The organism is Pseudoalteromonas sp. CNC9-20 (assembly GCF_022347875.1).
GTDB classification, from domain to species: domain Bacteria; phylum Pseudomonadota; class Gammaproteobacteria; order Enterobacterales; family Alteromonadaceae; genus Pseudoalteromonas; species Pseudoalteromonas ruthenica.
On sequence record NZ_JAKRFS010000002.1, the window covers coordinates 288,358 to 403,700 of the forward strand.

The window sequence follows — 115,343 nt, forward strand, 5'->3', positions numbered from 1 at the left end:
ATTCGTTAAGAATTTTGAAAACATTCAGGCAAAGCAAAATATTTTGCGCTTAGAAACCCGAGATTTAATGGACGTAGTTATCCAAGTACCCGAGAAGTTGGTGGCCCGCGTCAACAAGGATACCTTGTATCAACCCACGGTGATCTTTGACGGCTATCCAGATAAGGCCTATACGCTCACCATCAAAGAATACGACACCCAAGCCGACCCTGCTACGCTCACCTACAAGGTGGTATTTTCATTACCCGTGCCCGAAGATTTTAACTTGTTAGCGGGGATGAGCGGCCATGTGTATATTGATATCAGTAAAATAACCGGAAATGCCGAGTCATGGCATAAAATTCCGGTGGAAGCGGTCTTTTCTGACTCGCAGCAAGGCCTAGCGAACAACAGCTATGTATGGATTTATAAGGATAACGCCGTGCATAAACGCCAGGTCGAGGTGGGGCAAATGCACCGAGACGGACTAGAGATACGCTCAGGCCTAAATAGCGGCGAGCAAGTGGTGGCCGCAGGCGTACACTATCTCAAAGAAGGGATGCAGGTGCGCCCGTGGCAAAAAGAGCGAGGCCTATAAATGAATCTTGCTGCATTTGCCATTGAACGCAAAGTTATTAGTTGGATGTTTGCGCTGTTCCTGCTCATTGGGGGAACGGTCTCTTACTTTTCTCTCGGACAGTTAGAAGACCCAGAGTTTACTCTGAAAAAAGCCATGGTGATTACCCTCTACCCTGGGGCCTCACCGCAGCAGGTAGAAGAAGAAGTAACATACCCAATCGAAAATGCGATTCAAGAATTGCCCTACGTCGACTATGTCACCTCCATTTCCTCTAACGGCAAAAGCCAGATTACGGTGGAGATGAAAAGCACCTATCGCAAAGAGGACCTAAGGCAAATTTGGGATGAACTACGCCGCAAAATTAATGATGTTTCGGCATCTATGCCGCCAGGGGTGTACCCCAGTCAAGTCATTGATGACTTCGGCGATGTGTATGGTGTTACCCTTGCAGTGACCGGTGATGGCTACTCCTATGATGAGCTTAAAGACTATGTTGATTTTCTCAAGCGAGAATTGGTGCTGGTCGATGGCGTTGGCAAAGTCACCGTAGCCGGCGAGCAGCAAAGCCAAGTGATTGTCGAGGTGTCGACCCATAAGCTCGCGCAACTGGGGCTCAGTCCTGAGCGCATATTTTCCCTGTTGCAAGCGCAAAACACCGTTTCTAATGCCGGTCGCGTCATGGTCGATGGCGAGTCTATTCGCCTGCATCCCACTGGCGAGTTTGACAATGTTGTTGAACTTGAACATGTGCTTATTTCTAAGCCCGGTGCCAGCGAGCTCATCTACCTCGGCGATGTCGCCAAGGTCTATCGCGAGTATGCTGAAGTACCCTCGCATATGGTGCGCTACAACCAACAACAGGCATTATTAATTGGTCTTTCTTTTGCCAGCAACGTCAATGTCGTAGACGTTGGTCAACGTATCGATGCCCATTTAGCGGAGCTGGAGTATCAGCGCCCCCATGGCATGGAAGTCGCCGCCATTTACAACCAACCGCAAGAAGTCGACAAGTCGGTGTCCAGTTTTATTATCAGCCTGGTCGAAGCGGTGGCCATTGTTATCGTGGTGTTGCTGCTGTTTATGGGGGTTAAAAGCGGTATTTTAATTGGTGGTATTTTGCTGCTCACCGTGCTCGGCACCTTTATCTTTATGGTGCTCTTTGATATCAACCTACAACGCGTCTCCCTTGGGGCGTTGATCATCGCACTAGGGATGTTGGTGGATAATGCCATTGTGATCACCGAAGGCATTCTTATTAATATGAAGCGTGGGCAAAGCAAACTAAAGGCAGCTGTCAATATCGTTAACCAAACCAAATGGCCCTTGCTTGGGGCTACGGTTATTGCCATTACCGCCTTTGCCCCCATTGGCCTGAGCTCGGATGCCAGTGGTGAATTTGCCGGCAGCTTATTTTGGGTGTTGATGATCTCGCTATTACTGAGCTGGATCACCGCCATCACCCTTACGCCGTTCTTTGCTGATGTGATGTTCCGCACTCCAAAGAACAAAAACCAAGCCCAAGCAGGCGATGAAGATCCCTACCAAGGGTTTTTATTTAGTGGCTATAAGTTTATCTTGCGCCATGCCATGCATTACGGCAAAACCACTATCGTATTAATGCTGATCCTTTTAGTCGGCGCGGTGGTGGGCTTTAAATCGGTCAAACAGTCGTTCTTCCCCGCCTCTAACACGCCCATGTTTTACATAGATTATTGGCATTATCAGGGCGCTGATATTCGCACCACCAGCAAAGGTATCGCCAAACTCGAGCAGTTCTTACTCGAGCAGGAGTTGGTTGAGGAGGTCACCGCCACCATAGGTCAAGGGGCCCCGCGCTTTATGCTCACTTATGCGCCAGAAAAACAATACCCTGCTTATGGTCAGCTCATTGTTCGGGTAAAGGACCGAGAAGCTGTATTGGCCATGATAGCTAAGGTGCGTGACTACGAGCGCAATCATATTGTTGATGCCAAGCTAAAGCTCAAACGCATGGAAATCGGGCCATCGACCGATGCCAAAATCGAAGCACGCTTTTCTGGCCCCGACCCTGTGGTGCTAAGACAGCTGGCTGAGCAAGCGAAGCAAATTCTCGCCAGTGACGCCGGAGCCTTTCACATTCGCGATGATTGGCGCCACCGCACAAAGCTCATCCGCCCACAGCTCAATGAGCAAAAAGCCCGCCGTTTGGGAATAAGTAAAACGGATTTAGACGAGTTGCTGCTCACCAGTGTGTCGGGTAAGAAAGTGGGACTCTATCGTGATGGCACCCAGTTGTTGCCAATCATTGCCCGCTCTCCAGAAGACGAGCGTTTAAACGTTGAATCACTGCGCGACTTGCAAATCTACAGTCCAGTATTAGGCGTGTTTGTGCCAGTGACGCAAGTGGTGGATGACTTCACCGTACGCTGGGAAGACCCCCTCATCATGCGTCGCGACCGTAAGCGCACCATTACCGTGATGGCGGATCATGATTTACTTGGCGATGAAACCCCTGCGAAGTTGTTCGCCCGTGTACGTGGCGATATCGAAGCCATTCCCCTGCCCCGTGGCTATGAACTGCAATGGGGTGGCGAGTTTGAGTCTGCCAACAAAGCACGCTCAGCCATTTTTGGCTCGCTACCGCTGGGTTATCTAGCGATGTTCGCGGTCACCGTGTTGCTGTTTAACTCAGTGCGTAAACCGCTGGTGATCTGGGCCACGGTGCCTTTGGCCATCGTCGGTGTCAGCGCTGGCTTGCTGGCCATGGGCGCATCCTTTGGCTTTATGTCACTGCTGGGGCTATTGAGCCTCTCAGGCATGTTAATTAAAAACGGTATCGTGCTGTTGGATCAAATCAATATCGAGTTAGCTGCAGGTAAAGACCCTTACGAGGCGGTATTTGACTCTGGCGTTTCCAGGGTTAGGCCGGTTTCCATGGCGGCTATCACCACAATTTTAGGGATGATCCCGCTGCTATTCGATGTGTTCTTTAAGTCCATGGCGGTGACCATTATGTTTGGTCTCGGCTTTGCCACCATACTCACGCTGGTTGTGGTCCCGGTGCTTTATTGTAAGTTCTTTGCCATACACAGCCACCGTCGCAACGGATAATACCAGCAGTCATTAAAAAGCCAGCTTAAGCTGGCTTTTTTTGTTAGCGTTCAACCTCTATTACATCGGCTATGGCTAACGCAAGGCGTCGATAGCCTTGGTCATTAAGATGAATAGCGTCAGATTTAAAACGGTTATCGCCTAGTAATTCAGACAGTATATCTGCCACCAGCACCACCTGATACTGCTCGCTTAATTGTTGATATAGCGGCGCGTCAGACAAAAACAAAGACTTGGTCGGCACCGCCACAAGGATCACTGCAATCCCTTTACTTTGCGCATGCGTTATCATCGCGCCTAGGTTCGCTTTTGTTTGCCCGCTATCTTGGTTACGCAAAAAATCGTTTCCGCCTTCAAGTAACACCACCGCCTGAACCTGGTGCGTGTCGAGTGCACGTTTAAAGCGCTCAAGGCCCTGCGCTGTTTGCTCGCCAGAGACACCACTGGCTATCACTTCCAGCCCTGTTAGCTGAGCGAGTTGCTGGGGATAGGTGCTGTTTTTTGCACCCACTGACACGGTTAAGCTATCACCGAACGCTAAAATAGAATCGCCAGCATGCAAGGTCACTTTGTCTGATTGCGAGCAACCGGTTATAAAAACAAGCAGCACAAGGCCAATACAGCGCATCATTTCTTTAACCTCAATGTTCCTTTCACCCGCTTGTTTGCCTTACTTTTTGGCTTGTGTACAGGCGCTGTGCGAGCTCGAGGTACGGCTTTGCGCTTTTGTTGTGCAGTCTTCGGTGTATTGGAATGTTGCTCAGAGGGCACACTGTGCTCAGTTTTAGAATGCTCTTCGGTTTTACCAGAGTCCGCTATTAGATCATTAATAGTGGCCATTTCTGCATCACTTAAATGGCGCCATTGGCCACTTTTCAGCCCGGCTAATGTCACATTCATGATGCGCGTGCGCTTGAGCGTAACTACTTCATAGCCAAGATACTCGCACATGCGACGAATTTGCCTGTTCAGGCCTTGAGTCAGTATGATGCGAAAGCTATCCGGCCCGGTTTGCTCAACCTTACACTTCTTGGTAATAGTGCCAAGAATGGGAATACCCGCGCTCATACGCTCAACAAAGCGCCGATTTAGGGGCTTATCAACCCGCACTTCGTACTCTTTTTCGTGGTTATTCCCCGAGCGCAATATCTTGTTGACGATATCGCCCTCGTTAGTGAGGAAGATAAGCCCTTCGGAGGGCCTATCTAAACGGCCAATAGGGAAAATACGCTCGGGATAATTAATCGCTCGCACAATATTACTTTTTATTTTCTTTTCAGTGGTGCAAGTAATACCCGTTGGCTTGTTGTAGGCGATATAGACACGTTTAGGCTTAGTTTTAAGCGCTTTACCATCAATGTGAATGGTGTCGGCATCAGTCACTTTGTCGCCCATTTGTGGCGCATGACCATTTACGCTGACTCGCCCCGCACTGATCAGCGCATCCGCCTCACGGCGCGAGCAAAATCCGGTTTCACTTATGTATTTATTAAGGCGCGTAGGTTGACTCATAGTTCTACTTGTTGCTTCTTTTTCACCTGCGCATTGTAAAGCAGTTACCAACAAAAATCAGAATTAAAAGTGTTGATTGAGGATACTTTGCACATCGAAGGGGTACTCATCAAGTGTGCTGTTATGGGTTCTTGTGTAGCTTTTAAAATCAATTTGCTGCCAATTATCGGGGTCCACCAAAGGGAGGATGCGCTTGACGTTTCCTTGATGCGCGATTGCCAGTTTAAAGCGCACTTCTTGAGTGCTACTTTTTGACACTGAAAAGCGGTGATCATAGGCTTTGACCAAAGCCCAAGCCCCCATCAAAAAGTGTCCACCCACCGACGCCGTTTGCCTACCATCGGCTATAGCGCTCAAGGAGTCGGCCAGCCAATCAAAACCACCGATAAACATATCTTTATTGACCACTTTGCCATGTTGCTGAGCTTGTTGTGCAGCCGCCAGCGCCATGGCGTCCGAGGCGCACCAGATGATACTTAACTCAGGATAGCGCCGTAATAGTTTGGCCGTTTGTTGACGGGCAACTTCTTGCTGCCAACGACCATGCACGACTTGCACTAGTTGTCCTTGGTGGTCTGCTAAAAAGTCGCGCAATCCATTCACACGCAGGTTTGTTTCTCCTCCGTAGTGCCCCCCTATCGCCGCCACCAGCGGTGACTCTATGCCTTGCTCAACGGCTTTATTGTGCAAAAAAGAAGCGAGTTGCTGCCCAGCGTGCTGGTTGTCATGGGACAGCTCCGCCAACCAATAATGGAAACGCTCACCAGGCTTTTGCACAAGCTCCCGCTCTTGTTGGGACAGTGTCTCTTCCAACGTGACAAAATAAACCTCGTGCTGCTCCAATAACTGCATAGACTGACCACTGCCGCCGGGGTAATTGATAAGCACCGCATAATCCGGCGCAGGATGAGTGGCTAAATACCGGGCGATGGCTCGATGCTGAAACTCTCGATGACCGTCGCCATAAACAATGTCTAAATTGATGTCCAAGTCCCCGGCAGCTTGCACCGCAAAAGTCTCTACTTTATGCCAAAAAGGGTCGCCCGCTGTAGATGGGTTAACAAACAGCACCCGCATTGCGCCATGTGCGCTAAAGCAAGATGACACATAAAGGATGGCAAATAAGATAACATGGTTTTTCACAGGGACTCCTTGGCTAGCGCTTAGTATAGTTTATGTTGATGGTATTAGCGCCATCGCTCTACCGCTTTGCGCCAAGCCCATTCTACGGGGCCTTGAGTAAAGATGCGCAGATACGCGTTCGCACCAAGCAATTGCACAATGATAATGGCAAAGGCCAATAGCGCGTAATGCGCTAGCGCAAAGTTTTGTGCGATATACAATCCAAAGTAATGGGTAATGACCAGCATCAATGCGCTTTGTGCCAGATAACAACTGAGCGATAAGCGCCCAACATTCGCAAGCAGCCTAACCCCTACACCCATACGTAGGCGTCTACGACTGAGCCAATGCAAAGCAATCACCGCCGTGATTGTGCCACTAATGGAGTTCGCAATAAGGCTTAGCGTTGCCGTAAAGCTATTACCATAGCTAAGATGAATGCCGCTGAGCAGTAAGCAGAGCAACAATCCAGCTCCTACAGACAGCTTCACTTGATGTGACCAAGGCGATGATAAAAAACCACTGCGCCATGTCGCTGCAATCAACATCATCGCCCCTAACTCCAGCCACAACACAGAAAACAGGGATACCAAGGTCATCAGCAGCATATTGATAGCGTTGCTTGAGCGCGTAGTTAAAAAGTGAAAGTTGTCTTGATTGAGATACCCTTGGTATTGCTCGTCGTCATAGGTGAGTGCAGGTTCAATGTATAACCCACTTAAGGTCAATAGCACTGCACTTCCAACAACAATAAACAGTATGCCTTGACGCAGCTGCTGTTTCGCGGGTGAATCTAACATCGTCACTAACAACAGCCCGGCAAGGGCATACCCAAGTAAGATATCCCCCGCCCACAATAGCATCCCATGCACCAGACCAATGACCGCTAAGCAATAGAGTCTGACGCGCAAATAGTGCATAGGTTCGTCGCGCGAGTCCGTGGCACGGCGCTGCCACTGGACAATTAACCCCACCACAAAGAGCGCCACAAACAGTCCCCGAAAGCGCCCATCAAGCAGCAGAACCTGTATGCCATAGAGCAGCGAGTCGGCTAAATGGGTACCGGGCGGTGCGATGTAACCATAATCGAAATAAATGAAAAAAGGGGCATTCAAGAACAACAAACCAAGGATGGCTAGCCCACGCAACGCATCAATTTCAGTGCGGCGCGCATCGGTGATTAATTGCCGATAATACCCTTGTTCGGCGAACAAACTGGCCTTAGACACTCCCCCTCCACGATACAAATAGCGCTGACATTGTCGATAAAAAACATTACCATAGCACGGTTGTATTTGTACGCGGTATCAGTTTCATGCATTCCTTCATCTGTTGTTCCCCCTCTAATAAGCACCGCTTGCAAAAGGGTTTTACCTTGATTGAACTCATCATCGTGATAGTTATTCTGGCGGTGTTGAGTATTACCGTGTTACCGCGATTTTTAAATTTACAAAATGATGCGCGCATAGCCGTACTAACCAATGCGCAAACCAGTATCGAACAGGCGAATACACTGATACAGATGAAGGCGCAGATGCCTAGTTACCGAGCCACTGGGGTGGCCGGGCGCAATGACCTGATTGATGTTGACTTAAACCGAGACGGTGTCATTGACCTCAGCGACGACAGCCCAGATGTGAGGTTGAAATGGTTTTTCTTAGATAACACCGATGTCGTCAAGCGGGTGGAATTTAGCGACACCTTGGTATTTGAAGAACAAGGCATCGATTTTACCTATATTGGCTATGACTTTGATGACGACGGCGCGGTGCAAGATGACCAGTGCTATGTGCTTTACACACAAGCGCAATCTGCCGATCAGCCACCTACTTATGCACGCCAAACAACAGGATGCTAAGCGCTATCGACGCGCTTTACAAATCATCGAACATTTGCGACCAGGTAATGGCCGATTGGTGTAAATTGGGCAACCCCTCATCACTGATGTTAAGCGGTACACAGGCTCTTTGCATCGCCCACCAACTACCAGACTCGTACGCTTTTACCAGCTCGAGCAGATAAAACAAGGTGTTGTTTTCCCCATTTAGCGCATTGGCAATATCATCGGGGAAAGGCAATTGTTCTACAATGCTTTGCATGGGCCTATCGAGCATGGCATCAATGAGTGAAAAGAGCCCCACAAGGAACGCGCTGCTACTGAGGTGGGGGAAATAACGCTTTGCTAATAGCTCACAGAAGCGCGCGCGAATTGACGACATCTTGGTCAGCTCAAGCGGTTTTTCGTGGGCGATATGGGCGGTCACTATCAGTGACACAAAACGCCGCACCCGCAGCTCGCCAAGATACACCAAAGCTTGCTTAATGGAGTCCATACGCTCTTTAAGCGGAAACAGCCCAGAATTGATAAAGCGTAATAATTTGTAAGCTAAGGCGGTGTCTTGAGAAAACACCTCGCTGAGTTTATTGAGATTAATATTGGGCTTGAGGGTCATGCTGTAAATCATCATGATCAATGCCGAACGAGCAACACAATCGCGCTGTTTAACCATTTGCGGGCGAGCAAAATAATAGCCCTGAAAAAAATCAAAACCCCGTGCTTTGGCTTGCTCGTATTGCTCTTGCGTTTCTACTTTTTCCGCTAGGTACTTTATATTTGGATACTTTTTTAACACTGCAAGGGTTTGGTCTATTTCCTCAAAGCTGCTGTGCATAAGGTCAAACTTAATAAGCCGCACTAGCTTTAGAAACTTTTCCCATTGTGGGTGGTATTGAAAATCATCGAGCGCCAAACGAAAGCCACGGTGAAACAACTCTCGACATAACTGATAGTGCTCTTCACTGGGCTCAACAGTCTCGAGTATCTCAATCACCACTTTATCGGTAGGAAGAAACTCCCCTAAACGGGCATGTAGCGATTGCTCACCAAAATTGATCAGTGCTTTTCGCCCACCGGTGAGAAATGATAAACCTTGATTGAGCTGATTGTCATAGATCAGTTTGGCTGTCGCGGTTTTATCCTCGACATTCGGGAAGCGGTTATCTTCACCATCGCGAAACAACAACTCATAAGCAACCACCTTCTGTTGCTTGTTAAATACTGCTTGGCGCGCTACAAAAACGTCCAACCCTGCTCTCCTCGGCTACCAAATTCGCACTCAATCTTCACTACGACGCAAGTATACCCACCGCAAAAAACTTCACAATCGAACAAAAGCATAGGGTTGGAGAAGAATTTAACGCTTTACCTGGGTGTTAAGCATGGCTGAAGATGAAAAAAACACCAACAAATCGACGAAAAAGCGCAGAATTAAGGCCAAGTTACTTGTTGTCAGCACACTTTGCCAGTAATGTTACAGCCTATCAAAATGAAAGAGCCCCACCCTTCTTTTCATGATTACACAGTGCAAGTCACTGCATTCTCCCGGGGACGTGGCTTGCTCATGCGATAACTGACAACAATAACTTCCTGATAATGGAGTAAGCAATGCGTTTATCTATGATTGCCGCAGCGATTGCTGCGACTACCCTAGTTACAGGCTGTAGCGAGCAACCTGCTAACAACGAACAAAACCAAGCTCAAACCGAACAAGTAGCCAAGACCACCACTGACGCTGTACAAGAAAATCTCTTTTTAAGCCCTAGCCCATTGCAATATATGGCGCCCGAATTTGATAAGATTGATACCAGTTTATATGAGCCGGCATTTGATGCGGGGATTGAAGAGCAACGTGTTGAGATTGAAGCTATCGCTAACAATTCTGAAGCGCCTACTTTTGAAAACACCTTGGTTGCAATGGAACAATCCGGCGCCATTTTGGACCGTGTACGCGCCACTTTCAACAATCTCTCTGGTCTTATCTCAAATGATGAATATCAGCGTATCGATGCCAAAATGGCGCCGGTATTGGCCGAGCACCGTGACAATATTTATCTAAACAAGGCCCTTTTTGACCGTGTCGCTGCTGTTTATGACAACAAAGACACGCTGAATAAAGAAGACCAACGCCTTGTTGAATATTACTATAAACGCTTTGTGCGTGCGGGTGCGAAGCTCGACGAAAGCCAAAAGCAACGTATGCGCGAGATTAACTCTGAGCTCTCTAAACTCAGCACTGAGTTTTCGCAAAATATCTTAAAGTCATTCAAACAAGACACCATCTTAGTCACAGACAAAGCGCAATTAGCGGGTTTAGCTGAAGATGAAATTGCCAGCTTAAAGGCAGCTGCACAAAAAGCAGGCAAAGACGGCTACATGATCACCTTGGTCAACACCACCCGTCAGCCCATTCTTTCAAGCCTCGAAAATCGTGAGCTACGTGAAAAAGTGTGGCGCACGTCATCACAGCGCGCGCAACAAACCAATGGCCCAATTGCTATTAAAGAAGCGCAGCTTCGAGCAGAAAAAGCCGCTTTGCTTGGTTTTGAATCATGGGCACATTACCAGCTAGACGATCGCATGGCGAAAACGCCGGATGCAGTGTTTACTATGCTTGATGATCTTGCCCCGAAAGCGGTCGCTAAAGCTAAATCTGAAGCTGAACTCATTCAAGCAGCAATCAAAAAAGACGGTAAAGACTTTGAGCTTAAGCCTTGGGATTGGGCTTATTACGGAGCGAAGGTGCGCGCCGAGCTATATGACATTGATGCAAGCTTAGTAAAGCCTTATTTCGAAATGAATACCGTTATTAACGACGGCCTGTTCTTCGCCATGAACAAGCTTTACGGCATTACCATGAAAGAGCGCAATGACTTGCCAACCTACCACGAAGACGTGTTTGTATGGGAAGTGTTCAATGAAGATGGCAGCTCAATTGGCCTATTCTACCTTGACCCTTATGCTCGCGAAGGTAAGCGTGGCGGCGCGTGGATGAGTGCCTATGTATCGCAAAACCACCTTAAAGGGACCAAGCCTGTTATTTATAACGCGCAGAACATTCCCAAGCCAGCTGAAGGTCAGCCAACACTGATGACCTTCTCTGAAGTAACGACTATGTTCCACGAGTTTGGTCATGCCATTCACGGTCTGTTCTCCGATGTAAAATACCCATCGCTTGCCGGTACGGCCACTGCCCGTGACTTCGTTGAATTCCCATCTCAGGCTAACGAGGACTGGAACATTGAGCCGAGCGTACTCGCTAACTATGCTAAGCACTACAAAACTGGCGAGCCTATCCCTCAAGAGCTGCTAGATAAGTTATTGAAGTCGCATACCTTTAACCAAGGTTTTGATACCACTGAATACCTAGCCGCAGCGTTGCTGGATATGGAATGGCACTCTATTGCACCGGGTACCAAGGTTGAAGACTTTGCCCAGTTTGAGCAAAATGCGCTTGAGAAACACGGCATTGATTACTACCCAGTGCCGCCGCGTTATAAAACCTGCTACTTTAGCCACATCTTTGCTGGCGGTTACAGCGCGGGCTACTACGCCTACCTTTGGACAGAAGTGTTTGCAGCGGACTCGTTCGCACATATGCAAAACGAAGGTGGCTTGACCCGTGAAAACGGTGATCACTATCGTAAAGAAGTACTCTCGCGTGGTAACAGCCGTGATTTAATGCAAAGCTACATTGAATTCCGTGGTCAAAAGCCGACCACCGACGCATTACTTAAACGCCGTGGTCTCGTGGAAGACAGCAAAGAGTAAATAAACGCTTTATAAGCACATCATAACGCGGCCCTTGTGCCGCGTTTTTTATTGAAAAATTCATACTCAGGTACAGGCATCCCTACTGTGGCCCTGCTATAATGCCCAGCGTTTTTCCACACCATTCAGATTATGATAAAAAAAACGCTTATTACCCTTATTTCCCTCGGTGCAATCGCCCTTGGCGGCGCCGCTATCTGGTTGAGTTATCAGCTATATCAGAACAAGTTTGCCACCCTAGATCCACAACTTAAAGAGGTGTCGGGGATTGAGTTTGATAAACGTGGTCGCTTGTGGGCCATTAACGACAGTGGCGATGGCCCATTTCTCTACCAGGTCGATGACAAAGGCAAAGTGCAACGACGCGTGCAAGTGGTCAATGCCAAGAACATTGATTGGGAAGACATGACCCAAAACGAATTTGGCCATTTCTTTTTAGGCGACTTTGGTAACAACGATAATCTGCGCCGCTGGCTAACAATTTATAAAATAGAAAACCCCATTGATATTAAATCTGATGAAACCAACGCAGAGATCATTAAATTCACCTACAAAGAATTGTGGGATCAGCCGCTTACGCCTGAACGTAAGAACTTTGATTTAGAAGCCTTTGTTGAGTATCGACACCAACTGTATTTATTTACCAAAAATAGAACTCAACCATTTGATGGTAAAACGAACTTGTACCGTATTGGCAATCACGCGGGTAATTATGAGGCGCAATTTATCGCCTCATTTCAAACCTGTACCACCGCCGAAAAGTTATGTTGGGTGACATCGGCAGCCATGAGCCCAGATAGAAAAAAGCTGGTATTGCTAGACTCCACCCATTTATGGCTGTTCGAGAACTGGCAAGGCGATAATTTTTTCTCCGGCACCATAGACAAGATCAATCTCGGTTTGGTAACACAAAAAGAAGCCGTCACGTTTTACGACAATGACACCCTGGTTATCACCGATGAGGAATTTAATGGGATTGGCCGCAATGTCTATGTTATAAAATTAACACAACAACAAAGAGAACGTGTCAGCGATGGTTCCAAAGCCTTGTAGTATAGCGCCTCACTGACCACCTATTTAAGGAGTAATAGGGTGCTAGATAGTCCTATGCTAAAACAAATTACCGAATCCTTGGATACCGTTATATTCAGCTACGGCGGCTCCGCGTTTACCCTAGCGACCTTGATTCAGATCCCACTTATCATCGCCGGCGTGTGGCTCGTTGTGCGCTATATCGGTCGGCTTATCCATCGCCGTATTATACAAAAGCGAATGGGGCCAGATGCGGCGCTTTTATTCAAACGTATCTATTTGGTGCTGTGCATCATTATTATCATCTTTACCACCCTTGAAGTGCTTAATATTCCGCTCACCGCATTCGCATTTGTCTCCGGGGCCGTGGCGATTGGCGTCGGTTTTGGCGCACAGAATATCATTAACAACTTTATCAGTGGTTGGATCCTCATCGGTGAGCGCCCAATCCGTATCGGCGACTTTTTAGAGGTCGGTGATGCCAAGGGCGTTGTGGAAACGATTAACACCCGTTCGACCCGCATTCGCCGTAACGATGGCGTGCACCTACTGGTTCCTAACAGCCAGCTGCTAGAGAATACCGTAACCAATTGGACACTGATCGATACCATGGCGCGCACCTATGTTCGAGTTGGCGTGGCCTATGGCAGTGATGTGAATTTAGTGGCTCAGCTTATCACCGAAGTGCTAGAAGAGGTGCCTACCGTACTCAATAATCCACCCCATAGCGTTATTTTTGAAGATTTTGGCGACAGTGCGCTTATCTTCGATGCAGTCTTTTGGGTTAATGCGGAGGCCGAGTCCAACGTACGGAAAATAAAAAGCGATATCCGTTTTGGAATTTGCGCAAAATTTGCCGAGCATGATGTGGTTATCTCATTCCCACAGCGAGACGTGCATATTGATGGTGAGTTGCATATTCGCCAACAAAAAAGCCCCAACTAGTGGGGCTTTTTACTTCGCTTAAATGTGCTTAGAAAGCATCAACGACCTTGTGTAACACTTCTACTTTGCTGGCTTTAACCAAATCAGAAGCTTGTAACTGGTCATTAAGTTGCTGCAATTCTGTGGCCGTCGCTGGCTTAACCAAAACGGTGCCATTAGCAAACTGTTGAACCATTTGTAAGTCGAAGGTGTTAAGCACTGCGTCAATATCGCCCGCAGGGATGAGCACTAAGTTGCCGCTTACTGTAGCAAATTCACCACGTAGGGAGTGGCGCATTACATCGCCTTGCCACAGCCCCTCACGGTCACTGGCTACAGCGCCATCATTGGCTTGCACGTAGGCATTCGTGCCCTGCACGCTCACAGTTTTAGCCGGATCGGCTAAGTAAGCAGGTACGATACGGACATTGTCTACCTTTTCATACAGACCCACGCTGGCCTTTCGCTCTAACTTAGCGGCACTGATCGCAGGCACATCTTGAGTGCTTAGCTTATTATCTTGGTCCATAGTCGATTTTAGCGTTGTAGCATGAACTGGCGCCATAATCGCAGCGCTTAGCGCTATTGCAAGAGTTGTTAACTTATTCATTATTATGCTCCTTATTGACGACCAGTTACACGTAAACCCCATCCCTCGAGGACAGATTCTGCCTCGTTCGGGAAGACCACGCTGGTTTGACCGTTCATACTAAACGCAACTTGATTAGGCTGCGCCGTATCAACGACTTTCACAGTCCAGGTTCCTTTCGCACTCTCGCCATAGAAAGCGTTTGAGCGGAAATGCACCGTTGGCAAGTGAACATAACCTTGAGCAAAGTTGAAGTTGGCATCCAATGCTGGGTAAAGCTGCGCATGATGAGACGCAAGAACCACACTCTTAGTGCCACTTGGCGAAGTCACTTCGATAGCCAAGTCTGAACCCGCAGAGCTTTGAATCAGGCCCGGGATTTCTGGGTGACGGTAATCGGAGCGCATTTCTTCGTTAGCCACTGTGAAGCTAAACTGCATTGCTTCGATAGTATAGTCATCCGCCACTTCGATGCTGTGCGTTGCACCAGCCGCGTTATTATCTGGAACCACTAGGGCTAATGATGCATCATCATTTTGAACACCCGCTGAAAGCCAGTCTGATTGCAGACGCTCGCCTAAATCAACATCATAGTTCAGCGCCATTTTAACCGCTTCACCCGCATTCACACGGCCAAAGCCATAGAAGTTATTGAAGTGGTAACCTGCGGCGTTTTCTACCCAACCTTGGTGAGCGACAAACTCGCCGTTAGCCGTATTAAGCGTAACAGCGGCGTTATCAGCGTCAGTCATGCTCGCCGTTGTCGCCAAAATATGTTGAATGTCGCGAGCGCTTAAATCTGGGTTAGCTTCCATCAGTAGCGCAACCACACCCGCCGTGTTTGGCGCCGCAGATGAGGTACCGCTCATGGAGTTACTGTAGTGACAGCTTGGGTTCATTGGGTGACCCGGGAAGTCAAAGTTTTTATATCCTTCAAGGAACGACAGTGGCACACCCCATGCTCTCTCTAGGGCATCCATCATCGGCAGTCCCGACGCACCTTGCAAGCAGGTCATTTCGTCCGTGGTGACCATTGCTGGCTCCCAGCTGCCGTCTTCACCGGCAGGGGCCGCAATAAACATAGCACTACCGGCAATAGAATAGCTTGAACGCTCGCCATTGGCTTTCAGTGCCGCCACAGACACACTGTGTAAGCTACGGTTAGCCTGCGAAACGTTGAGATCAATACAGCTTAGGCCGATGTCATTAACACCTGAAGAACTACAGTAATTGCCGTTGTGACGGCCTTCTTCGAAGTCGTTACCCGCTGCGTTAATGCTTAAAGCACCTTTGCCATCGCGCAACACATCGCTGGCGTAGGCCATGTTTGCCTCTTCGAACGGGTCCTCTGGTAAGAACGCCGGTGGGTTATAGCCATAGCTACGGTTAAACACTACCTGCTCATGGTTTTGGATACCACTGGCAGGTAAGCCACTGATCAAGGCGCCCATGTGCGCGGCATTTTGGTTGGGAATATCCAGGTAGTTCATGGAGATAATTCCCGCATCAGGGGCCACACCACGACCACCCACACCATTGTGTGCTTTAGCCGCAATTAGACCCGCCACCGCAGTACCATGACGCGATGTTTTATCGCCGGTGATGGTCGGGTTAGTTGGATCGAGGGCGTCATCACGCAGGTTTAAAGAGCGGTGAGCAAGCACGTTATCAGCCAAATCTTCATGGCCAATTTCCACGCCTTGGTCGACCACGACGGCAATACTGCCTTTACCCGTGATCCCCAGTTTATACGCTTCCAATACATTCATGTCCGCACCGGCAGCGCGGCTAGAAACAAACGAATCCTCGAGTTGGGCGAAGTACGCTTCTTGGTCTTGCTCGGCGATGCCATTAAGCACAGCAAGCTGTTCTTTGAAGATATCACTTTGAGCAAAAGCGCGCTGCTCATTGTTGTGTAAGTGCCACTGCTGCGCTGCTAATGGGTCGCCAGTAACATCGCTGATAGTGATGCTGCCAGTCGACGTTTTACCATTGGCGGATACATCGTAATTGATAACAGCAGGCTGTCCTGATAAAGAGGTGTAGATAAACTCTTTGTCTTCGCCAAGTGCTAAAGTGCCGTGTGAGAACGTATAGATACCGTCTTCGGCCGCAACCACCTGGTCTTCGTCATAGAATGTCAGCGTGATAGCATCGCCATCTTGATCGTGAGCAATCAAGGTGCCGGTCATCGGCTGCCATTGTTTCACTCCCTCAAGACTGACTTCCCCAGCTTTCGGTGCAGTATCAACTACAGGTTGATCGTCGCTGTCGCTGCCACCACAACCACTTAATGCGATAAGCATTGCGCTGGTCAAGGCGCTTAATTTTATTTTATTGTTGTTCATTGACCTTCCTTCATTGTGAATGAAGGAACCGAATTTACGCAAATAGGAACATACACTCAATAGAGTATTTACATCTCTTTACAACTAAAGCATGAATTTGTCATATTTTGGTGTAAGAGTTCAAAAAGCCAGCACTTTAAGGTTATTTATTGAACCCCAAGGCAACATTTTCCTACATTAGCGCTTGAATTTTGTTTCTAAAATGACTGATGAATTGGTGCGCTCAACGCCATCTAGGTTGCCAATATCATCAAGCAAGTGACTAAGCTTTTCGAGATTTTGCGCTTGCACTACCGCGATCAAGTCAAACTCGCCACTAATGGCATATAAGTCGGTAATCGCATCTATGTGCTTGAGTTCAATGTTGGTTTTCGTGGTGAGCTTTTGTTTCACCTTAATCGACACATGGGCTGACACCATGGATGATAAATAGGCGTCACCATACTCGACACTGTAGCCTTTGATAACGCCACTTTCTTCTAGCTTTTGCATCCGGCTTTGTACCGTCGAACGAGATAAATCCAGTGCTCTGGCCAAGTCAGAAATACTGGCGCGAGCATTGGTGCGCAGCAAGGACAACAACTTTTCATCTTGTGCGTTAATCATTTTGCATGCCTTTTTCGTTAATTTGATGGCTATTATAATCAATTTTAACAATATGGCACTACAAATTGAACTCGATTAACGGCACCATAGCAGTAAGTTTTAATGAATCTATGCTTGGTGCAGCAATGACTCGGCCAAGCACAGTAAAAATAAAGGTGTGTCATGCAAGTAAATCGTGAACTATTTAATGAAGTAATGGTGCCAAACTACAACCCGTCAGCGGTTATTCCGGTAAAAGGGGAAGGCTCTCGCGTTTGGGACCAACAAGGTAATGAATTTATCGATTTCGCCGGTGGCATCGCGGTCAACTGCCTAGGTCATTGTCATCCAGCTCTGGTTACTGCATTGAAAGAACAAGGCAGTAAAATCTGGCACCTTGCCAACGTTATGACCAACGAACCGGCTCTGCGCTTAGCGAAAAAACTCACCGACGCAACCTTTGCCGATCAAGTATATTTTGCCAACTCTGGCGCTGAAGCCAATGAGGCGGCGTTAAAACTGGCTCGTCGTTGGGCGTTGGATAATTTCGGCGAAAAGAAAGCAAAAATCATCGCGTTTAACAAAGGCTTCCATGGCCGTACCTTCTTCACTGTTACCGTGGGTGGCCAAGCCGCTTACTCTGATGGCTTTGGGCCAAAACCGGGTGAGGTAGTTCACTGCGATTATAACGACCTCGAGACTTTTAAGTCGTTGATTGACGACGACACCTGTGCGGTGATGATGGAGCCATTGCAAGGTGAAGGTGGGATCATTGCCCCTGATATGGACTTTGTTAAAGGCGTGCGTGAACTGTGCGATAAGCATAACGCGTTACTTATTTTTGATGAAGTTCAAACCGGTGTTGGTCGTACTGGTGAGCTTTACGCCTACCAAGGCCTAGGCGTAACACCAGACATTCTTAGCTCAGCCAAAGCACTGGGCGGCGGCTTCCCTATTGGTGCCATGCTTACCACTAAAGAGATTGCCAAACACTTAAAACCGGGCACGCATGGTTCAACCTATGGCGGTAACCCACTGGCCTGTGCGGTCGCTGAAGCAGCATTTGACACGGTAAACACACAGCAAGTGCTAGAAGGGGTGAAAGTTCGTGAACAGCTATTCCGTGACGGTCTCAATGCTATCAATGAAAAGTACAACGTGTTCAGTGAAGTACGTGGTAAAGGCTTGTTATTAGGCGCGGTACTTAACGCCGACTACCAAGGCCGCGCCCGTGATTTCCTTAATGCGAGCGTTGAAAACGGCCTAATGAGCTTAGTCGCAGGCGCCGATGTAGTTCGCTTCACGCCATCGTTGGTGATCCCTGAAGCGGATATCAAAGAAGGGCTAGCGCGCTTCGAAAAAGCCGTTGCTTCGCTGGTTAACGCCTAGTAACCGCACGGCTAAGAGCTTACTTATGTTAGTACTTAGACCTATTCGCGGCGATGATTTCGCCGCGTTAAAACAAATCGCCATCGAATCGGGCCATGGTTTTACCTCACTGCCCGTCGATGACGAGTTGTTACAAGCAAAAATCGAGCGCTCTGAGCGCAGCGTTGAAAAGCATGTCAATGGCCCCGGCGATGAGGGCTACCTGTTCGTACTGCAAGACACCGAAAGCGGTGATATTGTCGGCACCACCGGCATTGAGGCGGCAGTCGGTATGAGCGTGCCGCTGTATCATTATCGGCGCTCCACGTCGGTGCATCACAGTCCAAGCTTAGATGTTTACAACCGCGTAGATACCTTGTCGATGTGTAACGATTACACCGGCTGTTCGGAGATCTGCACCTTATTCTTGCGTGAGCCGTATCGGCGAGGACTCACCGGTCGCTTCTTATCGCGCATCCGGTTTTTGTTTATGGCCGAACACAGCGACCGTTTTAGCGACACCATCATCGCAGAAATGCGTGGAGTCAGCGACGAGCACGGCCATTCACCTTTTTGGCAATGGTTGCAACAACACTTTTTTAGCATCGAGTTCCCCCAGGCCGACCACTTGGTGGGCTTAGGTGACAAGACCTTTATTAGTGAGTTGATGCCGAAATACCCCATTTACGTCAACCTTCTCAGTGAAGCGGCCCAAGCGGTCATTGGCCAGGTCCATGACAACACCAAGCCGGCGTTACGACTGCTGCAACGCGAGGGTTTTGAGCACCGTGGCTATGTTGATCTCTTCGACGCCGGGCCAACGGTGGAGGCCAAGCTAGGCAATATCAGCACCGTTCGCCAATCAAAAGTATGCCCTATTCTCATTAAAGAGCAGCTTGAACCGCAGGCCACCACTTGGGCGTTATGTAACGATAAGGTCGCCGATTTTCGCGCTATCTTTAGTGATGCCGTTGAATATTGCGACATCAAGCACCAACTTTATATCAGTGCCGAGGCTGCTGACACTTTAGGCGTCAGCCAAGGTGATTCAGTGCGCTTTTTCGCACTCTCTAGTCGTTAAGGAATGGCTATGAATGTTCAATTTATAAATAACCAATGGCTGGCCGGTGAAGGCCCGCGTTTTGAATCGATAAACCCCGCGACAGACAGCGTTGTTTGGCAAGGCCAAGGCGCCAGCCCAGAGCAGGTCGATACCGCTATCGCCAGCGCCCGTGCCGCACAATTTGCTTGGTCGCAGAGTGCACTTGATGAGCGTATTGCCGTACTCGAGCGCTTTGTCGAGCAGTTAAAGGCCAATGCCGAAGAGCTCGCCACCACCATCGCCGAGGAAACGGGCAAACCCATTTGGGAGACGCGCACCGAAGTCGGCGCCATGACCGGCAAGGTGGCTATCTCGATTCGCGCTTACCAGGAGCGCACCGGCACGGTAGAGAATCCGATGCCCGGAGCCAAAGCCTTTATTCGTCACAAGCCCCATGGCGTGGTGGCGGTTTTTGGCCCTTACAACTTCCCAGGCCATTTACCCAATGGTCATATTGTACCTGCCTTATTGGCTGGCAATACCGTGGTATTTAAACCATCAGAGTTAACGCCTAAGGTGGCCGAGCATACTCTCAAACTTTGGCAACAAGCTGGTTTGCCAGCTGGGGTTATCAACCTAGTACAAGGTGAGATTGAAACCGGTAAGGCCCTGGCCTCACATCAAGACATTGATGGCTTATTCTTTACCGGCAGCTCGCAGACCGGGCACTTATTGCACCAACAATTCGGCGGCCATCCGGGCAAGATCTTGGCGCTGGAAATGGGTGGCAATAACCCATTGATTGTCAAAGGTGTCAGCGACATCGACGCTACGGTCCATGACATCGTGCAATCAGCCTTTATTACCTCAGGTCAACGTTGTACTTGCGCTCGCCGCCTATTTATAGAGCAAGGTGAACAGGGTGATGCCATTATCAAGCGTTTACTTGAAGTAACCAGCAACATTAAAATTGCCGACAGCTTCGCCGAAGAGCAGCCATTTATGGGCGCGATGATCAGCAAAAAAGCGGCAGCGGGCATGCGTGCAGCGTACGAGCAACTGCTTGCACAAGGCGCTACTTCCCTACTGGAAATGCAACACCTTGATACAAACACTGGTTTTGTCAGCCCCGGCATTGTTGATGTCACCAACATCGACCTGGCCGATGAAGAGCACTTTGGGCCGCTGTTAAAAGTGTACCGCTACAGTGATTTCGACAGCGCCATCAATGAAGCAAACAATACCTCATTTGGTCTATCAGCCGGTCTTTTAGGCGACAGCCAAGCTGATTACGACTACTTTTTAGGACGCATTCGCGCTGGTATCGTTAACTGGAACCGCCCCATCACCGGTGCCTCAAGTGCCGCACCTTTTGGTGGTATTGGCGCCAGTGGTAACCACCGAGCCAGTGCCTATTATGCCGCCGATTACTGTGCCTACCCGGTAGCGTCGGTGGAAGCACCCACGTCTACCTTGCCGGAAAAACTTGCGCCGGGCTTAATACTTTAAAAGAATCAAACGCATCTATGTGTTAAGGAATTATTATGCATAACAATGTAAACACACTATTTGAACACTTGTGGGACAACTACCTTGAAGTGACTCCATCAGCCGTTAAAGTACACGAGCTACTAGGCTCGACTCAACGCGATGACGTTATTAACGACCATATTGCGCTGCGCACCTTTAACTTGCCTAAGGTTGGCTTAGAAAAGCTCGCTGCGCACTTTAAAGCCGTGGGTTACAAAGAGTGTGGCGAGTATCACTTCGAAGCCAAGAAACTCTACGCCAAGCATTTTGAGCACGAAGACCCGACTCAACCTAAAGTGTTTATCTCTGAGCTGCTTGTTGAACAGTTCTCAGATGAGCTACAAAAAACCGTTCATGAGATGGTCGATAGCATTGATGAAGACGCCGTCACTGCAGACAACTTCTTATACTCTGGCACCCATTGGGATGTCAGCTATGAGACCTATCAAAAGCTGTTGGCAGAAAGTGAATACGCTGCATGGATGTCGGCTTGGGGTTATCGCGCCAACCACTTTACCGTGAGCATTAACCACTTGGCGCAATTTGATACCATTGAGCAGGTGAACCAAAAGCTTAAGGATGCTGGGTTTAAACTGAATACCTCAGGCGGTGAGATTAAAGGCTCTCCAGAGGTGCTACTAGAGCAGTCATCAACGCTAGCTGACGATGCGAAGGTGGCTTTTTCAGACGGTGAAAAAGCGGTACCAAGCTGCTTCTATGAGTTTGCTCTGCGCTACTTAAAGCCTGATGGCGAAATCTACACTGGCTTCGTCGCCGCTTCTGCGGATAAGATCTTCGAAAGCACCAACGCCCGTTAAGCGTTAACGGTGCTTATACTGAGTCTTGCAGTATCCGCGTTCAATACGCGGATCACGCAAGGCTTGGTGTTTACTTTTGCGACCACTAACCCGCGCTCGCCAAAGACGAAAACTCCCCGCCTTTAGTTCACGACGCATCAGTTCTATTACCGCTTGCTCATTGAGACCGTAGAGGCGTTCAATGGCCTCAAACGGGGTTCTATCTTCCCACGCCATTTCAATAATACGCGAATGATCGCCAGCACCGCTGCTCATCGTATCTCCTACTCATTGATTACTAATCACCACGCCTATTAGCCATAACGGCAACAAGGCTCATGGTGCAGTTAAACCTTGGCAAAGGTGGGAAAGATCACTGTGGCGCACAAAAAAGTTAATCTTCCTTATAAATATTGTCCGGTGTGTGGCTTGCGCTTTACGTGGCGTAAAAAATGGCGCAATAACTGGCCTTCTGTACGTTATTGTTCGAAGCGCTGCGCAGCTAAAGGTGTAGGCTAAATACTTTATTATCAAGGTGTTTTCTAGCATACTTAGCGCATATATGCCGCTATTGGATTTTACACTAAGGAAGGGTTGCGCATGGGTGCAAAGCAAGATGTTACTGCCGAGCTACTACCGGATTGGGATCACTATATTGCTAGCGAGCCCAGTCGGGCCCTAGCGGATATTTATCAGCGCGCAGGCGCTCGCAGCCAAGATATTCGCAACTGGTATTGGCGCAGTATTCAATCCAAACGCCGCGCCTCATTAACGGTGCGCATTTTGACTTTCTCTTTGGTTATTCTTGGGGCTTTACTGCCTATTTTTGCCGGTCTATTTGAGCATTATCAACAGCGTCTATACCTAACCCAAGCAGGTGTCGGAGCGCTTGCTCTGGCGGGACTGTTACAAGCGGCAGATCGTATTTTTGGTTGGTCCAGCGGCTGGATCCGCTATATTTCCACGGTGACAGAAATGGAAAGCCTCAGCCGACGTTTTGAGGCCGACTGGTCACAGTTTATTTTACACCGCCACCAGCCATTGCAACAGGACGATGTCCGCGCCCTGTTTGATTTGTCGCGCCACTACTTAGCGCGCACCGCACAATTACAAAAAAGCGAAACTCGGCAGTGGGTGTCAGAGTTTGCCACCGGCAATGAATTGCTCGGCGAGCTTATTCAACAATACCAAGCACCGTCGCAGCCAAGCGAATCAATATCTGCGCCGTCAACCACGCAACCGGGTGCCCAACTTGGGGCGGTGAATGTTAAGGTGGAATTTAGCCACAGTCCCTACTGCTACGCCATTGCCATCGACGATGCCGCCCCGATACGTTGTTGTGCCCAAACATGGACGCAGCGCCATCTCGCACTTGGCGCGCACATCATCAAAATCTATGACGAGCAAGGTAACGAAGTGCTGGCGCAACAAACTTTTTATGTGAGCGCGGCACAGATTGCCGAGCTCACTATTGCCTTGCCGGCACGCTCAACATAGCCTTATTGGGCCGCGTGGGTGTTGCTGTGTAGCAAGTGTGGCAACGCTTTGACCTGATAGGCTTTAAAAAGTTGGCCGCCGTTATCTATGATAATATCGATGCTGGGGTGAAACTGCTGTGCAAACACCTGCACATCCGCCGGCGTGGTCCACAAGTTTGACACCACCACCACCACTTTTTTGCCTTGCTCGGCGAGCTTATTCACCCGCTCACGACTCGCTTGACACTGGCGCGCCGTATCCGCCTTGCGCTCTTGCCAATAACTTTCGCACCATGTGGCGCTAAATAACACTGCATCTGCCAAAGGGAGCTTTGTTGGCGATGGGTCATTTTCTCGAAGCATCTTGGTTGGCAGTGGCTGCGCGTTGGCTAATGCCATGAGTGCCTGGGCCAACTGTTCATCGCTTTGATGGCTGCGATACACTAATTGCCCTTGGCGATTAAACAGCAAATGCAATGGCGTCCCTTGCAAGCCGACCTGGGTTGCTAATTGCTTATGCTCATCCAGAGCAATCGTCATACCCAGTTGAAAACGCTCAACCACCTTGCTAATGGCGTGCGCATCATCGTTCAGGTCGATGTTAACGGCAACAAAGGCTAATTTATCGCCAAAATCTTGATAATGCTGCTGTAATTTTGGCATCTGTTGCATGCACGGGCTGCACCAGCTTGCCCACATCTTTACATACAGAGGCTTCGCGCCCTGCAACTGCGCGAGTGACACTGAGGTACCGCCTTGCAGCTCTTTTAGCTGAATGTTGTGCAATGGCGTGGCGTGGATGAACCAAGAAACAAATGTGAAGGTCAAAAGTAGGATGTATTTCATTGTTGCTACCTAGTTATTGCGATGGCCCTAAATTAGCAATATGCTGGTGGCAAAGCTTGAACAAAACCGACAATGTCATGACCTCGCCCACACGCATATTGAGCAGCCAGTATTATCGTCCTTTAAGCGACTTTGCCCTGCATATAAAGGCCCTGTCTGTAGGTGGTGTGGCCCAGGTATGGCAGGCGCGAACCGGCGCTGAACAGCCCTACTCGCAGCAATTGTTACACGCTGATGCGCGCATGGGCTTGCTCGCACTTACGCAGGGTCAGGCTTATTTAGGCGAGCAGTTACTAACGCCGGGGCTGTACATCACCGGTTGTCAGCAGCATAGCAAGGTGTTGAGCTGTGCAGCGGGCACTCATTTGCTCGGAGCCCGTTTTCATTTGGCGGCACAGGGCAGTTTCATCAGACAACCCGCCGCAGAGATGGTGAATCAATGTATTCGCATTGATGATATCGACACCGCCCCGCAATTGCACCGCGCCGCGCGATTCAGTGAAGCGCAACCATTTTTTGATCTGATTAAAACCCTGAGCAGCCATTTACCCCGCCAGCAACAAGTGCTCAGTGGCGCCGCGATTGAGGTATGCGCCAGCACCGCCGATTTAGCCGAGCAACTGGGTAAAACCCCGCGCACTATCGAGCGCTACTGCAAACACCACATTGGCATTTCCCTACGCAGCATTCATAAACTGCAACGAGTGGCCTGCGCCCGCGAGCGCATTAAACATCAGCGCCAAACGTCTTTAACCGAGTTGAGTTATGCACTAAATTTTGCCGATCAGGCTCACTTTAGCCGTCAGTTTAAACAAGTGGTTGGGCTCAGCCCGCGTGATTATCAACAACTCAAATGGGCTAATCGTTCGGCCTAAAGGGCTGAGCAAACCGCGCGTGTATCAGCGCACTGTGGCCCTGCTTGTCTACACCAACACATAAACCATCTTCCGCCAAATACAGTGCTCCGCTATACCTGTCTGTGGCAATGTCAGCGATGTGCGCCATCATTGCATCTCCCCCGTACCGGGCACTGAAATGGGTGAGTATCAGGCTCGGCACCTGGCGCTGTTGGGCATAATCACAAATGCGCTCAACGTCGCTATGGCCAGTGTGAAACCCAACCTTGTGCAAATCTTTGGCGGTGAAAGTCGCCTCATGAACCAATAACTGAACCCCTTCGATAAGCGGGTCTAAGCATTGCGGCTTTTCATTATCGCCACACACCATGACGCTACGCGCTGGCCACGACGGGTAGGTATACTGCTTGGCCGTTAAGGTGCGGCCCTCGAAGGTTACATCTTCACCACGTTGCAGCTGGTTATAATGGCGGCCTGAGCCGATATGGTGGCGCTTGAGCTGTGCAATATCCAGCTTTAATGGGATGGCATGCTCGTCAAAGCGATACGCCTTGCTGGGCACCCGGTGTTGTAACGCGCAGCTGCGCACTGAGGCCCAAGAGCCTGAGTACTCATCAAGGGCATCATAATCATAGAGCTGCAAGGGAAAGTTCAATTCCCAATCACTGAGCTTAAGCGTGGCACTGACAAAATCCAGCACCTGCTGTGGGGCGATGATGGTAAGCGGCGCTTGGCGGCCACTGAGCCCGGCCGAGGCAAGTAGCCCCGGCAAGCCATAGCAATGGTCGCCGTGTTTATGGGTAATAAATATCGCCTCAAGGTGATAAAGACTGAGCGTCGTTTTTAATATTTGATGCTGCGTTGCTTCACCACAATCGACCAAATACCAAGGCTTTTTATCCTCTCGAAACACCGCGTAGCCTGAGACATTGCGCGTTGATGTCGGTGTGCCCGAACTACTACCGAGAACCTGGACTTGCATTGTGGCCTCCTTGAACAAATGAAGGTGTTGGTTGATTTTACGCACCTTACCCCCAAAATATAAGTAACGACAGCAACATTGTGAGAACCTCGATGAAAAACGAAATAGACAGTAAGACCCTGCTGCGGGTCTATGAACATATTCAAAAACATGGTGAGCAAACCGACGAGGGCAAGTTCTATGAGGGGCTCACGGCATTTTCTGATGTTGATGGCTATACCGTCTATCTACAAGGAAGTGGTGTGTTAATGCGCTTTGGTTTTCACAACACTTACCACCTCGATTACCAAAGCGACAAGAACAAAGAAGATTTCATCAAAAAAATTGAGGCGATAGCTAAACAAGCTTGATCGCTGCGTCACTGTGCCTGCGTATATCCTTTCATAGCAGTTTAAGGAGATGAATGTGCGCAGGCCTCGAGGTCCAAGAAAGACCCCCAAGACATTACAACACCATAGCGAGCAAGTGGTCGCCGCACTAAAAGCGGACCCGAGTAAACTCGAACTGATCAAAAATAACTTGGAATATTACCGCCAGCAGCGCCATCTTAAGCGCGGCTTTTTACTAGCCATCGAGCGTTTCGATTGGGTTTTTAGCGCCCACCGCGATGTCGATGAAATCTGCGACGCACTGCTGCGCGACGATTATATTGGCAAACGCTTACGCCGGTATCCCCTGCTCTACAAAGGAGTATTGGATGATTAGCTTGGTGTGGTTAAAGCGCGATTTGCGCATTAATGACCATGCCCCTATTCATTTTGCCGCGCAAAGCATGCGCCCGGTGCTGTGTCTGTACGTTATTGAGCCCGAATATTGGTGCCTTGATGACACCAGCGAGCGCCAGTTTCGTTTTATTGCTCAAGCATTGCACTCCCTGGCAACTCAACTTGAGCGTATCGGCGGTCGGTTATTAGTGCGTCGCGGAGAGGTGTGCGACATCTTAGCGCGCATCCATCAACATGCGCCTATCCATACCCTGTATAGCCACCAGGAAACCGGCAACTCGTGGACGTATAGCCGGGATAATCAGGTGTTTTCATGGTGTCGCGAGCGCAGCATTGCCATTGCCACCTATCGCCAACAGGCGGTATTTCGTGGCGCGATAGAACGCGATCATTGGCAAACAAAGGCGCAGCACTGGCTCAAGCAACCGCAATTAGAAAGCCCCACGCACTTAACGAGTTTGCTTAGCCATCATGACGGTTTAGCATTACTAGATCACTATCCGGGCAACGATAACCTTATTGCCAGCGGAGCCCAGCATGGCGCCCACGCCTGTGCCTTGGCCACCCAGCAAAGCTTTTTAGCAACGCGCATGCACCACTATCGCGGCGGCATTTCCTCGGTACTCAGTGCCCCCACCCGGTGCTCTCGTTTAAGCCCTTACCTCGCCTATGGCGTGATCAGCCTACGTGAAAGTATCCAGAGCCTGGGTGCTATCAAAGGCGCCGCAGGCCATAAGCGGGCGGTATTGGCCCGTTTACATTGGCACAGTCACTTTGTGCAAAAGCTGGAGTCAGAGCCGAGCTATTGTGAACACGCAGTGCACCGCGACCTTATTCATTTACGCGCCGAGCAGTTTGACGAGCAGCAGTTTTTAGCCTGGCGCCAAGGGCAAACGGGCGTGCCCTTTGTCGACGCCTGTATGCGTTTTTTGCATCACTATGGTTGGATTAACTTTCGTATGCGCGCCATGCTTATTGCCTATGCCAGTTACCAACTCTGGTTAGATTGGCGCCAACCAGCGGCGTTTTTAGCAACGCAGTTTGTTGACTACGAACCTGGTATTCATTATCCCCAAGTGCAAATGCAATCGGGCTGCACTGGTATCAATCCGTGGCGAATGTATAACCCGGTGACACAAGGACAAAAATACGACCCACACGGTCATTTTATTCGTCGCTGGCTGCCCGAGCTGAGCAAGGTACCTAGCGCCTATGTGCACACCCCGTGGTTATACAATGGCCTCAGTCATGACGCCTACCCGCACCCGAGTGTGCTACCGGACATTGCCCTGCGACAAGCGAAAGCGCGCATTTCCGATTACTACCAGCGCCATGTGAATAGCCGCGAGACGGCGCGCGTGGGCCACCAACATGGCTCCCGTAAACGCCAGCCAAAGGCAACAAGTAAAACAAAATCAAGCAAACAGCTGGGGCTATTTTGATCTCTTAGCACTGTTGGTGCGTAACAATTATTGCTTTTCCCTAAAGCATTTTGCCCTGAACGGGCAAGCAGAGGTGCCCACCTCTGCTTTTTTTTTGGCTATCCATCGCGCACTGCTCGGCTTTGACCGATAAACGATGACCGCCGCGCGCAATAATGGTATCTTTTGCGCCATTTGTGACTCCAAGGACAATAACAGGTATGAGTAAAGCAGTCTCATCTGACATGCCAGAACAACAACAAAAGGGGTGGTTTAATCGCTTTTTAGCAACGGTCGAGTTTCTCGGCAACCTGCTGCCTCACCCTATCACTTTATTTGCACTTTTTTGTGTCGCCATTGTGGTTATCAGCGGCATAGCCGACTGGGCCGGCCTAAGCGCCATAGACCCGCGCCCTGAAGGAGCTAAAGGACGCGATCCAGATGGTGTTATCGAAGTCGTGAGCTTATTTAGTGCCGAAGGCTTGCGCCGCATTTTTGAAGGGTTAGTGACTAACTTTACCGGGTTTGCGCCGCTAGGCACAGTATTAGTGGCCTTACTAGGGGTGAGCGTTGCTGAACATTCTGGACTACTGTCGGCAGCCATGCGCGGCATGGTGATGGGTGCCTCTAAACGGTTAGTGACGTTTATGGTGGTGTTTGCTGCGATATTATCAAATACCGCATCTGAGCTTGGCTATGTGGTACTTATTCCCCTAGCAGCAATGATTTTCCACAGCCTTGGACGCCACCCTCTGGCCGGTTTGGCGGCGGCTTTTGCCGGGGTTTCCGGTGGCTACAGCGCTAACCTTTTATTGGGTACCATTGACCCATTGTTAGCAGGGATCACCACCCCAGCGGCACAAATGATTGACCCTGACTACCAAGTGGGCGCTGAGGCCAATTATTACTTTATGTTTGTTTCGGTGTTCATGATTGCCATCTTAGGCACTTGGGTCACGGAAAAAATCGTTGAGCCACGCTTGGGTAAATATGACCCCAGTGAAGCCAGCATTGATTTGGGCGAAAATAAAATCGACCACCTGAGCAAAAAGGAAAAAACCGGCCTCAAATGGGCAGGTCTTTCGTTTGTGCTTATTGGTGTAATTTTAGCGTTCACCATTATCCCCGATGACGGTATCTTGCGCCATCAAGAGACCGGCGAAGTAAAAGGTTCCCCGTTCTTAGAAGGCATTGTGGTGATCATATTTATCACCTTTGCTATTCCTGGGTTTGTTTACGGCCGAGTGGTTGGCTCAATGAAAAATGACCGCGATATTATTGATGCCATGAGCAAAAGTATGGGCTCAATGGGCATGTATATCGTTCTGGTGTTTTTCGCTGCGCAGTTTGTCGCCTTCTTCAAATGGACCAACCTCGGTACCATCTTAGCGGTGAATGGTGCTGCCTTGTTGCAAGCGCTTAATCTAACCGGGCCTGAGGTGTTTGTATTCTTTATTCTTATGTGTGCCATGGTGAACTTGAGTCTCGGTTCATCTTCAGCGCAATGGGCAGTAACCGCGCCTATCTTCGTTCCTATGCTGATGCTTATTGGTTATGCCCCGGAAACAATCCAAGCCGCCTATCGTATTGGCGACTCGGTGACTAACCTTATTACCCCGATGATGAGTTATTTTGGCCTCATACTCGCGGTTGCAACCAAATATAAAAAGAACATGGGGATTGGCACCCTCGTCGCGACCATGCTGCCTTACAGTATGCTGTTCTTCCTCGGTTGGGTGTGTTTGTTCTATTTATGGGTGTTTGTGCTCGGCATGCCAGTAGGCCCAGGCTCGCCCACCTACTATCAACCTTAAATAATAAAAGCCGGCCTCCATGCCGGCTTTTTTGTATTTGCCCACATAAAGAAAGAGAAAAAGGGGTGATGCGACATTGCAGAGCAGTCGCATTAGCGTAAAAGCTCAGCGAAATCTCTACGTAAAAAAACCTCTTTCTAAAAGCGCAAGCTGGCGCTAAAAAACCATAAAGACAACATTGATGAACCTTAAATATTCTACAACATCCTCAGTATTAGCTTTGTGTGCGCTCTGTTTGTCAGCTTGCCAGCATGCGCCTACGGTAAATGAGCAGGCAAAGCAAACGCGCTGGATAAACCCCGATGTGTTTGATGCATCAAAACATACCGACGGTAGCTCATACAGTTTTGAATTTGACATGACGTTCACTGCTGTGAATGGCGAAAATGTAACCGTCACAAACTGCCTTGAATTAGCTCTGTTTGGTGAGGACCGAGTTAGTGCGCCAGAATATATTTACTGGCAGTCACTAAAGAACGGCTGCGAAGTAGTGGAAAGATTTTATCTTAGCTCCGAAAACGCTGTAAGCTTTTGGCCTAAGTCATTTGACTACGAGCTAATTAAACAGTTTCCAGCAACTGCGATTCCCTATCTGGGCGGTCAAGCGCTCGATGGGCGCACTGGCACGCTTTCAGCCTATGACACCAGCCTTAAGTTTGTAGAAAAAAAGAATGACAATCAGATTCATGTGGAAGTCGACAATATGGATCTGTATTACGTCCAGGTGGCGCGCGCAGATTTTAATCGAGACGGCATTCAAGATATTTTTGTTCGTATGGATTGGTATGTGAAAGATGCGTTTGGTAAAGGAACCGATTGGGTGGTGTTAACGAAACTATCACTCGATGCAGCCCCCATGATGCTTTGGCGAAAATAGAGCACAGAAAATGGGGGTGTGATCTAACAGACGGTTCCAGGCAGACGCCCAAGCCTAGGCTCTTTTTGTGGTTTCGCTGCGCTCAATATTCCCCCAAGACGTGTTCAAGCGAATTACTCAAAAGAGCGAACTTCGGCCTTTCAAAATTGCTTTTCTATTTCGTCAAAGTATATTGCTTGCATAGTCAGGAAAACGATCCTATCGCTTGTTTTTGTCCTGAGACAAAAGCTAGAACCACTGCATTTTAGTAGTAATGGCAATTAGTTAAGAAGTTTGTTACAAATGAGTTATTCAGAAAAGCGAGCGACGCTGTGGTAGAAAAACGCGCGATTCGCTCGCTATGAACATGTTAGTTTTTCTTCGGGCTAGAGTATGAAATTACTAAAGGAGTTGCTTCAACGAGTTCGTGAAGGTCAATCTTCGTTTTCGCCAAAGGATGAGAGTTTGGAATCTCTTCAAGAGTTTCAACCTATAGCTACTCGTTTAATATCTGCTTATGAACAAAACTATATTCAAGAATTAAAGCACTCTAAATCTTATAGAGTTGCTGGTGGGCTAGTTAATGCTGTAATAATTAGCGGTGGCCTTACATTTGAAGGAGAACAATTTCTTCAAACGGAAAAAGGCTCATCACAACAAACGAAAGGTTCAGAAGATATAATTGATCTAAAGCCGAATTTTTTTGGCATAGGCATTAATTTAAATGCCATCTATAAAAAGTGGATCAAGAAAAACTAACAAGGCAATTATAAATGGGACGTCTAAAGCTGGGCTGGCGCTCATTCTTCGCTAGTTTTAGCTAAGCTTAATACGCCCATATTGCGGCGTTATATGAATCTTGAGTATGATTGAAATCGTCATCGTAATTTTCGTTGGTTTTATCTTGATAAAAGCGGTTCGTCATTCGCGAAAAGTTAACAAAGATTTCTCTCAACTTGATAAACCACAAAAAGATGAGTTGGTTGAATTAGTCAATTCCAATCCAAAAAGGTATTTTCTGTCAGGCGGTTCATTTACAAAATTGCCGAAGCCGTTGGCTGTCGTCGGAAATATACTAGCTATTTGTGTAATTTTGTTTTTTGTGGTCTTATTTATCGCAGCACTTTCATAGTGTTATTGGTTTAAATTCATATAACAAGTCAATAATGGCATGAACGCAAAACGCATGGCTTGCGCTCCTTCGTCGCCAAGTATAGCCATGCATTTATGCGCCCCGCATAGAGGCGTTAAGTTAACTTAATTTGGCAACGGAGATAAGGAGATATTTATGCCAAAGATCTACGAGTACCTTGGGTTGATATTGTTTTTCTATAGCAATGAGCACGAACCCATTCATATCCATGCAAAGTATCAAGGCAAAGAATCAAAAGCCGAGATTCATATGCTCAGCGGTCGAATACAAAAGATCGTTATCAAAGATAAAGGGACTGGCCTAGACTCGAAAAAGCGCAAGGAATTCGAAGAGTTTGTAAATGCCTATGCTGAGGATATTGTGAACAAATGGGTAGATTACTTCGTGAAGAAAAAGCATATCAGCCCGCAGATTATTAACCAAAAGGTGAAAAATGTCCGAATTATCAGTGGTTGATACAAGACACCTTACTGGCCATATCCTGGAAATAACATTCAACGATGGCCATAGGTCTGTAGTCGATTTTGCTCCTTTCATTTTTAGTGTCGGGCATCCCGACTATGAACCGTACAAGAACATCGATAAATTTCTTACTTTCGAAATTGAGGACGGCAATCTCAACTGGGACGACTATACGATGATCTTCCCTGTTGAAGACCTGTATTCAAATCGAATTGTTAGGGGTCGTTAAGGCGTTTTATAACAAGGTGTTATAGCAATTTAGTCGTTACGCTCCTTTGGGGCTGCCGCACACGGCGCGGTAACCCCTAGATACAGCGTTACCGAATAATAACCTAACTTGTTTCTGTCCAAAAACGAGTTTAGCTGACCGTCAGCTCTCTTATGAACTAACTCACTTAAATGCAAAAATCAGCGGCGTAATGCAGCTGTTTTTTTATTGCTCTAATGAAACATTGACATGACTATTAGTTGGTTAGGCATCACTTGCCTAAATGGCTACTTTCTATCTTTGTTTAAACGTTTCCAACTTTATTTAGCATCTACAGCAGCGAAAGCAAAGACTGTCTAGGCTCACATGGTGCATTGTGCTAGGGTTAGTTTTTAATATTCGCCATGGAGGCTTGTTTAGTGCGTACACCTCGCAAACTTGCTGCCCACTACCGGGCCATCGTTAGCAGCATTGGCTTCTACCCTGCTATTATCATCACCTTGCTGTTGTGTTTAGCGATGCTTTTGGCGAGCATCGAATATCATGAGTTGGTGATGGCCTTAAAATCACAGTGGCCGATGTTGTTTGTTGCTGATTTAGACACTGCTAAAACGGTCCTTAACATTCTCGCCGGTGGTCTTATCTCGTTGACAGTGTTTAGTTTTTCTATGGTGATGGTGGTACTTAACAACGCCTCATCCACCCTCTCGCCTCGGGTATTGCCCGGGCTCATTACCATGAAGTCACACCAGTATGTGCTGGGGGTGTACTTAGGCAGTATTGTCTTTACCCTGGTCACTTTGATGAATATACACGCCGAGAATGGCGATACCCAGCCGCCATCCCTGGGCACCTTTATAGCCTTGATGCTCGGGCTGTACGCCTTAGCGCTATTTGTATTTTTCATTCATTCTATTTCCCGCTCCATACAAGTGGACAATGTGCTAAATACGCTGTTTTCGCAAACTCAGCAACAACTGCAAGCCATCGCCCAAGCACAACAGCCTGACATTGCGAAAAAACGCCCTGACTATACCCAGTGGTATCATATAAAAAGCCCTCAAGCTGGCTACTTTAAAGGTGTGCATACACAGCAATTAAGTAAAATTTTGGCACAGCATGATCTTGAACTGGTGGTTGAGATTGAGCCTGGCTTTTTTTGTGTCGAAGGCTTTCCCTACTTAGCGGTGAATAAAGATATCAGCGATGACAGTGAACTTTGTGAGCAAATTTGTAAGTGCAGTGTTTTTTATATCGAAGAGTATATTGGCGACCATTACAGTTACGGCATTCGCCAAATTGCTGAAATCGCCATTAAAGCGTTAAGCCCAGGGATAAACGACCCCGGCACCGCTGTTAAAGCGGTAGACATGTTGAGTATTTTAATTATCACTCGCCTGCGCATTGCCGATCACAATTACACCTTGCTACACAGCGAGGAAGAAACGGCCCCTAGATTGTGGTTCTATGAGCCCAGTGTCGCTACTTTGTTAGAAGATAACTTTGACCCAATCCGCCACTACGGGCGCGAAGACACCACCATTTTGGTGAACCTTCTTGAGGCGCTAAAAAACATTCTGTTTGTGTGCGATGGTAATAAGGCTTACGTCGATGCTTTGTATCGCTATGTACAAGCCACCGTATTCGATGCCGAGCACAACATCACTAACCCGTATGAACGAAAACGTATTAATGAGATGCTTGAACGTGTCAATGAAGTCGCGAAGCGGCGCGGTGATGATGTTCATCTAGCACTATCACCGCAACAACAAAGCTAAAGCTGCCAAGCGTAGCTGATTTTAGTAAAAAATGTACGCTCAGTGCGTTGCAGCTCATCCAGTGAGTCATCTTGATAGCCGCTGTCGGAATAGCCGAGATAGAATACCGACTGCGGATTCATTTTGTAGGAATACACCACCTGCGAGCCAAAATCGCGATTGCGCTTATGCACTTGCGAGTAAAGGTAGGCTTGCTGGTTGCGGTCTATATCTTCAAACTGCCAGATGACCTTAAGCATGCTGCGAATATTGAATTTATAGTAAAGTCGCAAATCCCACTGCTGGGCACGATAAACGGATTGCTCATCAACATCGAGCTCACTGTAATTGTAATTCACCTTAAGCTGCAAATGTTGGTTCACATCCCAGCTCAGGGAGTTTTCAATGTCCGCACCTTTACCAAGGCGAGCATTGCTGTAGTCGATACGTGAACCGTAATCAGCATAAAGCACATAGGTTAAATCTTGATGCGGGCGAATAGAGAACTGCACATAGCCATTATTTTGGATAAAGTATTCGCCGTAATAGAGCTCTTCGCTATGCCACATACCAAGCTCGTAAGTAGAGACCAAGGGCCCTTCAGCATATAGATAGCCTTCAAATTCTTGCTCAAGTAAATCGCCATCTAAATCAAAGCTTTTATCCCACTCTAAATCATATTGCCACTTAGTGATGCGGGCGCCATCGTCACCGTACCAGGTTTGCCCGCCACCGAGCACGTACTCGCGAAAATCAGCTTTAGGCTGATAGCCCATATCGGCGCGATAGTCTTCATCAATCTGTTGATACTCGCCACGCAAGTTGTAATCACGCTTCGTGCGCTCAAGCGCCAAACTAATTGCCTTGCCGGACTGGTTAGCGGCAACGTCCCAATTTTCGACAAACAGCGCGCTATTATCGGTGTCAGCATAAGACAGTCCGTAGTTAAAGGAGTCGCTGGCATTAAGGGCATAGGTACCATCGAGGGCTGCTACGGTATTATGATAATCTCCCCCTTGGCGCTGCGTAAGCGTCACCCCTACGCCACTGCGCTGTCCCCAGTCATAACGGTAACGCGCCACCGCATTGGTGACATCATCTTGCAGTTGCGCCAGTGATGAGCCTTGGTTACCTGGTAATAAAACAGAGGGGTTGGCATCATCGGCGACTAACGTGGCATAGGTATGCGCGCCCTGCTTGCCGGTGACTTTTACACCATAATCCGGCTCGGCGATGGTGCGGCTGTAAAATAGCTCTTGCTGGTTGGTGCGAAAATACGAGGAGCCATCTAAGAAAAACGGTCTTTTTTCGGCGTAATACAATGAAAAATTGGTGTTTACATCGAGCTGCACAGCGTCAGCTTCTACCTGCGAAAAATCCGGGTTAACGGTGGCATTAAGCAAGGTTTCATCATTGATACGCCAGCGTAAATCGGCGCCCACTTCAACATCAACATCGCCACTTTGCCAATCACCGGGGACGTGTTCTTTACTGTCGTGGCGGCTAGCACTGATATGCGGCGTAAACAACACATCACGATGCTCAGTGCGATTGGCAAGCCCGGTGAGTTTATCAAACTGGCAAAAACTGCATTTTATATCAAGATCAAAGCCGACATTAGACAAGCGATAGAACACGTCCCGTGGGTAATTACGTGCAATGGAAATGCCCCACGTGATAGGTTCATTTGTTTTTGGCAGGTTTAATACCGTCAGCGGTATTTTCATTTCTACCACATACCCATCGCTATGAATTTGCGCGGCGCTGTACCAAATGGCATCCCAACTGGGGTCTTCAACCCAGGTATCAAAGTCGGTTGCGAGAATATCGCCTTGAGCACCATAAGCATTAACGAAAAACTCAAAGGCATTGCGCTCATCATTTAGGCTATCGATGATGATACCGACATTGTCGTCCTGCCATAACTCATCTCGGTCTCGCAAGGCTCCGCGAATGGCCTCTGGGTTAGGGTCCTTGGCATCGATGCCTAAATATAGGAATTGGCCATCATCAAATAAGTAGGCGGTTGTATTGACTGGAGAGGCAGCGCGTTCAAGGGGCTCATTCTGAGTGTTAACAGCGATTTGCGTGGCATTTTCCCACACATGCTCGTCAAGATTACCATCGAGTTTTACTTGCTCTTGCAGGTGTGCCAGTGCAAATTGTTTTGCTGGAGGGTATGCAACAACCGTTGCGCTGAAAAGGCTGCAACACGCAGCCAATAATAACACGAAGCGCGCCATAAACGTCCTTATTGGTACTACACCACTGTCTGCGTGGTAATTTTACTTTATGTTAACAAACAAAAAACAAATTACCACCCCTGTGCGGTGAACTTTGTACCTTTTTTCATTTATAGCGCGTGGACTGTTGTGTGCGGTTTTATAGCTTAACTAACGTGCCCTTAAGAGCCACACCGGCCATTAAAAAGCCAGCCCCACACTCAAATTGTTCACTGCTTTTAAATTCACGCTTTTTATAGTACGACTCTATACCCACGACGGCATTCATGCCTTCGCGCTGAGCGCGCTCTTGCAGTGCTTTAAGCGCACTGAGCATCACCCACTCACAGGCTTCTTTGTCTGATTTATTAAAGGCATTGGTTTTCTTATTGGTCATCACCTCACCGAAGGTCTCTTTCGCCGCGCTGTGTGGTTGATCGGCAAAGTAAAGGGGCACATCCAATAGCGCATCCTTGGCTTTCGTGGTCGCTAATAAGTCGGCAATAGAGTACTTGCCAATATCATCTCGAGCCGCCACACTGTGCGATGTTGCGGCCACAAGCGCTGCCATTAATAAATATTTTTTCATTTCTTATCCTCTGTTGTTATAGAACTTCCATGCCAACCCAAAGCCAAATGCAACACTGTGGTTGCGCTCCACCAATGGGCTATCACGCCACTTTGCATCCTTGATGCGATAATACTTTACAAACCCGCCAAACCACCAGCGTCTTGAGTCATAGCTTAACCCCAATGACACTTCTTCACCGCCATATCCGTTGCCACTGGTGTATTCGCTGCGCAGGGAATTAGCGGCCGCCGTTGGCACTGCATAAAAGTAGTCGGCGTATTGTGAACTAGCATAATTAACTGCCAAGCGGCTGGTTAACGTGATGCTTTGTGCTTCTTGTTGCCACAACCGCTGCCGCCACTGGGCATAAGGTCCCGCCTTAAAGCCAATATCATCAATACTGGTGAAATCCGTTGCCAGTGCCTTACGGGTAAACACGCCAAGCTTAAAATAACTAGGTTGGTTATAGTGGCCGACAACATAATAATCCAATGCTGGGCCCAACTCGAACACCCAGTCCAAATCATCCATGCCATCGCGGGCTTTACTCTCACCGCTGTCTACTGCAATTCCAGCGGTGGCAGAGATGTCCAAATGCCAGTTATTATGCTGCCATAAGTAACCGGTGGCGCTGCGCCTATCAAGGTTTAAGCGTTCAGAGCGATAGCGTACGTAAGGCACCGGCAACGTGTAGCTTTTTGACTCACGGGCACCGATATAAAGCGGAATATTTGCATGAAATATCCCCGCCCCAAGCTCAAGCTCTGCACTGACACTCGAAGCGCTGTACAGCACTAAAATAAACGCAAAGCACCGCGTTATCAGGCTCATGGCATGCGCTTAAAAATCAGGGATGTGTTGATGCCACCAAACGCAAAGTTATTACTCATGACATAGTCACACTGTAATTTGGTTGGCTGGCGCAGATAATCCAGCTGTGCACACTGTGGGTCAACACTCTCAAGGTTAACGGTAGGCGCAAACCACCCCTCACGCATCATTTCGATACTGGCCCACGCCTCGATGGCACCACACGCGCCTAACGTGTGACCTAGGTAGCTTTTGAGCGAGCTAATGGGTTTACGGCCAAGGGCATTAAAGGTGGCATGAGATTCGGCAATGTCACCGCGATCGGTGGATGTGCCGTGAGCGTTAACATAGCCTATTTGTTCGCCATTGAGCTGGGCATCATCAAGGGCCATAGTGATCGCCGTTTGCATGGTATCGCTGGTCGGCTGGGTCACATGCTCACCATCGGAATTACAACCAAAACCGACGATTTCCGCATAAATAGTCGCACCACGTGCTTTGGCGTGCTCGTACTCTTCTAAAATCAGTGTTCCCGCACCCTCACCTATCACTAGCCCATCGCGGTCTTTATCAAATGGCCGAGGCGTTTGCTTAGGTGCGTCATTACGACAACTGGTGGCGTACAAGGTATCGAATACGGCGGCCTCGGTCACACAGAGCTCTTCGGCGCCACCGGCAACCATGGCTTTTTGTCGACCGAACTTAATGGCCTCATAGGCATAGCCAATGCCCTGTGAGCCCGAGGTACAGGCGGAGCTCGTGGTGATCACCCGGCCTTTAATACCAAAAAACACGCCAATATTAACCGGCGCCGTATGGGCCATCATCTGAATATAGCTTGTTGCCGTCACCCCACTCATCTGCCCCGATTTCATCATATCAGCGAAGGCAATAAGCGGCGGCGTTGAGCCGGTTGACGAACCATAGGCAATGCCGGTATCGCCATTGGTAAGCGCCGGGTGCTCAAGCAAGCCTGATTGCGCCAATGCCCGCTCGGTGGCCACCGTGGCCATCAATGCGACGCGGCCCATAGAGCGCACCATCTTACGTTTATAGTGGCTAGGGCGCTGAAAGTGCGTCACCGGCGCCGCTAATTTGGTATTCAAATCAGCTACATCTTGCCATTGCTCCATCACTTTAACGGCGTTGTCGCCCTTCTCAAGCGCACTGCGCAGGCTCGGCCAGTCATCCCCTAGCGCCGTAATACAAGACATCCCTGTAACCACAACCCGTTTCATTACACTAACCCACCATTGACTGAAATAACTTGGCGGGTAATGTACGCCGCCGGATCAGAGGCTAAAAATGACACCGTTGCCGCGACCTCTTCAACATTGCCCATACGCCGCATCGGCACATGTTTTAATAGCTCCTTGGTATCGAGCTGCTCGGTCATTTCCGTGGCAATCAACCCGGGAGCGACACAGTTGACGGTGATTTTACGTTTTGCCAATTCCAGCGCTAATGCTTTTGTAGCACCGATGATCCCTGCTTTGGCGGCGCTGTAATTCACTTGGCCACGATTGCCAGCGATGCCCGATACCGAAGCCAACGTAATAATACGCCCACCCTGACGGGCACTGACCATTGGCATAACCGCCGGGCGGACAACATTATAAAAACCATCTAAGCCAGTGCTAATAACCGTGTCCCATTCATCGTCGGTCATCGCCGGAAAGGCGGTGTCACGCGTGACTCCGGCATTACACACCACACCATAATAAGCACCATGTTCGGCAATATCTTGCTCTATGCTTTGGCGTGCTGAGTCTCTATCGGTGACATCAAAACACAGGACTCGCGCACTACGGCCCATAGCTTGGATTTGCTCACTGACTTTTTGAGCTTGCTCACGCTGGGTGCGACAATGCAAGATAATGTCAAACCCTTGCTCGGCAAGGGCCAGCGCGATGGCCTTGCCTATACCTCGGCTTGAACCGGTGACTAAAATCGCTCTACTCATTGGTTTTCCTTAATAAACTTCATCGGGTCGGCAGGCTGAAATACATTAATTTTGGCTTCGAGATAACGCTCGTTATCGCATTCAATGGCGCAGTCGAAAACACTGAGCCCGGACTCGTCCTGCACCACTTGCGTGACATAAATATCCAGTGTGCTGCCAAGCTTAAAGACAGGCTTTAAACAGCGAATTTTTCGACTGCCTAATAAGAAGCCAATTTTAACACCACGCTGGTGCTGACAATCGTGAGCACCGGCATAGGCGGCGATACTCTGCGCCATGTATTCGCTGCCGATATAACTTTGCACCCCATTGATATCACGCTGGTAAAAAGCACTGTCTGGGGTAATGGTCACTTGGCAATGGGCGCTGTCACTATCAAACGAAATCAGCTCATCAATCAACACCATGGGAGGGCGATGCGCCAGCAATTCGCTTATAGGTCGATGGTTATTGGTCACGCTATTTCTCCAATAATGATACTGGCGTTATTGCCGCCAAAAGCAAAAGAGTTACTCATACATGTTTTCGGCCGTTCCCGGGTGGGTTGTTGTACAAGATTAATTGTCGCCAAGGAGGCATCAAGGGCGTAGCCGCTATGATATGGCAGCGTTAGGGTCTTCCCTAAACGTTGCTGCTCTATCAGCAGCCAACATAATCCAGCCTCTATTGCGCCGGCAGCACCCAAGGTATGGCCGGTAAGATGCTTCGAGGAGCTCACCGGCGTTTGCGCGCCGATGACATCGGCAATGGCCCGAGCTTCCATGGCATCATTTTTTACCGTTGCAGTACCGTGGGCGTTGATGTAATCAATATCAGTGGCTGTCAAAGCCGCCTCGGCCAGCGCCTGGTGCATTGCCGCTATGGCACCTTGACCTTGCGGCTCGGGTGCAGACATATGGTACGCATCGGAGCTACTGCCACAGCCTAATAACGCACAGCGCGCTGAGCCAAAATCCGCTGAACGAGTCATAACGAATAAACCCACACCTTCGCCAATATTAATGCCATCACGCTGCTGAGCAAAAGGCTGGCAAATCCCGGCGCTGGTCGATGCCAGTGCTTTAAAGCCATTGACGGTCAATTGGCATAAACTGTCTGCGCCGCCACAGATGACCGCATCAGCCAGCCCTGCTTGTAACATCGCTTTGGCGCTGCTCAGTGCTTTACTGCTGGAACTGCAGGCGGTGGAAATACTGTAGCATGGCCCCTCTAAGGCAAGCTTATCGCGAATATACTGCGCTGGGGCATCCAATGATTGCTGGTGGTAGTGATAATGCTTCGGCCAGCTACCAAGGCGGGCTTGCTGAGCTCGAGCACGCTCACCATCATAAATATCAGCGGTGCTGGTGCCGATGATTACGGCAATACGATGCGCTGCAACGCGGCTGCGCAGCTTATCTAAGGTATTAGTTAATTGCGCCAAAGCAAGGTCTATCATGGCGTTATTACGCCCGGTGCTATCAAGGGGCAAATTGGCGACCTGACCTAAGTAGGGGGTCATGCCCTCATTATCTAGCCCAGCGACTTGAGCCAAACCACTGCGCTGTTCGCCGCTAAGGGCATCGAGATGGGCACTGGTATCCGCTCCTAATGCGCTGACAAGCGCGAGGTCGTTTAACCAGGCGTTCATAACCCCACCTCGGTAAATATAATTTGGTATTGGTGCATATAATTAGTTAACGTTGTTGTGGCGCCTTGGTACTCTATGCGCAGTAATAGCGTGTGAGCACGTTTAATTTCCCTCACTCGGGTCGCGCCGCGCTGGAATTCCTGTATTTGCGCCCCTTTTAACTGCGCCTTGAGTTGCTGCATCGGCCAATGCACCAACTGCACATCGGCCAAAATGTACTCCGGATCAATCGGCAGCGTGGCTAACTGAGTGCTTACGCTGATTTTCTCATCATCACTAAAGGCCATGGACAACAGCGGGATACCTGCCCCCGAGGTTAACACTAAGCGCAGCTCACCGCTTTGATTAACGGCCAGTTGGCTCAGTAGTGTAGCACTGCGCTCAGCCCGAGAAAAAGTCAGCTTTTTTTGCCACTGTTGCTGATGTAATGACGGCGGGGCAACACCCATATCGAAGCTCACCCCAGCGGCCAAGTCAACGCTTTTGGCGTTGCGCTCTGGCACCGTAGTACAGGCCGATAACACGGTGACAATAATTATCCATACAGCCCGCATTATTGAGCTTCCATGTTACACAGGGTCGCAAGCACATCAAGACGACGCTCACTTTGTGCCACATAGGGATTAGTTTCATCCCAGGCATAGCCTGCCAAAATGGCGCTGATCATGCGCCGCACATCACTGCGCTGCTGTGGGTAAAAAATAACATCCTGAAAGCGGCCATCGTACCAAGCGAGGACAAAGGTTTTAAAGCACTCTACCCCTTGTTTAAGTGGTTGGGCAAAATCTTTGTCAAAATCCACTTTTTCACCACGCAAAAAGCCATCGACGACTGGCGCTGCCAATGACGCCGATTTCAACGCAATCGTCACCCCGGATGAAAACACCGGATCAAGAAACTCCCCAGCATTCCCCAATAACGCATAGCGCTTGCCATACAAGCGACTGACATCCGCAGAATAGCCGCCTAAGCGCTGGGTATCAGTGATTGCCTGCGCCGAGTCAAGCAACGCTGCTAGATTCGGCTCTTGGCCTACCAGGCGCCATAAGTTTTGCTGCTCACTGAGGGCCTCATCAAAGTACTCGGGCTCACCCACCACCCCTAAGCTGGCGCTACCATCGGCAAAAGGGATAAGCCAATACCAGATGTCGCGATGCTGCGGGTGCACGGAAATTAAAATTTTGTTTCTATCAAAATTTGCGGCGCTGATATGGTCGTTGATATGACAGAAGTAGGCCGTTCTTGTGGGCAAACTAGAGCGGCGCTCTAGCTCAAGTAAGCGCGGCAACACCCGGCCAAAGCCACTGGCGTCGAGCACAAATCGCGCTTGCAGCCGATAGCTTTGCTGCGCGCTGGCCACAGACAGTTCGATATGCTCATCATGTTCTTGCAGCGCTTCAACTCGATGGCCGTAGCGAATTTCCACCCCCTGGGCTTGTGCGGTATCGGCGAGCAACTTGTCAAACGCTGCACGTTTGACTTGATAAGTAGTGCCACGCCCTGCAGAGAACTTGTCGGTAAAGTCGATAGCGGTATCAGTTCCTTGATAATGAAACGCGGCGCCATTTTTAAACTGAAAACCCAGCTCTTCGGCATGCTTGTCCACGACCTCGTCCATGCCGGCTTCGCTAAGGTAGGCCATGCATTGCGGCAGTAGGCTCTCGCCAATGGAAAAGCGCGGAAAATGCTGACCTTCAAGCACCACTACGTGCCAACCACGCTGGCGCAATAAGGCACTGACTAACGCCCCAGAGGGACCAGCACCGATGACCACAACGTCCGCCTGTTCAGTCTGATTTATCATTTTTATTCTCAATACTTAGTGGCGCTACCCAGTAAACAACAATAAGCCCGATCAGCACGGCAGCACCAAATTGGCTGATAGCGGGGGTATTCGAAAACACTAACATCGCGAATACCGCCAAGGACGACAACGCTGACAGGCTAATGGCAACAAAGGTGGTCGGCTGGCGCCCTGATTGCTGATAAAAAATAAAATAATCAACAGCTAACGCTAACACTAGGATAAGCCCCAAGGTATGAAATACCGACAGGGGCATAACGACCGCAATAAGGGTTACCACCAGCAACGCGCTTAGCGCCAACCAAGCAACCATGGCAGCCCCTCTGCGCAGGCCAAAAAACGCGATAAATACAATGGCTATGGCCAGGACTGCGAGCGCTAAAGCCCAATGAATACTGTGATGAAAGTGCGCTAACATGGCGCTCAGCTGGCCGGGCACATCCACCAACTGCATATCTTCAAACTCTGCCAGATAACCGCTCAGCGAGGCATGTTCAAGCGCGCTGACGGTGCTCAATGAATAAAAATATGGGCCTTGTTTGATAGGCGCAAGAAATACATCGGCCAGTGGCCCTTGAGCAAACTGCTCATAGCTCAACAGGGTATTGGCATCCGCTGGTAGCGCGGCGCCGCGTAATTGCGCCAAAAAGCTAAACCGTCCCTGCTGCTGCGCCTGGCGATAAAGAGTTAAAGCCTGTTGTTGGCTTTGCTGGCTAGGCAGGGCCACGCTGAGACCCTGAAATCGCCCTTGATGCAGTTGCACAAAACTGCGCACGCGCTCTTCGTTTATTAATAACTGCTCGATGCTTTCGCCTCGCACTAGCACCTGAAACGTTGGCCCATCACCATTTAAGTACAAGTGATGGCGCTTTTGCGCTTGCATAAGCTGCGCTGAGCTTGCATTAAAGCTGGCGATAGAATCGTTGACTTGTGGCCATTGCACACTCAGCAACAGGCCACTCACGCCCGCAAGAGTCAAAGCGATGGCACCTTTGCGCCGGCGCAGTCGAGCAAACAAGGTTAATGCGCAATCAGCAGTACTCAGTGCCAAGGGGCGTAATTGCGTAGGTCGCTGGGCGCGGATCACCACAAAGCGCACGAAAAACCAAGCGCCGCACAATCCAGCAACAATAAAAATAGCGACATCTTGCAATAAGCTCATCGGCGCGGTGAAAAAGCAGGAGTAGCCGAGTGCTGTCGAGCCAAGAGCCAGCAATAACCCACGTTTCAGTGCTACGCTGTAGCTATTGCTTTTTTTGGCTCTGTCGCTCAGCGCATGCAGCGCGTAATCGATGGCGACACCAATTAACGTCGTGGCGAACACTAAACTCAACACATGCAGTTGTTGGCGCAGCAATAAAAGCGCTAGCGCGCCTGCGAGCACTGCACTGCTTACGGTTAATAAACTCACCCACAGTGGCCAAACGCCGCGTATGGCGAGCAATACAAAAACAGCGAGTAACACCAGGCTCGCCAAGCCAAAGCGATTCATCTCCCATTGCGCTTGCTCCGCGTTTTCACTGTTATGAAATAGCACTCCAGAGTATTCAATCTCGGTTTCTGGGTGGGCTTGGCGAAGCGTACGAACCGCGTTTACAAGCTCCGCTGCCAGGGCATTGTTTTGCCATATTGTTGCTGTCGTCGTCACCTCACTGACCAGCAGCCAAACGGGAGGCTTATCTCCTTGACGCCATTGTAACTTACCATCGACGAGCCCTAATTGCTGACCTGTTGCAAAGGTGTCTAAAAAGCTAAAGGTTGCTAAGGATGGGTCATCACTGATACTGCTTGATAACCAAGGTGAGGCAGTCTGCGATAATTGCCGCTGAGCATAGTGACTAAAGGCCGTGGGTGAGCGCAGCGCTTGTTGATAGCCCTCGCTCATGAGCGCACCACGATAAGGCTGGTAGAACTCGGTGATACGCTTAAGTGTCGGTTGTACTTTAACCTTAAGCGACGGGTGTTGTTGCAGTTGTTGCGCCAGCTCATGGTAAGCATTGACCGCCGTTTTTCCACTGAAGGAAAACACCAACTGGTTTTGCGCCGTACTTGATAGCTGCTGTTGCGCGCTATAAAACTGCGCATCGAGAGCTTGGGTGGGCTGGCGCTCCAATAAGGCCATCATATCAGCACTGATACGCACTTCTTTCAGTGTCCACACCGCTACTGTGCAAAGCAGCAGGAAGGTGGGCCACAGTACGATGCCTACAGACCTTGCCCAGCTGCTCACTGCGTCGCTCCATTAGGGGTAAGGATGATTTCAGTGCGAGTGCCTTTTCGCTCATACAAGCCAATAAAACGCACCTGCTGTTGGTTGTCTTGGCAGCTGACAAGGTGCGTGAACAAGCTTTTTAACTCTTGGCTTTGCGCCAACAGTTTAAGGCACGACCAAGGCTTGGCGGCAATCCGCTCGGGCCGGGTCGCAGGTTCGCTAATAAAAAACTGCGCCAGTTGCTGCGGGTCCTGCTGTAATAGTGCCTGTAATAAGGAGCTATAAGCACCACTTTGCGCCTGTTTAACAAACTGATCCTCACCTTGGCGCTCGAACACGCCCTCACTATCAATACGCAGTACATTTTCTATCGGCGTTTGGGTGTGCCACCAAAGTTGCTGCGCCGTGAGGCGATAACTGCCGGTGCTGACAAAGGCGTTATCAAAGCCAGCGAAGTGCTTATGTTGCTCAAACTGCCCTTGCTGCGCCGCAGCCATAAAGGAGCACAGCATCATCAACACCGATAGCCACTTACTCACGATAGTACCTGCGCTAGCTTGTCACCGATAATACGTGGTGACACAAATTGCATCTCTTGAGTGGCTCTATCGACCGCTACTTGCACGGTATAGGCCTTAGTGAGGCGCTTATTCGAGGCACTGTCGAAGATCACGTAGTCAATCTTCAGCCGTGTTTCATATTCTTTTAGGTAAGCCTCTACACGAATGCACTGCGTAAAAGAGGCCGAGCCTACGTACTTAATACGCATATCGACAATAGGCCAATCATAACCAGAATCGCGCATTTGCAAATAGTCGTAATCGAATTTGCGCAACAACTCACAACGCGCAACCTCAAGGTAGCGGGCATAATTACCATGCCAAACAATTTGCATTGGGTCGCAATCGTGAAATGGGATCTCAATATCAACGGTTGCGCTCAATAGCGTATTTTTATTATTCATAAAGGGTCCAACGCTGGTTTTGAATGTACTCGACGGTTTGCCGCAGGGTGCTCTCCAGTGGCCGGTCTTCTTCGAGATTAGCAAAATAGCCACTGATGTCTTGATACATGCTCGCTATGTCTTCGCTGAGCGCGCTTTGTTGCAACTCGCCGCGCTGAATACGCAGCCGCAGACCTTGCACTGCCGCCAACAACGTGCATGCTAACACTTGCTCGGTCAACTCCAACACCCGCAGGCAATCCCTAGCGGCGATGGTGCCCATACTCACCTTATCCTGATTGTGACATTCGGTGGAGCGGGAAAAAACACTCGCTGGCATGGTTAACTTCAACGCCTCGGCGGTAAACGCCGATGCGCCGATCTGCACTGCTTTAAAGCCGTGGTTAATATAGCGGCGCTGCTGTTGGGCATCACTGAGATTACTGGGCAAGCCGTTGTTATAACGGGTGTCCACCAAGGACGCTATTTGCCGGTCGGCAAGATCGGCTAAATTAGCCACCGCATTTTTCATGCTGTCCATGGCCATGGCGATATGGCCGCCATAGAAATGCCCGCCGTGCAGCACATGCTCCCCTTCACCATCAATAATGGGATTATCATTCGCAGAGTTCAGCTCATTTTCAATAAATTGTCGGAACCACGGCAAACTATCGGCCAACACGCCAATAATATGTGGCGCGCAGCGAATAGAGTATCTATCTTGTAAGCGGTCGGCATTGCGGGGGTGGCTATAGTGGTTGAGATCGTCTCGGATCCATTTTGCCACTTGCTGTTGGCCGCTGTGCGGTTTCACCGAGAATAGAATCTCATCAAAGTGATGGCTATTGCCTTTAAGGGCGATAGAGCTCAAGGCGGTAATACGAGTGGCTAGCTTTACGGCATAACTGGCACGCTCAAAAGCAAGACAGGCCACTGCGGTCATCACCGCTGTGCCATTCATCATCGCTAAGCCTTCTTTAGGACGTAGCGTAATCGCCGTTAAGCCGCTTTGTGCAAATGCTTCTTGGGCGCTCATTACTTGCTCGTTAAAGCGTACCTCACGCTCACCAACTAAAGCACCGGCCACGTAAGACAAAGGCGTTAAATCGCCACTGGCCCCCACCGACCCCTCTTGCGGGATAAGCGGTAAAATGTCGTGGTTAATCATATCGCGCAGTAAGTGCAACAGCTCCCAGCTAACACCTGAGTAGCCTTGCGTCAGTGATGCTAAACGGGTCGCAAGAATCGCCCGTGTTTGCGCAGCACTGAAGTGTGCGCCTAAGCCGCAGCCATGAAAGCGGGTTAAATGCAGCGGCAGCTCTTTCACCAAATCCAGAGGAATATCAACGGTCACCGAATCGCCATAACCAGTGGTCACCCCGTAAATGACGCCCTCTTTTTCCAGGAGTTGATCTAAAAACGCAACCCCTGCATCAATCTTGCGCTGCAGATGCGCTGAGGTGCTGATCTCTGCATTCACTGAAGCATGGGCAAAGGCGACAATATCTTCAATGCGCAACGGCTTTTCGCCGAAATGAATCGTTTGACGGCTAGACACGAATTAGCTCTCCTTGTGGCGCGCGCTGTGCTCATCACGCTGCCAAAAATCAAAAAAATTAAACCATTGGTAAGGGTACTGCTGCACAACAGTCTCTAGCTCCTGCACGTAATCTTGGATTATTTTCTCCAGCGCCTGTTGCCTGCTCTTGCGCGGTAACGACAAGCCGTCGCTGTATTTGTTAAAGTGCACATCAAAGCTGCGTCCGTTGCGCATGCAAAATAGCCAATAAATGGGGCACTCCAGTAGCGCAGCTAAAATAAAAGGCCCTTGCGCGAACGGCGCGGAGCGGCCTAAAAAGGGACAATATTGCACGCGCCCGATTGCCGTGGTGCTGGTTCTATCACCGACGATAACCACAAACTCCCCCTGCTCAACCTTGGTTTTCAGTAAAATTGCCAAGTCCGGGCCGAGTTCACTTACCTGGATAAGGTTAACTGAGACATTGGGGTTAATGCGTTGCAAGGTGCGGTTAAACTCCACTGCATGATAGGTAAACACCAACACATTGATTACGCAGTGACTATGGCGCATACCTAACGCCCGGCACACCTCCAAGTTTCCCAGGTGGGAGCCAATAAAAATAGCCCCTTGCTTATGCGCCACTAAATCATCAAACAAATGCTGATTACGGTAATTGATTTGCGCTGGGCTAATGCGACCTAGCCAAGCATCTATTTTATCAAAGGCGCTATCGGCAAAGGTACAAAAATGTTTCAGCCCGGTGCTAAAACACCACGGTGGCTGAGTGCTGTTGTACCTATGTAAATTCTGCCAGTACTGCTTTGAGGCTGCGCGCGCCTTGCCCCCGGTAAGATAAAAGTAAAACACCACAGGAAAAAGAAACACCCACAGCACCTTGCGACCAAAGAGCTTATAGACCGCCAATAAAAACTGCATGCCCCAGTAACTGCCGCGTTCCTGCATTTTCGACCAATGTGTATGGCTCATGAGTCTACCCTGGGTTTGCGCAGCAATAACTTAGGTAGCCGAGGCAGCATGGCGAAAAATAATCGCGTATGCAGCCAGCTAATCTTGAGATTATCGTGCAGCGGCTGAAAGTGTGATACGCCCTGCTCTGGATAGATCACCTGGGTATCGATAAACAGCGAAGGAACACCTCGCCAATACAGACGCACCATGACCTCAATATCAAAATCCATACGCGTCCCCAAGGCACGGCTATCAAACAAGGCAATACACGGGGCCAGTGGATAAACACGAAAGCCACACATGGAGTCTTTAATCGACAAGCTCAGGGTTTCTACCCACACCCAAAAGTGGGTGATATAGCGGCTTAAATAGCGATGCTTGGGCACCGACTCATCATACACCGGACGACCGCTGATAAGGCAATGGGGGTGAGCCTTGGCTTTAGCGATAAGCTTTTGCATATCGGCCAAACAATGTTGACCATCGGCGTCTACTTGCAAGGCATGAGTGTACCCTTGAGCATAAGCCCAGCGCAGCCCAGTTTGCACCGCCGCGCCTTTGCCACCATTAACCTGATGCCTAAGTAAATGTAAACAATCGAAGCGCTCGTTTAACTGCTGCAAATAACGCTGTGCTGAAACTGCACTGCCATCATCCACCATCACAATATCTAGGCCCATAGGCTCAAGTTCAGCAATGACATCGGCAATCACCTGCGTATGGTTATAGTTGGGGATCACAATGCACAGTTTCATGCGTCACTCGCAAACACAATACGACCGCTGGCATGCTGGCCTTTGTGCGAATAATACCGAAAAGTGAACTTATGCTCGCTTTTTTTCTCAAGCGCTAGGGTCACTTCCAGCCCTGGGGTCATGACCACCTGAAACTTGAGGACTTCGACATTTTCAACCGCATTATGGTAGCCAAAATATTTGCGTCCATAGTGGATGGCCCAATCCAGTTGCACCACCCCGGCCAAAATCGGCGCATCGGGAAAGTGGCCCTTAAAGTAATCAAGCTGGGGCGCAAGCGATAAGGTTAGCAATACCTCATCCGCTTGCTCATCAACGCCAACAATATCGGGGTGAGTGACTTTAAAATCAGTCAAAATACGACTCCAGTTCACTGGGCACTAATTTGCCTTGTGAGTTGTAGGGTAAGCTTTGCAGATAGCGCCATTTACGCGGCAAACAGACCGCTTCGAATTCTAGACCAAGGTGCACTTTTAGGGTTTGGCTAATATGTTTACGCGGACATTGTTCGAACTGTTCTAGGCCCTCGCGAGTGAGCACCACAAGCGCGCCGAGGCGACCCGTACTTAACTGCATAATGGCCGCATGCTTGACCCAAGGGTGAGCACGTAGCCGGGCCTCCATACCCACCAAGTTCACCCGCTTTTCCGCCACTTTAACAGTGCGGTCGGCGCGCCCTAAAAGCATAAACTCGCCGTTGCTTAACAGCTGAAGTTTGTCATCTAAGCACATTGGCTCGTCTAACAATGGCGATTTTAGTGTTAGTTGTCCGTTGTGACGCCCCAAGGCAACACCTGGGAATGGCTGCCAAGGCACTGCGCCGCTGGTACTGACTTGGCGATAAGCAATGCCACCGGTTTCTGTACTGCCATACACTTGGATAATGGCGCGCTCGAACTGCTGATACAGTTGTGTTGCATCGCTGTCCTCTAGCGGTCCACCGGAAGAAAATAGCATTGCGAGATTGCTGCGCTTGCCAACGAGGACATTATCTTGCACTAACCGCGAATACTGCGCTGGGGAGGCAATCAGTACCCAGTTGCTAGGCGCTTGGGAATCAATATACTGCGCTAGGTGCTCGGGATAGTGGAACATTGGTCCGTGCCAGCAATGGCCGAAACGGGCAGGCCATAATACTTTAAAAAGTAAACCGTAAATATGCTGATGGGACACCATAGCCACAAACCGTGGTGAGTCAGTAGCAAGGCGAGCCATAAAGGTTTGCTCGAGTGTGTTGAGCTCGCGATTTATCGCTGTCCAGGTTTTGTATATGGCTTTCGCGGGGCCACTGCTTCCTGAGGTAAAGAAGATCAACCGGCCGCTTATTTTATCATTCGGCCAATAGATATTGTCATTGCGCTGTTCGGCCAATAATGAGCTGGACGTATCGTCGAGCACCTCATCAATATAGCTAAACCCGCCTTCAGAGGCTGCACTGTGTTCGCCGCAAAAAAATGCGCTTAGCTGACGCATTTTTGCCAAGGTCTGCGGCTGCGCATTGGGCGGTAAGATAATGTCTATGGGGGTTTGTGCTAACGCCATGAGGCGGATAAAAAATTCAACGCTGTCGCTGTGATACAGCACCACCGCTGTGCTCATATCTAGCTTCTTATAATGCGCGCTGAACGCATTGATACGCTTAATCAGTGTATCAGCAGTGATGAAGGCGTTCTCGTCACTGGCACAATTTGGCGCCAATAGGTCGATTAACTTATTTAAGCTGTCCATTGCTCTTTAACCACATTCTATAAGCAAACTCACCGCCACCCAAAATGCCCATCGCTATATAGGCGACTAAGCCATTGTACACAGTCCAAAGCACCATATCTTCTAGTAGCACGGTGTAGGCAGCAAGCGCCGCATTGAGCACAAAGAAAACGGACCATATTTGCGTCACTCGATAGGTGTAACGCACGCCTTGGTCGCTTAATTGTGGCTCGCGCAGTCTTGCAAAGCGCTCTATCATGCTGGGTTTATGCACCAGTGTATAAGCGAACGCTGCCGCCATAACAAGATTAACAATCACCGGATACCATTGCAGTCGCTGAGGCTGTGCGCTGACTAAGGCACTGGCCACTAAAATAACGCCTGCCACGGAAGTGGGTAATAGCCAGCCACCCAGCACTTGAATACGCAAGCTCAAAGCGGCACGAATAATAAGCAAAGCCAATAACAGCCACATGATTTGTTGACTATATCCTTGGGATAAACCGAGATACACCAATACAGGGTAAGCCAGCAAACAAATAGACAGCAGCGTGTTAATAATTGCTTTGAGCATGAGGTGCCTTAAGCGACTAGTTTATGTACTTCGTCAACCACATCCGATACCGTGCGTACCTGCTTAAAGGCTTCAGGTTCGATCTTTTTACCGGTGATTTCACGCAGCTTCACGACTAAGTCGACGGCATCAATGCTATCGAGATCGAGATCTTCATACAAGCTGGCTTGCATGGAGATATCATCGGCTTCAATTTCAAAGTCGTTTTCTAAAATGCCACGTAATACGTCGTAAATTTCAGCAGCGGTTTTCATGTCTTCTTCACTCTTAGGCGTTGTTGCGGGATTGTTCGATAAACTCGGCGAGCGCATTAATTGAGGCAAAATGCGCTTTGGTTTGCTCTGAATTGGCATCAATTTTCACATTAAACTCTTTTTTAATCGCCAAGCCGAGTTCTAAAGCATCGATGCTATCTAGACCAAGGCCGTCAACAAACAAAGGTTCGCTGTCATCAATGTCATCAACGCTGACATCTTCCAGGTCTAAACTGTTTATAATTAGTTGTTTTAGTTGTAATTTTAACTCATTCATAATTTTTCTACTTGGTTATGAAAATAGGTTTGCAAATACCGAGTCAGCGCGCGCGACTGCACACTTACCGGTTGTTCATCTTGCAGCCATGGCTGCGGCTGCTCTTGGGCAACTTGCAGATGCATGTCCGCTTTCACGGGCGCCACTCGATACCAAGGCACCCCTTTAGTTAAGGTGCTCGGCTGCATTGTAATTAACACCGCCCTTATGGGACATTGTGCTCGTAAAGCAATATTTGCCGCTCCACGCTTAAAACGGTTTAGGTTGCCACCTTGAGAGCGCGTACCTTCCGGAAATATAATGAGATTATTACCTTGTGCTAAAGAGCGCTCACAGTCTTCGAGCAGACCTTGTGGGTCGGCATTACTTATATAGCCAGTGCTTTTTATCACGCCACGCATGAACGGGTTTTTAAATAAGTGGGCTTTAACAACACAATCAGCATTGGGAATGGCAGATATCAGTACCACTACGTCAATGAGGCTGGGGTGATTAGCCAACACCAACTCCCCTTTTAGCGTTTTCAGCACCTGTTTGTCACACACGTGAAAACCAATAACGCCCAAAGTATCCATCAATGCCACAAAGAAGCGAAAGCTATAATGCACCACTTTTCGAGCCCGAGCTTGACGCACATGCGGGTCGTGATAACACACACGCTGCAACGGGAAGACCAATACACTGAGCACAACACCGCCAAGACCAAAGACACTGAAACAAAAACCAGTGCCCAGCACACGCCAACAATAGTTCAGTTTACTGAGCATAATGCCAACGCCACTTTCCTACATCTATCGACTGATTGTGGATTGCGGCGTGCGCAAACCGTAGCGCCGATAAAGACGGTTCTGGTTGAGCATCAAGCAACTCTTGAAGGTCATAGCCATGCCCATTGATATTTTTTTTCAGTACTAGGGCAACACAATGATCCACCTGTTCTTCGTCAGCGTATTGCGCGTATATGTCAGGGAGCGCCCTATCAACATGAAGAAGTAAAACACGCTCAGTATCCCCACTGTGTAACTGCAAGTATGCTTCGATGAGCGCACTTGAGAAAGTGCTCCGACCACCTGCAATCGCACTTACTGCAGCGGTATTGTTTGTTAGTATTGATAACAAACCGGAAACTGCATTATGTACTGAAAGACCAAATTGAGTTGGCGACAATGGCTGCTGCTCAACTAATTGCTCGAGCAAATCAGACGTTTTATGTAAATCGCCGTGACGCGAGGAGAACACAACAGGCATTGCGTGTGCATCTATATTAACCATATTGGCACAGCTAAGCGCCATTTTCGCAAATAAGCTCAGACGCCGGCGCTGCATCGGCTTCACCCAGCTGACATCAATGTCGCTGTTAATTGTTGCCAAAGAAGCAATAACGTCTGTTATTGCTGGGTCTTTGACCTGCGCCGTCGGCGGCACATATATCGCTAACTTTTCAACAGCACACTTCATCGCTAAAGTCCGTTTTCCACAAGGGCGCAAATAGTACTGGATTGTTATTTAAATAGCAAAAAATGTAGCACTAATTAACTGCAGGTTAAGGGAGTGGAATGTCCAAGCAGTGCCCCAGCTATTGCAGGTTATCGACAAAGAAGTGAATGGCGAGTGCGCAACGCGCACTCTAACTTTGGGCGTGGTTGCTTTAGATATAGACGACGGCTTGTTTATCTATCATTTCCGGCTGCGCGTCGCCAACTAGCTCACCGCGTTGCAATTGCGCCATGAGCGCCTTACCTTGGGCTTGCTGCTGCTCGCTCAGTGGCACATATGGAAGTCTAAACACCGGTTTAACCGCTGCGGTCATCGCCAACGCGGTATTGATAGCAACCGGGTTGGGTTCACAAAACAGCCACTGCATGAGCGGCTTAAGCTCCTCATTGCGCTGCGGTTGTGGTATGCGCATCAAATCACAAAATAACTCAGGTATCAGGTTGGTTGTTACTGAAATCACACCGTGGGCGTCAAACTCATGGATTGCATCATGCGCTTCGTCGTCGTTGCCTGACCAGCAAGCAATGCCCTGGCGCTCGTAGGCGGCAATACGTTCATTACCACCGCACTCCTTGACGCCGACAAAGTTTTTATGCTCTGCAAGCGGAGTCATAATATCAGGAGTCAGATCCTGACCCGTACGCCCAGGGACGTTGTAAATAAAGGCAGGGCCAATATCAAGAAGGCGGTTAAAGTGCTCCTTCAACCCCGCCTCAGAGGTACGCCCATAATAAGGATTAATCTGCAACGATGCATGCATCCCTGTTGCGAACCCATAGGTGGTTGCTTTAATCGCTTCGCGGGTGTTGTTACTGCCGGTATTCCCCACTATCAATAACTTATCAGCAAACTGCGAAACACTGTGGGCAATAAGCATCAAGTGCTCTTCCCAATTCATCAGTTGACCTTCACCCGTCGTACCGCCGACCACAATACCATCAACGCCAGCGGCGATTTGTCTTTCAACTAGTTTATCAAAGGTGGATAAGCATACCTCACCCGTTTGTGTATAGGGCGTCTTTATCGCCGTGATCACACGAGCTTGGCGTATTTTTTCCATTGAGCGCATAGAAATAATCTCATTTATTCTTTTATAGCAACATTTAATCATATCCATCGCCGCAATGGCAGATGTCTATGACTGATAGACGTGTTTATGCTAACAAATTATACGCCTTGCATCTGAATTGCATTTGAACCACAATAACTGTACATATATACAGTTATCTAAATTTACCAATGCATCTACTCGACTACCTTGAACAGTTCTACTACCGCGAAGAGTCTTTGTGTCAGCTGCTCGGTATCGAGCAAGAACAATTACAACACTGGCAACACTTACGCATATTTCCTCAGGCCAGCTATAGCCTTGAGAACAGTATTCAGTGCCACTCTTACCAAGGGATCTTTCCCTGCCAAGTATTTTGGCAGTATTATCCCGTAGCCATGCAAGATTGGGGCAGACAGCTGCAAAAGTCCAATATTGAAAGTGCTAGCACGGCATTTATTCTGTTTGCTCAACGTGCGCAGGGGGCGTTACAAAACTTGCAACAAGACGGCGTATTCATTGATGAGAGTTATACCGAAGACTTTGACGAGCGCCTCACACACCTTTGGCAGCAATTTCTCACTGGTCAATTCGGCACACAAACTCGCAATGGGCAAATAGAAGAAATCATGCAAATGGATGCATTGCGTTATAGCATTGATACGATTACTGAGGGACTCACTGTTCACGCTCTAGACAAAACCCAACGTCAACAGTTACACCCTGTTATGAAGCAGTTTTCCAAAGTGTTGATTCAGCCGCCAAGCCATGAATATGACCAGTCTTTGCGTGCTCGCTACCTGGATAAATTGACCATGAAGTACGATTTATCAGTAAAAATGTAGAGTGGCTGTGCTACATCACGTGCTTACAAGTATTAGCATCAGGTCAGTACGCCTTTATATAACTTGGCGCGCTCAGCCCTGTTTATTTGCTAATGAGGGTGCAAAATAAAGCACCCGCCTTTACTAAAACAGCTCTTCAATGCTAAACATCGCTGTGCACGGCTTCTGGCCTGCGCGTTGTAATAAACACGTCAAACAAATGAGAATTAGTTGCAACAACCTCAATCAAGTGATATGTTATCACATAATTAAGGAGGTATTGCTATGAAACCTAATATTCACCCTCGCTACCAAAAAGTGGCCTTTCATGATACGTCAGCTGATCAATACTTTGTGATTGGTTCAACCATTCACACTGACAGAACCGTAACCCTTGATGGCGTTTCCTACCCTTACGTCGCTATTGATATCTCTAGTGCGTCTCACCCCTTCTACACCGGAAAACAAAAAGCCGTAGGTAAAGATGGTCGTATTGCCCAGTTTAACCGTCGTTTTAAAGGCTTAGGAGCAAGAAAATGAAAGTATTGAGCTCGTTAAAAAGCGCCAAGAGTCGCCCCGGTACGCAAGTGGTAAAACGTCGCGGTCGCGTATTCGTTATTTGCAAATCCAACCCTCGCTTTAAAGCAGTGCAAGGAAAAGGCGGCAAAAAGCGCAAATAATGTAAAAGTGGTGCGTAAATAGCCAATTGACTGTTTACGTACCAGTCTAAACTTTACTGTTTGTGGCCCTATGCATACACTTAAATCTCTTCCGCTATTGCATGGTCACAATGAAGTATCTTCTGTTTACACTGCTCTGTTATATCGCCCTCGCCTTTATCAGCCCCCAAGTCGAGGCGCAAACTGCATCACCAGCGCTAAAAGTCTACTTTGTGAATCCCGGTCATCAATTTAATAATGCCACGGGGTTGTTTTGGCGTGATGTGAGCTCTGCCATGAACAGCGTCGCAGAAGATTTAAATATCGAATTGACGGTGAGTTACGCCAACCGAAACCACATCTTAATGAAGTCGCAGCTACGCCAAGCAATGAGCAGTGATGCCGACTACCTTGTTGTGGTTGACGAAAAGAAGGCGGTAACACAGTGGCTCAATGGCTCTCCCGAAATCACCAAGCCTATTTTGTTTATATTTAACGCCCCAGATGACGAGGTATTAGAAACTAAACCACAATGGTTCATTGGTTACCTTGCCCCCAATAACTTCGACGCAGGCTATCAGTTGGCAAATGCTTTATACCACATTGCGAAGTCGCGCTTTGCTCATGGCACAACCCTCAACTTATTAGCTCTGCATGGAGATTACAGCACTGACTCGGCAATCAGCCGCAAGCATGGCTTAGAACTTTTCTTACGCCAGCACCACGATATTAAGTTAGTACACAGCGATGTCGCTAATTGGTCTCAAGAGGAAGGGTTTCGAAAAAGTATCCGAGCCTTAGCCCGGTTCAAAGAAATTAATATGGTGTGGGCGGCCAATGACCCCATCGCCAACGGTGTTGTGCGTGCTGCCCGTAATGCTCGGGGAGAGACGCAGCCTGTTATCGGCGGTATCAATTGGGACAAGGTCCCAAGCAATGTCAGTGCAGATGTATCTGTCGGCGGGCATGTACTGCTCGGAGCCGCTGCGCTTATTGCTCTTTACGACGCCCACATACTTGAGCGGCCCTTCGGCTCTGATGCCAATTACCCAATATTCGCCGCCAATGATCCGCAATTTACGCCCCTTATTAATGCGTTGCACAATAAGGGACTAGGGGATATCGACTTTACTCGGTTTAGCAAAACTGCAGCGCAACCGTTAGATTTCACTTTATCCAACCTCGCGCAATGCTTAGCATCGCGCTGCCCTTAAAAACGAGTATTAATCGTTAGCCGAACAATAGCTCCCAGAAGCCTGGCGGTTCATGCAGCTCATGATACTTTTTACGCAGCATATCGATGTCTTTGAGAGTTTCACGGGCAGCCTCAAGTTGCCCCTGAGCAAGTTGTTGTTCAGCCGAGGCTATACGCTCAAGCACCTTATCCAACCCCTGTTGTGATTGCTCTGCTGCCTTTGAGAAGCGCGCTCGTTTGGCCTCTTGTACACGCTCTTTCAGGTCCTTCAGAGCATTACTCATGATTGTCGGTTGCTGCGCCTTCATTGCTTGTTTGTAGCTATGGCCCATGTTTTTCATCACCGCTTCAAGGTCGATCTGCTGAGATTGAGCCTGGGACAAACATGGCAAAGTAAATAAAATAAGGGCGCCGAAGCGCTTTAGTAATGGCAACATAGTTACATCTCTTGTCTTTTGAGTCGCTATTGTACCGATGCATCGACAGGACACAAGCGCCCTGTCAATCCCCTTTACACTTCGCCTCAAGTACTGTCGGTTCACTGTCTGGCTGGGCGTATTGTAAGCGCCCCAGAGCGTGACCCACATGATAGCCATCTAACCCCGCCACTGCGACCGTTTGCAAGCTGTTGAGGTCGATATGGCCATCCTCAAACAAGGCCGGCTGCTTAAGTACCACCTGTTCAATTTCACCGATCAACATGATGGTACCGTTGTACTCTATTGGCTGCTCGCTTAGCAGCTTTACGCTATAACAAAGCTGACTCTCGGCCACACTGGGCGCGGGGCAATCACCAATAAATTCGGCAGTGAGGCCAGTGGCTGAGAACTCACTCTCACCTGCTGGGTATTTGGCCGATGTTTGATGCGCCTGCTGCCAAAAGGACTGGTGAACTTGGTTCAAGGTGTACCAACCGGTTTCCCGAATATTGGCCAGAGTGTGGCGCTCGACCACATCCGGGCGCATGATCATCCCCACCAGCGGGGGCTGCGCCCCTAGGTGTACCACTGAGCTGACAATGGCAAGATTCTGCCGCCCTTGATGATCTGCAGTGCCCACTAAATTGGCACTTTTATAGCCAGACAAAGAGTTAATAAAATGAGCGCGATACCGCGATGGCATCTGCTCAATGTCGTGTTTACTAAAATGCATAAAAACGCTCTTAATAATTAAAATTGAATAGCAGATTTGTCCCAATCAAAGTAGCCACACTCAGGTAAGTCCTGCGTTTCCAAAGTGAGCTCGCGCAGCCGCTGAGCCACAAACGCAGGCGTAAACAACTTGTGTTCGGGAACATTTTTTTGAAAAGGTTTAGACAGTGGTGTATCCGTGGTGCCAGGATGAAACAGCACGAATTTTGCTTGTTTGTGGGTGCGTCGCACCTCCACAGAAGCGGTTTTCACTAACATATTCAGTGCCGCCTTGGAGGCTCGATAACTGTACCACCCTCCCAATCGGTTATCGCTAATGCTGCCAACTCGGGCGCTAAAAATGGTTACCACAGACGGTTCATTACGAGGGACTAATACCGGTGTATGCTTAAGCCACAACATGGGAACGAGGGTGTTGGCTCTTATCACCTCATTGAATTGCTGTTCATTAAAGGCCGATAAAGATTTTTCTGGAGCCACGCCTTGCCCATGCAAAACACCATTGCAGATGTAGATATAGTCAAATCGCAGCCCGTTGAGCTCCTTTACCCATTCATTAATAGCCTCATCATCATAATCAACGAGGTAATGTGGGCTGCGCTCAAGTTGACTACGCGAAACCGATGTAACCTCCACCTGTTGCTGTTCAAGCTCCTCAATAAGGGCTTTCGCGATTGCGCTGGAAGCGCCGATGATCAACGCCTGTTTCATGACTTGGGATTGCGACATTGGTTATTCACACACTGACTAGGCATTAATAACCGAGAAACAGGGAGGCGATAACGAGCGAAGAGTCGGTAAGCGATATCCGCAAACCATTTAATGACCGGCCAGCGTAAAACAGCCAGCCATCGCATCTTGCCGACTTGTCGCCACACTCGCACCGTGGCATCTAAACCGAGGTACAATTGCCCCTGTTCGTCCACGGCATGCAAAATACGATTAGCAGCGCTGAATTGCACCTGCGGATAAGCGGCCATGGTATGACTATCGTGAATATCTACGAGCTGAACTTCATCTCGTATATCCGCTTGTTTTAGTTTTCTCATTTCCGCCACACACAGTGGACATTGCGCATCATAGAATAAGGTGATCATACTTACCTCCGCAAACAAATACGCACCATAGATGGGAGAAGATCAAAAAAGCCCTTGGCCGGAGCTCAAGGGCTTGTGTGATGCGCTGGCATCTATCAGTTAACTAGCATTACGCAACGTCGTGGTTTCACCATCGGCGCGCTCACCATTAGGAGTTAATAAGTTCATATCGTAATCAAACTCATCAACACGAATAGCCAGCTCACGCTTGTTGTTATAGTCAATCAGTGAAGCGTACTGCTGCGCGTCAATAACGCTTGCCGCTAACGCGTTGTCGAGAGTTTCGCTAAAGCGCACGCCTGAGCGGATCTGTTTCGACTTAATAGCCTTGCGCACTTTCGCTAGGCTGTCTAGGTTAGCCAGTTTTGCTTTGTAAGCTTGCTCATTAATATCATGGCCATCACCTGGCGTTGGCTTAACGAGATGCGTCAGTTGCGCTTTAATATTGGTATCAAGCTGTGCTTGTTTCGCCAGCTCACGTACCAACTCGTCGCCGATAGCAGGCATCTTGTAGCCATACTGCCATGTCAAAAAGCGCATGAACTTACGCGTACCAGACGCGGGGAAGTTATCCAAAAATGCATGCAATGCCTTTTCCGCCTGCTGCAACGCCCAACGAGTTGCATAGTGGAAGTAAGGAGCTGCTTGCTCTCTATCCTCAGCACTGACTTTTTGCTCATAGTATTTAATGGATGCCATAGCTGCATACATATAGCTCATCACATCACCTAAACGCGCTGACAACATTTCTGCTTGCTTAAGCTTGCCGCCTAACACCAATAGCGAGAAATCGGCGTACACCGCTAAACGAGAGGATAGCTTATGTACTGCTTTTTCATATTCACGCACCTCTGGCAAGTTTGATTGACTTGACGCAGTGAACGGGAGCATGCCGTGCTTAAATGCACGAAGTGCGTTTGCTATGCTGTAACCCACAGTTTTACGCAAGATGCGATTGAACGTCGCGTCGGCATCTTTTTCCTGTGAGTGAATCGCCTCAACCATGTTTTGCAGGTACGGGTGACAACGCATTACACCTTGACCAAAGATCATCAGGTTACGCGTCAAAATGTTTGCGCCTTCAACGGTGATAGCGATAGGCTGCGCCACAAAGCCGCTAGCTAGGGTGTTTTGCGGGCCGCGTTGAATTGCTTTACCGGCTTGGATATCCATTGCTGAATTAAGCACATCGCGACCAATTTCAGTCATGTGGTATTTGGCAATCGCGGTTACCACTGATGGCTTCAAGCCCATGCCAAGTCCTTCGGTGGTCAGCACTCGCATGGCTTCTTGCAAGTAAGTTTTACCAGCAATATCCGCGAGTTTTTCCTGGATACCCTCAAATTGGCCAATAGCCAAGCCGAATTGCTCACGCACAGCGGCGTATTCAGCTGCGCCTTTAAAGGATACTTGCGATACCGATACGCCCAGTGCAGGTAGTGAAATACCGCGCCCTGCGCCTAAACAGCTCACCAGCATTTGCCAACCACGACCAATATTCTGTTGTCCGCCGATGATGAACTCCATCGGGATAAAGACTTTCTCGCCGCGTGTCGTGCCATTATAAAAACGCACGCCCATCGGGTCGTGACGGTTACCTAATTGCACGCCAGGATGGTCATGAGGAATAAGCGCACAAGTGATACCTAGGTTTTCTTTGCCACCGAGTAGGCCATCAGGGTCTACCACTTTGAACGCCAAACCCAGTACAGTCGCGATAGGGGCTAAGGTGATATAACGTTTGTCCCAAGTGACCTCAAGACCCAGTACTTTCTTACCTTCAAACTCACCTTCTTTAACCACACCAATGTCTGGGATACCACCGGCGTCAGAGCCGGCCTCAGGGCTAGTTAACGCGAAGCAAGGAATGTCGCGGCCATCAGCTAGGCGTGGCAAATAGTGATTTTGTTGCTCGTCAGTGCCGTAGTGAAGCAGTAACTCACCTGGGCCTAGAGAGTTAGGCACCATGACTGTCACTGCCACCGCCGAGGATTTCGTTGAGATTGTCGCAACGATGGTAGAGTTTGCATATGGGCTGAACTCTAAACCGCCAAACTTTTTCGGGATGATTAACGAGAAAAAGCGCTCTTTTTTAAGAAATTCAAGAATATGCTCAGGGAGATGATTACCGGATTGGATTTCGGTCTCATCAATCATCTCAAGCAATTGTGCCACTGGGCCGTCGAGGAATGCCTGCTCTTCGGCACTCAAGGTTGCCGCTGGCACATCGCGCAGGGCAGCAAAGTCAGGTTTACCCCGGTAAATCGAGCCCTCTAACCAAACATCACCAGCGTCTAGCGCCTCTTGCTCGGTAACAGAAATACTCGGAAGGATTTTTTTCAATTTAGTACGTAAGCTCATAACCAACTCATCAGACCAGTTAATTTACCCACTATTACGGCATAAAAATACAAACAGATCAATTGGTCCAACCAGTTTTTTAACAGAAATTTCAATTCCCGTTTAAGTTGGTGCAATTAACATATTGAAATTAAATGGCTTTAAGCGCACAGGTGTACGCTGAATTTTTTTGTTATTTATCTTGGTATCGGCTGAGACGAAAAAGGCAGGCGGGCTGTAAATCAAAACAATACCCAAAAGCTCGGGTAGTAAAGACAATGAAAAGGCACAGAGGCGGTGTTAGAAGGCACCGAATTTTACCGGGAGCAACTGTGCTAACACATCAGGTGCAATTGCCAGCTCAACGCCTCGCTTGCCTGCGCTGACATAAATACGTGGCTGTTGTAGTGCACTTTGATAAACAAAAGTCGGCAAGCGCTTTTTTTGCGCAAATGGGCTGACTCCCCCAAGCACATAGCCGGTAATACGCTCAACTTCACTCGCACTGGCCATCGCCACCTTTTTACACCCCACTAATTTTGCCAGCGCTTTGGTATCGACCGTGCGATTGACTGTCGTAATGGCGACAACATAGTCATTATTCGCGGTTTTAAGAACCAAGGTTTTGAACACGCTTTCACAATCTAGAGAGAGCTTGGCAACGACTTCCTGGCCGTAATTGTCAGCCTGAGGGTCATGGCTAAAACTGAGCAACTCGTATGCGTGTTTGTGCTTTTCTAATAGGGTCACAGCGGGGGTCATAGTGTATCCGTATCTTTATCATCTGTAACTTAGAGCATACTGCGGGGTTAGATCTTTGTCTATGTTTCAGAACCTAGCTAACTATATGATAACAAGGCTCTTATGTTAACTCAGTGTAACTTTAATCTAAGTTTCATAAAACCTTCGTTAGGATGTCATGAAATCACTCATAAGGGGTTGTCTGCGTATTGATTAAGTGCGTCTCGAGGGATATGATAATAGCTATCATTTACACTTATACTTTTCGGTAATCTAATTATGAAAACATGGTCACACTCTATAAAACTCGCGGGCCTTGGCCTTGTTCTAGCCTCTGCCGTAGCCACTCAACCTGCCTTTGCAAACGGCCCAATTGGTGAGCACGTAAATCACCTACAGGAAAACTTAAAAGACTATTCAGAAGAAGTTGAATGGATGGTTGGCAAGGTTGATACCCTAGTCAGCAAATATGAACAGCAAGGCAAAAAGTCAGTAAACAGTGATGAGCTCATTGAATACTGGGAATCGGTTAAGTTCCACAGTGCCATTGAAACTAATTATGTGCCGGTTTATGCCTCGATTTGGCAAGGTTTGTATGGTGTAAAAATGGCCATTGATAATGGCGAACCTAGCAGCAACGTGCGTACCCAGCAACAAGCCATGAATGCAGCCTTGTGGCAGGGTCTTGGGGCTGTTAAACTTGCCGCGCAGTACCAACAAAAAGGCTTGCTTGAGAGCGTTAAAACCACAGCAACGGAGTCCATGACCCAAAGTGCCACCATTGTTGAAATCAAGCACAAACTGGACCGCGTGGTTGCCAAATACGCAGAGCGCCTTAATGAAGAAGCGACTAGCATTGTCCACGATACCTACTTGCACCTTTTTGAAGGCGTAGAGGGCACGCTGATTGAGCAAGACGCTAACCTCGTTGAAGTACTAGAAAAAGATTTTAACGTTACGCTGCCTAAAGCCATCGCCGATGATAAAGGCGTTGATGCGGTGCGCAATGTTGTCATTGATATGCAAACAAAATTAGACCGCGCTAAGGCGTTGATTGAGAAAGCCGAAAAAGCACGTAAGGATGTATTTTAAGTGAAGCGTAGGACCTTTATTCAAGGCCTAGCTGCGTTAGGGGTGGCTGGCGCCTTGCCGCTGCCTCTGTCACGTGCATTTGCCGCGACCACAGCCAGTCCTGTTTCTGTTGATCAGTTACCGCGTTTAGAGGGGAAGCTGGCGCTTTACCTCGGTCGCGGTGAAGGTGGTTTGTATGAAAACGTGTTACAAGCCATCCAAGACAAAAACCCCAAACTAGAGCTTGGGATCCGTCGTGGTCCGACTGCCGCTTTGGCAAACACTATTGTAGCCGAGGCTAAAATGGGCGTGCAGCGCGCCGATTTGTTCTGGGCCGTCGACTCTGGCGCTATAGGTCTGGTCACTGATGCAGGCTTAGCTCACCCCCTACCTGATGATCTGTCTGCCCAGCTTCAGCCCCAGTTCCGTTACCCTGGTTGGGCACCGGTGACTGGCAGGGTTCGCACTTTACCCTACAACACTGAGCGCCTAAGTGCTGAGCAGATCTCCACAGATATTATGGATATTGCCGAGAGCGACTTGAGCATCGGTTGGGCGCCCGCTTACGCTTCGTTCCAATCATTTGTCACGGCCATGCGCCTCATAGAAGGTGATGACAAAACCGCTAAATGGTTAAAGAAGGTGCAAAAACGCGCCAAATCCTATGCTGGGGAACTGGGCGTAGTGATGGCTGTTGAACGCGGTGAGGTAGATATTGGTTTTGCTAACCATTATTACACCTTAAGGTTGAAATCCGGTAAGCCCGATGCCAATTTAGCGTTAGCCTTTACCAATAATGATGCTGGCTGTTTAGTCAATGCCTCTGGTATTTTGGCTCTGAGCGAAGACCCATTAGCAGTGAACTTTATGCGCTACTTACTAAGCGCCGAAGTGCAAAGTTATCTCGCCCAAGAAGCCTATGAAATTCCGCTTATAAGCGGTGTTTCGCAGCCAGAAGGGTTGCCGCCACTGGCTAGTGTTTCACCACCCAAAGTAGACTTAACGCAACTAGCAGATTTGCGACCGACTCTCGATTTAATGCGCGCCAGCGGTGTGTTGTAATGCGCCTACCTGCGTCTTACCCTCTAGCGCTGCTCGCGGCGCTAGTTGCCCTAACCCCTGTGTATGTGCTGCTGAGCTTAGCAAGTGACGCTAACACCCTATTTGACAGTCATAATCTCGAGATTCTCGGCAACACCTTAGCGCTAATGGCATTGACCGTCTTGGGCTCCATCCTTATCGGCGTGCCTTTGGCGTTTATAAGCGCTTATGTGCACTTACCACTGAAAAAATTCTGGTTAGTGCTTTTTGCGGCTCCCCTCGCTATCCCGAGTTATATCGGTGCATTTACCTTGTATGCCGCATTCGGTCCTGGTGGCGAAATAGAAGGGTTGTTTGGCCTGACCACCGCGCCTATGTATGGTCTCAGCGGCGCAGCGATAGTGATGACCCTTTATACCTTTCCTTTTGTGATGATGACCACCCGCTCGTCGCTATTAAGCTTAGATGCCAGTATGGTCAACGCTGCGCGCACTTTAGGAATGTCCATGACCGGCAGTATTTTTAAGGTGATTTTACCGCGCGTGGTCAATGGTATCGCCGCCGGCTCGCTACTGGTGGCGTTGTATACCTTATCCGATTTTGGCACCCCAGCGATGATGCGCCTGGATACCTTCACCCGCGTTATCTACGTTGAATACAATGCCTTTGGCCTAAACCGAGCAGCAATGCTGTCATTACAGTTAATGTGCATTGTTGGTTTTTTATTGTTTTTAGAATCACAAATAAAAACCGCCACCGAGCGCCATGGTCGTGCGCTTGTCCTGTTCCCCAGTCGCTTGCAGTTAATGGGGTTATTTACCATTTTCACACCTATTCTGATGCTTGCGATTGGTTTGCCTTTGGCTATTTTTATGCTTTGGCTCGCCCGTGATGGCGTTGCCGATTTTGACATAAATATCGCCTGGAACTCGGCGTATGCGTCGATTATAGCCGCGCTCACCGCCGTGATTGTCGCCATCCCCGTTGCCCATGCGGCACTGACCGGCAAAGCCGGGCGTATTATGGAGCGCGTCACCTACTTTGGTTTTGGTATTCCCGGAATTGTTATGGGCACAGCATTGGTTTATGGTGGCCTGCAATTACCCCTGCTCTATCAAACCCTCGCCTTATTAGTGATTGCCTATGTACTGCGCTTTCTCCCTTTAGCCGTAGGTAGCATTCGTACCAGCACTGAACATTTGGATGGCAGTTTAGTCAAATCCGCACGGGTATTAGGTGCTTCTCCGAGGGAGGCCTTTATGCGCGTGACTTTGCCCCTGACTGCACGCGGCATTGTCGCTGGTGCTGCACTGGTATTTTTAGAGTCTATGCGCGAGCTCGAAGCAACTTTATTGCTTGGTCCAACTGGCTTTGAGACCCTGTCTACCTACCTATGGCGAGTGTATGAGGCCGGATATTTTGGTCGCGCAGCAATTCCAGGGCTACTTCTAGTAGTGATCTCCGCCGGCGGCCTCGCTATTATGCTTTCAGGCGAGAAACGCAGCAGTTAAACGTGAAGAGGAAACCTAAACATGCTATCTGTAAGTAAGCTGTCTATCGATTACGGTAGCAATCGCGTTGTCAGTGAACTCGACCTGGCCCTTGATAAAAGCGAAATTTTGATGCTCGTAGGCCCCACAGGCTGTGGAAAAAGCACGATTTTGCAGGCCCTCGCCGGGCTTATTCCCATCAGTGAGGGGCAAATCGATGTTGGCAAGTGGCGCGCTACCCCCACGCAAACGGTGCCTCCTGAAAAACGCAGCGTAGGTATGGTATTCCAAGACTTTGCGCTGTTCCCACACTTAAATGTTCAGCAAAATATTTGCTTTCGTTTAAAAGACCACACCTTGGCCGATCATTGGATTGACTTACTTGGCCTGCAGGCATTTCGCGATAAAAAGCCAGCCACCCTCTCCGGCGGCCAAAAACAGCGTGTTGCCCTGGCCCGCACTTTGGCGCATCAGCCGGATTTTGTGCTACTGGATGAACCCTTATCAAACCTAGATGCAGCGCTCAAAGACACGCTACGCTGGGATATTCGCAATGCTTTGAAAGAAGCCGGCGTGCCCGCTATTTGGGTAACCCACGACCAAGAAGAGGCACTCTCTGTGGGCGACCGCGTTGGGGTGCTCCGCGATGGTAAAATTCAACAGATTGATAGCCCAGAAAAATGCTTCAGCATGCCAAGCAATCGCTTTGTCGCACGATTTTTAGGCGAGGCAAGCTTTATTCGCGGACAACATCAACACCACCAAGCCAGTACCGCGATAGGAATAGCGCCAGTAGTAGGCATTGACGACAGCGCAGCGGAAGTAGATGTGTTGCTGCGCCCAGACGATGTGTTATTAGCGCAAGATGCAAACAACAGCAATGGTGTTGTTACTTGGGTCAGGTTTGAAGGCGGCAGCAGACTGTGCGCGATTGAACTGCCCTGCAAAACCACGGTGACCAGCCGCGTGAGCCATGAAATGCTAGTGCGCCCTGGCGATAAAGTACATGTTTCATTAAGCACCTCACACCCATTAGCCGCATTTACGATCCAGAGTAGCACCTAGTTACGGGATAAAGTTCGCTCTCAACGCTGGTTGTGTACTAAGGTTAGTTGAGGTATACGAGCGAGTGGGTGAGAGACAATGCTGAGTCGAAATATCCGCCTTGCCAGCTTAGCGGTCGTGGCGGTACTCCTTACGTGGCTGATTTCAGGTGAGTACGATTACTGGCAGCATCAACGTCAATGTGCAGCACGCTGCGAGCAACTAACGCGTAGCGCGCCATCCGTACACGAGGTGAGATACCACGAAGATGTGCAGTTGTGTCGTTGTTCAGACGTTACAGAACAAGCATTGCTGCTCAATTAGATACAAAAAAAGCGCCTCAAGGCGCTTTTTTACTTTAACGAGCTCACCCTTACTTGGTTAAGTCATCAAAGAACTTTTTCACCCCGTCGAAGAAACCTTTCTCCTTCGGGCGGTATTTTGAGCTGTCTTTGCCCAAGCTGCTTTCTAACTGCTCAAGTAGCTCGCGTTGCTCACTGTTGAGGTTCACTGGCGTTTCAATCACCACCTTACAGATTAAATCACCGACTGAACCGGAGCGCACTGACTTGACCCCTTTACCACGCATACGGAACATCTTTCCAGTTTGCGACTCTGCTGGGATTTTCAGCTTAGCACGACCATCTAGCGTTGGTACTTCAATCTCACCGCCTAACGCTGCTGTGGTAAAACCGATAGGTACTTCACAGTACAGATTGTTGCCGTCGCGAACAAAGATAGGGTGTTCGCGTACACTCACTTGTACATAGAGATCGCCTGCAGGCGCACCATGAGCACCGGCCTCACCTTCGCCAGCAAGACGAATACGATCGCCAGTATCCACACCCGGGGGAATTTTCACCGACAATGTTTTGGTGCGCTCTACGCGGCCTTGACCATGACAACTATCACAAGGGTCGGAAATAATTTGCCCTGTCCCCTGACAAGTTGGACACGTCTGTTGCACTGCGAAGAAACCTTGGCGCATTTGTACCTGCCCTGCACCATGACAAGTATGACAGGTTTTCGGTTTTGAGCCTGGTTTGGCACCTGAGCCATCACAAGGCTCACAGGCCACCCAAGTAGGCACTTTGATTTCGACGTCTTTACCACGCACTGCCTCTTCTAGGCTTAAGTCCATGTTGTAACGTAAATCGGCGCCACGTTGTTGGCGTGACTGACGACGACCGCCGCCAAAGATGTCTCCAAAGACATCCCCGAAGATGTCACCAAAATCGCCTGCGCCACCGCCAAAGCCGCCGTGGCCGCCACCGCCGCCTTGTTCAAATGCTGCATGGCCGAACTGATCATAGGTTTGGCGTTTTTGCTCATCACCGAGGACTTCATAGGCTTCTTTGACTTCTTTGAACTTATTTTCAAGCTCTTTATCGCCGGCAGTACGATCCGGGTGATATTTCATCGCCAGGCGCTTATAAGCCTTTTTAATATCTCGGTCACTGGCGTCCTTTGCTACGCCAAGGACTTCGTAATAATCGCGTTTTGACATATCTACCACTACTGTTAATAAATGCAGCAAGGCTGCAAAGTGAAAAAGGGTTTACCGTTGAGCCTTAGCCATGGCAACCCTCATTCCTAAAATCTACATACACTAAGGGCGCGTCAAGCGATTTCGCCAGCGCGCCCTTACAAAGTTCAAGACTTATTTATTCTCGTCTTTCACTTCTTCAAACTCAGCGTCAACAACATCGTCGTCTTGCTTTGCTTGTGATTGCTGCTGTGCACCGGCATCAGCGCCACCTTGCTGTTGGGCTTTCGCTTGCGCGATTTCCATTAGCTTTTGTGACTTCTCAGCAAGCGCTTGGGTTTTCGCATCGATTTCTTCTTTGCTTTCACCCTTAATCGCAGTTTCAAGCTCCGTTAGCGCACTTTCGATAGCTGTTTTATCTTCTGCCGGTAAATCATCACCCGCTTCTTCGATTTGCTTACGCGTACCGTGTACTAAAGCATCTGCTTGGTTACGTGCAGTTACTAACTCTTCGAACTTTTTATCTTCCTCAGCGTTTGCCTCGGCATCACGTACCATTTTTTCTACTTCATCATCGCTTAGACCTGAAGAAGCTTGGATAGTGATTTTTTGCTCTTTACCTGTGTCTTTATCCTTTGCTGACACATGTAAGATACCATCGGCATCAACATCGAAAGTGACTTCGATTTGCGGCTCGCCGCGACGCGCTGGACGAATACCCTCAAGGTTGAACTGACCAAGCGACTTGTTGTCGGCAGAGCGCTTACGCTCACCTTGCAGTACATGAATTGTTACTGCATTTTGGTTATCTTCCGCTGTTGAGAAAGTTTGCGACTTCTTCGTTGGAATGGTCGTGTTTTTCTCGATCAATGCGGTCATCACTTGGCCCATGGTTTCGATACCAAGAGACAGTGGAATAACATCAAGCAGAAGTACGTCTTTCACGTCACCAGCAAGAACACCACCTTGCACTGCCGCACCCATAGCTACCGCTTCATCCGGGTTTACGTCTTTGCGAGGTTCTTTGCCGAAGAACTCAGTAACCGTTTTCTGCACTAATGGCATACGTGTCTGACCACCCACTAGGATAATGTCATTCACATCACCTACCGATAAATCGGCATCCGCCAGTGCTTTTTTCAATGGCTCGATAGACTTAGTAACAAGGTCTTCAACCAATGACTCAAGCTTAGCGCGAGTCAGCTTCACGTTCATGTGCTTAGGACCGCTAGCATCAGCCGTAACATAAGGTAGGTTCACCTCAGTTTGCTGTGCACTTGAAAGCTCAATTTTAGCTTTCTCGGCGGCTTCTTTAACACGCTGCATAGCTAGCGGATCGTTATTAAGCTCAATACCTTGCTCTTTTTTGAACTCTTCTACCAAGTAGTTGATAACGCGGTTATCAAAGTCCTCACCACCTAGGTGCGTGTCACCGTTGGTTGCCAGTACTTCGAAGGTGTGCTCGCCTTCTACTTCGTCGATTTCAATGATAGAGATATCAAAAGTACCACCACCGAGGTCATACACAGCAACCACGTTGTCGCCTTTTTTCTTATCCATACCATAAGCAAGCGCAGCGGCCGTTGGCTCGTTAATAATACGCTTAACTTCTAGACCCGCGATACGACCTGCGTCTTTTGTTGCTTGACGCTGTGAATCGTTGAAATATGCAGGCACTGTGATTACAGCCCCTGTGACTTCTTCACCTAGGTAATCCTCGGCGGTCTTCTTCATTTTCTTCAAGACTTCGGCAGAAATCTGAGGAGCAGCACGCTTTTCGCCTTTTGCTTCGACCCAGGCGTCGCCATTGTCTGCTTTAACAATCTTGAACGGCATGATGCCGATATCGCGTTGTACTTCTTCGTCTTCAAAACGACGACCAATTAAACGCTTGATTGCAAAAAGTGTGTTAGTCGGGTTGGTTACCGCTTGGCGTTTCGCCGGCTGACCTACTAGCGTTTCACCGTCTTCAGTGAATGCGATAATAGAAGGAGTCGTGCGATCGCCCTCGGCGTTCTCAATTACGCGTGGCTTATCACCGTCAAGTACTGCTACACACGAGTTAGTAGTACCTAAGTCGATTCCAATAATCTTACCCATGAATCTTCTCCAACTTCAAAATTCTGTTAACGTGTTCGATGACTACTAGATAGGGGCCGCTTTTGTTAATTCAAGCGTCATAATTAAAAAAATTTCGTTTTTTTGTCATTTTTTTCAATTTTCCCCCTCGCCAAGGAAAAATTTGCCGTTAAACTGGTCTGACAAGTTCAATTAAGGTGAGACAGATGACCTTTGATACCCTATTGGCCAGCGTGACTGGCGAGAACCAACAAACGCTCGAATTTCCTGCTTCTTGGACACAAGGGCGCACAGCCTTTGGCGGCTTGTCTTGCGCATTAGCCTTACAATCCATGCTGAAACATTGCGATAGCGATCGTATTTTACGATCGTTTAGTGCGCAATTTATTGGCCCCATTGCTCCGGACACACCCTTTACTCTGACCTTCCACCATTTGCGCGAAGGCAAAAGCTCTAACCAATACAGCGCAACCATTGAGCAGCATGGACAAGTGTGTTTATCTGTCCAGGGATTATTCGCCAAAGACCGCGCCTCCGAGGTTGAAGTGCCAGTGGCCGCTGTCACCGTCCCTAAAGCCGCCGATGCAGAAAACTGCTTACCCTATGTAGAGAATGTTATGCCGGCCTTTTTTCAGCATGTGGACTTAAACCTAACCGAGGGCAATATGCCTTACAGCGGCGCCGAACGCACTGACTTAACAGGCTGGATGCGCTTTAAAGGACAACAGCAGCAGTACGACTGGACCCATGTCATTGCCCTGATTGACAGTTGGCCACCATCGCAATTACAAGCATTTAAGCAACCGGCACCAGCAAGTAGCATGAGTTGGCATGTAGAATGTTTAACGCTACCTCAATTAGCAGCGTCACAATGGCTAGGCTTGCATGTGCACACCACCGCCGCACATAACGGCTACGCTTATGAAGACGCCACTGTTTACTCTGAGTCAGGGCAGGTGCTTGCTCGCTCTAAACAAACTGTGGCCTTATTTGCTTGATTGGCGCTGAGCATACGATGGCGCGCTGGCAAGCAATGCCTTGTAGCGCGGTGTTTTTTTTAGCTCTGCAAGACCTTGGTTGAAGCGCTCACGCAGCTGTGAATCAGTAAATACCACGTGTCGGGGAGAAGGAGGCCAAAGCGCATGGATGGTAACTGGCTTTGTCTGTTGCCCCTGGTTCATTGCAAAGGTGTGTAAGTAATACTGAAAAATGCGCTTCTCCAGCACAATCACATCTACCCACCCCTTCATGAGATGGTCTATTTGCGCATACTGATTGACTACCTCATCATAACTCAAGGCGTTAGTAATGGCCTTGGTATAGTCAGGTCCAAGGTAGTTTTTGGCATTTTGAAACGCAAGAATGCTTTTACCATGTAAGTCACTGAACTGCTCAATGCTGAAGTTATGCTCAGCTAAGCTAATAGCTACATTCTCAAAATACAATAAGGGCTCGCTGTAATAGCCCTCGAGCCCTGACTCTTTCGGAATATTAATCGCGCCGCTAATTTTACCTTGGCGTAACTGCGCCTCGGCACGGCGATTACTTAAAAAGTGTAAAGTTAATGGCCCAAGCTGCGCTTTTTCCAAAGCATGTTTGATAATATCTATCTCAATCCCGTGGTGTCCGTCTTTAAATACATAAGGTGGGATGTAAGCACTGGCGGAGAGCTCCACAGCGTTATCGTCGAGGTTATTGGCAGCATTTGCTGTGCACATAAACATCGTACACAGCATTACCTTACTGATAGCTAGCCAATTCTTCGTTACCAGACCCCTTGCCATAACCCGTCCTTAGTCACTAGGAATTACATAAAATAAGCGCTATGCTCTAACATTAGCAGTTAACTGGATAAAGTTTGAGAAAACATGCAACTGGCCTGCCCGCAATGTGATCTAGTGGTCGATGTGCCGCGACTACAAGCCAAACAAGTTGCCCAGTGCCCTCACTGTCACTCGAGCTTAAATGCAAGCAACGTCAATAACGACCCTAAAGTTGTAGCCCTCACCCTGAGTGCCATTATTTTATTATTGAGCTCAGTGTTTTACCCTTTTATTTCGTTCTCCAGTCGAGGCATCACGCAAACTATGACCTTGCCTGATGCCGGACGCATGCTTTTTAACTACGACAGCACCCTGTTAGGGATATTTATTGATATCAGTATCATTATCTTACCCTTAGTGATGCTGTTGTTACTGCTGCCTTTACACTTAGGTTTTTTGCGCACCTTGCCAAAGCATTGGGGACGTAAGCTGCTGAAATTGACCCTGGCATTGGATACCTGGGTGATGTCGGAGATTTTCCTCGTCGGCGTATTGGTCAGTATGGTTAAAATAATGTCTATGGCTGACATTACCTTTGGTATTAGCTTTTGGGCCTATGGCGGGTTTGTGCTGACATATATAGGTGCCCTATCTTACGTCAACCGTCCTCGACTGTGGCGACAGATTGCCCCTCATAAAGAGGTCGCTGTTCCAAAAGGAGTGAGGGCTATTGATGTCAATCTACGCGCCTGCCATGTTTGCCAGCAACTTACCTACGACAAATTATGCCCACGCTGTCATAGCACTACGCATTATCGCAATATGCAAAGTGTACAAAAGGCCGCTGCCTGGCTGGTGACGTCGGTACTGTTGTACATTCCTGCCAATGTACTGCCTATCATGTATACCACCAGCTTGGGAGACAGAGAGCCATCAACGCTAATTGGCGGCGTAATACTGTTGTGGCAAAGTGGTTCATACCCCATCGCTTCGATTATCTTCCTTGCCAGTGTGGTGGTGCCATTTGCTAAAGCATTGGTGCTTGCGACCTTGTGCGTGATGGTTTACCGCCAAGCCAGTCGCCGCTCTATGGTGTACACTCGGCTATATCAGGTTACTGAATTTATTGGCAAATGGTCGATGATTGATGTATTTGTTGTTGCTATCTTGGTAGCCTTAGTACAGCTAGGCAACCTGATGCTGGTCGAACCCGGGTTGGGCGCGTTATGTTTCGCAGCGATGGTTATTTGCCAAATGATGGCGGCCCATGCTTTTGATCCACGTTTGATTTGGGATCCCCCTGAAAAAGTGAAGAGAGTCGTGAATGAGTAATACTGCGCGCATTAAAACGGCGCCTAAACTGTCCCCTATTTGGCTGATCCCTATCATCGCCTTGTTTGTTGGTGCTTGGATGTTACTGCAACACCAACTCTCGCAAGGGCAAACTATTTACATCAAAATGCCCCATGCTGAGGGTATCGTCGCCGGTAAAACAGAAATCAAAGTTCGCAGTGTAAAAATAGGCACTGTCGATGCAATTCGATTGGCGTCAAGCCGCGACCATGTTATCGCCCGAGCTCAAGTCGATAACCACTACGATAACTTACTCACTGAAGATGCAAAAATATGGGTGGTCAAACCGCGCGTGGATGAAAGTGGAGTCACCGGCTTTAGTACTTTATTTTCGGGTGTTTATTTAGAATTCGCCCCTGGCGAGAGTAAACAGCTCACCGAGCGCTTTGAATTGCAAGAGGAGCCCGCACTGATTGCCAATGATGTCAAAGGCGGGCGTTACAAGTTAATCAGCCGAGATGCTGAAGTGCTTGAGGTGGGCACAGGGGTTTACTTCAAAGGGTATAAAATCGGCCAAATCGAAACTGCCAATTTTGATTGGCAACAACAAGTGATGCGTTACGGTTTATTTATTAATGCGCCGTACGAAAACCTGGTGACGTTAAACACGGTCTTTTGGGTTAATTCAGGACTCGAATTTGACCTATCCGCTGATGGTATCAACGTCAAAACAGGGTCGATCGCGAAAATGCTAAAGGGAGGTATTTCGCTGGCTACCCCAGAGGGCGATCCTCCAGGAGCAGTCGCCAAGCAAGACCACACCTTTAGCCTAAGTGACAGCTATAAAGCTGCGCTAGAACAGCGATTTTATGATTACCAGCACTACCTCATTGAGTTTGAGCAGTCTATTCGCGGCCTACGAGAGGGTGCGCCGGTCGAATACAGGGGTATGCGCATAGGCACTGTCGAGCAAGTCCCGGCTGAGGTTATGATTGATGGTCGCCCTGCTCACTTTAGCAATACCAGCAATGCCGTTCCGGTACTTATACGTATCGAGTATGGGCGCTTGTACCGCGACTCAACACAAGCGAGGGAGTTTTGGCAATCTCATGTTGATGAGCTCCTGCAACAAGGACTTAAAGCTTCTTTGAAGCCTGGCAACCTGCTTACTGGCGCCGTTTACGTTGATTTTGATATCTATCCTGATAGTGAATTGGTCGGCTTAACACAACGCGGCGACTACACTGTTTTCCCCAGTACCTCCAGCGGCATCACGGTGCTGGCCAACCAAGTTAATGATGTACTCAATAAGGTTAAAGGCCTTCGTATAGAAGAAAGTTTGGCTCAGTTTGAAAGCACCATGGCCCGTTATGAAACGCTTGCTGTGGATATGCGCCAGTTCATGAGCGACCCGAGTATGAAAGCGCTGCCCAAAGAGTTTACCCAAGATATGGCTGATATTAGCCAAAGTATGCGCCAATTTGAGCAAAGCATGGAGCAATTTGAGGTGACCATGGCGAGCTTCCAAAATGGTTCGAAAATGTATCAACAAATGCAGTCTTCACTTGAGCAAATGCAGCGCCTAATGGATGAACTGCAGCCCCTATCGAAAGGATTAAAGGAGCAACCTAATATGCTGATCTTTGATAAAGAGCTGCCTGCTGATCCGCTGCCAAGGAGTGATAACTAATGGTTCGACTTATTTTATTACTGACGCTGGCATTGCTGATACAAGGCTGCGCCACAGACTCGCGAAGTATCAGTATCCGCTACTACCAGTTAGATAACGCGCTGTTTAATAACAACCTGTTACGCACCGATGACCAGACCCAACACCTATTGCGTTTAAGCCCTATCAGTTTACGCGGTAACCTTAATAACCGTGCCATGGTAGTACGACGCTCACCGCAAGAAATATACAGCGCTAATTACCATTTTTGGGCCGATAGCCCAGCACTCATGCTCGAAAGTAGCGCCCAGTTGCAGCTAATGGCTACATTAGAGCAAGTGCTGGTCGTCAAAGGGGCTGATGTCTACGCCGAGCAGCTGCAGTCATCGTTTTATCAGCTCGATATCGACATCGACCATTTTAACGGTGGCCTCGATAACAATGCAGAAATAGCAGGCTTGTGGCGTTTATCTCGAGTTGATGAGAAAGGTAAATTACACGTACTCAGTATGGCGCGCTTTAGCCAAAGCGAGCCGCTGGCACAAGATGGCTACGCTGCTTTGGCATCCGCCCTGAGTAAAGCATGGCAAGCCAGTTTGAAAGAGATTGCTAACGCCCTTCCTCAGCACTTTAATCAAGGCTAAATTAAACACATAAAAAAGGCTCCCATGGGAGCCTTTTCTGCACGTTATTATCCAGTAAACTACTGCTGCCAGCTGATTTGCTTTTGGAAGTCAGCCACCGATTCTACCTTGGTTTGCTCAGGTAAATCAGCGAAATCCTTGTCGGCAAATTTACTGCCACGAAGCTGCACGTTGAGCCTTGCGGCTTCTGGGTTCATCATCGTTTGCTGGTAGAATGCTTGGATGTCTGCAAGCGTCAGTTGCTCGACCGCCGCAATCAGTTGGCTACGGCTGTTGAAATCAAACTGTTCGCGATACCAATCGGTAATAAGACGTCCAAGTTCATCTTTTAGATTTTTTGGCTGCTCTTTGAGCGCCACGAGAGTGGCATTTTTAAGTTGCGCAAACGTCGCCTCATCCATCTCATTAAGCTCTTGTTGATATTGTTGCTTGAAGCTATCAAAACGGGCCTGCATTGCCTTCGGACCTTTGACCGGGGTTTGAATAAACAACCCTATGGCGGCATAGTCCTCAAGTGGACGGGCGATAGCACCAACGGCGTAAGCCAGCTGCTCTTCAGTGCGCAGTTTATCAAAAGCCACCGTACGGAAGTGCCCTTGTAATACCGCAGCCGCTGCTTTTTGCGCATAACCTGGGGTCGGGTGATAAACCATGTCAATAATAGCGACATCAGCCACCTCTATGTCTTTATGAACAACATAGGTTTCGCCCTGCTTAGGTTGCCAAGACTGAGAACGCGTATACTGGCTATCTTCTTTTTGCGTCGGCAGCGCCTGAGTAATATTTTTGGCAATGACGTCAATACTGCTTTGATCATAGTTACCAAAAGCAAATACCCGCACTGTGTTATGCGTCAACACTTGGTTCATCAATTGCTCTAAGTCCGCTACCGTAAGTGATTGCGCTTTGGCAATCAGCGCCTCGGTGTCGTAACTGCCAGAGCGAACTAGGTTGGAGTACTCATCAAACGCTTGGTAAAAAGGAAATTGCTGCTGCGCATTGTTTAGTGCTCGTACATAGCGGTCTACGGCTTGATTAAATGCTTGTTCATCGACTTCAACCTGCAAGTTGCTTAGCGCTTCACGTAACAATTCTGGCTGTTTATCGGTGAACCCGCCGACAGTGAGAGTAAACCCGTTACCAGGGTCCATGCCTACCGACATGCCAGCAATAGAGGCCTCGGTTGCCAACGCGGTTTGCGACAAATTGTATAAATCGGCCCACAAATTCATTAACACCTTAGCTGTCATATCGTTTTGGGGCGCTGGTGAATTAACATACACCTCGACCAACCCCTTAGGCTGCTCAGCAAAATGTTGGCTCGGCTGCTGCCAGATTTTGATACCGTTTTTATCGTAGCTCACAACCGGTTTAGTTTGCGCCGCGTAGCCACGAGTTTTGATATCAAAATGCTGTGGCAGCAGACGATTAACGCTGGGTAAAGACAAAGCAAACTCGCTTGCTTGCTGCCAACTTGCTTGCTCTTCGCTACTGATATCTTCAATGCGGTATTCGCCGTCGTAGAAGTGCAGTTGACTATCGGTTTGCTCTTGCTGAGAAATATACCAAACTCGCAAGGTCTCGCCGTTAAGCTGTGTCAGCACATCCTGCACTGCCTGCGGATTAAACTCACCATAATAGTAAGGCGCGTTAATTGCGTTGGTGAGCGGATAATCCTGCATGCTTTGCGTTAACGAAGAAACATAGCTAAATTCATCGCTTTTCTCTAAGAACTGAAACTGGTTATTCAGCGACGTTCGAATTTCGTCGAAGTATTTCTCATCAACACCATTTTCCTTGATAAGCTCAATGTAACGCATAACCGTAGCGACGATTTGTTCACGGTTTTGCATCCCTGCATCTGTCAGTTCAATATCCACTGACAACGCGCCATAATTGCCGTACATATTCGCTGATGCATTGGCACTCAATTGTGAGACCCAGCCCTTATCACGCAGTATTTGCGCTGGAGAGCCTGGCATTTCATTGCTAAGTAAGTAGGCCACAAAGCGGTTCGGCTTAAGGGCAAACTTATCCATGTTATTTTTAATCGTGAAATCAAGCTTCAGCTGTTTCACATCTTCATTGGGCTTGTAGTAAATACGTTTGCCACCAGCCTGATCAAAATCCAGTTCAGCCTTCACTTGTGGCTCTTCAATGTTTTTATTTTCGATATTGGCGAAATATTGCTTCGCTAGCTGGCGCATTTCATTGAGTGGGCGATTGGAGATCATCGCCACTTTCATTATATTCGCGGAGTAATACTGGTTATAGAAATCAACCGTTTCTTGGTGTAATGAGCTCCCTTCTTTATCGCCCAACGTCTCTAAATTACCAATCAGGAAGCGGTTTGCTGGGTGCTCACCCATCATTTTACGCGCGAGTTTAAACTGCCCGAAAAAGTCCATTTCCCGGCGCATCGACCACTCAGCATTGACCGCGTTTTTCTCTTTATCAGTGTACTCAGGGTACAGCTTTGGCGATTTGAAAAAGTCACTAAAACGGTCAAGCCCCTCAGCGTAGGCATCGTTATTCACTTTGAACATATAGTTGGTGATATCGAGCCAGGTATAAGCGTTATGAGCACCGCCATTTTTGGTCATAAAGTCACTGTAGCCCTTGGTATCGGGGTAGCGTTCAGTGCCTAAAAACAGCATATGTTCGAGGTAATGCGCCATGCCTTGTTGCGACATCGGGTCGTGCAAAAGCCCAACGCCCACGCTTAATGCCGCCGCAGATTTCTCAGCACTGGGGTCAGAAACCAGCACCACATCAATGCCATTGTCCAACGTCAGTGTCTCGTAGGCCCGCTTGTCGTTAGGGCTCACAACTAAGTTCTCCGGGATCAATTGCTGAGTCAGTTCGCTTTGTGAAGGCGTCGATGTACTTTTACAACCAGCCAGTACGGCAAGGCTCAGGGCACTCAGTGCTAATGTCTTTTTCATGAATTTGTCTCTTATAAGTGGACGTTTTCTTTTATGATCAAAAATCACTGATGAAAATGCAATGAAAAAGCTATCAAGTTTGTAACAATGTATGAAAACACTGACTACCTTTTCTGGCACTCGAATAATAAGAGTAATTCAGGTATGGTCTGGGATGTTTATAAATAATAACGAGTAATGGGAGATTAACGTGCACCAATGGCTTATTTTGGCAATGTTCGCGCAAGTACTGTTAACCCTTGTGGTGATGGTAATAATGGGGCGACGTCGTTTTGCTGCCGCACGCAACAAGCAAATTAAAATGCAACAATTTGCCACTATGGATCTCGACAACGCCCCGGAATCAGTGCAAGTGGCCGGGCGTAACTTTATTAACCAATTCGAAATCCCAGTTTTATTTTATGTTGCTGTGCTCACTGCATTAATTACACAAACCACCGGCTACGCTTTCACCGCCTTGGCTTGGGGTTTTGTACTACTGCGCCTTGCGCACACTGTGGTCCATATTAGTAGTAACCACCTAAAAACACGTTACTACCTCTTTTTGTTTGGTTGCATCACCGTGCTGGCGATGTGGATCATGTTGATGTTGCGCATGCTCTAATACCCGCCCAAGAAACGGCGCGCTAGCGATACCCTAGCACGCCGATTAGGCTTGCCTTACGCACGGCGCCAGCGAATCAACAAGCTAAGAGGTAACAACCACCAAAATGCACCTGAGCTTGAATCATCCCCTGGCTCGACAGGTTCATCAATTAAGGTATTTTCAACCGGAGTCAAGTTTGCCGCCGAATTGGGGTCATCATCAATGACAATAACGTCGTTAACAATAACTAGGTTGTTTGCCGTTAGCTCAGCGCCTTGCTGGCATTCGTCCGTACTGTAATCAACGACCGGCGTGCTAGAACAAGTAGGCAGCGCATTAATGGCTTTAACAACCTCCATCCCCTCACCTATGACCTGACCAAACACCGTAAATCCACCGTTTTGCAGATCTAAGTTACTACTGTTATCGGCGACATTGAAAAACCACTGACTTGACGCGCTGTTAGCGTTGCCACTGCGTTTAGCCATGGCGATGGTGCCAGCGACATTGGATAGCACAGGCTCATTATCTACCGTCCCTTGGGATTCAATGGCCACGGCCCCGCCATCGTAAATAAACCCGCCCCCCTGAACAATAAAGTCCTGCTCGGAGCGATGCAGGTAACTAAACTGATAATCGCCACGCTCAACATAACCTAGAAAATTAGCCACTGTTTTTGGTGTATGCTGATCAAAGAGGTTAATTTGAATGCTGCCTTGGGAGGTTTGCATTTCAACGATAGTCGCGTGAACAGGTTGCGCAAGAGTAAGCCCCGCTGCGACCAGACCAAAGCCAATAAGTTTATTCATGGGATTTCCTATATTGTTGTTTTGAGCCACTTTACATTGACTCAAGCCATGCTTCCATGAGGCACAGTGAATAACAACAAATTGATACCTGGGGGTAAAACCCAGTTACAAATTGGTTAACAACATATAACTATAAAGTATCTTTTTGCGCTTTTTTAAAACAGATTCGACTTATCAAACTATCAAGAGTTCTCTAGTATGTGCATATCATTTGAGCAGCTAAAAACAACAACTATGGATAACAGCAACAATCTCATTTGCGACTTTGGTGTTCACAAAGGCGAGTCGTACCGCCAAGTGCCTGCATCGTTTTTAAACTGGATGGTCGGTATCAATCATCATCAGGCACCCCTAGCACGTGCTGAGTTACGCCGTCGTGAACAAGCTGCACTGGCCAGCGTCTCGTCTTGTGCAAGCCAGCACAGTGAGCTAACTGGCTGAACTGTTGCGACTGAGCCCGGTTGCTTCAGCAAATATCTTAACTTAGGGTATAGACAGGCGGATTTGCACAGTCCATCTCAGACTAGTGAAATTGTCATAAAATTTAATTAAAATCAGGCGCAACGATAATCGCCGATAGGAATCTCCTGTGCGCCTAATTACTCTTTCAGTGCTTACACTGCTCAGTGCATGCTCTGCCTCCACGCCGACACCCGAGTCACACTCTGACTCCGCACAAGCGCACTATATTAGTGTGTTTCATACTAACGATCACCATGGCCGCTTTTGGCATAACGATAAAGGTGAATACGGTATGGCCGCGCGCGCAACATTACTAAAACAGTTGCGCGCACAAGCTAAACAACGAGGCGATACCGTGCTGTTGCTCTCAGGGGGAGATATCAATACTGGTATTCCTGAGTCTGACTTACAACACGCGGAACCTGATTTTAAAGCCATGACGTTGTTAGGCTACGATGCCATGGCCATTGGCAATCATGAGTTTGATAACCCATTAGCGGTATTAGACAAGCAGCAACGTTGGGCCGACTTTCCGTTGCTGAGCGCTAATATTATCGATAAACGCAATGGCGAGCCTGCTTACACTCCTTATACGCTGTTACAAAGAGATAATCTAAATATCGCTATTTTAGGCCTGACCACCACCGACACCGCGAAGATTGCGAACCCTGATTTTATCGGTAATTTTGATTTTATTGAGCCCGCAACCGCAACCAAAAACATGCTTCCTAAAATTGAGCGCCGCAACCCTGATATCGTTATTGCCGTCACGCACATGGGTCACTACAGCAATGCTCAACACGGCATTAACGCCCCCGGCGATGTAACCTTAGCTCGCAATTTGCCCAAAGGCGCCGTAGATATGATCATCGGTGGCCACTCCCAAGAACCAGTGTGCGTGGCGGCAAAGAACAGCAACAATGATGGTTACCGCCCAGGCATGCCCTGCCAGCCAGATAATCAAAACGGTATTTGGATCATGCAAGCCCATGAATGGGGCAAGTATGTGGGTCATGCTCGATTTAAACTGCTAGGTGAAGAGCTGACTCTTGAAAGCTATGAGCTGATCCCAGTAAACCTTAAAGACGCGACCGGTGAATGGGTCGGTGATTACATCAACAAAGACCAAGAAATGCTCGACTTTTTAACTCCTTACCAGCAAAGAGGCCAAGAAAAGTTAAGCGTGACTTTAGGGCATACCGAAGTTCACCTTCAAGGCGACAGAAACAAAGTCCGCTTTGGACAGACGAATTTAGGACAGCTGATCACCCAAGCACAAATGAATCATGTCGATGCTGATTTTGCAGTCATTAGTGGCGGCGGTATTCGTGACTCAATCAGCCAAGGAGATATCGATTACAAAGATATTCTTCGTGTACACCCATTTAAAAACCGCATTGGTTACATTGAATTTAGTGGTCGTGAGGCTTTTGCATACATCAGTAAAGTCGCATCATACCCTGTCGATTCTGGCGCCTATGCCCACTTCAACCAAGTAGCACCGGTGTGCGAGGGGGATGAATTAGTATCAGTGCGCATTGACGGTCAACCGTTAGAGCTAGATAAGACCTATCGTATGAGTATCAATAGCTACAATGCGGCAGGTGGCGATGGCTATCCGCGTTTAAACACCGACACCCGCTTCGTTGACACTGGCGACTCGGATGCCAGTATTTTGAGCGAGTATGTAAGCAAACACAGCCCTATTAAGGTAATTAACGTGCCTCATCCGGTTACTTGCCAATAACCTCAAAATCATCGTCATCGACGGCCCTAAGCCCATAGTGATGGACACGCGAGCGTGACCCTTCACCATGGGCTTTAGGCGGAAAATAAGGCTCTTTATCTTGCGAGTCTGCTGCAAACACTTCATCCAGTGCAGCACGAATTTCACTCAGCGTTTTCTCTAAACTATTGCCAAAGTTGGGACGCTTTCTAATTGTGTGTCCTAAATCGATTAAGCGGCCAAAATACTTATGGGCCAAATCCAGTAGCTCCTGTGGCACCTCTTTATTTTGATTTAACGTCACCTCAGGGTATTCAATACCAAACTCCAACAGCGCCAGATAAAAACAAAGGGGTTTGTTCGCCAATTGCACCTGCCTGCCTTGCTCACCATAGCGTAGGCTTTTATCTGCTAAATCAATGAGTAGGCGCTTGCGCTCAAGTATCGGCGTACCCGCTTCTCGCGCTTTATCTAATTTGCTTTGGAGGGTTTTAAACCATGCTCGCATGGCGACAGACAGCAACAGCACGATGAGGAAAGGCCAAGGGCTCAATAGCTGGGCTAGAGGCATCACCGCTGGTGACAGCGTCACGGTGAACGTCTCACCACCTGTGCGAATGAGGTTGAAGCTTTCAAGATTGCTTGTCTCATTACCGAGCGTTGTACCCGCTATTGCATGCACTTGAATTGCGTAACCTTGTGATGTGAGGTGAGTGTTGAGCTGCTTAAGATAGTGCACCACGCGTTTGCGATCGCCCGGTACCTCCAACAACCTATTGGGTAGTCCAATGTATTGAGCATCCAGGGCTATCCGTGTTTTGACATGGGCTATCGCTTGTTGCTGTTGATGATGCCAGCTATTCAATGCCCCCACTGCGTAACTGCAGTAAGCGATAATCATAGCCAAGCATGCAAATAAAACCGTGGCGATATTGGCATTAAAGCGCCGAACCCAGCTGTGCACATGCTTCAGCAATGCAACTTTAATCGCTCTCACAGCGGCTCTCCTTGAAATGTTGCGGGTGCTGAATCACTGCACTGCCAATAAGGTTTTGCTTGTTTAAAGTATTGTGCCGATTGCTCTTCTGCTTGGCTTAAAATAGCGCCCTGAATAGCGCAGGCTAAATCAGGGTTGTCACTGGCTTGGCGTAAAAACCAATGGCTACCACTGATATTGTCACTGATTGCGGTTATATAGTTTGCAGAAAAACGCTCGTTATCTGCTTGTTGCCAATAAGAGCTAATGATATCCACTTCACCTAGCGCTAGCTTATCTCGCAACGCACTGTGCGAGTTCACAAAAGTGATATCCAGGCTATTCATATTAATATCAAGCTCCTTAAACACCTGCTTGGGCATAATGTGACCAGAGCGACTGGTGGGATATTCAATTAAGCCAATGCGCTTATCAAGAAAGTAGCTTTTCTCTAAGCGCGGCTTTTCTTTACTAGCAATAAAATAGGCCGTGTAAGAAGGATAACCGACTAGCGGTGAGTAACCATAGGTTTCATGGGCGGTAAAGGCACTGAAGAGGTTTTCCTTGGCTAGGATTAAATCCGCTAAACCTTTTCCCAGCACATTCACCTCAAACTCAGAAGAGCCTCCCCAAAAAGCTTGGACAGCACCGTATTGCTTAGACACAGTGGTGTCCTTACATAGCGATTGAGCCAATCGTTTGACGACATTTTCGCTTGGGGCAAACAACGTAAGCTGCGTTTTATTTTCCGGCTGGGTGGTATTACAACTGTAGTGAGTCGCTATAACATTACCCAGTTGCGTAGTTGCCAAGGTAAAACGCATTGTTCCGATAAGGTAACTAGTTAACGCCAGTACCATTAATGTAACCAGGATAAGCGCAGTGTCACGTCTGTTAAATATGCTTGTCACGGGCCTTTGTGCTGCTTTTATTGAATTCAATTACTATTTCAACAATTATAATTACTTATTGCAATAGGTAATTTTATTTATAAACCATAAGCATTTGTTTTATATGCTTTATTAACAAGTAATTATGAATCCCATCAAGTCCTGTTTTTTCGCTTAAAAATCCGGACAATTTGCCTTCACTTAAGCAAGCCAGTAACGTGACAACAACAATGAGTTTACAGTTCAATTATACGCATCTGAGCAAATTGACGCTTATTTGCACCCTCGCTTTTGTTAGTTTTTTCGCAACGAAAGTGAGCGCTTGGGGCGCCAACGGTCATCGTATTGTAGGAGCCATTGCTGAGCACCATTTGGATGCTAATGCAAAGCAACAGGTGTCTACCATTTTAGCGGGCCACAGTATGGCCAGAGTCAGTACTTGGGCTGATGAAATGCGCTCTTCCTCCGATACTTTCTGGCAAAAGCAGGCCAGCCCTTGGCATTACATTAATATCGACTCCGTTGAGGAATTTACACACCAGCACTTCTCAGCAAAAGAACACAAGCATGATGTAAAAGACGCTTATACAGCCATCCTAACGGCTATGAAGGCACTGCGCTCGCCAAAAACAAGCCAACAACAGCAGCAATTCTATTTGCGTTTTTTAATTCATATTATTGGCGATATTCACCAACCTATGCATGTCGGTAATGCCGAGGACCGAGGCGGTAACCGCATCGATGTCACCTTCTTTCGTGAGCAAACCAATTTACATCGTTTATGGGATACCGACCTTGTTGACAGCCAAAAGTTGTCATATTCCGAATACGCAGACTTCCTATGCTGCGTTGATATCAAGGCAATCAATAAAGACCTGGATATTAAAAAGTGGCTCATTGAGTCTCACCACTTAGCGCAAGACATTTACGCCAATACCGGTGAGCAAGTCAGCTACGACTACTTATTTACCTATCGTCCAGTGATGGAGCAACAACTGCAGCGTGCGGGTGTACGCCTAGCGGCCGTGCTTAACGCGCTATACGGACAACAATAGACCGAATTAATAACAATAAAAATATTCACTCGATTACACACTGTTTAACCAATGAAACAAAACACGGGAAACAACATAATGAAAAACGTTCGCTTAACGAAAGTGGCCGGCGCGCTCGTACTCGCTTTAGGCGTGTCAGCAAACGCTTTCGCAGCCGATACTTCATCATCAATGCGCGGTAAGATCACCACGCCTAAAGGCGATGCTGCACCTAACGTGCAAATCTCAGTGATTCACGAGCCTACCGGCACGGTGAGCACCTTTACGACTAACGATTCTGGCGCGTTCATCGCCAAGGGTTTGCGTGTAGGTGGTCCATACCGCATCCTCATTGACTCAGATAAATACAGTGATGCAGAGCTGGAGAACATCTACCTTGAACTAGGTGAAACTCGCCGCGTCACTTCTCAGCTTGAGCCTATCAACGTAGAGCGTATCGAAGTATCAGGCTACCGTATTTTGCAAAAAGCAGGCGGTTCAAGCAGCGTATTTGGCCAAGACACAATTGCTAACACTCCGAGCTTTAATAACGATATCAAAGACATTGCTCGTTTGAATCCGTTAGCAAGCATTAATGGTAGCGGCGAGCTAACCATTGCCGGTAGCAACCCAAGAAGTAACAGCTTAACCGTTGACGGCATCGGCCAAAATGACGATTTCGGCTTAAACTTTGGCGGTTACCCCACTGAGCAGCCACCTGTTGCACTTGACGCTATTGAACAAGTGTCAGTAGATACCTCACCGTTTTCAGCGAAAAAAGGTAACTTTGGCGGTGGTGTTATCAATGCGGTGACTAAATCGGGAAGCAATGAGTTTGAATTCACCGGTTTCTATGAATTCACTAACCCAAGCCTTGCTGGAGAAGTAGAGAGTATTTCTCAGGTAAAAGCAGATGGAAGACCGGTACTCGACGAGAATGACCATCGCACCTTCGAAACAACCAAGACAGACCCTATTCAATCTGAAAAGCGCTTCGGGATCAGCACCGGTGGCGCTATCATCGAAGACGAACTATTCTTCTTTGTTAACTACAACAGCTGGGCCAGTGAACTGGAAATGGACTATGGTTTTGAAGGCTCAGGTGCAACGCACGAGTATAATACCTCAGAGCAAAACTTTAATGAGTTCCTTTCTATACTCGACAGCACCTACGGTCTGAGCGATGAGCTTGGTGGTGATCCGGAAGATACCAACGACAGCTTACTGGTAAAACTAAGCTGGAACGTGGCTGAAGATCACCGCGCTGATTTCACCTACCAATGGCAAGATGACGCCGACGAGCGAAACTACGGTACCGGTGGCGACACAGTAATGTTGGCATCAAGCCGTTATACCTACGAAACCAAGTTTAACAACTTTGCTGCTAAGCTATACTCAGATTGGTCAGGTAATCTCTCAACCGAAGTTGGTATTGCCTATAAAGATGTCAGTAGCGACAGCCTCACCAACTCAAGCATTGGTAGCGTTAAGGTAGACGAATTCTTTCGCGGCCCTGCCTACCAGTTCGGCACCGATGAATATCGTCATAAAAACCAATCGGAAACGGAAAACCTCACCCTGACCTTCGATGGTACTTACTTTTGGGGTGACCACGAAATTAACTTCGGTGCTCAGTACGAATCACTGCGCCTATACAACCTATTCGCAGCCGGTTCACTAGGCATTTGGGAGTTTGATAGCCTAGACGGATTTGCAAACCGCGAAGTCGGTAACTTCCGTGGCGACTATGACTTCGAATACAGAAATGCTTACACTAACAATGCCGATGATACGGCCTATGACGCACGTCGTAATCAGTTTGCTGTGTATGTTGAAGACAAATTCTATCCAACTGATGAGTTGGAACTTACTGTCGGTCTTCGTTATGAGCGCTTATCATCAGATGATAAACCCACGCTAAACGAAAACTTCCTAGCCACTTATGGGTACTCAAACCAAGAGAACCTTGATGGTTTAGACATCATTCTGCCGCGCGTTGGCTTTAAATACTACGCGTCCGAAAACCTCACCATCAATGGTGGTGTAGGTCGCTTCCAAGGCGGTATTCCAAACGTTTGGTATAACAATCCATACCAAAATGATGGTCTAACTTATGTAGCAGCCACGTCGCAAGCGATTGCAGATTACTATTCACAAGACGGTGTTGAAGCGGATATCACCCGAGTGCCTGAAGCAATCCAAGCTTCTATGACTCAAGGCGCAGGAAGCACTAACTACACCGACCCTAACTTTGAATTACCGTCTTCAATTCGTGCTCAACTTGGCTTTGAATATGAGTTTGATTCAGAGCTACTAGGTGATGGCTTTAGCTGGACCGGTGAAGCGGTTTATCACAAAAAAGAAAACGAAGCAGTATGGCACAATACCGCTTTGGTTCCAGTGGGTGAATCAGCTGACGGTCGGGTTATTTACGAGAGCCGTTATGATGGTGAGCGCAAAGAAAATTACGATATCATGATGACCAATGCTGACGAAAACGGTCGCTCAGTGATCCTAGCCACGGCACTTGCCAAAGAGTGGGACAACGGCCTGTATGCGTCTGTAAGCTATGCGCACCAAGATATTACTGAAGTAGCGCCTGGTTCATCATCACGCGCGATCAGTAACTATAAGCATGCGCTAGTCGAGAGCCGCAATATTGATACTGTGGGCCGTGGTCACTATGAAGTAGAACACAGCTTTAAGATTAACCTTCGCTACAAGACCGAGTTCTTTGAAGGCTATGAATCACAGTTCAACATGTTCTTCGAGCGTCGTTCGGGTCGTCCTTACAGCCATTCAATGGGTTTCTATGAAGATTACCAATTCGGCGATATCGGCAGTGAGTTCCAAAGCCACTCAGCCTACCTAGCCTATATTCCATCTGGCGCTGATGACGCAGCGGTCAACTGGGGTGAGTCAGAGGTGACGTGGAATGAGCTAGAAACCTTGCTAAACCAAGCAGGCATTTCTGAGCGTGGTGAGATCATCGGCCGTAACACCGGCACACAACCTTGGGTAACCACCATGGATGTAAGCTTCAAGCAAGAGATCCCTGGGTTTGCCGAAGGCCACAAAGGCCAGCTTTACGTGATGGTTGAGAACTTCGCGAACTTACTTAATGATGATTGGGGCGTAGAAAAGCGCCTAAGCTATTCAGACCAAGCAGTCTATGACTTTGGTGGCTTAGATGACGAAGGTCGCATCATCATTGACCGTCGCCACAATGGCTTCGACACTCGTAACTACAACTCTATTTCAAAGAGTTCGTCGGGTTGGCAAGCTAAGATTGGTGTACGCTACACTTTCTAATTAGTTAGAAAATCGCAACCTCAAGCCCACCTCCTCGGTGGGCTTTTTTATACCTAGACTTCCCCCTTCCCTTGGGTTATTCGTGATCATTATACCCCTGACACTCTGCTGTGCTTTTATGCAACCGCCTCACCCGACGATATATACATCCCGCTGCTGGTTAATACTCCAACTTACAGTTTATAAACAAAGTTCAATCTAAAGCGGACAAATGGCCTTTAATTTGCTGAAAAAGAGTGACTAAGCTGGCTATGATGGGTACAATTCACCCACTTTCAACAGCCACTAAGCCAAGCGCATCAGAGTGTGTCGATATACTGGCATCTATGAGTCGATGAACTAGGCTTAGCTGTTAATATATTTAAAGCAAGTAACAATAAGAGTCACGCCGTTGAGCGAGTTAAGGGCTTATTTTTGCAATAAAATGTGCAATTTTAGCTTTTCGCAATACCACGGTAACAATAATAGTTTTTAATATCTTACGATAATTAATGACCGTCTAACTAATGACACTTAAACACGGGAAAACAACATGAAAATGCAACTTAGGAAATCGGCACTGTCGATGGCCATTGCCGCTACTGTGGGCATGTCTTCAGGTGCTTTTGCTAACGAAACCGCATCCTCAGTCAAAGGTCAAATCACTGGACCAAACGGCAACCCGGCTGCAGGCACTGAAGTGACCATTATTCACTTGCCGACAGGCTCTGCAAAAACCGCTGTAGTCAATGATGCTGGCTACTTTAGCGCCAAAGGCTTGCGCGTTGGCGGCCCATACAATGTACTGATCGACTCAGATAAATTTGAAGACCAAGTCGTTGAAAATGTTTATCTATCACTGGGTAAAGAGTACCCAGTAACAGTGCAACTTCAAGCGAAAGGCGATATCGAGCAAATCGTAGTCACCGGCCGTCCTATTAGTTCATTTTCAGGTGGCACCGGCCCGGCCGCGACCTTTACTCAAGCAGATTTAGAATCAGCACCAGCCATTAACCGTGATATTAAAGATATTGTCCGTGCCGACCCACGTATTTATGTGGACGATAGCCGCGATGCGATTCACTGTGGTGGCGCTAACCCGCGCTTTAACAGCTTAACCCTTGATGGCGTTCGTATGAACGACAACTTTGGTTTGAATTCAAATGGTTACCCAACGGTGCGCCAGCCGTTCTCGTTTGACGCGCTAGAGCAAGTCGCCGTTGAAATGGCCCCGTTTGACGTTCAGTACGGCAGTTTTACCTCTTGTAACATCAACGCAGTTACTAAATCTGGTACCAATGAGTTGCACGGTGGCGTATTCTTTGACTACACCAATGACTCGATGAAAGGCGACAGCATCGACGAAATCGATGGCGACATCGATAACGGCAACTACACCGAAAAACGCTACGGCTTTAATGTGGGCATGCCACTGATTGAAGATAAGCTATTCTTGTTCACCTCTTACGAGAAGTTGGAAGGGGTAAAACAGTTCGATTACGGCCCTATCGACAATGGTAATATCAGCCAATCAGATATCGACCGCATTCGCCAAATCACCAGCGATGTTTATAACTACGATATCGGCGGAACGCCAGGCAGCATGCCTATCGAAGATGAAAAGCTGTTGGTAAAACTAGACTGGAACATTAACGAAGATCACCGCGCCAGTGTAGTGTATAACTACAACGATGGTTTTGATCTTTCACAGTCTGATGCTGACAACGACGAATTGGCATTCTCTAGTCACTTCTACGAGCGTGGCGCAGAGTTCTACTCTATCGTCGGTTCACTTTACTCAGACTGGTCGGCCAACTTCTCAACTGAAGTACGTATCGGCAAGTCAGACCTAGATGCTCGCCAAGAGTCACTTGATGCGGCTAGCGGTTTCGGTGAATTCCAAATCAGCTACGGCCCCAATGACGACACTGTATACATCGGCCCGGATGATTCACGTCAGTCAAACGACCTTAACTGGGATAACCTGACTGCGAAAATCTCAGGTACTTACTACCTTGACCAGCACACTATTACTGCCGGTTATGAGTATGAAGATTTGAACGTGTTCAACCTTTTCGTACAGCACACCGAAGGTGAGTTCCGCTTCGACTCAATCGAAGATTATGAGCAAGGTATCGCTGATCGCGTTTATTATTATAACGCAGCAGGCAGCAACAATCCGAACGACTTAGCGGCAGAATTCTCATACCAAGTTCATACTCTATACGTTCAAGACGAGTATAGTTTCACTGATATCGATGCGACCTTGTTGTTTGGTTTACGCTATGACAAATATCAAAGCGACGACTATCCAAACTTCAATGCGCAATTTGAAAATCGCTATGGCTTCTCTAACCAGCAAAACCTAGATGGCGTCGACTTGTTGCAACCGCGTGTTGGCTTTAACTGGTTCGTAGACGATGCCCTTGAGATTCGCGCTGGTTTCGGTCTTTACTCAGGTGGTAATCCGAACGTATGGGCGTCAAGCGCTTATCAAAACGACGGTGTAACACAAATTCAATTGCGTGCAGATGACGTCGATCTGTTCAATACAGCAATGACCAATGGTGATACTCCGGGTTACGGCGTACCACAGTCACTGTTTGATGAAATCGCGGCAACCACACCGGGCGCAGGTGATTCAGCAACTCACTCTATCGACCCAGACTTTGAAATCCCGTCTGAGTGGAAGTACTCAGTCGGTGCTACGTACACCTTCGAAAATGACTATGTTGTTAACTTAGATGTATTGCACACGCAAAAACAAGATTCAGCGTACCTACAAGACATCGCTTTACGTGATAGCGGCGAGACAACCTTTGACGGTCGTCCAATCTTCGAAAGCATCGAAGGTCGCGATCAAGAGTACATGCTCACCAATGTAGACGGCGATGATGGCGAATCAACCATTATCTCGGCAGCGCTAAGCAAGTCATACGATAACGGCATCGACTTCACTGTGGCCTATGCATTTACTGATTCAGAAGATGTAAACCCAATGAATAGCTCAGTAGCGGCATCTAACTACAGTAACTTCGCAACCACCAATCCGGGTATGCCAGGACCGGCCACTTCGGATTACGAAGTACCGCACCGCTTTACGTTGCGCCTTGGCTACACCCAAGAGTTCTTCGATGGTTACGAAACTCGCTTCAACCTACTCGGTCAAGCAAGCGAAGGCTTACCTTACAGCTACGTGTTTGATACCGCAGACAGCCAGTTCGGCGATTTCAACAACTACGGCTATGGTTCACGCCAACTCCTGTACGTACCGTTGGAAAACGATCCAAACGTTGTTTATGACATGAGTGCCGAAGACCTCGCTGCGTTCAATGCATTCATCGAAGAAGAAGGCTTGAAGCGTGGCTCAGTGACCGATCGTAACTCTGAAAATGCCGAGTGGTATGTGAAGTTTGATTTGAAAGTAACGCAACAGCTGCCGGGCTTCGCAGAAGGCCACAAAGGTGAAGTGTTCTTTGTCATCGACAACCTAACTAACCTGTTGAACGACGACTGGGGCACTTACAAAAAAGGTTCATTCGTAGGCAACCGTATGGTTGATATGAATATCGACAGCAACGGCCGTTATGTTTATACCGGCTTTAACGATGGCAACCAAGACACGTCTGTACAACGCGACGCGTCACTGTGGGAAATGCGCATCGGTGTTCGCTATACGTTCTAATGATTAGTAAACACGATAATAAAAGGCTCACCTAAGGTGGGCCTTTTTTATGCCTGACGACTGGCGCTCGCCTCTGCAGCGCGGTTTAATTTCTGCAAACAACCTTTCAGCAAGGCCTGTTCCTGTGCGCTTAGCTCGGGTATTAAGCTCTGTTGCCACTGCAAAGCCCTCGCCTCTAACTCATCCATCAATGACTCGCCCAAAGGCGTTAAACGCACTTGTTTGGCGCGCCTATCCTCCGCACAAGGCTGCACCTCAACCCATAATTGTGCGTGCAAACCATTAATTGCCCGCGATGCCGTTGATTTGTCTAATAGCGCATAGTCGCATAGTTGCCGTGACGTTAGGCCTGATTTTTGTTGTCTCAAATGACACATAATGCGCCATTGGGGAGTTGATAATGAATCTTGATAAACAGAGGCAAAAGCGGCGCTGACTTTGGCCCCAGACAAGGTGAGTAGATAGGGGATGAAGTTATTTAAATCAAATGACATCGACTTTACACGTAAAATTTATGTTACACCCGCCCTGTGCGTGATGTTTGAATTTACTCTCACATGAGAGTATGTTGATTAACAATACAACAGGAGCCTACTAATGAGCAAACACACACTGCAATACATGACCGGCTTTGGCAATGAATTTGACACCGAAGCCCTTGCCGATGCCTTGCCAATTGGTCAATTCAGCCCACAGAAGGTCAACTATGGCCTTTACGCTGAACAATTCTCGACAACCGCGTTTACCGCGCCGCGCGCCGACAATCGTCGCTCTTGGCTATATCGTATTCGCCCATCGGTGGTTCAAGGAGATTATCAACCCCTGGACAATGGCTTACTGCGCAGTGCCCCCATCACCGAAGTGCCCACTCCACCGACTATGTTACGTTGGGATCCAATCGATATTCCCGTTGAGCATACTGACTTTATTGATGGTTTGGTGACCATGGCAGCTAACGGTAGCGTCAATGGTCAAGCCGGGATTGGTATTCACATCTATGTGGCCAATACCTCGATGCATGAGCGTTACTTTTATAACGCCGATGGCGAAATGTTGTTTGTGCCGCAACAAGGCGGCCTGCGGTTGCGTACAGAATGCGGCATCATCGAAATTGTCCCTGGAGAAATCGCGGTGATCCCTCGCGGCATGAAGTTCCTTGTCGAATTAATCGATGGCCCCGTGCGCGGCTATATCTGCGAAAACTATGGCCACCCCTATATTCTTCCCGAGCGCGGCCCAGTGGGTGCCAATGGCTATGCCAATGACCGCGACTTCCAATACCCTGTCGCCGCATTTGAAGACAAAGAAGGTGACTTTGAATTGGTGGCCAAATTTAGCGGCCAACTGTATCGAGCAGATATCACGCACTCACCGCTGGATGTGGTGGCTTGGACCGGTAACAGCGCGCCATACAAATATGACCTGTCACGTTTTAATGTCATGAACACGGTCAGTTTCGATCACCCAGATCCATCCATTTTCACGGTATTGACCTCTCCCTCGGGCACCCCAGGAGTGGCCAATGTTGACTTCGTTATTTTCCCTGAGCGATGGATGGTCGCCGAGCACACCTTTAGACCGCCTTATTACCACCGCAATGTCATGAGTGAATTTATGGGTCTGATTAAAGGCACCTATGACGCGAAAGAAGCGGGCTTTGTGCCAGGTGGCTCGAGCCTACACAATTGCATGTCACCGCACGGCCCAGAAGCCGAAGTGTTCGACAAGGCAAGCCAGGGCGAGCTTGAGCCGGTACGCTATGAAAACACCTTAGCCTTTATGTTTGAATCCCGCTATATCATTGCTCCCACAGAGTACGCGTTAACTGGCAAAGAACGCCAAAGCAACTATCTTGATTGCTGGAAAGGGATAAAAAAACACTTTAATGGAGAGAAATAATGAAACTATACAGTTATTTTCGCTCATCAGCGGCTTATCGCGTGCGCATTGCGCTAAATTTAAAGGAGCTGGAGCATGACATTGTACCGGTCAATTTGCTCAAATCCGAGCAGCGTGGTGAGCCCTATCTCAGTAAAAACCCACAAGGCTTGCTACCTGCCATTGAAACCGAGCAAGGCGTACTTAGTCAATCACTGGCTATTTTAGAGTGGTTGGACGAAATAGCCCCGCAGGCGCCGCTGGTTAGTGGTGATGCCTGGGAAAAAGCACAAATTCGCGCGCTGGCGTATGCCATTGCCGTCGATATTCACCCCATCAACAATCTGCGTGTGCTAAAGTATTTAACAGCAGAGCTCAATGTCAGTGATGAGCAGAAAACCAAATGGTATCAAGACTGGATAGTGACCGGCTTTGACAGCCTTGAAAATCAGCTCGGCGAGGGTCCATTTTGCTTTGGCAGCGCGCCAACGCTTGCCGACATTTGCCTGGTACCTCAAGTGTTTAACGCGCTGCGGTTTAAGGTCGATATGGACCGTTACCCCAAAATCATGGCTGTCTATGAGCACTGTAATACGCTCAAAGCCTTTGCTGATGCAGCGCCGCAGCAACAGGTGGATGCCACCTAAACACGCAAAGCAACAGGTCTCATAATTGTGCCTGTTGCCTTGACATAACGATTACACCTCGGAGAAGCCGATATGCGCACAGCGCTTGTGGTATTGATAACACTGATGTTCGCCCCGCAAGGGGTTGCCGATACCAAGAAAACCAAAACGCGTGTTTGGGTCGATGCGCAGCACACATCGGTGTGTTGGTATGAAGAGCGTCGTTACAGTGAAGGAGCGGTAATTGACATGTTTGGGGCGCCGAAAATCTGTGCCCGTAAATACCCAAACCAGGATAACGGCGCGCTTATCTGGCGAGCTGTAGACAAACAGGGCCACCCAATTTATCCCGAGCAACAAGGCAAAATCCGGGTGCACTAACTAACGCTATAAGGTGATTGAGCCCAATGACCTGGGCCCAATCACTTTGTACTTTTAAGATGACTCTTCGTTGCGCTGCGGAGCCATTACACGCAATGATGAGGGCTGAATCTCAATGACCAACTCATCTGCCTGACGAGTTTCACCATCTATTACGTAATCAATCGGTTCATTGGCTGTAACACGCACCTTGCGGGCATTGGTATGGTGCGCATTCACATCGAGTTGAGTTTGAGTCACACTGTTAAACGCAAGCTCAGCAATACTAAGTACGTTAACACTGGAGTCTTTGGCCGGTTCGAGCCAATTGACATCCAATAAACCATCGTCATGCTCAGGTTGCCCTCGCCCTTGCGCTAGCAAAGTAAAAATAGGCGCTGCATTGGCAATAATCATACTGTTTGTATGCACAGACTGAGGTGCCATATCATCCAATGTTAACTCGTAATCTTTGGCCTTATGCTCGCCAAGTGCTTGCCAGAAGCCTTGCAAATAGGCGAATTGGCCGCTGTTATTTTTGGCGTCGCGATGAGCGCTTTCAATCATTTTTTGCTCAAACCCTAGGCCGATGAGTAACAACGTTAACTCATCATTACAGCGCGCTGTGTCTATGGCCTGAACATCTCCACTGATCAACACATCAAGGGCCTTATCAACCCCAAAGGCTTTAGACTCAATCCCCATAATCACATGCGCTAAGGCGTTGGCCGTGCCCATGGGAATAATACCCAAGACGATATCGCTATTACAGATCACTGAGGCGACTTCGGTGACCGTGCCATCGCCGCCGCAAGCAATTATCATATCAGGATGATCGGCCAACGCTTGCTCGGCTAGCATCGCCGCATTCACCTCCTCTGTGGTGGTTTTCACCGACATATCAAAATAGCCATTGAGGCGTGACATGATCTCGTGCTTTTTTTCACCCCATAACTTACGTCCGGAAACTGGATTAGCAATTAAGCACACTTTATTGCGTACTTCGAGTTCACCACTGCTATGCATTTTCTTCAGGGCCTTGCGCTGGAAACGATTGAGGTTGGCCGTCTCACGGGTCTCCTGAATTCGCGACAATACTTCGTCTAAGTCCGCCTCAGGCTCTTTAGCTAGTAAGTAAGCAGCCATCACTAATACCGAGCGCCCGCGTCCAAGGGCACAGTGTACAACCACATTGCGGTTGCGTTTGCGGTGGTGGTGAATCCAGTTGATGGCTTGGCGCAGTTGCGCGCGGTTTGGCGCCGCATGATCCAACACAGGGATATTCAAATAACTGATGTTTTCACCGATGAGCGACCAGTCCAAACCATCAAACTCGCAGGTAGCGTCTAGTATGGCAGTGACATTTTCATGCTTAAGGGTTTCCACGTCGGAAGGAAACAGTCGGCAGGCGAGAAACAAGCCTGGCTCAACTTCTTGAATAGGCGGCACTTTATCTGTGCGCCGTTGCCAAGAGTTATATAGTTGCGCACCTAATAAGAAAGGAATAAATGCCCACCGAATATACCAAGGAATACTGCCATCTTGACGCTTTCTAAAAATGCGCCCTAAATTGGCGATATAGGCCAAGGAAACCAGTAGTAACGACAGTGCGCTCCAGTAGAAAAAGATTGCGAAATAGGGAATTTTAATAACTACGGCAATGGCACAAAGCGCCACGGCCATCAATAAGTAAGCAACAGCAGCGTACATCAACCACTCCTTGTATAGTGTTATAGTAAAACCATATCACGATCACCAGTAAGCGCAAGCGCTAAAAGCCCCTCTTTAAATACCGATGTGTACCGCTTTAATACAACGAAGTTATTGATGTCGTTGCTAATTATAAACCTAATTAATTGTTAAAATAGTGTTATATGCTAGTCTGGCAAGAGTCTATGCATCCAATTAGACTTATTAATCGTTAAGGGGATAACGTCGTGCAAAAAGAACATCATTTAGCTTGGTTGACAGCGGTGGCGCAAGGTGATCAACGCGCTTTTGAACACCTCTACAAAGACACCAGCGGTCTCATCAACGCTATTTGTCGTAAAATGTTGAATAGCCCAGCCTTAGCTGATGAAGCGCTGCAAGAGGCCTATGTGCGTATCTGGCACAATGCCAGCGATTATCAAACAGATAAGGGAGAAGTGCTCAGTTGGATGGTGAGCATTGCGCGATACCGCTGCTTAGACATGCTGCGTTATCAAAAGGTCCGCCAAGAGGAGGAGTATGAAGAAACTCATGGCAGTGAGCAACCCATCGTGGCTGAAGAAAACTCACAGTTGGCGCACTGTATCGAGGCGCTTGCTCCAGAGCAACGTCATGCGATTCATTTAGCTTATTTTCGTGGCTTTAGCCATGGCGAAGTCGTTTCCCATTTGGGCGACCCACTTGGCACAGTTAAAAGCTGGATCCGTCGAGGGTTATCGCAATTAAAGAGGTGCTTAGGAATATGAACTATGACAACCACAACCTCATTGATCATTTAGCTGCCGAGTACGTGCTCGGAACGCTCAAGGGTCCCGCACGTAAACGCTTTGCGCGTTTATTGATGACCTCAGATTATGCGCGCCATGCAACAAATCAGTGGGAGCAGCACCTCAATGCACTGGGTACGCAGTTGCCCCACGATGCGCCCAACCCACAGGTATGGCAAAAGATTCAAGCTCGTATCAACAACACACAGAATGTCACCGCAATCGGCCACGGCAAATCAGTGACTAAAACATCAACGCCTTGGTTCTGGCCAACAATCAGCGCTGCCAGCCTTGCGGCCTGTGTATTGCTCACAATACTGGTGATGTTGCCTTCAGAGCCGGTGGACCAGCGCTTTGTCAGTGATCAGTTTGCGCTTGTAAAAGATCAGCAGCAACAGCCACTTTGGCTTATTGATGCTACCGACAACGCACTGCTGATTAAAGCAAATGAGCAGCTAAAAGCGAGACAAGATAAAGACTACGAGCTGTGGATGATAGTAAAAACACAAGAAGCGCCAATTTCCTTAGGTTTGTTACCCAAATCAGGGCAGGCATCGCTCCCTATCCCCAAAGATTTCGCTGATGGCAATATCAACCTGCTCGCTGTCAGCTTAGAGCCACTTGGAGGCTCTCCCACTGGCACGCCCACCGAAGTGCTATATACGGCTGAGTTAGTCGATATTTAATGCAAGCCATGTTTTTAGGGCCCGCACGGGCCCTTTTTAAAGCACCTAATCAATTGAAAATATAAAGTTTTTAAAAAAGTTTTAGCTTTTTTAATTTCTTTGCATCCAAAGTCCTTTTTGCCCCGTTACGGCTATGAACTCAGCAAAAAGGAGAATCCCATGCGGACTCATGCTAAACACTTATCACTTTCTATCGTCGCCGGTGCTCTCGGTATTCTTAGTGCCCTTCCCGCTCATGCCTCAAGTCATCGAGAAGCGCCTAATATCGCGCGAATGCCTACGGTCGATTCCACCGACTTTTATGCCTTCAATAGTTACGAGGCGCAACGGGGTGGCTATGTAACCGTTATTGCTAACTACATTCCGCTACAAGACCCCTATGGTGGTCCCAATTACTTCGCTATGCACCCAGATGCCAAATACGCCATTCACATCGACAATGATGGCGACGCCATCGAGGATTTAACCTATGTCTTCGATTTTAGTTCGGCACTCGCCGGTGGCGATGGCATTGCACTCAATGTGGGTCCTGAGGGCAATACGAAAAGTATCGCCGTCCCGCTAAAAAACGTGGGGCCAATCAGCGCCAGCGATCAAAGCGCAGCTAACTTCTCTGAAAGCTATACCCTAAGTGTCGTGCAAGGCCCAATGGCCTCAGGTACAGGCACCCCCGTGACTAACCCAATGACCAGCACAGAAAATTTTGCCAAGCCATTGGATTATATCGGTAATAAAACGTTTACCAGCCCTGCTGCCTATCAGCAATACAGTGACCAATTTGTCTATGAAGTGGCTCTACCTAATTGTGGCTCACCGGCAAAAGTGTTTGTTGGTCAACGCAAAGACCCCTTTGTCGTCAACCTTGGCAAAACCTTTGATTTGGTCAACTATGTGCCCGTAGAAGGCGATAGTGCACCGGGTGCCAATGACGGTGAAGGATTCCCCGGTGGTATTACTCAGGACACCGCTAATGACGACTTAGCAACCAAAAACGTGACCGCTTTAGCGCTTGAATTACCTAAAGAATGTGTTACCGGTGAAGGCAACGGCACCATTGGTACATGGACTACAGCGTGGATGCCACAAGCGCGTATTCTTAATCCGCGAGCAAATTTTGCTAAGCCTGCAGTCAATGGCGGAGCATTAGTGCAGGTTTCACGTCTTGGTAACCCTCTGGTGAATGAGCTGGTCATTGGCCTAAAAGATAAAGACACCTTCTCCAGTGCTCATCCAAAAGATGATGGTCAATTTGCTGACTATGTGACCCACCCTAGCTTACCAGAGCTACTCAATATTCTTTTCAAAGATGCAGTCAACCAAACACTGGGCACCAATATTGAAACCTTGGCGCCAACTAACTTTCCGCGTACCGATTTGGTTACTGCCTTCCTAACCGGGTTTGAGGGCGTCAACCAGTTAGCAACCGTGACACCTTCTGAGATGTTACGCCTAAACACTGCGATTACAGCCACACCACAAGAGCAGCAGTCTACCTTTGGTGTTGTTGGCGATGATTTAGCGGGTTTCCCCAATGGCCGTCGCCCTGGTGATGATGTTGTCGATATCGCCTTACGCGTAGTGATGGGCCGTTTATGTTACCCCATCCCCGTTGCCGGTAACGACACTGATTTAGGACTTTGCAGCTCTGACGATGCAAGCGTTGGTAATGTCCCGTTCACCGATGGCGCGCCCATTAGTGCACAGGACACCAACGCACAATTTCCTTATTTAGCGACCCCGTTACCGGGTTCGCAGTAATAAGAGGTGATCATCATGCGTAACTTAATCCAATTAGCAGTTGCTACCACCCTAGCGCTGACTCTCAGTGGTTGTGGCAGCGATAACGATGGCACAGACAAAAAGCAGCCAATGCCAAGCAATAACGCGCCCAGTGTCGCGGATGCAAGCTTTACGACGCAAGCTGACACCGAGTTGAACGGACAACTGCAAGCGTCCGATGCTGATGGTGATACCTTAACTTTCACCTTAGATATGGCGCCGACCAATGGCACTGTCACCGTCAACGCTGATGGCAGTTTCAGCTATCAACCAATGCTTGAGTACACCGGCAGCGATAGCTTTAGTTTTACTGTCGACGATGGCAAGAACATGGCCGTTGCAGCGACAGCGCAAATAACTGTCGACGCTTTACAGGTCAGCTTTTCAAGCTACAGCCGAGCGGCATTTACCGCTGCCAGTGACGCCATGCCGGCCCGTGTAAATGGCCGCATATTTAGCAACGATGTCGACACCACCGAGTTCTATCAAGACTTAGTCGACGCTAGCAATTAGGCAATACGGACCTGCCTTGTTAAACCTAGGCCATGGAAGGCCTTTTTTAAGGAGCTGTTATGAAACTCGCCACCCTTAGCTTTTTATTCGCAGCGACAGTGTCGATGCCCTGCACTGCCCATTTGGAACATATACATGAACCTAAAAGCCAGGAAACACGCCTGAACGACCTTAGTTTCGATGAGTTAGTGGAGCATATCGCTGGCAATAAGTTTGTGACCCCACAGCCATTTACCCATAAAGCACTGAGTAAAGAGTTAGCTAAGCGCACAAGCGATGAGCGACCTATCAGTCATTTTTGGCGCGCCAGCATGTTGCAACGTGCCCACCACTTTCAGCCTGCTTTAAGTACACTTGAGCATTACCTAACATTACGACCTAGCGATGCGAATGCGCTACTATTAAAAGCGAATATTGAAACCGTACTTGGCTCTTTTGATAAGGCGCTTGCGACCTGTTTATCACTGGCCGCTAAGCACAGTGTTGATTTGGCCATGGTGTGCACCCTTGATGTAAAGATGCAAAGTGAACCACTGCAGCCAATTATTACTCGCCTTGCTCTCTCACCGCTGCGCGAAGGCGACTCTGAATTGGCTTATTTTACGCAAGAGCTCTTCGCCACCGCGCTTTATTTTGATGGCCAATACCTGGCAGCAAAACAAGCACTCACCCCCATGATGGGCGCAAAACTTAGTTCCAGCACTTGGCTACTTTTTGCCGATACACTCATGGCGCTGGGTCAAGCACAGCAGTTTGTTGAGGAGTTTTCTCGCCTTAAGTTGAACATCGACGACATTCCCGATGCCTTAATTGTGCGCCTAGCACATGCGGCTCCAAAACAGTGGCTCGCACGTGCGCAACAACGCATGACTCACCGACTAGCGGATGATGCCAATAACTATGCCGATGCACTGGCCTATTATTTCTACCATGTCGTCGATGATCCCATCACTGCGCTGCACTGGGCCAAGCAGCAAACCCATATCAGTGCATTGAAGGTCGACACAATGTTATATGAGCAAATTCAAAGCGAGCTGCGTGCGCAAACCATTAATTAAGCTTGAAGCGCCCGCTACTGGTTTGCAGCTCATAAGCTAGACGTTGGAGTTCTTCGCTGGCCGCTTTAACCTGCTCAGCAGTAGCGACATTATCGTTGGCGGCATCATTAATGCGCGTCATACTTTTAGAGATATCTTGAGCGGTGTAGCTCTGCTCATTGGCGGCCGTGGCGATCACTTCAACATGGCCTGCCACTGTTTTCAACTGCTCTAGCGTTTGCTGCAGTGCTTGTGTGCTTTTGATAGATTTGTCAGCTGTATCACTGGCGTATTGACTGCTTCGAGCCATCGACTCGCGAGCGTGCTTAGCATCCTTTTGTAGCATGCCAATCATCGACTCTATGTCTTTCGTAGAGCTCTGCGTTTTCTGTGCCAGTTGCCTCACTTCATCGGCTACCACGGCAAATCCACGACCCTGATCGCCAGCCCGCGCCGCTTCAATTGCGGCATTTAATGCCAACAAATTTGTTTGCTCAGCGATAGAGTTAATCACATCGAGCACCGACCCGATTTCTAGGCTACGTTCACTCAAGCTATTAATGGTATTCTCACCACGACCAATTTCTTCACATAACTGTTGCAGAGCACCCGAGGTTTGATTAATAGAATCATTAGTTTGTTGTGATGTGCCTTCTAAACCATGCATTAAATCAGCAACGTTACGAGCACTTTTTGCCACTTCATCAATGGTGGCCGACATCTCTTGCATGGCTGTGGAAATACTAATGATATTTTCCATTTGTGTGCGATTATTCTCCAGCTCTTGTTCGGTACTGGCCGATGTTTGCTCAACTGTAGAGCCCAAGGTATCAACGGTATCGCTGAGCTGACCGACCAACTGCCGCAGATTGGAATTCATCGCTCGCATGGAGTTGTATACATTTTTGCCCTCGCCTCGTGCGCTTAGTTCGCAGCTTAAATCACCATGGGAGATACGCTCACTGATGTCTTGCATTTCCTCAGGCTCGCCGCCAAGAGGGGTGATGATCATTCTTACCACCCACCATGTTGCCAGTAATATTGCCGCAATAACTAAGACCAGCAATACAGTCATACTGGATATCAGCTTATCAACACTACTGAATACCTCTTGTTGATCGATTTCTACCACCATCGCCCAACGCGTGTCGCCAATATCAAGGGGCTCATAAGAGCTCAAAACTGGATTACCGTTATAATCGATGATCACTTCGGTGTTACTGCGACCAGCCAAGGCTTCAGTGACCGCTTTGGTTTTAATCCCATTATCAGCAATGGTACCGGCAAAGCTGGCTTTAACTGAGCGTCCCTGAGCATCTAAGAACGAGTCTGAACGCATACGATAATCTTGACCAACTAAATAGCTCTCACCACTGCGCCCCATTCCCTCGCGCGTGTTCATGACCTCGTTGATAGCATCAATGGATAACTGCAACGCAAGCACCGCCTGAACTTCACCACCAGCAACAACGGGCGCGCCGACAAACGCAGCGGGTGCCCCGCCGCTGGGTGCATAAGGCTGAAAATCGCTGAATGTGTATTCGCCAGTTTCCATCACTTGACGATACAGTTGGGCAAGCCCCGAGTCACTGTAAGGGCCACTGACAAGATTGCTTTGATAATCCGCCTCTTTAGTGACCGAGTAGCTCACCACCCCTGTGTCATCAATAAGAAATAAATCGTAGTAGCCTCGGCGCTCAATGTAATCAGCGAAGCGGCTCTGGTTTTGGTGCGCACTTCTAACCCAGTCCGACTCACTCATGCGTGCTGACCAATCGTTGGCTGCACTGAGGGTATCCACTTCAATGCGCTCGAAGTACTGTTTAATTTGTAATTTTTTGATAGTTTCGATGGAGCGTAATTGGTTGTAGGCCTGCTCGCGCAGAGCCTCACTGCTGATGTAGCCACTGATCAAAGTGATAACCAGAGCTGGGATCAGTCCCACCAATAAAAAAGCGATAAGTAATCTAAATTTCAAAGGCATAACCGTTCTCCCTCACGCTGCAACTCCCTCAGTATAGTTAAAATAGGGACTGTGGCTAATTACAACTAGGAAAAAACGCTTACACAGCATTACCGCGATATGATTTATAGTCATACTCGCTATTGTTGCTACCAAAAGTATCAAAGATAAGCTGGTGACAAAGTATGTACGAGTAATGGCACCCCGAGCTCGGTGCCATTATAGCTTATGGTGTGAAATTACTGGGCTTTTGAGAAGGTTATAAGCAAGTTCTCAACGGCGCAGGCATTATTACTTATAGCGGTGTTAACCATGCGAGTCTGCTCGTCTGCAGTTAGAGCAAAGTGCCAATACTGGCCATCGGCAAATTGCTGCGCTAGGGCTTTTTTAGTGTTGGTCATACACATTGCCTGAGTCAGGCTGCGAAGCTTAGCATCGTACATAATATCGTTGAACCGAATATCCGGTAACGCTTGGTTGGCAAGCTGAGGACTACTGACTTGCTCGGTATTCTCAGCCAGCTGCCAGTGCCCATCGTTTAGTTTTAAGCGCACACCCGCAGGGTAAAAGCTGTAGCGAAAGGCATTTTCTGCCGTGGGAGTTATCTTTACCACACCTGCAGCACCGAGCACTGCAGCGCCGCTGCCTGATGCCGAAGACAGCGTGACCAGTGCTGTGGTCTCATCCACACCATAGCCATGATGTTGACCAATGTGTTGCACTAATGTGTGCAAACGTACACTACGATTACGCTCACTAAAATGGGTATCCAATACCCCGTAGGTAAAGCTTCCTAATCCCCCTTCTTGCTCATACGTCACGCCACCACGTTGCTGCACTCGCGCTGAAGGAGCTGAATGGGGTTTAGCACCCGCATTGAGAGCGCCTATCGAATCACCGCTGGTGATCATAGCCACCGCGCCGTGCTCATTACTGCCGCCACTTTGTACCGCCGTCCCAGCACTGGTGCCAACAATAACAGGGCGCGCCTTTAGCGCGGCTGTCCAAGGATAGGGGGCGCCATCGTCTGCAAAGAGTATCTTGCGCGTTAAGCTCTGATCGCCGCCATTGAACATCACCGCTGTCGCACTTTGGATTTTTTCCACTAAGCTGGCAACCCCGGCTTCGCACAATGCATGCTCTTGGGCGATGCGCTCTGGGTAGATTCGTGAGCGCGCAAAACTGAGCGCTTGCGCGCGCAGAGCAGGTAAGGCCTCGCAGCGATTCTCGGTAATGGCCTGCGCCAATGCTGGCGTCAATGCCAACCACTGCGTTTCGACCCCATCAAATTGCAGTAGTTGCTCATAAAAGTCAGCGGACTCATAAGGGTCTCTGCTTGATGCGGTGATCGCCAATATCTTTGCAGGTTGCTTCTGTTGTTGTGCTGCCACCAGCGTGGCTTTTTCAATGAAGGCGACAATATCTTTGGCCGCCTGCGAACGAGTGCGAGTTTTATCTACACGCTCTACCAAACGCTGGCGTTTATCTCCTTGATAGACTTCGAGGTTATCGAGGATGAAGTAATAAAGCTCATCGGTGATTAACGCTACTTGCTCATCCACCGCATGCCATTTGTCGAGTAGCCCTTGCCGACTCATTTTTTGCTCACTGGTGATGGCTTTTAGCGCTTTGATAATGCGCGCCTTTTGCGGTTGGTATTGCTCTGGCCAGTGCTTTTCTAGCCTGTCGATAGCTTGTGTATCGAGCTGATAAAGGTTACTACGCTTGCCCTGCAAATTTGTTTTATCAAGGCAATGCTTAGCACCTAGCGATGAACAAGTGTGCAAAGCGCCACCAATCAATATGTGCGTCTGGGCATGTGCAAGCGGTAACACGAATAAAGAAATGAAAAAAAAGACAGGGTAAAAGAGACGATTATGAGTCGAAAATGCGCGAATAGCGCCTAAATCCTTAATCATGGTCATAAGTTTCCAAGGCTGATTTAAATGTAAAACAATTGTTGCTTTAGCAATAATTGGGTGTTATAACGAAAAGGACTCAAAAATCGAGTACAAGCTAACCCGTTTAGTTTGCGTTGTCAAAAACCTATGAGGAATGCGAGAAAATGTTGAAAAAAGCCCCAGTGCTTGCTGCATATTTCTACTCGCCCCATTACCTGTCGGAGTGGTTTGACGAGTAGCCCACCCGTTGTCTTTACAACGCGGTGGTTAAGTACGTCTTAGCCATCTCACCCTAACTCTATCTACCAATAATAAAATTCTGTGCATGAAAGCGCGCACTCACTGAGCGTGTGCATGACGCGCACAGCAACATCGACAGGTGAAATATGTTTCGCAAGTTATCTTTAGCTGCGGCCGTGACTGCGGCTGTGTGCCCTTCGCTATCGGCGGCTGAAAAGCCCCTAGCCCCTGCTGAGCAAAATATTGAGCGCATCAACGTCACCGGCTCCCGCTTAAAAGGCGTGGATTTGGAAGGCGCACAACCGCTGACTGTGTTGGACCAAGATGATATCGCTCGCTCCGGCGCCGATAGCATCCACGATCTACTGAAAGACATTTCCCAGCTACGTGGAGGGACTGGCACGTTTTCCACATCTCAAAGTGGCGGTACCTCTAACTCCACTCCTGCTGGGCAATCAGCAGCGAGCCTGCGCGGGATGGGCCCGTCCTCGACATTGACACTGGTTAATGGCCGACGCATTGCGCCGAGCTCATTTGCAGCGGGCACGGAAAACTTTGTTGACGTTAACGCAATTCCGCTCGCGGCCATTGAACGTATTGAAATTCTTGCCACCGGTGCCTCAGCCATTTACGGCGCAGACGCTGTTGCTGGCGTTATCAACTACATCCTTAAAGATGATTTTGAAGGGTTTGAAGTCAATGCCTCATACGGCGACAGTTTGGCACAAAGTGATGAAAGTAAAACGCAAATTAATCTGCTTTGGGGCACACAACTTGGCAAAGGCAACCTCAGTGTATTCGCCGATTATTATCACCGTAATGCCTTTAAAGCGACGGATCGCGACTACACCAAAGACCCTCTCCTAGTCAGTGGCTATTCTTATTTACCCAAGCTCGAGAACACCCCGAACATTTATTATTACTCGCAGCGAGATGGCTTAGAACTCCCCGCCCCTGGGTGTAAAACCGAGTTGGTAGAGACCGAGTATGGCGAGCAAATATGTGCCTACTACGGCAATGAGGACGACTACCTCGATAGCCCATTTGAAAGCCTCGCCACCGGATTTACCTTTACGCAAGCCGTTGGCGATCTTAATTGGAAAACAGATTTTTTCTACAGCCATACGCAATCAACAGCCTACTCTTCGCCAGCGCCTATCAATCAAATTGATGACAGCGAAGGCCCTTATGCCCTTGAGCAAAGCCTATTTGTTTTTGACCAAGCAGATGGCTCAAACCCGCTTTTAGAGCAGCTCTATATCGACCCCTTCAACACCGTAAATAATCGCCAAGTTTATGGTTTTGCCTTTGATGCCCGTTTTAACGACCCGCGTACCGTCGAAGTAGAGTCGGATAACATGCGCTTGGTGAGTGAACTTGAAGGCAGCCTCGGTGAGTGGTTTTGGCAAAGTGGTATCACCCTATCGCGCTCAAAGTCAGAGCAAGTTGCCATTGCTGGCGTCTATAACCGCTTCAAGTTTCACGCTGCTTTAACCGGCGAGCTGTGCAGTGACGGACAAATTGCAAGCTACGATGGCACTACCTTAAACTGCGCAGATGACGCTACATTACGCCCGTTTTATAACCCGTTTTTGCTCGGCGATAGCACCAATGATGCGACTTTGGCATTAACACAACAACAACCCTCTCGCTCAGGAAAAAGCTCGGTTTATGCTTGGGATGCCAATATTAACGGTGAATTACTGCTGCTTGATACGGGCGCAGTGAATGCAGCTTTTGGTGTCGAAGTTCGCCGCGAAGAGCTTGAAGACATCCCCTCTTTAGACTCACGAGCTCAAGCGCAAAATGACTATTTAGTGGATGTATTCGGTTTTGGCTCTAGCCTGGCCGAGGCCGACCGCACTCAGTGGGGGGCCTATGCAGAGTTCAATATCCCGCTAAGCACTGAGCTTGAGCTGCAAGCCGCCGGGCGTTACGATCATTTCGATGATTTCGGCAGTACCTTTAACCCCAAGCTTGGTTTCACCTACCGCCCCACCGACACTATGGTGCTACGGGGCTCATGGTCTACCTCCTTCCGCGCTCCGTCATTGACTCAGGCCGGCGTAAAGCTGCGCACGACCACCTCAACCTTTGATTGTGGCGCAAACCAAGCGGTAGCCGATTTATATTGTATGGGCGATGGCACCGAAGTAACGGTCAATTCGCTTGAACTTGGCAACCCGGCATTAAAAGCGGAAGAGTCGCAGGCATTAAGCTTAGGTTTTGCATGGAGCCCAAGTGCCCAAACTAACCTCACCATTGATTACTGGCAGTTCAATCACGAAAAAGTCATCGATACCAATATGACGGCGGTACTCGACAGAGCACTAAGCGATGCAGCCTTACGTCATTGCAACCTAGTACCACAAGGGCAGCAAGGCATTGCCTATGATCAACAGCTGTGTGAGGTTACTGACGAACAAGGGCTCAACATTGAGCAACAAGGCGCTGATCTCTCTGAGATTCTTGACAATTATATTGCCGCTTTTGACCCCCGTGACAGTGAGTTATACCTGCCTTTATCTCGCGATCATGTGATCCCCTTAGAAAATACCGGCAGCCAAGATTTACAAGGCGTGGATATCAAATTCGATCATCGCTTTGCACTGGCCCAAGGAGATTTGACGCTGCGTTTTGACGCCACTCATTATCTCGAATACGAACGTAACCGCCCAGGCTCCGATGCCATTGAATCTTTAGTGGGTAGTTATCGTTACCCCGAGAATGTAGGCCGCGTCAGCTTAGCTTGGGATAGCGACAATTACTATATCGTTATAGGGGCCAACTATACTGACAGCTACAGCGACGATATCGATGGCCTGAGGGGTCGTGAAATTGACGAGTTGGAGGCGCTTGGCGCGCTCAATGCACAAGGTGAGCGAGAGGTCGACTCATGGTTAGTGTGGGATCTCTCTGCTGGCTATGAGCTGAGCAACGCGCTCACCCTACGCGTTAATATCGACAACCTCACAGATGAAGAGCCGCCCACAGCATATGGCTCTGCCCGAGGTTTTGATGCAATAAATCATAACGCCCTTGGTGCTACCTATCGTGTGGGCATGACCTACCGCTTTTAATGGTCAGCGCCCAAAATCAATAAGGGGCCGTGCGCCCCTTTGTCCTTTTATAAGTGAAGACTCATGACTAATCACACGCGTTTTTCTTTGCCCAGTGCCAGCGTTATTTTGATGTCGGTGGCCTTACTTGCCTATGCCAGTACCTGGTTTGTGCAACCTGGCTGGTTTGCTATGGACGCTCAGCAAACTACGGTCAGCTTGGCGCAATTCCAACAACAACAAACGCAGCTGCAATTGCCGTTATTTGCAAGTAACGGCGAAGTCGGCTTTGTGAATGTACTATTCGAAGGGCTCGTTGCTGGCGATAAATTTGGCGCTACCATTGGCGTCATGGCATTTATTCTTATTACCGGCGGGGCGTTTTCGGTTCTGATGCACACCGGCGCTATAAACCGCGCTGTTTTAACACTGATCGGCCGCACTCAAAAGCTACAATGGCTATTTATTCCTGTGCTGTTTACATTATTTTCTCTTGGCGGCGCCATATTTGGCATGGGTGAAGAGGCAATCGCCTTTTGCGTCGTGCTGCTGCCAATTATGAAGCAGCTGGGCTACAACGCTCAAACCACAGTGTTAGTGACTTATGTGGCAACACAAATCGGGTTTGCGAGCTCATGGATGAACCCATTTAGTATCGCCATTGCTCAGTCTATTGCTGAACTCGGCGTGTTCTCCGGTGCCCCCTTGCGGATGTTCGCTTGGGGTTGTTTTACATTGCTGGGCATGACCTACACCTATCGCTATGCAAAACACAGTCGCGCATTACCCGCTGAACCTGCGCCGAGCACGAGTTATGCGCCTCTTTGTCGAGCTGATAAAACGCTATTATTGCTGTTTGCCGGTGTCATTGCCTGGGTGGTTTGGGGAGTGACCTTGCACCAGTATTACATTCCGCAACTTGCTGGCCAATTTTTTACTTTGGCGGTGTTAAGCGCCATTGTTGCCAAGTTCATGTATCGCACCTCGTTTTCGCGCAGTGCAGAGATGTTCACCCAAGGAGCACAAGAGCTGCTACCGGCCGCGTTATTGGTCGCTTTGGCCAAAGGTATCGTGCTCTTACTCGGTGGCAATGAGCTCAGTGAGCCTTCGGTGTTAAACACGCTTTTGTATTACAGCGCCACCCTATTACACGGCATGCCCGAAGCGCTGGCAGCATGGAGTATGTTGGTGTTTCAAAGCTTATTTAACTTTTTTGTCTCCTCGGGTTCGGGGCAAGCTGCGATCACCATGCCGATTATGGCCCCTTTGGGCGACTTGCTTAATATTGGTCGGCAAACCGTGGTACTCGCCTTCCAGCTCGGTGACGGCCTGACCAATATCATTATTCCCACCTCAGCAAGCCTGATTGGTTGTTTGGGCGTGGTGAAGTTAGAGTGGGGCCAATGGTTTTTATTTATTTGGCGCCTGCAGCTTGCGCTATTTGCCCTCGCCAGCGCCTTTGTTATCGGCGCTCAATTTATGCAATACAGTTAAGTCATTATGATCACACTTATTAACAACGTTACTACTTACAACCCCGACCCTATGGGGCAACAAACTATCGCCCTGGGCGGCGAGCATATTCTCGGTATAGACCCTGATCTCACGTTCACCAGCTCCCTGCATCAAACGGTCATAGATGGCAGCACGCTGATTGCCATACCCGGCTTTGTTGATTCATTAGTGCATATTTGTGGCGGTGGCGGTGAAGACGGTTTCGCCAGTCGCACGCCGGAGATGATGCTAAGTGATGCGATAACCGCCGGGATCACCACGGTTGTTGGCGCCCTTGGTACTGATTCAATTGGCCGCACACACAGTAATTTGCTGGCTAAGGCTAAAGGACTCAAAGAAGAAGGGCTCAATGCCTTTTGCTATACCGGTGCGTATCATCTGCCAGCGCCCTCGCTCACCGGCAGTATTGAAAAAGACATTATGTTCATTGATGAAGTCATCGGTGTCGGTGAAGTCGCTATTAGCGATCATCGCGGCTCTCAGCTTGATGCGAAGCAGCTTAGTGAGCTGGCAGCACATGCTCGGGTTGCAGGTATGCTAAGTAATAAGCGCGGCACGATTAGTATTCATGTCGGCCCTAGTGACAGTCATTTAGCGCTCCTACATGAGGTGGCTGCCCACCATGATGTACCATTAAACCGCTTCTACCCCACCCATATGAATCGCAACCAGCAGCTGCTTGACGCCGGTATCGCCTTTGCCAATGCCGGTGGCTGGATAGATTTCACCACCAGCACCACCGACTATGACTTAGCACATGGCGAAGTCAGTGCGGCGCGCGCTTTGGCACAATGCTTAGCCAAGGGTGTTGAAAAAACTCGTTTAACGATGAGTTCTGATGGCCACGCTAGCTTGCCCGTGTTTGATGAGAACAACCATTTGGTGGGTCTTGAGGTCGGGCATGAGCGCTCGTTATTACTGGCATTTATTGAAGCAGTCAAAGAGCATAAGGTGGCGTTTGCCGATGCATTACGAGCGATAACCAGCAACCCTGCGAACGTACTGGGAATACAAAAAGGTACGCTGGCGGCGGGGGCGTGTGCTGATTTAGTATTGCTTGATAGCACTTCACTGTTGCCACGGTGGGTGTTCGTGCGCGGTCAATGCATGATGGCCGATGGTGAGCTGATACGCAAAGGCCGTTTTGAATAGCCAAAGAAGCGCTTATCAACAACGAAAAAAGCGCCGAAAGGCGCTTTTTTTGGTCACTGGCAGAAACGAAGCCTTACTTGTTCATTGCTTGAAGCAAGAACGCTGAGATTTTAGCCCCTTCGCGTAAGGTCGTCTCTGAGCTGCTTTTGCCTTCCAATGAACTGTCGGTGAAAGGAGCGATTTCCATCATGTCGGCACCCGTTATTGGAAACTCATCAGCCAGTGCGCCAAGAATAGTGAGTGCTTGTTGTGGATTTAAGCCGTCGTCTTCGGGTGTGCCGGTGGCCGAGGCAAACTCAGCGTCCAAAGCGTCAATATCAAAGCTTACATACAGCTCGTCAACACCATCGTTGCGCAGTTGCTGAAGTACTTCGGCAATAACGGCTTCACAACCACGTTCGTTGATTTCGTGGGCCCAGTGTTGCTTAACACCAAAGGTAGACTCCCAATGCTCTTTCGGCTTACCGCTTGAGCGAATACCAAACTGGATTAAATGCGCAGGGCTCGGCAAGAATTCTAAAATATGCGTACACCAAGAGCCAAAGCATAAGTCAATGCCCAAACGCTCCACGAGCAAATCGGTGTGCGCATCAAAATGGATGATAGCCACTTTCTTGCCCTGCTCGCGCTTGGCTTTAAGATACGCTTTCGTCAGTGGGTAACTGATTGAATGGTCACCACCGATACCAAAAATGCCTTTTTCGGGGAAGTTTGCATAAAAATCAGTGCATACATCTTCGGTGATGGATAGCGGGCTAACATGGTAGTCGCTCTGCTCGTTTGCGTACAAGGCTTTTTGACAGTTGCTGATAGTGCCTTCGTTGAGGTACTTATCATGTAATAAGTGTGGGATCACACGAACATCACCGATATCGAACGCTTTCGCTTGTGGTTGCTGTTCAATTAATGTACTGCGAAGGAATAACGGGCCCCAGTTCGCACCACGTAAAATACCGCCACCACAGTCAGAGCTGATCCCCAGCATAACTGCTTTGTGCTCGCTAGTGGGTAAATCTTGAAGGGATGATTTCCACAGTGGTTCAATGTTTTCAGTTTGACCGTAGAGCTTGTGATGCAGGGCCGCTTTGCGCTCTTTGGCGGTGTTAACAGTAAATACACCGTTACCTGGCGGGCACAAGCAGTGCTCAACTTTTTCTTGAAAATCTTGCCACTTAGCAGTCATGCTCTCTCCTCAATAGTTATGCAATTATATGGTGCTTGCAGAAAAATCGTGTTGCTGTACGTTGTTATCTTATTCTGTGTAATTTGTACCTCGATACTAAGTTACCTGTAAAACATAACATTATGTTTTTAAAAGGCTTATTTCGCATCTATATATACCTTAGCACCCAAGGTAAACGATTAATATACAAGCTGAGTGAAGAAGTCAAACTGACGTGGAGGGGCCGCAAACAAAGGCGTGACTGGCTATGCATAAAAGCTGCATAAGCCAGCCAGAAAGTTACTCGTAGCTACGCGGACGCTTGGTTTTAATAATAGCGATATAGCCGTGCCAACTGGCGTAACTGAGCAGAGGCATAATGACTATAAAGCCCGCAGTACCGGTGATAAAGCCAAGCAAAACCAAAGAGACAATACAGGCGCACCACACCACCATTGCACCCACATTGTTTCGCACTGCGTTCATCGAGCTCACCACCGCAGTCATAATATCAACGCGACGTTCCATCATAATTTGCGGAGTAAAGGCAGAGATGGCGAATACACTTACCAACAGCACGCCGCCAATAATAGAGCCTAAGGTTAGAAACGCGCTCAGCTCTTCCAATGTGGGGTTAACGGTGTTGGGATAAAGCGCATGCACTAAAGCGGCCAAGCGCATCCACACTATCATGACCACCATCAAGAGTACGGCAAAACCCCACTCCCCTGCGGGGTTACGAAACATTGATTTGAGGCTATGGCGAAATGTTGGGGTGTGCCCTTTTTCTAGCTCCCACGCCACATCATAGAGGCCGGCCGCAAAGGCTGGTCCAACGAGGGCAAAGGCGACAGCAGCAGGCAAAATGACCAAATGCGACTGGCTAGAATAAACAAAAAACAACAGCGCAGCGGGAATAGCGGTGAACACTAAACCATAGACTAAGCTCAACAGCGGTGCCCGAGCCATATCTTTAAACGCTAACGCTAACCAATGTAAAGGAGCAAAGATGCTCACCTTGTTACACTCGAAGCAACGAGCAAATTCACTGCGGCTCGAAGCACTAGAAGAAAGCCCCATAATTTATCTCCTATGATACATTCAATTAACATCTAGTTGAGATCTACTCAGTTCGCAAGCTAGGGGATCACTTGTATCGGACATTTGTCCTTATTGGCATGGACCGCAACACCGCAGCATGGCACCTTTAAAGGCACTATTATGCGTAAGATAAATCAGAGGCTTACATGAAAAAAATGTTTCACCTTGGCATCACTAAAGAAGACATTGCAGGGGCAACCTTGGCTATTATCCCCGGCGCTCCTGAGCGTGCAGGCGTTATTGCAGAGCAGCTTGAGCAATCGCGCTGTCTTGCCAAGCATCGCGAATTTCACGTTTATTTAGGTCAGTTAGCGGGTCAATCTGTGGTGGTGTGTTCAACCGGTATTGGTGGACCTTCTACGTCCATCGCCGTTGAGGAACTCGCGCAGCTCGGCGTAGATACCTTTTTACGAGTGGGGACCACAGGAGCCATTCAGCCGCACATTGCCGTGGGAGATTTATTGATCACTCAAGCCTCGG

Annotated in this window: 106 protein-coding genes (2 of these 106 only partly in view); 53 read left to right on the forward strand and 53 right to left on the reverse strand. The window is 48.5% G+C overall.

What is annotated here, in order from left to right; genetic code table 11:
• Together MHM89_RS04910 and MHM89_RS04915 are read left to right on the forward strand one after the other, a co-directional pair.
• On the forward strand, positions 1-577 hold the 3' portion of the coding sequence (locus MHM89_RS04910; RefSeq protein ID WP_151174181.1) for an efflux RND transporter periplasmic adaptor subunit. 503 nt of this gene lie to the left of the window's left edge; the window shows 577 of its 1,080 coding nt (coding positions 504-1,080); the start codon falls outside the window, past its left edge; its stop codon occupies positions 575-577.
• The gene (locus MHM89_RS04915; RefSeq protein ID WP_239408242.1) at positions 578-3,649 is read left to right on the forward strand and encodes an efflux RND transporter permease subunit; all 3,072 of its coding nucleotides are present in this window, start codon (positions 578-580) and stop codon (positions 3,647-3,649) included. It begins immediately after the preceding gene.
• Positions 3,650-3,692: 43 nt separating this feature from the next.
• On the opposite strand, the gene MHM89_RS04920 is transcribed toward MHM89_RS04915, so the two are convergent.
• The 4 genes from MHM89_RS04920 to MHM89_RS18890 all read right to left on the reverse strand — a co-directional run bounded on the left by MHM89_RS04920 (position 3,693) and on the right by MHM89_RS18890 (position 7,512).
• Entirely contained in the window at positions 3,693-4,280 is a 588-nt protein-coding gene (locus MHM89_RS04920) for a GDSL-type esterase/lipase family protein (protein WP_239408243.1), read from the reverse strand.
• Entirely contained in the window at positions 4,277-5,161 is an 885-nt protein-coding gene (gene rluF, locus MHM89_RS04925) for a 23S rRNA pseudouridine(2604) synthase RluF (protein ID WP_239408244.1), read from the reverse strand. The genes MHM89_RS04920 and rluF overlap by 4 nt, the downstream gene beginning before the upstream one ends.
• Before the next feature lie 63 nt (positions 5,162-5,224).
• Positions 5,225-6,304: an ABC transporter substrate-binding protein gene (locus MHM89_RS04930; RefSeq protein ID WP_239384550.1), complete on the reverse strand. Its 1,080-nt coding sequence runs from the start codon at positions 6,302-6,304 to the stop codon at positions 5,225-5,227.
• Positions 6,305-6,348: 44 nt separating this feature from the next.
• On the reverse strand, positions 6,349-7,512 hold the full coding sequence (locus MHM89_RS18890; protein WP_239408245.1) for a DUF418 domain-containing protein: 1,164 nt from the start codon (positions 7,510-7,512) through the stop codon (positions 6,349-6,351).
• An 86-nt stretch (positions 7,513-7,598) separates the two neighbouring features.
• Between MHM89_RS18890 and MHM89_RS04940 the strand changes: the two genes are divergently transcribed.
• Complete coding sequence (locus MHM89_RS04940) at positions 7,599-8,141, forward strand: prepilin-type N-terminal cleavage/methylation domain-containing protein (RefSeq protein WP_239408246.1); 543 nt, start codon at positions 7,599-7,601, stop codon at positions 8,139-8,141.
• A 16-nt stretch (positions 8,142-8,157) separates the two neighbouring features.
• On the opposite strand, the gene MHM89_RS04945 is transcribed toward MHM89_RS04940, so the two are convergent.
• Positions 8,158-9,369, reverse strand: coding sequence for an HDOD domain-containing protein (locus MHM89_RS04945; RefSeq protein ID WP_022946791.1), 1,212 nt, complete (start codon positions 9,367-9,369; stop codon positions 8,158-8,160).
• A gap of 359 nt (positions 9,370-9,728) precedes the next feature.
• On the opposite strand from MHM89_RS04945, the gene MHM89_RS04950 reads away from it, so the two are divergent.
• The 3 genes from MHM89_RS04950 (at position 9,729) to MHM89_RS04960 (ending at position 13,868) form a co-directional block, all read left to right on the forward strand.
• Entirely contained in the window at positions 9,729-11,891 is a 2,163-nt protein-coding gene (locus MHM89_RS04950; RefSeq protein ID WP_239408247.1) for a M3 family metallopeptidase, read from the forward strand.
• A 132-nt stretch (positions 11,892-12,023) separates the two neighbouring features.
• Positions 12,024-12,944 (forward strand): hypothetical protein, encoded by a 921-nt coding sequence (locus MHM89_RS04955; protein ID WP_239408248.1) that lies wholly within the window; start codon positions 12,024-12,026, stop codon positions 12,942-12,944.
• A 54-nt stretch (positions 12,945-12,998) separates the two neighbouring features.
• Positions 12,999-13,868 (forward strand): mechanosensitive ion channel domain-containing protein, encoded by an 870-nt coding sequence (locus MHM89_RS04960; protein WP_045979947.1) that lies wholly within the window; start codon positions 12,999-13,001, stop codon positions 13,866-13,868.
• A gap of 28 nt (positions 13,869-13,896) precedes the next feature.
• On the opposite strand, the gene MHM89_RS04965 is transcribed toward MHM89_RS04960, so the two are convergent.
• The 3 genes from MHM89_RS04965 to MHM89_RS04975 all read right to left on the reverse strand — a co-directional run bounded on the left by MHM89_RS04965 (position 13,897) and on the right by MHM89_RS04975 (position 17,390).
• Complete coding sequence (locus MHM89_RS04965) at positions 13,897-14,457, reverse strand: hypothetical protein (protein ID WP_130146470.1); 561 nt, start codon at positions 14,455-14,457, stop codon at positions 13,897-13,899.
• An 11-nt stretch (positions 14,458-14,468) separates the two neighbouring features.
• Positions 14,469-16,784 carry a S8 family serine peptidase gene (locus tag MHM89_RS04970; RefSeq protein WP_239408249.1) on the reverse strand — a complete coding sequence of 772 codons (2,316 nt, stop codon included), beginning with the start codon at positions 16,782-16,784 and terminating at the stop codon, positions 14,469-14,471.
• Positions 16,785-16,961: 177 nt separating this feature from the next.
• On the reverse strand, positions 16,962-17,390 hold the full coding sequence (locus MHM89_RS04975; RefSeq protein ID WP_022946785.1) for an Lrp/AsnC family transcriptional regulator: 429 nt from the start codon (positions 17,388-17,390) through the stop codon (positions 16,962-16,964).
• 162 nt (positions 17,391-17,552) lie between these two features.
• Between MHM89_RS04975 and MHM89_RS04980 the strand changes: the two genes are divergently transcribed.
• Genes MHM89_RS04980 through MHM89_RS04995 form a run of 4 tightly spaced genes read left to right on the forward strand, consistent with a single transcriptional unit; the run spans position 17,553 to position 22,127 of the window.
• Complete coding sequence (locus tag MHM89_RS04980; protein WP_045979944.1) at positions 17,553-18,758, forward strand: aspartate aminotransferase family protein; 1,206 nt, start codon at positions 17,553-17,555, stop codon at positions 18,756-18,758.
• Between the two features lie 25 nt (positions 18,759-18,783).
• Positions 18,784-19,818, forward strand: coding sequence for an arginine N-succinyltransferase (astA, locus tag MHM89_RS04985; protein ID WP_022946782.1), 1,035 nt, complete (start codon positions 18,784-18,786; stop codon positions 19,816-19,818).
• A 9-nt stretch (positions 19,819-19,827) separates the two neighbouring features.
• Positions 19,828-21,288, forward strand: a complete 1,461-nt coding sequence (astD, locus tag MHM89_RS04990) for a succinylglutamate-semialdehyde dehydrogenase (RefSeq protein ID WP_172972750.1) — start codon at positions 19,828-19,830, stop codon at positions 21,286-21,288.
• A 35-nt stretch (positions 21,289-21,323) separates the two neighbouring features.
• The gene (locus tag MHM89_RS04995; RefSeq protein ID WP_022945492.1) at positions 21,324-22,127 is read left to right on the forward strand and encodes a DUF1338 domain-containing protein; all 804 of its coding nucleotides are present in this window, start codon (positions 21,324-21,326) and stop codon (positions 22,125-22,127) included.
• A 3-nt stretch (positions 22,128-22,130) separates the two neighbouring features.
• Here the strand turns inward: MHM89_RS04995 and MHM89_RS05000 are convergent, their stop codons facing one another.
• The gene (locus MHM89_RS05000; RefSeq protein ID WP_239408250.1) at positions 22,131-22,382 is read right to left on the reverse strand and encodes a TIGR03643 family protein; all 252 of its coding nucleotides are present in this window, start codon (positions 22,380-22,382) and stop codon (positions 22,131-22,133) included.
• Between the two features lie 102 nt (positions 22,383-22,484).
• On the opposite strand from MHM89_RS05000, the gene MHM89_RS05005 reads away from it, so the two are divergent.
• The gene (locus tag MHM89_RS05005) at positions 22,485-22,625 is read left to right on the forward strand and encodes a DUF2256 domain-containing protein (RefSeq protein WP_081604432.1); all 141 of its coding nucleotides are present in this window, start codon (positions 22,485-22,487) and stop codon (positions 22,623-22,625) included.
• A gap of 81 nt (positions 22,626-22,706) precedes the next feature.
• A complete protein-coding gene (locus MHM89_RS05010; protein ID WP_239408251.1) occupies positions 22,707-23,603 on the forward strand; it encodes an SLATT domain-containing protein in 897 nt (298 codons plus the stop codon).
• A 2-nt stretch (positions 23,604-23,605) separates the two neighbouring features.
• Here the strand turns inward: MHM89_RS05010 and MHM89_RS05015 are convergent, their stop codons facing one another.
• The gene (locus MHM89_RS05015) at positions 23,606-24,430 is read right to left on the reverse strand and encodes a redoxin family protein (RefSeq protein WP_239408252.1); all 825 of its coding nucleotides are present in this window, start codon (positions 24,428-24,430) and stop codon (positions 23,606-23,608) included.
• Between the two features lie 56 nt (positions 24,431-24,486).
• On the opposite strand from MHM89_RS05015, the gene MHM89_RS05020 reads away from it, so the two are divergent.
• Entirely contained in the window at positions 24,487-25,305 is an 819-nt protein-coding gene (locus MHM89_RS05020; RefSeq protein ID WP_239408253.1) for a helix-turn-helix domain-containing protein, read from the forward strand.
• On the opposite strand, the gene MHM89_RS05025 is transcribed toward MHM89_RS05020, so the two are convergent.
• Entirely contained in the window at positions 25,289-26,269 is a 981-nt protein-coding gene (locus tag MHM89_RS05025; RefSeq protein WP_239408254.1) for an MBL fold metallo-hydrolase, read from the reverse strand. The genes MHM89_RS05020 and MHM89_RS05025 overlap by 17 nt on opposite strands.
• 92 nt (positions 26,270-26,361) lie before the next feature.
• On the opposite strand from MHM89_RS05025, the gene MHM89_RS05030 reads away from it, so the two are divergent.
• From MHM89_RS05030 to MHM89_RS05070, 9 genes are all read left to right on the forward strand, one after another.
• Positions 26,362-26,619 (forward strand): DUF3081 domain-containing protein, encoded by a 258-nt coding sequence (locus MHM89_RS05030; RefSeq protein WP_022943876.1) that lies wholly within the window; start codon positions 26,362-26,364, stop codon positions 26,617-26,619.
• A 49-nt stretch (positions 26,620-26,668) separates the two neighbouring features.
• Positions 26,669-26,974 carry a hypothetical protein gene (locus tag MHM89_RS05035; protein WP_239408255.1) on the forward strand — a complete coding sequence of 102 codons (306 nt, stop codon included), beginning with the start codon at positions 26,669-26,671 and terminating at the stop codon, positions 26,972-26,974.
• Entirely contained in the window at positions 26,967-28,436 is a 1,470-nt protein-coding gene (locus MHM89_RS05040; RefSeq protein WP_239408256.1) for an FAD-binding domain-containing protein, read from the forward strand. The genes MHM89_RS05035 and MHM89_RS05040 overlap by 8 nt, the downstream gene beginning before the upstream one ends.
• 200 nt (positions 28,437-28,636) lie before the next feature.
• Positions 28,637-30,229 (forward strand): AbgT family transporter, encoded by a 1,593-nt coding sequence (locus tag MHM89_RS05045; protein ID WP_239408257.1) that lies wholly within the window; start codon positions 28,637-28,639, stop codon positions 30,227-30,229.
• A 181-nt stretch (positions 30,230-30,410) separates the two neighbouring features.
• Positions 30,411-31,106, forward strand: coding sequence for a hypothetical protein (locus MHM89_RS05050; protein ID WP_239408258.1), 696 nt, complete (start codon positions 30,411-30,413; stop codon positions 31,104-31,106).
• Positions 31,107-31,478: 372 nt separating this feature from the next.
• Positions 31,479-31,844: a hypothetical protein gene (locus MHM89_RS05055; protein WP_239408259.1), complete on the forward strand. Its 366-nt coding sequence runs from the start codon at positions 31,479-31,481 to the stop codon at positions 31,842-31,844.
• Between the two features lie 106 nt (positions 31,845-31,950).
• Entirely contained in the window at positions 31,951-32,217 is a 267-nt protein-coding gene (locus MHM89_RS05060) for a hypothetical protein (RefSeq protein WP_130146510.1), read from the forward strand.
• A 156-nt stretch (positions 32,218-32,373) separates the two neighbouring features.
• A complete protein-coding gene (locus MHM89_RS05065; RefSeq protein WP_045979932.1) occupies positions 32,374-32,694 on the forward strand; it encodes a DUF4160 domain-containing protein in 321 nt (106 codons plus the stop codon).
• 633 nt (positions 32,695-33,327) lie between these two features.
• The gene (locus MHM89_RS05070; RefSeq protein ID WP_239408260.1) at positions 33,328-34,686 is read left to right on the forward strand and encodes a DUF2254 domain-containing protein; all 1,359 of its coding nucleotides are present in this window, start codon (positions 33,328-33,330) and stop codon (positions 34,684-34,686) included.
• Here MHM89_RS05070 and MHM89_RS05075 read toward each other — a convergent pair.
• From MHM89_RS05075 to dapA, 23 genes are all read right to left on the reverse strand, one after another.
• The gene (locus MHM89_RS05075) at positions 34,683-36,908 is read right to left on the reverse strand and encodes a DUF5916 domain-containing protein (RefSeq protein ID WP_239408261.1); all 2,226 of its coding nucleotides are present in this window, start codon (positions 36,906-36,908) and stop codon (positions 34,683-34,685) included. The two genes, MHM89_RS05070 and MHM89_RS05075, sit on opposite strands and share 4 nt — an antisense overlap.
• Before the next feature lie 139 nt (positions 36,909-37,047).
• Complete coding sequence (locus MHM89_RS05080; RefSeq protein ID WP_022943864.1) at positions 37,048-37,476, reverse strand: excinuclease ABC subunit A; 429 nt, start codon at positions 37,474-37,476, stop codon at positions 37,048-37,050.
• A 3-nt stretch (positions 37,477-37,479) separates the two neighbouring features.
• Entirely contained in the window at positions 37,480-38,289 is an 810-nt protein-coding gene (locus MHM89_RS05085; protein ID WP_239408262.1) for a MipA/OmpV family protein, read from the reverse strand.
• Positions 38,286-39,506, reverse strand: coding sequence for a beta-ketoacyl-ACP synthase (locus tag MHM89_RS05090; protein WP_239408263.1), 1,221 nt, complete (start codon positions 39,504-39,506; stop codon positions 38,286-38,288). The genes MHM89_RS05085 and MHM89_RS05090 overlap by 4 nt, the downstream gene beginning before the upstream one ends.
• Positions 39,506-40,231 (reverse strand): 3-ketoacyl-ACP reductase FabG2, encoded by a 726-nt coding sequence (locus tag MHM89_RS05095; protein WP_022943861.1) that lies wholly within the window; start codon positions 40,229-40,231, stop codon positions 39,506-39,508. Before MHM89_RS05095 ends, MHM89_RS05090 begins: the two co-directional genes overlap by 1 nt.
• A complete protein-coding gene (locus tag MHM89_RS05100; RefSeq protein ID WP_130146902.1) occupies positions 40,228-40,689 on the reverse strand; it encodes a hotdog family protein in 462 nt (153 codons plus the stop codon). Before MHM89_RS05100 ends, MHM89_RS05095 begins: the two co-directional genes overlap by 4 nt.
• Positions 40,686-41,861: a beta-ketoacyl-ACP synthase gene (locus tag MHM89_RS05105; protein WP_239408264.1), complete on the reverse strand. Its 1,176-nt coding sequence runs from the start codon at positions 41,859-41,861 to the stop codon at positions 40,686-40,688. Before MHM89_RS05105 ends, MHM89_RS05100 begins: the two co-directional genes overlap by 4 nt.
• On the reverse strand, positions 41,858-42,415 hold the full coding sequence (locus MHM89_RS05110) for a DUF3261 domain-containing protein (RefSeq protein ID WP_239408265.1): 558 nt from the start codon (positions 42,413-42,415) through the stop codon (positions 41,858-41,860). Before MHM89_RS05110 ends, MHM89_RS05105 begins: the two co-directional genes overlap by 4 nt.
• Positions 42,415-43,665 (reverse strand): NAD(P)/FAD-dependent oxidoreductase, encoded by a 1,251-nt coding sequence (locus tag MHM89_RS05115; RefSeq protein ID WP_239408266.1) that lies wholly within the window; start codon positions 43,663-43,665, stop codon positions 42,415-42,417. Before MHM89_RS05115 ends, MHM89_RS05110 begins: the two co-directional genes overlap by 1 nt.
• On the reverse strand, positions 43,649-45,895 hold the full coding sequence (locus MHM89_RS05120) for a hypothetical protein (protein ID WP_239408267.1): 2,247 nt from the start codon (positions 45,893-45,895) through the stop codon (positions 43,649-43,651). The genes MHM89_RS05115 and MHM89_RS05120 overlap by 17 nt, the downstream gene beginning before the upstream one ends.
• Positions 45,892-46,416 (reverse strand): hypothetical protein, encoded by a 525-nt coding sequence (locus MHM89_RS05125; RefSeq protein WP_239408268.1) that lies wholly within the window; start codon positions 46,414-46,416, stop codon positions 45,892-45,894. Before MHM89_RS05125 ends, MHM89_RS05120 begins: the two co-directional genes overlap by 4 nt.
• On the reverse strand, positions 46,413-46,841 hold the full coding sequence (locus tag MHM89_RS05130; RefSeq protein WP_239408269.1) for a thioesterase family protein: 429 nt from the start codon (positions 46,839-46,841) through the stop codon (positions 46,413-46,415). Before MHM89_RS05130 ends, MHM89_RS05125 begins: the two co-directional genes overlap by 4 nt.
• The gene (locus MHM89_RS05135; RefSeq protein ID WP_045979922.1) at positions 46,834-48,378 is read right to left on the reverse strand and encodes an aromatic amino acid ammonia-lyase; all 1,545 of its coding nucleotides are present in this window, start codon (positions 48,376-48,378) and stop codon (positions 46,834-46,836) included. The genes MHM89_RS05130 and MHM89_RS05135 overlap by 8 nt, the downstream gene beginning before the upstream one ends.
• Positions 48,379-48,381: 3 nt before the next feature.
• Positions 48,382-49,329, reverse strand: coding sequence for an acyltransferase (locus MHM89_RS05140; protein ID WP_239408270.1), 948 nt, complete (start codon positions 49,327-49,329; stop codon positions 48,382-48,384).
• On the reverse strand, positions 49,326-50,066 hold the full coding sequence (locus tag MHM89_RS05145; protein ID WP_130146918.1) for a glycosyltransferase family 2 protein: 741 nt from the start codon (positions 50,064-50,066) through the stop codon (positions 49,326-49,328). The genes MHM89_RS05140 and MHM89_RS05145 overlap by 4 nt, the downstream gene beginning before the upstream one ends.
• Entirely contained in the window at positions 50,063-50,422 is a 360-nt protein-coding gene (locus tag MHM89_RS05150) for a thioester dehydrase (protein WP_045979919.1), read from the reverse strand. The genes MHM89_RS05145 and MHM89_RS05150 overlap by 4 nt, the downstream gene beginning before the upstream one ends.
• Entirely contained in the window at positions 50,415-51,794 is a 1,380-nt protein-coding gene (locus MHM89_RS05155) for an AMP-binding protein (protein ID WP_239408271.1), read from the reverse strand. The genes MHM89_RS05150 and MHM89_RS05155 overlap by 8 nt, the downstream gene beginning before the upstream one ends.
• On the reverse strand, positions 51,778-52,347 hold the full coding sequence (locus MHM89_RS05160; protein ID WP_152441665.1) for a hypothetical protein: 570 nt from the start codon (positions 52,345-52,347) through the stop codon (positions 51,778-51,780). Before MHM89_RS05160 ends, MHM89_RS05155 begins: the two co-directional genes overlap by 17 nt.
• Positions 52,348-52,355: 8 nt before the next feature.
• On the reverse strand, positions 52,356-52,601 hold the full coding sequence (locus MHM89_RS05165; RefSeq protein WP_022945170.1) for an acyl carrier protein: 246 nt from the start codon (positions 52,599-52,601) through the stop codon (positions 52,356-52,358).
• Between the two features lie 13 nt (positions 52,602-52,614).
• A complete protein-coding gene (locus MHM89_RS05170; RefSeq protein ID WP_045979917.1) occupies positions 52,615-52,878 on the reverse strand; it encodes a phosphopantetheine-binding protein in 264 nt (87 codons plus the stop codon).
• Positions 52,875-53,645: a lysophospholipid acyltransferase family protein gene (locus MHM89_RS05175; protein ID WP_239408272.1), complete on the reverse strand. Its 771-nt coding sequence runs from the start codon at positions 53,643-53,645 to the stop codon at positions 52,875-52,877. Before MHM89_RS05175 ends, MHM89_RS05170 begins: the two co-directional genes overlap by 4 nt.
• Positions 53,635-54,336, reverse strand: a complete 702-nt coding sequence (locus MHM89_RS05180; protein ID WP_052698251.1) for a beta-ketoacyl synthase chain length factor — start codon at positions 54,334-54,336, stop codon at positions 53,635-53,637. Before MHM89_RS05180 ends, MHM89_RS05175 begins: the two co-directional genes overlap by 11 nt.
• Positions 54,337-54,526: 190 nt before the next feature.
• Complete coding sequence (gene dapA, locus MHM89_RS05185; RefSeq protein ID WP_151174149.1) at positions 54,527-55,444, reverse strand: 4-hydroxy-tetrahydrodipicolinate synthase; 918 nt, start codon at positions 55,442-55,444, stop codon at positions 54,527-54,529.
• A gap of 170 nt (positions 55,445-55,614) precedes the next feature.
• Here dapA and MHM89_RS05190 point away from each other — a divergent pair, with 170 nt between their 5' ends.
• From MHM89_RS05190 to MHM89_RS05205, 4 genes are all read left to right on the forward strand, one after another.
• Positions 55,615-56,268 carry a DUF6058 family natural product biosynthesis protein gene (locus tag MHM89_RS05190; RefSeq protein WP_151174148.1) on the forward strand — a complete coding sequence of 218 codons (654 nt, stop codon included), beginning with the start codon at positions 55,615-55,617 and terminating at the stop codon, positions 56,266-56,268.
• A 264-nt stretch (positions 56,269-56,532) separates the two neighbouring features.
• The gene (locus MHM89_RS05195) at positions 56,533-56,787 is read left to right on the forward strand and encodes a type B 50S ribosomal protein L31 (protein ID WP_022945176.1); all 255 of its coding nucleotides are present in this window, start codon (positions 56,533-56,535) and stop codon (positions 56,785-56,787) included.
• Complete coding sequence (gene ykgO / locus MHM89_RS05200; RefSeq protein ID WP_022945177.1) at positions 56,784-56,927, forward strand: type B 50S ribosomal protein L36; 144 nt, start codon at positions 56,784-56,786, stop codon at positions 56,925-56,927. Before MHM89_RS05195 ends, ykgO begins: the two co-directional genes overlap by 4 nt.
• Before the next feature lie 110 nt (positions 56,928-57,037).
• Positions 57,038-58,120, forward strand: a complete 1,083-nt coding sequence (locus MHM89_RS05205) for a substrate-binding domain-containing protein (protein WP_052698250.1) — start codon at positions 57,038-57,040, stop codon at positions 58,118-58,120.
• Positions 58,121-58,136: 16 nt separating this feature from the next.
• Here MHM89_RS05205 and MHM89_RS05210 read toward each other — a convergent pair whose 3' ends face one another.
• The 6 genes from MHM89_RS05210 to ybaK form a co-directional block, all read right to left on the reverse strand.
• A complete protein-coding gene (locus tag MHM89_RS05210) occupies positions 58,137-58,538 on the reverse strand; it encodes a cytochrome b562 (RefSeq protein WP_130146934.1) in 402 nt (133 codons plus the stop codon).
• 64 nt (positions 58,539-58,602) lie between these two features.
• Positions 58,603-59,253 (reverse strand): flavin reductase, encoded by a 651-nt coding sequence (locus tag MHM89_RS05215; protein WP_239408273.1) that lies wholly within the window; start codon positions 59,251-59,253, stop codon positions 58,603-58,605.
• A gap of 17 nt (positions 59,254-59,270) precedes the next feature.
• On the reverse strand, positions 59,271-59,981 hold the full coding sequence (locus MHM89_RS05220; protein WP_239408274.1) for an SDR family NAD(P)-dependent oxidoreductase: 711 nt from the start codon (positions 59,979-59,981) through the stop codon (positions 59,271-59,273).
• Positions 59,960-60,349: a DUF393 domain-containing protein gene (locus tag MHM89_RS05225; protein ID WP_239408275.1), complete on the reverse strand. Its 390-nt coding sequence runs from the start codon at positions 60,347-60,349 to the stop codon at positions 59,960-59,962. The genes MHM89_RS05220 and MHM89_RS05225 overlap by 22 nt, the downstream gene beginning before the upstream one ends.
• 99 nt (positions 60,350-60,448) lie before the next feature.
• On the reverse strand, positions 60,449-62,710 hold the full coding sequence (locus MHM89_RS05230) for an acyl-CoA dehydrogenase (protein ID WP_239408276.1): 2,262 nt from the start codon (positions 62,708-62,710) through the stop codon (positions 60,449-60,451).
• A 279-nt stretch (positions 62,711-62,989) separates the two neighbouring features.
• Positions 62,990-63,451, reverse strand: a complete 462-nt coding sequence (ybaK, locus tag MHM89_RS05235; protein ID WP_152441657.1) for a Cys-tRNA(Pro) deacylase — start codon at positions 63,449-63,451, stop codon at positions 62,990-62,992.
• Positions 63,452-63,709: 258 nt separating this feature from the next.
• Between ybaK and MHM89_RS05240 the strand changes: the two genes are divergently transcribed.
• The 5 genes from MHM89_RS05240 (at position 63,710) to MHM89_RS05260 (ending at position 68,400) form a co-directional block, all read left to right on the forward strand.
• Entirely contained in the window at positions 63,710-64,522 is an 813-nt protein-coding gene (locus MHM89_RS05240; RefSeq protein WP_045979908.1) for a hypothetical protein, read from the forward strand.
• Positions 64,523-65,563, forward strand: a complete 1,041-nt coding sequence (locus MHM89_RS05245; protein WP_239408277.1) for a substrate-binding domain-containing protein — start codon at positions 64,523-64,525, stop codon at positions 65,561-65,563.
• A complete protein-coding gene (locus MHM89_RS05250; protein WP_138508307.1) occupies positions 65,563-67,053 on the forward strand; it encodes an iron ABC transporter permease in 1,491 nt (496 codons plus the stop codon). Before MHM89_RS05245 ends, MHM89_RS05250 begins: the two co-directional genes overlap by 1 nt.
• Before the next feature lie 21 nt (positions 67,054-67,074).
• Positions 67,075-68,097, forward strand: a complete 1,023-nt coding sequence (locus MHM89_RS05255; protein WP_152441653.1) for an ABC transporter ATP-binding protein — start codon at positions 67,075-67,077, stop codon at positions 68,095-68,097.
• Positions 68,098-68,175: 78 nt separating this feature from the next.
• Positions 68,176-68,400: a hypothetical protein gene (locus MHM89_RS05260; protein WP_151174140.1), complete on the forward strand. Its 225-nt coding sequence runs from the start codon at positions 68,176-68,178 to the stop codon at positions 68,398-68,400.
• Between the two features lie 49 nt (positions 68,401-68,449).
• On the opposite strand, the gene dnaJ is transcribed toward MHM89_RS05260, so the two are convergent.
• On the reverse strand, positions 68,450-69,583 hold the full coding sequence (gene dnaJ / locus MHM89_RS05265; RefSeq protein WP_022945190.1) for a molecular chaperone DnaJ: 1,134 nt from the start codon (positions 69,581-69,583) through the stop codon (positions 68,450-68,452).
• Positions 69,584-69,736: 153 nt separating this feature from the next.
• The gene (dnaK, locus tag MHM89_RS05270; RefSeq protein ID WP_022945191.1) at positions 69,737-71,662 is read right to left on the reverse strand and encodes a molecular chaperone DnaK; all 1,926 of its coding nucleotides are present in this window, start codon (positions 71,660-71,662) and stop codon (positions 69,737-69,739) included.
• A 185-nt stretch (positions 71,663-71,847) separates the two neighbouring features.
• On the opposite strand from dnaK, the gene MHM89_RS05275 reads away from it, so the two are divergent.
• On the forward strand, positions 71,848-72,639 hold the full coding sequence (locus tag MHM89_RS05275; protein WP_045979902.1) for a thioesterase family protein: 792 nt from the start codon (positions 71,848-71,850) through the stop codon (positions 72,637-72,639).
• Here the strand turns inward: MHM89_RS05275 and MHM89_RS05280 are convergent.
• Complete coding sequence (locus MHM89_RS05280) at positions 72,628-73,425, reverse strand: transporter substrate-binding domain-containing protein (protein ID WP_239408278.1); 798 nt, start codon at positions 73,423-73,425, stop codon at positions 72,628-72,630. The genes MHM89_RS05275 and MHM89_RS05280 overlap by 12 nt on opposite strands.
• Before the next feature lie 84 nt (positions 73,426-73,509).
• Here MHM89_RS05280 and MHM89_RS05285 point away from each other — a divergent pair, with 84 nt between their 5' ends.
• The 3 genes from MHM89_RS05285 to MHM89_RS05295 are packed head-to-tail and all read left to right on the forward strand — an operon-like array spanning position 73,510 to position 77,010.
• Positions 73,510-74,736: a PqiA/YebS family transporter subunit gene (locus MHM89_RS05285; RefSeq protein WP_138548974.1), complete on the forward strand. Its 1,227-nt coding sequence runs from the start codon at positions 73,510-73,512 to the stop codon at positions 74,734-74,736.
• Positions 74,729-76,387 (forward strand): intermembrane transport protein PqiB, encoded by a 1,659-nt coding sequence (gene pqiB, locus MHM89_RS05290; RefSeq protein WP_022945195.1) that lies wholly within the window; start codon positions 74,729-74,731, stop codon positions 76,385-76,387. The genes MHM89_RS05285 and pqiB overlap by 8 nt, the downstream gene beginning before the upstream one ends.
• Positions 76,387-77,010: a PqiC family protein gene (locus MHM89_RS05295; protein WP_239408279.1), complete on the forward strand. Its 624-nt coding sequence runs from the start codon at positions 76,387-76,389 to the stop codon at positions 77,008-77,010. Before pqiB ends, MHM89_RS05295 begins: the two co-directional genes overlap by 1 nt.
• Before the next feature lie 59 nt (positions 77,011-77,069).
• Here the strand turns inward: MHM89_RS05295 and MHM89_RS05300 are convergent, their stop codons facing one another.
• On the reverse strand, positions 77,070-79,955 hold the full coding sequence (locus MHM89_RS05300) for an insulinase family protein (RefSeq protein ID WP_239408280.1): 2,886 nt from the start codon (positions 79,953-79,955) through the stop codon (positions 77,070-77,072).
• 190 nt (positions 79,956-80,145) lie between these two features.
• On the opposite strand from MHM89_RS05300, the gene MHM89_RS05305 reads away from it, so the two are divergent.
• Positions 80,146-80,559 (forward strand): MAPEG family protein, encoded by a 414-nt coding sequence (locus MHM89_RS05305; protein WP_239408281.1) that lies wholly within the window; start codon positions 80,146-80,148, stop codon positions 80,557-80,559.
• 56 nt (positions 80,560-80,615) lie between these two features.
• Here the strand turns inward: MHM89_RS05305 and MHM89_RS05310 are convergent, their stop codons facing one another.
• Entirely contained in the window at positions 80,616-81,350 is a 735-nt protein-coding gene (locus tag MHM89_RS05310) for a peptidylprolyl isomerase (RefSeq protein WP_138508319.1), read from the reverse strand.
• A 234-nt stretch (positions 81,351-81,584) separates the two neighbouring features.
• Here MHM89_RS05310 and MHM89_RS05315 point away from each other — a divergent pair, with 234 nt between their 5' ends.
• Both MHM89_RS05315 and ushA read left to right on the forward strand, forming a co-directional pair.
• Complete coding sequence (locus tag MHM89_RS05315) at positions 81,585-81,791, forward strand: hypothetical protein (RefSeq protein WP_151174291.1); 207 nt, start codon at positions 81,585-81,587, stop codon at positions 81,789-81,791.
• Positions 81,792-81,939: 148 nt separating this feature from the next.
• The gene (ushA, locus tag MHM89_RS05320; protein WP_239408282.1) at positions 81,940-83,559 is read left to right on the forward strand and encodes a bifunctional UDP-sugar hydrolase/5'-nucleotidase UshA; all 1,620 of its coding nucleotides are present in this window, start codon (positions 81,940-81,942) and stop codon (positions 83,557-83,559) included.
• Here the strand turns inward: ushA and MHM89_RS05325 are convergent.
• Positions 83,546-84,535: a hypothetical protein gene (locus tag MHM89_RS05325; protein WP_239408283.1), complete on the reverse strand. Its 990-nt coding sequence runs from the start codon at positions 84,533-84,535 to the stop codon at positions 83,546-83,548. The two genes, ushA and MHM89_RS05325, sit on opposite strands and share 14 nt — an antisense overlap.
• Positions 84,532-85,179 (reverse strand): phosphate/phosphite/phosphonate ABC transporter substrate-binding protein, encoded by a 648-nt coding sequence (locus MHM89_RS05330; protein ID WP_239408284.1) that lies wholly within the window; start codon positions 85,177-85,179, stop codon positions 84,532-84,534. The genes MHM89_RS05325 and MHM89_RS05330 overlap by 4 nt, the downstream gene beginning before the upstream one ends.
• A gap of 455 nt (positions 85,180-85,634) precedes the next feature.
• Here MHM89_RS05330 and MHM89_RS05335 point away from each other — a divergent pair, with 455 nt between their 5' ends.
• From MHM89_RS05335 to MHM89_RS05345, 3 genes are all read left to right on the forward strand, one after another.
• Positions 85,635-86,459, forward strand: a complete 825-nt coding sequence (locus tag MHM89_RS05335; RefSeq protein WP_239408285.1) for a S1/P1 nuclease — start codon at positions 85,635-85,637, stop codon at positions 86,457-86,459.
• 78 nt (positions 86,460-86,537) lie between these two features.
• A complete protein-coding gene (locus tag MHM89_RS05340) occupies positions 86,538-89,750 on the forward strand; it encodes a TonB-dependent receptor (protein WP_239408286.1) in 3,213 nt (1,070 codons plus the stop codon).
• A 532-nt stretch (positions 89,751-90,282) separates the two neighbouring features.
• Positions 90,283-93,414 (forward strand): carboxypeptidase regulatory-like domain-containing protein, encoded by a 3,132-nt coding sequence (locus MHM89_RS05345; RefSeq protein WP_138508325.1) that lies wholly within the window; start codon positions 90,283-90,285, stop codon positions 93,412-93,414.
• A gap of 47 nt (positions 93,415-93,461) precedes the next feature.
• Here MHM89_RS05345 and MHM89_RS05350 read toward each other — a convergent pair whose 3' ends face one another.
• Positions 93,462-93,908, reverse strand: a complete 447-nt coding sequence (locus tag MHM89_RS05350; RefSeq protein ID WP_239408287.1) for a MarR family transcriptional regulator — start codon at positions 93,906-93,908, stop codon at positions 93,462-93,464.
• 103 nt (positions 93,909-94,011) lie between these two features.
• Here MHM89_RS05350 and hmgA point away from each other — a divergent pair, with 103 nt between their 5' ends.
• The 3 genes from hmgA to MHM89_RS05365 all read left to right on the forward strand — a co-directional run bounded on the left by hmgA (position 94,012) and on the right by MHM89_RS05365 (position 96,299).
• Entirely contained in the window at positions 94,012-95,313 is a 1,302-nt protein-coding gene (gene hmgA, locus MHM89_RS05355) for a homogentisate 1,2-dioxygenase (protein WP_045979892.1), read from the forward strand.
• Positions 95,313-95,939: a maleylacetoacetate isomerase gene (maiA, locus tag MHM89_RS05360; protein ID WP_022945209.1), complete on the forward strand. Its 627-nt coding sequence runs from the start codon at positions 95,313-95,315 to the stop codon at positions 95,937-95,939. The genes hmgA and maiA overlap by 1 nt, the downstream gene beginning before the upstream one ends.
• 72 nt (positions 95,940-96,011) lie before the next feature.
• Positions 96,012-96,299 (forward strand): DUF1496 domain-containing protein, encoded by a 288-nt coding sequence (locus MHM89_RS05365; protein ID WP_239408288.1) that lies wholly within the window; start codon positions 96,012-96,014, stop codon positions 96,297-96,299.
• Between the two features lie 54 nt (positions 96,300-96,353).
• Here the strand turns inward: MHM89_RS05365 and MHM89_RS05370 are convergent, their stop codons facing one another.
• Positions 96,354-97,988, reverse strand: coding sequence for a diacylglycerol kinase family protein (locus tag MHM89_RS05370; RefSeq protein WP_045979891.1), 1,635 nt, complete (start codon positions 97,986-97,988; stop codon positions 96,354-96,356).
• A gap of 227 nt (positions 97,989-98,215) precedes the next feature.
• Here MHM89_RS05370 and MHM89_RS05375 point away from each other — a divergent pair, with 227 nt between their 5' ends.
• The 5 genes from MHM89_RS05375 to MHM89_RS05395 all read left to right on the forward strand — a co-directional run bounded on the left by MHM89_RS05375 (position 98,216) and on the right by MHM89_RS05395 (position 102,791).
• Positions 98,216-98,734: a sigma-70 family RNA polymerase sigma factor gene (locus MHM89_RS05375; RefSeq protein WP_045979890.1), complete on the forward strand. Its 519-nt coding sequence runs from the start codon at positions 98,216-98,218 to the stop codon at positions 98,732-98,734.
• Entirely contained in the window at positions 98,731-99,441 is a 711-nt protein-coding gene (locus tag MHM89_RS05380) for an anti-sigma factor (protein ID WP_151174123.1), read from the forward strand. Before MHM89_RS05375 ends, MHM89_RS05380 begins: the two co-directional genes overlap by 4 nt.
• 159 nt (positions 99,442-99,600) lie before the next feature.
• A complete protein-coding gene (locus MHM89_RS05385; protein ID WP_239408289.1) occupies positions 99,601-101,199 on the forward strand; it encodes a DUF4331 domain-containing protein in 1,599 nt (532 codons plus the stop codon).
• A 15-nt stretch (positions 101,200-101,214) separates the two neighbouring features.
• Positions 101,215-101,733: an Ig-like domain-containing protein gene (locus tag MHM89_RS05390; protein ID WP_239408290.1), complete on the forward strand. Its 519-nt coding sequence runs from the start codon at positions 101,215-101,217 to the stop codon at positions 101,731-101,733.
• Between the two features lie 59 nt (positions 101,734-101,792).
• Positions 101,793-102,791: a hypothetical protein gene (locus tag MHM89_RS05395; protein ID WP_239408291.1), complete on the forward strand. Its 999-nt coding sequence runs from the start codon at positions 101,793-101,795 to the stop codon at positions 102,789-102,791.
• Here MHM89_RS05395 and MHM89_RS05400 read toward each other — a convergent pair.
• Positions 102,784-104,754: a methyl-accepting chemotaxis protein gene (locus MHM89_RS05400; RefSeq protein WP_239408292.1), complete on the reverse strand. Its 1,971-nt coding sequence runs from the start codon at positions 104,752-104,754 to the stop codon at positions 102,784-102,786. The two genes, MHM89_RS05395 and MHM89_RS05400, sit on opposite strands and share 8 nt — an antisense overlap.
• 218 nt (positions 104,755-104,972) lie before the next feature.
• On the reverse strand, positions 104,973-106,658 hold the full coding sequence (locus tag MHM89_RS05405; RefSeq protein WP_239408293.1) for a cyanophycinase: 1,686 nt from the start codon (positions 106,656-106,658) through the stop codon (positions 104,973-104,975).
• A gap of 362 nt (positions 106,659-107,020) precedes the next feature.
• Here MHM89_RS05405 and MHM89_RS05410 point away from each other — a divergent pair, with 362 nt between their 5' ends.
• The 3 genes from MHM89_RS05410 (at position 107,021) to iadA (ending at position 112,600) form a co-directional block, all read left to right on the forward strand.
• Positions 107,021-109,954: a TonB-dependent receptor gene (locus MHM89_RS05410; protein ID WP_239408294.1), complete on the forward strand. Its 2,934-nt coding sequence runs from the start codon at positions 107,021-107,023 to the stop codon at positions 109,952-109,954.
• A gap of 63 nt (positions 109,955-110,017) precedes the next feature.
• On the forward strand, positions 110,018-111,427 hold the full coding sequence (gene yfcC, locus MHM89_RS05415; protein WP_239408295.1) for a putative basic amino acid antiporter YfcC: 1,410 nt from the start codon (positions 110,018-110,020) through the stop codon (positions 111,425-111,427).
• 6 nt (positions 111,428-111,433) lie between these two features.
• Positions 111,434-112,600: a beta-aspartyl-peptidase gene (gene iadA, locus MHM89_RS05420; protein WP_239408296.1), complete on the forward strand. Its 1,167-nt coding sequence runs from the start codon at positions 111,434-111,436 to the stop codon at positions 112,598-112,600.
• Positions 112,601-112,673: 73 nt separating this feature from the next.
• Here the strand turns inward: iadA and MHM89_RS05425 are convergent, their stop codons facing one another.
• Positions 112,674-113,783, reverse strand: a complete 1,110-nt coding sequence (locus MHM89_RS05425) for an arginase family protein (protein ID WP_045979883.1) — start codon at positions 113,781-113,783, stop codon at positions 112,674-112,676.
• A 279-nt stretch (positions 113,784-114,062) separates the two neighbouring features.
• Positions 114,063-114,842 (reverse strand): DUF2189 domain-containing protein, encoded by a 780-nt coding sequence (locus tag MHM89_RS05430; RefSeq protein WP_239408297.1) that lies wholly within the window; start codon positions 114,840-114,842, stop codon positions 114,063-114,065.
• A 167-nt stretch (positions 114,843-115,009) separates the two neighbouring features.
• Between MHM89_RS05430 and udp the strand changes: the two genes are divergently transcribed.
• Positions 115,010-115,343, forward strand: partial view of a uridine phosphorylase gene (gene udp, locus MHM89_RS05435; protein ID WP_022944403.1) — the 5' end (the start) only. 428 nt of this gene lie beyond the right edge of the window; the window shows 334 of its 762 coding nt (coding positions 1-334); the start codon lies at positions 115,010-115,012; the stop codon falls past the right edge of the window.

Bases quoted from the DNA above. Each gene is read 5' to 3' on its own strand.
- MHM89_RS05365 (WP_239408288.1), top strand. From the start codon at position 96,012: ATGCGCACAGCGCTTGTGGTATTGATAACACTGATGTTCGCCCCGCAA.
- MHM89_RS05205 (WP_052698250.1), top strand. From the start codon at position 57,038: ATGAAGTATCTTCTGTTTACACTGCTCTGTTATATCGCCCTCGCCTTT.
- MHM89_RS05215 (WP_239408273.1), bottom strand. From the start codon at position 59,253: ATGCATTTTAGTAAACACGACATTGAGCAGATGCCATCGCGGTATCGC.
- MHM89_RS05430 (WP_239408297.1), bottom strand. From the start codon at position 114,842: ATGGGGCTTTCTTCTAGTGCTTCGAGCCGCAGTGAATTTGCTCGTTGC.
- MHM89_RS04960 (WP_045979947.1), top strand. From the start codon at position 12,999: ATGCTAAAACAAATTACCGAATCCTTGGATACCGTTATATTCAGCTAC.
- MHM89_RS05090 (WP_239408263.1), bottom strand. From the start codon at position 39,506: ATGAAACGGGTTGTGGTTACAGGGATGTCTTGTATTACGGCGCTAGGG.
- MHM89_RS05220 (WP_239408274.1), bottom strand. From the start codon at position 59,981: ATGTCGCAATCCCAAGTCATGAAACAGGCGTTGATCATCGGCGCTTCC.
- MHM89_RS05170 (WP_045979917.1), bottom strand. From the start codon at position 52,878: ATGAATGAGTTAAAATTACAACTAAAACAACTAATTATAAACAGTTTA.
- MHM89_RS05105 (WP_239408264.1), bottom strand. From the start codon at position 41,861: ATGAACGCCTGGTTAAACGACCTCGCGCTTGTCAGCGCATTAGGAGCG.
- rluF (WP_239408244.1), bottom strand. From the start codon at position 5,161: ATGAGTCAACCTACGCGCCTTAATAAATACATAAGTGAAACCGGATTT.
- MHM89_RS05025 (WP_239408254.1), bottom strand. From the start codon at position 26,269: ATGCAAGTCCAGGTTCTCGGTAGTAGTTCGGGCACACCGACATCAACG.
- astD (WP_172972750.1), top strand. From the start codon at position 19,828: ATGAATGTTCAATTTATAAATAACCAATGGCTGGCCGGTGAAGGCCCG.
- MHM89_RS05130 (WP_239408269.1), bottom strand. From the start codon at position 46,841: ATGAATAATAAAAATACGCTATTGAGCGCAACCGTTGATATTGAGATC.
- MHM89_RS05080 (WP_022943864.1), bottom strand. From the start codon at position 37,476: ATGAAAAAATATTTATTAATGGCAGCGCTTGTGGCCGCAACATCGCAC.
- MHM89_RS05055 (WP_239408259.1), top strand. From the start codon at position 31,479: ATGAAATTACTAAAGGAGTTGCTTCAACGAGTTCGTGAAGGTCAATCT.
- maiA (WP_022945209.1), top strand. From the start codon at position 95,313: ATGAAACTATACAGTTATTTTCGCTCATCAGCGGCTTATCGCGTGCGC.
- MHM89_RS05405 (WP_239408293.1), bottom strand. From the start codon at position 106,658: ATGACCATGATTAAGGATTTAGGCGCTATTCGCGCATTTTCGACTCAT.
- MHM89_RS04915 (WP_239408242.1), top strand. From the start codon at position 578: ATGAATCTTGCTGCATTTGCCATTGAACGCAAAGTTATTAGTTGGATG.
- MHM89_RS05165 (WP_022945170.1), bottom strand. From the start codon at position 52,601: ATGAAAACCGCTGCTGAAATTTACGACGTATTACGTGGCATTTTAGAA.
- MHM89_RS05145 (WP_130146918.1), bottom strand. From the start codon at position 50,066: ATGAAACTGTGCATTGTGATCCCCAACTATAACCATACGCAGGTGATT.
- MHM89_RS05280 (WP_239408278.1), bottom strand. From the start codon at position 73,425: ATGGCAAGGGGTCTGGTAACGAAGAATTGGCTAGCTATCAGTAAGGTA.
- MHM89_RS05175 (WP_239408272.1), bottom strand. From the start codon at position 53,645: ATGCTCAGTAAACTGAACTATTGTTGGCGTGTGCTGGGCACTGGTTTT.
- MHM89_RS05230 (WP_239408276.1), bottom strand. From the start codon at position 62,710: ATGAGCTTACGTACTAAATTGAAAAAAATCCTTCCGAGTATTTCTGTT.
- MHM89_RS05390 (WP_239408290.1), top strand. From the start codon at position 101,215: ATGCGTAACTTAATCCAATTAGCAGTTGCTACCACCCTAGCGCTGACT.
- MHM89_RS05275 (WP_045979902.1), top strand. From the start codon at position 71,848: ATGACCTTTGATACCCTATTGGCCAGCGTGACTGGCGAGAACCAACAA.
- MHM89_RS05210 (WP_130146934.1), bottom strand. From the start codon at position 58,538: ATGTTGCCATTACTAAAGCGCTTCGGCGCCCTTATTTTATTTACTTTG.
- MHM89_RS05255 (WP_152441653.1), top strand. From the start codon at position 67,075: ATGCTATCTGTAAGTAAGCTGTCTATCGATTACGGTAGCAATCGCGTT.
- MHM89_RS05000 (WP_239408250.1), bottom strand. From the start codon at position 22,382: ATGAGCAGCGGTGCTGGCGATCATTCGCGTATTATTGAAATGGCGTGG.
- MHM89_RS05345 (WP_138508325.1), top strand. From the start codon at position 90,283: ATGAAAATGCAACTTAGGAAATCGGCACTGTCGATGGCCATTGCCGCT.
- MHM89_RS05115 (WP_239408266.1), bottom strand. From the start codon at position 43,665: ATGATAAATCAGACTGAACAGGCGGACGTTGTGGTCATCGGTGCTGGT.
- MHM89_RS05045 (WP_239408257.1), top strand. From the start codon at position 28,637: ATGAGTAAAGCAGTCTCATCTGACATGCCAGAACAACAACAAAAGGGG.
- MHM89_RS05250 (WP_138508307.1), top strand. From the start codon at position 65,563: ATGCGCCTACCTGCGTCTTACCCTCTAGCGCTGCTCGCGGCGCTAGTT.
- MHM89_RS05060 (WP_130146510.1), top strand. From the start codon at position 31,951: ATGATTGAAATCGTCATCGTAATTTTCGTTGGTTTTATCTTGATAAAA.
- MHM89_RS05075 (WP_239408261.1), bottom strand. From the start codon at position 36,908: ATGGCGCGCTTCGTGTTATTATTGGCTGCGTGTTGCAGCCTTTTCAGC.
- MHM89_RS05180 (WP_052698251.1), bottom strand. From the start codon at position 54,336: ATGAAGTGTGCTGTTGAAAAGTTAGCGATATATGTGCCGCCGACGGCG.
- MHM89_RS05315 (WP_151174291.1), top strand. From the start codon at position 81,585: ATGGATAACAGCAACAATCTCATTTGCGACTTTGGTGTTCACAAAGGC.
- dnaJ (WP_022945190.1), bottom strand. From the start codon at position 69,583: ATGTCAAAACGCGATTATTACGAAGTCCTTGGCGTAGCAAAGGACGCC.
- MHM89_RS05350 (WP_239408287.1), bottom strand. From the start codon at position 93,908: ATGTCATTTGATTTAAATAACTTCATCCCCTATCTACTCACCTTGTCT.
- MHM89_RS05010 (WP_239408251.1), top strand. From the start codon at position 22,707: ATGGGTGCAAAGCAAGATGTTACTGCCGAGCTACTACCGGATTGGGAT.
- MHM89_RS04955 (WP_239408248.1), top strand. From the start codon at position 12,024: ATGATAAAAAAAACGCTTATTACCCTTATTTCCCTCGGTGCAATCGCC.
- MHM89_RS05410 (WP_239408294.1), top strand. From the start codon at position 107,021: ATGTTTCGCAAGTTATCTTTAGCTGCGGCCGTGACTGCGGCTGTGTGC.
- yfcC (WP_239408295.1), top strand. From the start codon at position 110,018: ATGACTAATCACACGCGTTTTTCTTTGCCCAGTGCCAGCGTTATTTTG.
- MHM89_RS05295 (WP_239408279.1), top strand. From the start codon at position 76,387: ATGGTTCGACTTATTTTATTACTGACGCTGGCATTGCTGATACAAGGC.
- ykgO (WP_022945177.1), top strand. From the start codon at position 56,784: ATGAAAGTATTGAGCTCGTTAAAAAGCGCCAAGAGTCGCCCCGGTACG.
- MHM89_RS05050 (WP_239408258.1), top strand. From the start codon at position 30,411: ATGAACCTTAAATATTCTACAACATCCTCAGTATTAGCTTTGTGTGCG.
- MHM89_RS04950 (WP_239408247.1), top strand. From the start codon at position 9,729: ATGCGTTTATCTATGATTGCCGCAGCGATTGCTGCGACTACCCTAGTT.
- MHM89_RS05015 (WP_239408252.1), bottom strand. From the start codon at position 24,430: ATGAAATACATCCTACTTTTGACCTTCACATTTGTTTCTTGGTTCATC.
- MHM89_RS04965 (WP_130146470.1), bottom strand. From the start codon at position 14,457: ATGAATAAGTTAACAACTCTTGCAATAGCGCTAAGCGCTGCGATTATG.
- MHM89_RS05110 (WP_239408265.1), bottom strand. From the start codon at position 42,415: ATGCGGGCTGTATGGATAATTATTGTCACCGTGTTATCGGCCTGTACT.
- MHM89_RS05335 (WP_239408285.1), top strand. From the start codon at position 85,635: ATGAGTTTACAGTTCAATTATACGCATCTGAGCAAATTGACGCTTATT.
- MHM89_RS05395 (WP_239408291.1), top strand. From the start codon at position 101,793: ATGAAACTCGCCACCCTTAGCTTTTTATTCGCAGCGACAGTGTCGATG.
- pqiB (WP_022945195.1), top strand. From the start codon at position 74,729: ATGAGTAATACTGCGCGCATTAAAACGGCGCCTAAACTGTCCCCTATT.
- MHM89_RS05370 (WP_045979891.1), bottom strand. From the start codon at position 97,988: ATGTACGCTGCTGTTGCTTACTTATTGATGGCCGTGGCGCTTTGTGCC.
- MHM89_RS05385 (WP_239408289.1), top strand. From the start codon at position 99,601: ATGCGGACTCATGCTAAACACTTATCACTTTCTATCGTCGCCGGTGCT.
- MHM89_RS04970 (WP_239408249.1), bottom strand. From the start codon at position 16,784: ATGAACAACAATAAAATAAAATTAAGCGCCTTGACCAGCGCAATGCTT.
- MHM89_RS05160 (WP_152441665.1), bottom strand. From the start codon at position 52,347: ATGCTCAAAGCAATTATTAACACGCTGCTGTCTATTTGTTTGCTGGCT.
- MHM89_RS05065 (WP_045979932.1), top strand. From the start codon at position 32,374: ATGCCAAAGATCTACGAGTACCTTGGGTTGATATTGTTTTTCTATAGC.
- MHM89_RS05300 (WP_239408280.1), bottom strand. From the start codon at position 79,955: ATGAAAAAGACATTAGCACTGAGTGCCCTGAGCCTTGCCGTACTGGCT.
- dapA (WP_151174149.1), bottom strand. From the start codon at position 55,444: ATGCGCTCAATGGAAAAAATACGCCAAGCTCGTGTGATCACGGCGATA.
- MHM89_RS04920 (WP_239408243.1), bottom strand. From the start codon at position 4,280: ATGATGCGCTGTATTGGCCTTGTGCTGCTTGTTTTTATAACCGGTTGC.
- MHM89_RS05225 (WP_239408275.1), bottom strand. From the start codon at position 60,349: ATGATCACCTTATTCTATGATGCGCAATGTCCACTGTGTGTGGCGGAA.
- MHM89_RS05425 (WP_045979883.1), bottom strand. From the start codon at position 113,783: ATGACTGCTAAGTGGCAAGATTTTCAAGAAAAAGTTGAGCACTGCTTG.
- MHM89_RS05155 (WP_239408271.1), bottom strand. From the start codon at position 51,794: ATGGACAGCTTAAATAAGTTAATCGACCTATTGGCGCCAAATTGTGCC.
- MHM89_RS05310 (WP_138508319.1), bottom strand. From the start codon at position 81,350: ATGAATAAACTTATTGGCTTTGGTCTGGTCGCAGCGGGGCTTACTCTT.
- MHM89_RS04980 (WP_045979944.1), top strand. From the start codon at position 17,553: ATGCAAGTAAATCGTGAACTATTTAATGAAGTAATGGTGCCAAACTAC.
- MHM89_RS05340 (WP_239408286.1), top strand. From the start codon at position 86,538: ATGAAAAACGTTCGCTTAACGAAAGTGGCCGGCGCGCTCGTACTCGCT.
- MHM89_RS04975 (WP_022946785.1), bottom strand. From the start codon at position 17,390: ATGATTAACGCACAAGATGAAAAGTTGTTGTCCTTGCTGCGCACCAAT.
- MHM89_RS04940 (WP_239408246.1), top strand. From the start codon at position 7,599: ATGCATTCCTTCATCTGTTGTTCCCCCTCTAATAAGCACCGCTTGCAA.
- ybaK (WP_152441657.1), bottom strand. From the start codon at position 63,451: ATGACCCCCGCTGTGACCCTATTAGAAAAGCACAAACACGCATACGAG.
- MHM89_RS05195 (WP_022945176.1), top strand. From the start codon at position 56,533: ATGAAACCTAATATTCACCCTCGCTACCAAAAAGTGGCCTTTCATGAT.
- MHM89_RS05030 (WP_022943876.1), top strand. From the start codon at position 26,362: ATGAAAAACGAAATAGACAGTAAGACCCTGCTGCGGGTCTATGAACAT.
- MHM89_RS05095 (WP_022943861.1), bottom strand. From the start codon at position 40,231: ATGAGTAGAGCGATTTTAGTCACCGGTTCAAGCCGAGGTATAGGCAAG.
- MHM89_RS05400 (WP_239408292.1), bottom strand. From the start codon at position 104,754: ATGCCTTTGAAATTTAGATTACTTATCGCTTTTTTATTGGTGGGACTG.
- hmgA (WP_045979892.1), top strand. From the start codon at position 94,012: ATGAGCAAACACACACTGCAATACATGACCGGCTTTGGCAATGAATTT.
- MHM89_RS05380 (WP_151174123.1), top strand. From the start codon at position 98,731: ATGAACTATGACAACCACAACCTCATTGATCATTTAGCTGCCGAGTAC.
- MHM89_RS05285 (WP_138548974.1), top strand. From the start codon at position 73,510: ATGCAACTGGCCTGCCCGCAATGTGATCTAGTGGTCGATGTGCCGCGA.
- MHM89_RS05240 (WP_045979908.1), top strand. From the start codon at position 63,710: ATGAAAACATGGTCACACTCTATAAAACTCGCGGGCCTTGGCCTTGTT.
- MHM89_RS05085 (WP_239408262.1), bottom strand. From the start codon at position 38,289: ATGAGCCTGATAACGCGGTGCTTTGCGTTTATTTTAGTGCTGTACAGC.
- MHM89_RS04995 (WP_022945492.1), top strand. From the start codon at position 21,324: ATGCATAACAATGTAAACACACTATTTGAACACTTGTGGGACAACTAC.
- MHM89_RS05190 (WP_151174148.1), top strand. From the start codon at position 55,615: ATGCATCTACTCGACTACCTTGAACAGTTCTACTACCGCGAAGAGTCT.
- MHM89_RS05140 (WP_239408270.1), bottom strand. From the start codon at position 49,329: ATGAGCCATACACATTGGTCGAAAATGCAGGAACGCGGCAGTTACTGG.
- astA (WP_022946782.1), top strand. From the start codon at position 18,784: ATGTTAGTACTTAGACCTATTCGCGGCGATGATTTCGCCGCGTTAAAA.
- MHM89_RS05260 (WP_151174140.1), top strand. From the start codon at position 68,176: ATGCTGAGTCGAAATATCCGCCTTGCCAGCTTAGCGGTCGTGGCGGTA.
- MHM89_RS05040 (WP_239408256.1), top strand. From the start codon at position 26,967: ATGATTAGCTTGGTGTGGTTAAAGCGCGATTTGCGCATTAATGACCAT.
- iadA (WP_239408296.1), top strand. From the start codon at position 111,434: ATGATCACACTTATTAACAACGTTACTACTTACAACCCCGACCCTATG.
- MHM89_RS05035 (WP_239408255.1), top strand. From the start codon at position 26,669: ATGAATGTGCGCAGGCCTCGAGGTCCAAGAAAGACCCCCAAGACATTA.
- dnaK (WP_022945191.1), bottom strand. From the start codon at position 71,662: ATGGGTAAGATTATTGGAATCGACTTAGGTACTACTAACTCGTGTGTA.